General features: G+C 41.8%; 97 protein-coding genes, 1 tRNA gene, 2 pseudogenes and 1 riboswitch (2 of these 101 cut by a window edge). Of the genes and pseudogenes, 80 read left to right on the top strand and 20 right to left on the bottom strand.

Annotated elements, in window-relative coordinates; genetic code table 11:
* Positions 1-1502, bottom strand: partial view of a hypothetical protein gene (locus tag IOC57_RS08975; RefSeq protein WP_207438396.1) — the 5' portion only. Its footprint begins 124 nt before the window's first position; the window shows 1502 of its 1626 coding nt (coding positions 1-1502); it begins with the start codon at positions 1500-1502; its stop codon lies off the left edge, out of view.
* Positions 1503-2037: 535 nt separating this feature from the next.
* On the bottom strand, positions 2038-2931 hold the full coding sequence (locus tag IOC57_RS08970) for a helix-turn-helix domain-containing protein (RefSeq protein WP_207438395.1): 894 nt from the start codon (positions 2929-2931) through the stop codon (positions 2038-2040).
* A gap of 542 nt (positions 2932-3473) precedes the next feature.
* On the opposite strand from IOC57_RS08970, the gene IOC57_RS08965 reads away from it, so the two are divergent.
* Positions 3474-3791 carry a hypothetical protein gene (locus IOC57_RS08965; RefSeq protein WP_207438394.1) on the top strand — a complete coding sequence of 106 codons (318 nt, stop codon included), beginning with the start codon at positions 3474-3476 and terminating at the stop codon, positions 3789-3791.
* Positions 3792-3819: 28 nt separating this feature from the next.
* Here IOC57_RS08965 and IOC57_RS08960 read toward each other — a convergent pair whose 3' ends face one another.
* Complete coding sequence (locus IOC57_RS08960; RefSeq protein WP_207438393.1) at positions 3820-3963, bottom strand: hypothetical protein; 144 nt, start codon at positions 3961-3963, stop codon at positions 3820-3822.
* 455 nt (positions 3964-4418) lie between these two features.
* Between IOC57_RS08960 and IOC57_RS08955 the strand changes: the two genes are divergently transcribed.
* From IOC57_RS08955 to IOC57_RS08945, 3 genes are all read left to right on the top strand, one after another.
* Entirely contained in the window at positions 4419-5855 is a 1437-nt protein-coding gene (locus tag IOC57_RS08955; protein WP_207438392.1) for a magnesium transporter CorA family protein, read from the top strand.
* A 385-nt stretch (positions 5856-6240) separates the two neighbouring features.
* Positions 6241-8247, top strand: a complete 2007-nt coding sequence (locus IOC57_RS08950; protein ID WP_207438391.1) for a penicillin-binding transpeptidase domain-containing protein — start codon at positions 6241-6243, stop codon at positions 8245-8247.
* 344 nt (positions 8248-8591) lie between these two features.
* Complete coding sequence (locus IOC57_RS08945) at positions 8592-10661, top strand: SpoIID/LytB domain-containing protein (RefSeq protein ID WP_207438390.1); 2070 nt, start codon at positions 8592-8594, stop codon at positions 10659-10661.
* 250 nt (positions 10662-10911) lie between these two features.
* On the opposite strand, the gene IOC57_RS08940 is transcribed toward IOC57_RS08945, so the two are convergent.
* The gene (locus tag IOC57_RS08940) at positions 10912-12345 is read right to left on the bottom strand and encodes an alkaline phosphatase (protein ID WP_286184653.1); all 1434 of its coding nucleotides are present in this window, start codon (positions 12343-12345) and stop codon (positions 10912-10914) included.
* Positions 12346-12605: 260 nt separating this feature from the next.
* Between IOC57_RS08940 and secA (IOC57_RS08935) the strand changes: the two genes are divergently transcribed.
* The 3 genes from secA (IOC57_RS08935) to IOC57_RS08925 all read left to right on the top strand — a co-directional run bounded on the left by secA (IOC57_RS08935) (position 12606) and on the right by IOC57_RS08925 (position 17475).
* On the top strand, positions 12606-14984 hold the full coding sequence (gene secA / locus IOC57_RS08935) for a preprotein translocase subunit SecA (RefSeq protein ID WP_207438389.1): 2379 nt from the start codon (positions 12606-12608) through the stop codon (positions 14982-14984).
* Entirely contained in the window at positions 14981-15442 is a 462-nt protein-coding gene (locus tag IOC57_RS08930; protein ID WP_207438388.1) for an SLAP domain-containing protein, read from the top strand. Before secA (IOC57_RS08935) ends, IOC57_RS08930 begins: the two co-directional genes overlap by 4 nt.
* Before the next feature lie 239 nt (positions 15443-15681).
* Positions 15682-17475 (top strand): LTA synthase family protein, encoded by a 1794-nt coding sequence (locus IOC57_RS08925; protein WP_207438387.1) that lies wholly within the window; start codon positions 15682-15684, stop codon positions 17473-17475.
* 20 nt (positions 17476-17495) lie between these two features.
* On the opposite strand, the gene IOC57_RS08920 is transcribed toward IOC57_RS08925, so the two are convergent.
* The 4 genes from IOC57_RS08920 to tagD form a co-directional block, all read right to left on the bottom strand.
* The gene (locus IOC57_RS08920) at positions 17496-18422 is read right to left on the bottom strand and encodes an LCP family glycopolymer transferase (protein WP_207438386.1); all 927 of its coding nucleotides are present in this window, start codon (positions 18420-18422) and stop codon (positions 17496-17498) included.
* Positions 18423-18709: 287 nt separating this feature from the next.
* Positions 18710-19750 carry a C40 family peptidase gene (locus IOC57_RS26310; protein WP_207438385.1) on the bottom strand — a complete coding sequence of 347 codons (1041 nt, stop codon included), beginning with the start codon at positions 19748-19750 and terminating at the stop codon, positions 18710-18712.
* Positions 19751-20039: 289 nt separating this feature from the next.
* On the bottom strand, positions 20040-21203 hold the full coding sequence (locus tag IOC57_RS08910) for a CDP-glycerol glycerophosphotransferase family protein (protein WP_207438384.1): 1164 nt from the start codon (positions 21201-21203) through the stop codon (positions 20040-20042).
* A complete protein-coding gene (gene tagD / locus IOC57_RS08905) occupies positions 21196-21594 on the bottom strand; it encodes a glycerol-3-phosphate cytidylyltransferase (protein ID WP_207438383.1) in 399 nt (132 codons plus the stop codon). Before tagD ends, IOC57_RS08910 begins: the two co-directional genes overlap by 8 nt.
* Before the next feature lie 948 nt (positions 21595-22542).
* Here tagD and IOC57_RS08900 point away from each other — a divergent pair.
* The 5 genes and pseudogenes from IOC57_RS08900 to tagH all read left to right on the top strand — a co-directional run bounded on the left by IOC57_RS08900 (position 22543) and on the right by tagH (position 30472).
* A complete protein-coding gene (locus tag IOC57_RS08900) occupies positions 22543-25872 on the top strand; it encodes a CDP-glycerol glycerophosphotransferase family protein (protein ID WP_207438382.1) in 3330 nt (1109 codons plus the stop codon).
* Between the two features lie 100 nt (positions 25873-25972).
* Positions 25973-27511 (top strand): glycosyltransferase family 2 protein, encoded by a 1539-nt coding sequence (locus tag IOC57_RS08895; protein WP_207438381.1) that lies wholly within the window; start codon positions 25973-25975, stop codon positions 27509-27511.
* Positions 27512-27650: 139 nt separating this feature from the next.
* Positions 27651-28856 (top strand): annotated as a pseudogene (locus tag IOC57_RS08890) (CDP-glycerol glycerophosphotransferase family protein); the annotation flags it as partial.
* 3 nt (positions 28857-28859) lie between these two features.
* The gene (locus IOC57_RS08885) at positions 28860-29657 is read left to right on the top strand and encodes an ABC transporter permease (protein ID WP_207438379.1); all 798 of its coding nucleotides are present in this window, start codon (positions 28860-28862) and stop codon (positions 29655-29657) included.
* 17 nt (positions 29658-29674) lie between these two features.
* Positions 29675-30472: a teichoic acids export ABC transporter ATP-binding subunit TagH gene (gene tagH / locus IOC57_RS08880; RefSeq protein WP_207438378.1), complete on the top strand. Its 798-nt coding sequence runs from the start codon at positions 29675-29677 to the stop codon at positions 30470-30472.
* Positions 30473-30731: 259 nt separating this feature from the next.
* Here tagH and IOC57_RS08875 read toward each other — a convergent pair whose 3' ends face one another.
* From IOC57_RS08875 to IOC57_RS08865, 3 genes are read right to left on the bottom strand one after another with little or no spacing between them, the layout of a single operon-like run.
* Positions 30732-31898, bottom strand: a complete 1167-nt coding sequence (locus IOC57_RS08875) for a glycosyltransferase family 4 protein (protein WP_207438377.1) — start codon at positions 31896-31898, stop codon at positions 30732-30734.
* Positions 31899-31922: 24 nt separating this feature from the next.
* Entirely contained in the window at positions 31923-33449 is a 1527-nt protein-coding gene (gene murJ / locus IOC57_RS08870; protein WP_207438376.1) for a murein biosynthesis integral membrane protein MurJ, read from the bottom strand.
* A 4-nt stretch (positions 33450-33453) separates the two neighbouring features.
* The gene (locus tag IOC57_RS08865; protein WP_207438375.1) at positions 33454-34884 is read right to left on the bottom strand and encodes an O-antigen ligase family protein; all 1431 of its coding nucleotides are present in this window, start codon (positions 34882-34884) and stop codon (positions 33454-33456) included.
* Between the two features lie 111 nt (positions 34885-34995).
* Between IOC57_RS08865 and IOC57_RS08860 the strand changes: the two genes are divergently transcribed.
* From IOC57_RS08860 to IOC57_RS08850, 3 genes are all read left to right on the top strand, one after another.
* Positions 34996-35739: a WecB/TagA/CpsF family glycosyltransferase gene (locus IOC57_RS08860; RefSeq protein ID WP_207438374.1), complete on the top strand. Its 744-nt coding sequence runs from the start codon at positions 34996-34998 to the stop codon at positions 35737-35739.
* 18 nt (positions 35740-35757) lie between these two features.
* On the top strand, positions 35758-36861 hold the full coding sequence (locus tag IOC57_RS08855) for a glycosyltransferase family 4 protein (protein WP_207438373.1): 1104 nt from the start codon (positions 35758-35760) through the stop codon (positions 36859-36861).
* 76 nt (positions 36862-36937) lie between these two features.
* A complete protein-coding gene (locus IOC57_RS08850) occupies positions 36938-37987 on the top strand; it encodes a glycosyltransferase family 4 protein (RefSeq protein WP_207438372.1) in 1050 nt (349 codons plus the stop codon).
* 221 nt (positions 37988-38208) lie between these two features.
* Here the strand turns inward: IOC57_RS08850 and IOC57_RS08845 are convergent, their stop codons facing one another.
* A complete protein-coding gene (locus IOC57_RS08845; RefSeq protein ID WP_207438371.1) occupies positions 38209-39231 on the bottom strand; it encodes an LCP family protein in 1023 nt (340 codons plus the stop codon).
* Between the two features lie 178 nt (positions 39232-39409).
* Entirely contained in the window at positions 39410-40045 is a 636-nt protein-coding gene (locus IOC57_RS08840; RefSeq protein WP_207438370.1) for a YigZ family protein, read from the bottom strand.
* 614 nt (positions 40046-40659) lie between these two features.
* Between IOC57_RS08840 and IOC57_RS08835 the strand changes: the two genes are divergently transcribed.
* The 20 genes from IOC57_RS08835 (at position 40660) to IOC57_RS08740 (ending at position 57837) form a co-directional block, all read left to right on the top strand.
* Positions 40660-41799 carry a sensor histidine kinase gene (locus IOC57_RS08835; protein ID WP_207438369.1) on the top strand — a complete coding sequence of 380 codons (1140 nt, stop codon included), beginning with the start codon at positions 40660-40662 and terminating at the stop codon, positions 41797-41799.
* A 50-nt stretch (positions 41800-41849) separates the two neighbouring features.
* On the top strand, positions 41850-42533 hold the full coding sequence (locus tag IOC57_RS08830; protein WP_101223770.1) for a response regulator: 684 nt from the start codon (positions 41850-41852) through the stop codon (positions 42531-42533).
* Positions 42534-42733: 200 nt separating this feature from the next.
* Positions 42734-43576 carry a DegV family protein gene (locus IOC57_RS08825; RefSeq protein WP_207438368.1) on the top strand — a complete coding sequence of 281 codons (843 nt, stop codon included), beginning with the start codon at positions 42734-42736 and terminating at the stop codon, positions 43574-43576.
* Positions 43577-43698: 122 nt separating this feature from the next.
* Positions 43699-45090, top strand: coding sequence for an ATP-dependent helicase ComFA (locus IOC57_RS08820; protein WP_207438409.1), 1392 nt, complete (start codon positions 43699-43701; stop codon positions 45088-45090).
* Complete coding sequence (locus IOC57_RS08815) at positions 45083-45775, top strand: ComFC family protein (protein WP_207438367.1); 693 nt, start codon at positions 45083-45085, stop codon at positions 45773-45775. Before IOC57_RS08820 ends, IOC57_RS08815 begins: the two co-directional genes overlap by 8 nt.
* Positions 45776-45872: 97 nt before the next feature.
* Positions 45873-46280 (top strand): TIGR03826 family flagellar region protein, encoded by a 408-nt coding sequence (locus IOC57_RS08810; protein WP_207438366.1) that lies wholly within the window; start codon positions 45873-45875, stop codon positions 46278-46280.
* Positions 46281-46507: 227 nt separating this feature from the next.
* Entirely contained in the window at positions 46508-46771 is a 264-nt protein-coding gene (gene flgM / locus IOC57_RS08805; protein ID WP_207438365.1) for a flagellar biosynthesis anti-sigma factor FlgM, read from the top strand.
* 78 nt (positions 46772-46849) lie between these two features.
* Positions 46850-47338, top strand: a complete 489-nt coding sequence (locus IOC57_RS08800; protein WP_207438364.1) for a flagellar protein FlgN — start codon at positions 46850-46852, stop codon at positions 47336-47338.
* A 30-nt stretch (positions 47339-47368) separates the two neighbouring features.
* Positions 47369-48928, top strand: a complete 1560-nt coding sequence (flgK, locus tag IOC57_RS08795; protein ID WP_207438363.1) for a flagellar hook-associated protein FlgK — start codon at positions 47369-47371, stop codon at positions 48926-48928.
* Positions 48929-48942: 14 nt separating this feature from the next.
* Positions 48943-49821 carry a flagellar hook-associated protein FlgL gene (gene flgL / locus IOC57_RS08790; protein WP_207438362.1) on the top strand — a complete coding sequence of 293 codons (879 nt, stop codon included), beginning with the start codon at positions 48943-48945 and terminating at the stop codon, positions 49819-49821.
* 44 nt (positions 49822-49865) lie between these two features.
* Positions 49866-50444, top strand: a complete 579-nt coding sequence (locus tag IOC57_RS08785; RefSeq protein ID WP_207438361.1) for a DUF6470 family protein — start codon at positions 49866-49868, stop codon at positions 50442-50444.
* A gap of 8 nt (positions 50445-50452) precedes the next feature.
* A complete protein-coding gene (gene fliW, locus IOC57_RS08780; RefSeq protein ID WP_207438408.1) occupies positions 50453-50896 on the top strand; it encodes a flagellar assembly protein FliW in 444 nt (147 codons plus the stop codon).
* On the top strand, positions 50896-51129 hold the full coding sequence (gene csrA / locus IOC57_RS08775; RefSeq protein WP_207438360.1) for a carbon storage regulator CsrA: 234 nt from the start codon (positions 50896-50898) through the stop codon (positions 51127-51129). The genes fliW and csrA overlap by 1 nt, the downstream gene beginning before the upstream one ends.
* A gap of 138 nt (positions 51130-51267) precedes the next feature.
* Positions 51268-52371: a flagellin N-terminal helical domain-containing protein gene (locus IOC57_RS08770; RefSeq protein WP_207438359.1), complete on the top strand. Its 1104-nt coding sequence runs from the start codon at positions 51268-51270 to the stop codon at positions 52369-52371.
* A 1084-nt stretch (positions 52372-53455) separates the two neighbouring features.
* Positions 53456-53818 (top strand): flagellar protein FlaG, encoded by a 363-nt coding sequence (gene flaG, locus IOC57_RS08765; protein ID WP_207438358.1) that lies wholly within the window; start codon positions 53456-53458, stop codon positions 53816-53818.
* A 14-nt stretch (positions 53819-53832) separates the two neighbouring features.
* On the top strand, positions 53833-55344 hold the full coding sequence (locus IOC57_RS08760; RefSeq protein ID WP_207438357.1) for a flagellar hook-associated protein 2: 1512 nt from the start codon (positions 53833-53835) through the stop codon (positions 55342-55344).
* Positions 55345-55368: 24 nt separating this feature from the next.
* A complete protein-coding gene (gene fliS / locus IOC57_RS08755) occupies positions 55369-55770 on the top strand; it encodes a flagellar export chaperone FliS (RefSeq protein ID WP_207438356.1) in 402 nt (133 codons plus the stop codon).
* Complete coding sequence (gene fliT / locus IOC57_RS08750) at positions 55770-56114, top strand: flagellar protein FliT (protein ID WP_207438355.1); 345 nt, start codon at positions 55770-55772, stop codon at positions 56112-56114. The genes fliS and fliT overlap by 1 nt, the downstream gene beginning before the upstream one ends.
* 252 nt (positions 56115-56366) lie before the next feature.
* Positions 56367-56924: a ribosome hibernation-promoting factor, HPF/YfiA family gene (hpf, locus tag IOC57_RS08745; RefSeq protein ID WP_063233921.1), complete on the top strand. Its 558-nt coding sequence runs from the start codon at positions 56367-56369 to the stop codon at positions 56922-56924.
* Between the two features lie 655 nt (positions 56925-57579).
* Positions 57580-57665, top strand: a riboswitch (cyclic di-GMP riboswitch).
* Between the two features lie 31 nt (positions 57666-57696).
* Entirely contained in the window at positions 57697-57837 is a 141-nt protein-coding gene (locus tag IOC57_RS08740; RefSeq protein WP_309487690.1) for an anti-repressor SinI family protein, read from the top strand.
* Positions 57838-57985: 148 nt separating this feature from the next.
* Here IOC57_RS08740 and IOC57_RS08735 read toward each other — a convergent pair whose 3' ends face one another.
* Positions 57986-58309 carry a helix-turn-helix domain-containing protein gene (locus IOC57_RS08735; protein WP_207438354.1) on the bottom strand — a complete coding sequence of 108 codons (324 nt, stop codon included), beginning with the start codon at positions 58307-58309 and terminating at the stop codon, positions 57986-57988.
* A gap of 418 nt (positions 58310-58727) precedes the next feature.
* Here IOC57_RS08735 and secA (IOC57_RS08730) point away from each other — a divergent pair, with 418 nt between their 5' ends.
* The 9 genes from secA (IOC57_RS08730) to IOC57_RS08690 all read left to right on the top strand — a co-directional run bounded on the left by secA (IOC57_RS08730) (position 58728) and on the right by IOC57_RS08690 (position 70243).
* Positions 58728-61241 carry a preprotein translocase subunit SecA gene (gene secA / locus IOC57_RS08730; protein WP_207438353.1) on the top strand — a complete coding sequence of 838 codons (2514 nt, stop codon included), beginning with the start codon at positions 58728-58730 and terminating at the stop codon, positions 61239-61241.
* A gap of 172 nt (positions 61242-61413) precedes the next feature.
* Positions 61414-62512, top strand: a protein-coding gene (gene prfB, locus IOC57_RS08725) for a peptide chain release factor 2 (protein ID WP_251426756.1) whose coding sequence is annotated in 2 segments (ribosomal slippage) — positions 61414-61476 and positions 61478-62512 — 1098 coding nt in all. Because the reading frame shifts where the segments join, the coding sequence is not laid out codon by codon here.
* A gap of 203 nt (positions 62513-62715) precedes the next feature.
* Positions 62716-63531: a YitT family protein gene (locus IOC57_RS08720; RefSeq protein WP_396020788.1), complete on the top strand. Its 816-nt coding sequence runs from the start codon at positions 62716-62718 to the stop codon at positions 63529-63531.
* 49 nt (positions 63532-63580) lie between these two features.
* Positions 63581-63922, top strand: a complete 342-nt coding sequence (gene cccB, locus IOC57_RS08715; RefSeq protein ID WP_207438351.1) for a cytochrome c551 — start codon at positions 63581-63583, stop codon at positions 63920-63922.
* Between the two features lie 293 nt (positions 63923-64215).
* A complete protein-coding gene (ftsE, locus tag IOC57_RS08710) occupies positions 64216-64902 on the top strand; it encodes a cell division ATP-binding protein FtsE (RefSeq protein ID WP_207438350.1) in 687 nt (228 codons plus the stop codon).
* Entirely contained in the window at positions 64892-65785 is an 894-nt protein-coding gene (gene ftsX, locus IOC57_RS08705; protein WP_207438349.1) for a permease-like cell division protein FtsX, read from the top strand. Before ftsE ends, ftsX begins: the two co-directional genes overlap by 11 nt.
* A 95-nt stretch (positions 65786-65880) precedes the next feature.
* Positions 65881-67266, top strand: coding sequence for a murein hydrolase activator EnvC family protein (locus tag IOC57_RS08700; protein WP_207438348.1), 1386 nt, complete (start codon positions 65881-65883; stop codon positions 67264-67266).
* 144 nt (positions 67267-67410) lie between these two features.
* Entirely contained in the window at positions 67411-68835 is a 1425-nt protein-coding gene (locus IOC57_RS08695; protein ID WP_207438347.1) for a S41 family peptidase, read from the top strand.
* A gap of 214 nt (positions 68836-69049) precedes the next feature.
* The gene (locus IOC57_RS08690) at positions 69050-70243 is read left to right on the top strand and encodes a PDZ domain-containing protein (protein WP_207438346.1); all 1194 of its coding nucleotides are present in this window, start codon (positions 69050-69052) and stop codon (positions 70241-70243) included.
* An 88-nt stretch (positions 70244-70331) separates the two neighbouring features.
* Here IOC57_RS08690 and IOC57_RS08685 read toward each other — a convergent pair whose 3' ends face one another.
* Entirely contained in the window at positions 70332-71318 is a 987-nt protein-coding gene (locus tag IOC57_RS08685) for an ABC transporter substrate-binding protein (protein WP_207438345.1), read from the bottom strand.
* A gap of 190 nt (positions 71319-71508) precedes the next feature.
* Here IOC57_RS08685 and IOC57_RS08680 point away from each other — a divergent pair, with 190 nt between their 5' ends.
* Positions 71509-72513 carry a FecCD family ABC transporter permease gene (locus IOC57_RS08680; RefSeq protein ID WP_207438344.1) on the top strand — a complete coding sequence of 335 codons (1005 nt, stop codon included), beginning with the start codon at positions 71509-71511 and terminating at the stop codon, positions 72511-72513.
* Positions 72510-73565: a FecCD family ABC transporter permease gene (locus tag IOC57_RS08675; RefSeq protein WP_207438343.1), complete on the top strand. Its 1056-nt coding sequence runs from the start codon at positions 72510-72512 to the stop codon at positions 73563-73565. The genes IOC57_RS08680 and IOC57_RS08675 overlap by 4 nt, the downstream gene beginning before the upstream one ends.
* A 56-nt stretch (positions 73566-73621) precedes the next feature.
* Here IOC57_RS08675 and IOC57_RS08670 read toward each other — a convergent pair whose 3' ends face one another.
* Both IOC57_RS08670 and IOC57_RS08665 read right to left on the bottom strand, forming a co-directional pair.
* The gene (locus IOC57_RS08670; protein ID WP_207438342.1) at positions 73622-74155 is read right to left on the bottom strand and encodes a YceI family protein; all 534 of its coding nucleotides are present in this window, start codon (positions 74153-74155) and stop codon (positions 73622-73624) included.
* A 193-nt stretch (positions 74156-74348) separates the two neighbouring features.
* Positions 74349-76571, bottom strand: coding sequence for an MMPL family transporter (locus tag IOC57_RS08665; protein ID WP_483862047.1), 2223 nt, complete (start codon positions 76569-76571; stop codon positions 74349-74351).
* 181 nt (positions 76572-76752) lie between these two features.
* On the opposite strand from IOC57_RS08665, the gene IOC57_RS08660 reads away from it, so the two are divergent.
* The 10 genes from IOC57_RS08660 (at position 76753) to IOC57_RS08615 (ending at position 89854) form a co-directional block, all read left to right on the top strand.
* Positions 76753-78360: a catalase gene (locus tag IOC57_RS08660; RefSeq protein ID WP_207438341.1), complete on the top strand. Its 1608-nt coding sequence runs from the start codon at positions 76753-76755 to the stop codon at positions 78358-78360.
* A 185-nt stretch (positions 78361-78545) separates the two neighbouring features.
* A complete protein-coding gene (locus IOC57_RS08655; protein WP_034309928.1) occupies positions 78546-78776 on the top strand; it encodes a CsbA family protein in 231 nt (76 codons plus the stop codon).
* 219 nt (positions 78777-78995) lie between these two features.
* Positions 78996-80981: an excinuclease ABC subunit UvrB gene (gene uvrB / locus IOC57_RS08650; protein WP_207438340.1), complete on the top strand. Its 1986-nt coding sequence runs from the start codon at positions 78996-78998 to the stop codon at positions 80979-80981.
* Between the two features lie 6 nt (positions 80982-80987).
* Positions 80988-83867 (top strand): excinuclease ABC subunit UvrA, encoded by a 2880-nt coding sequence (gene uvrA, locus IOC57_RS08645; protein WP_207438339.1) that lies wholly within the window; start codon positions 80988-80990, stop codon positions 83865-83867.
* Positions 83868-84347: 480 nt separating this feature from the next.
* Positions 84348-85448 (top strand): DUF4097 family beta strand repeat-containing protein, encoded by a 1101-nt coding sequence (locus tag IOC57_RS08640; protein WP_207438338.1) that lies wholly within the window; start codon positions 84348-84350, stop codon positions 85446-85448.
* A 487-nt stretch (positions 85449-85935) separates the two neighbouring features.
* Positions 85936-86871, top strand: coding sequence for an HPr(Ser) kinase/phosphatase (gene hprK / locus IOC57_RS08635; RefSeq protein WP_207438337.1), 936 nt, complete (start codon positions 85936-85938; stop codon positions 86869-86871).
* A gap of 25 nt (positions 86872-86896) precedes the next feature.
* Positions 86897-87709, top strand: coding sequence for a prolipoprotein diacylglyceryl transferase (gene lgt, locus IOC57_RS08630; RefSeq protein WP_207438336.1), 813 nt, complete (start codon positions 86897-86899; stop codon positions 87707-87709).
* A 27-nt stretch (positions 87710-87736) separates the two neighbouring features.
* Positions 87737-88681, top strand: coding sequence for a nucleoside recognition domain-containing protein (locus tag IOC57_RS08625; RefSeq protein WP_207438335.1), 945 nt, complete (start codon positions 87737-87739; stop codon positions 88679-88681).
* Positions 88671-89339 carry a pyrophosphatase PpaX gene (gene ppaX / locus IOC57_RS08620; RefSeq protein ID WP_207438334.1) on the top strand — a complete coding sequence of 223 codons (669 nt, stop codon included), beginning with the start codon at positions 88671-88673 and terminating at the stop codon, positions 89337-89339. Before IOC57_RS08625 ends, ppaX begins: the two co-directional genes overlap by 11 nt.
* A complete protein-coding gene (locus tag IOC57_RS08615) occupies positions 89336-89854 on the top strand; it encodes an acyltransferase (RefSeq protein ID WP_207438333.1) in 519 nt (172 codons plus the stop codon). Before ppaX ends, IOC57_RS08615 begins: the two co-directional genes overlap by 4 nt.
* 241 nt (positions 89855-90095) lie before the next feature.
* Here IOC57_RS08615 and IOC57_RS08610 read toward each other — a convergent pair whose 3' ends face one another.
* Positions 90096-90740 carry a class D sortase gene (locus IOC57_RS08610; RefSeq protein ID WP_396020787.1) on the bottom strand — a complete coding sequence of 215 codons (645 nt, stop codon included), beginning with the start codon at positions 90738-90740 and terminating at the stop codon, positions 90096-90098.
* Positions 90721-91794 (bottom strand): annotated as a pseudogene (locus IOC57_RS25785) (processed acidic surface protein). The gene IOC57_RS08610 and the pseudogene IOC57_RS25785 overlap by 20 nt, the downstream one beginning before the upstream one ends.
* 491 nt (positions 91795-92285) lie before the next feature.
* Here IOC57_RS25785 and IOC57_RS08595 point away from each other — a divergent pair.
* From IOC57_RS08595 to IOC57_RS08525, 15 genes are all read left to right on the top strand, one after another.
* Positions 92286-93470 (top strand): ATP phosphoribosyltransferase regulatory subunit, encoded by a 1185-nt coding sequence (locus IOC57_RS08595; protein ID WP_207438329.1) that lies wholly within the window; start codon positions 92286-92288, stop codon positions 93468-93470.
* Positions 93463-94092 carry an ATP phosphoribosyltransferase gene (gene hisG, locus IOC57_RS08590; protein WP_207438328.1) on the top strand — a complete coding sequence of 210 codons (630 nt, stop codon included), beginning with the start codon at positions 93463-93465 and terminating at the stop codon, positions 94090-94092. Before IOC57_RS08595 ends, hisG begins: the two co-directional genes overlap by 8 nt.
* Positions 94093-94118: 26 nt before the next feature.
* Positions 94119-95405, top strand: coding sequence for a histidinol dehydrogenase (gene hisD / locus IOC57_RS08585; protein WP_207438327.1), 1287 nt, complete (start codon positions 94119-94121; stop codon positions 95403-95405).
* A 93-nt stretch (positions 95406-95498) separates the two neighbouring features.
* Positions 95499-96086 carry an imidazoleglycerol-phosphate dehydratase HisB gene (gene hisB / locus IOC57_RS08580; RefSeq protein WP_063233950.1) on the top strand — a complete coding sequence of 196 codons (588 nt, stop codon included), beginning with the start codon at positions 95499-95501 and terminating at the stop codon, positions 96084-96086.
* Positions 96087-96719 (top strand): imidazole glycerol phosphate synthase subunit HisH, encoded by a 633-nt coding sequence (gene hisH / locus IOC57_RS08575; protein ID WP_207438326.1) that lies wholly within the window; start codon positions 96087-96089, stop codon positions 96717-96719. It begins immediately after the preceding gene.
* Positions 96716-97450, top strand: coding sequence for a 1-(5-phosphoribosyl)-5-[(5-phosphoribosylamino)methylideneamino]imidazole-4-carboxamide isomerase (gene hisA, locus IOC57_RS08570; protein ID WP_207438325.1), 735 nt, complete (start codon positions 96716-96718; stop codon positions 97448-97450). The genes hisH and hisA overlap by 4 nt, the downstream gene beginning before the upstream one ends.
* A 1-nt stretch (position 97451) precedes the next feature.
* Positions 97452-98210 carry an imidazole glycerol phosphate synthase subunit HisF gene (gene hisF, locus IOC57_RS08565; protein ID WP_207438324.1) on the top strand — a complete coding sequence of 253 codons (759 nt, stop codon included), beginning with the start codon at positions 97452-97454 and terminating at the stop codon, positions 98208-98210.
* Complete coding sequence (hisIE, locus tag IOC57_RS08560) at positions 98207-98863, top strand: bifunctional phosphoribosyl-AMP cyclohydrolase/phosphoribosyl-ATP diphosphatase HisIE (protein WP_207438323.1); 657 nt, start codon at positions 98207-98209, stop codon at positions 98861-98863. Before hisF ends, hisIE begins: the two co-directional genes overlap by 4 nt.
* Positions 98864-99059: 196 nt before the next feature.
* The gene (locus IOC57_RS08555; protein ID WP_207438322.1) at positions 99060-100562 is read left to right on the top strand and encodes a tetratricopeptide repeat protein; all 1503 of its coding nucleotides are present in this window, start codon (positions 99060-99062) and stop codon (positions 100560-100562) included.
* Between the two features lie 103 nt (positions 100563-100665).
* On the top strand, positions 100666-101613 hold the full coding sequence (gene trxB / locus IOC57_RS08550; protein ID WP_207438321.1) for a thioredoxin-disulfide reductase: 948 nt from the start codon (positions 100666-100668) through the stop codon (positions 101611-101613).
* Between the two features lie 555 nt (positions 101614-102168).
* Positions 102169-102627, top strand: a complete 459-nt coding sequence (locus tag IOC57_RS08545) for an NUDIX hydrolase (RefSeq protein WP_207438320.1) — start codon at positions 102169-102171, stop codon at positions 102625-102627.
* A 45-nt stretch (positions 102628-102672) separates the two neighbouring features.
* Positions 102673-103572, top strand: coding sequence for an RNase adapter RapZ (rapZ, locus tag IOC57_RS08540; protein WP_207438319.1), 900 nt, complete (start codon positions 102673-102675; stop codon positions 103570-103572).
* Positions 103562-104548 carry a gluconeogenesis factor YvcK family protein gene (locus tag IOC57_RS08535; RefSeq protein ID WP_207438318.1) on the top strand — a complete coding sequence of 329 codons (987 nt, stop codon included), beginning with the start codon at positions 103562-103564 and terminating at the stop codon, positions 104546-104548. Before rapZ ends, IOC57_RS08535 begins: the two co-directional genes overlap by 11 nt.
* A 66-nt stretch (positions 104549-104614) precedes the next feature.
* Entirely contained in the window at positions 104615-105568 is a 954-nt protein-coding gene (gene whiA / locus IOC57_RS08530) for a DNA-binding protein WhiA (protein WP_207438317.1), read from the top strand.
* Between the two features lie 20 nt (positions 105569-105588).
* Positions 105589-105846, top strand: a complete 258-nt coding sequence (locus IOC57_RS08525; RefSeq protein WP_207438316.1) for an HPr family phosphocarrier protein — start codon at positions 105589-105591, stop codon at positions 105844-105846.
* Positions 105847-105943: 97 nt separating this feature from the next.
* On the opposite strand, the gene clpP is transcribed toward IOC57_RS08525, so the two are convergent.
* Complete coding sequence (clpP, locus tag IOC57_RS08520) at positions 105944-106552, bottom strand: ATP-dependent Clp endopeptidase proteolytic subunit ClpP (RefSeq protein WP_063233960.1); 609 nt, start codon at positions 106550-106552, stop codon at positions 105944-105946.
* A gap of 287 nt (positions 106553-106839) precedes the next feature.
* Between clpP and IOC57_RS08515 the strand changes: the two genes are divergently transcribed.
* The 9 genes from IOC57_RS08515 to eno form a co-directional block, all read left to right on the top strand.
* Positions 106840-106911: transfer RNA gene (locus IOC57_RS08515), tRNA-Arg, on the top strand.
* 317 nt (positions 106912-107228) lie between these two features.
* Positions 107229-108566 (top strand): RNA polymerase factor sigma-54, encoded by a 1338-nt coding sequence (gene rpoN / locus IOC57_RS08510; RefSeq protein WP_309487689.1) that lies wholly within the window; start codon positions 107229-107231, stop codon positions 108564-108566.
* 14 nt (positions 108567-108580) lie between these two features.
* Positions 108581-108823, top strand: a complete 243-nt coding sequence (locus IOC57_RS08505; protein WP_286184649.1) for a glutaredoxin family protein — start codon at positions 108581-108583, stop codon at positions 108821-108823.
* A gap of 139 nt (positions 108824-108962) precedes the next feature.
* Complete coding sequence (locus IOC57_RS08500) at positions 108963-109997, top strand: sugar-binding transcriptional regulator (RefSeq protein WP_207438314.1); 1035 nt, start codon at positions 108963-108965, stop codon at positions 109995-109997.
* A 32-nt stretch (positions 109998-110029) separates the two neighbouring features.
* Positions 110030-111037 carry a type I glyceraldehyde-3-phosphate dehydrogenase gene (gap, locus tag IOC57_RS08495; RefSeq protein ID WP_207438313.1) on the top strand — a complete coding sequence of 336 codons (1008 nt, stop codon included), beginning with the start codon at positions 110030-110032 and terminating at the stop codon, positions 111035-111037.
* A 247-nt stretch (positions 111038-111284) separates the two neighbouring features.
* On the top strand, positions 111285-112469 hold the full coding sequence (locus IOC57_RS08490; protein WP_207438312.1) for a phosphoglycerate kinase: 1185 nt from the start codon (positions 111285-111287) through the stop codon (positions 112467-112469).
* A 46-nt stretch (positions 112470-112515) separates the two neighbouring features.
* Entirely contained in the window at positions 112516-113277 is a 762-nt protein-coding gene (gene tpiA / locus IOC57_RS08485; protein ID WP_207438311.1) for a triose-phosphate isomerase, read from the top strand.
* Entirely contained in the window at positions 113270-114805 is a 1536-nt protein-coding gene (gene gpmI, locus IOC57_RS08480; protein ID WP_207438310.1) for a 2,3-bisphosphoglycerate-independent phosphoglycerate mutase, read from the top strand. The genes tpiA and gpmI overlap by 8 nt, the downstream gene beginning before the upstream one ends.
* A 31-nt stretch (positions 114806-114836) precedes the next feature.
* Positions 114837-115343, top strand: partial view of a phosphopyruvate hydratase gene (gene eno, locus IOC57_RS08475; RefSeq protein WP_063574712.1) — the 5' end (the start) only. The gene runs 789 nt beyond the window's last position; 507 of the gene's 1296 nt are visible here — the first part of the coding sequence; its start codon is at positions 114837-114839; its stop codon lies beyond the right edge, outside the window.

Genomic DNA, 115343 nt, shown 5'->3' with positions numbered 1-115343 from the left:
GTGCGCATCCTTTTCAAATAACGGACAGCTTGCTTATAAGCAGGCCGATTTTTCAAAGAAACTTTTTCCTGGACCGCATGATAATAAAGTGGCAGGATTAGTTCCGGTTCTTTGGAGACCACTTCTTTGATGGATTCACTGCTGATTAAGTCAATGCTGATTTCAGAGTAAATATGCATCTCCACCCATTTTTTATATTGTCCTTGTTCAAAAAGGAAATTTGCATAGTTCCAATAGCTGTGCGGAAGGGTGGCCCTGTAAAATTTCTCAAGCAAATCGGTCCGTTTTAATTTATAACAGCAATTGTTAATTAAAGTCGTAAAGGTCCGGACGAAATCTACCCGTTTATAATAATCGGATAAACCGGCAAGAAACTCCTGGACATTATTATTGATGAATTCAATGAAAGGGATGGCCCGTGACCGGTTGTCTGATTCAGCCAGGAGATTCAGCCAATAAAAAATGTATGGACAGGCCTCCTTCTTCAATTCATGAAGAAGCCCAATCGCTTGTTTATCATGGTTCTCCAAAAGGGATAGGTGAATGGCTGCGAGGGAATAGGACGTCCTCTCAGTGGTGCCCATATACTTCTCGGGAAGTTCTTTATTGATTCGTCCCAGTTCCTCTTTACGCCATGAGGAGTTGGAGAATAAGTAGCTCCATATCTCCCGATAGAGGTCGATCTTTTCGTATTCCAGACCTTCCCCTCCATCTAATAGTTTAGCTACATCTTCCTTGATGCTGAAAACGAATGGATCAAAGGCAAAGGGCCTCGCTTGCCTGCTAAGCGGCTGTACCGTTTCGTGCAGCTCTTCTGCCAGGTCGACGGCAAGTGCATAAAAGACCCTGATCGTTTGCGTCTCACTTTTATGCAGCTGAATCATTCTCAGTGTCAGCTGCATCGTGCAAAATTGCGTGACGAAATGATAAAGTAATTTCCATTCCCTTTCCATTGGAGCCTTTGAGCTAAGGCGTTTAAAGTAAGTTTGTATATGATTTTCAATCATATAGGTAGGCTCACCTATATGAGGCTCGACATGTTCCGCAAAGGCATCACTCACGAATTGCTTCCATGATGGATAGCTTTTATCTAAGGTGGTGGATTGCCCCGCCGCCTGTTTCAGTAATTCACTCGCCCGTTGCACTTGTTGCAGTGCCTGGGCGGTTGAGGTGCTTTTTGGTGCTTTCCATTCGCTCAGCCATTCGGAAACACTAGCGTGTTCTGAATACGCAGAAAAGAAAACGGCCATTTGATGCCGGCAAATGAACCTTGAATCACAAGTACAGCTTCCATCCTGAGGGAAGAGCAGATTCAGCCTGGCCTTGAAGCGTGTCTCATCCTGTACCTCAGCAGCAATCGTATCCGCCGCTTCTTCTTTAATATCAACGAGCCCCTGACGGTATAACTGGAGCCCTTGATTCACCACATCCGAATCTTCCGGATTCCCGGCCTCCAAAAATTCCGCCAGTCGTTCCCCAACTAACAACAACTCCCGCTCCATACTCTCCTCCTTCAGGGACAAGCCCTGTTTACCAAAATTATATTTTTGTATGATCATGAACCATCAGTTCTTTAACTTATCGTAGTCATGCCGATTTTACACTCTTGGGGCGTGCATATATTCAGTCCCGAGATCGAATGCCGGACTTTTTTCATGGCCGTTCTCTTTACGTTCTAATCCATATGATCGAACAAATCATCACTGCTTCTAGCCGTATATTCATAAAAACCCTGTAAAAGTCAATATCGTCAAAAATCCTCTTGAATATAAGCGGTTCGGATATAAACAGGAATAACTGGACTTCACGTTAACCATGCCTCAATTCCTTCAACTTCATGTCGCATCACAAAACTAAGGGATGGGGGGCCGTAACTTTTTATACGTGCCTTTTTTGAAGCATCTCTTTATTATACTTCATTTTGGCTTGGAACTTAAAATGTTGAATAGAGGTTTTGGAAATGACGAGTGTGAGATTATACATATTCCTGGTGAATGGGAAGAGCCATTCCTGTGGGAATGGCTATAAAATATAGAATTAGTTTATTTTCATTCCGTTCTTCCAACTGTCCAACTTTTTGTTGATGAATGTAACAAAGGTATGGTTTTTTTGTAATTTGAATAGAAATGCTGACTTTTCCAAATACTCTTTTGCCTCTTCAAAGTTACCCACGAGTTCAAAATTGTAACCTAAATGGTAATGTAAATCCGCTAACGCATATAATTGATCATGTTCGAGGCACCACTTTATAGCATCTTGGCAGCAGGCAATGGACTCTTCATATCGGACCAGGCGTGTTAACACCCTGCCAAAATTATAGGATAGCCGTGTCTTTAGCGTTTTATCCGTCAAAAAGGGCAGGGCTTTCAAGTGATCTAAAGCTTTCCTTAACAAGGCGAATGCATTTTCGTATTGTTCTTCGGCAACATACATTACACCAAGGCTGCTTAAGATTTCAAGCTCCCGTTCCGAATAAATTTTGTCTGTCGTATGAGTAATGGCGATGGCCTGATTAATGAATTCTATGGCTTTATCTAAATCTTTATTTTTTTCATATTCGTATATTCCCTTGTGCCAAAGAATCAATTGATGATTCTTTTTATTCTGAAGAAAGAGGGGACTGTTTTCCTCAGCCTTTACAATTTGCTGCATTTCCTCATAATTTCGGGTTCTTCTGGCTATTTTTAATTGATAAATCACTTCTTCCACGTAATCAAGCCTAGGGGTCATTCCAATATCGAAAAAATAGTTTACATCAACGCCTAAACGTTGGGAAATTAAATAGAGAGTGGATGCATATGGATAGACATCACCCTTTTCAATCTTACTGATCTGTGCTTGTGTACAAATACCGGATGCCAACTCTTCCTGGGAAAGCCCGATTTGTTTACGTAGTTCTTTGATCTTTTGTCCAACTGCAAAAAAATCCATTTTGATTCTCCTTAAAATATGCCTAGAGTTATATTTTGTTATGAAAAATCGGTGAAAGCGGTATGTACAGGTCCTGAACGGTTTAAATAGATTCTTTAGTCGAAATATATGGTTTTATGAAGTGTGGTTAAATATAACTATAGAATTAATTTCTATTTTAACCAATATTTTTTTAAAAGAAAAGGAGGAATGACCTATGAAAAAAAGTACTAAAGCATTAGTCGTGTCTTTTCTTATCATCGCTGCTTTTGTTATTGTCCCAAGCGAATTACCAGGCCTTTACGCAGAACTTCCAGGTTTATATAAATAAGTAATGAAGCTTTCTATTAATCATTCAAGCATCTTCAATTGAAGATGTTTTTTTATTCTTTTAAATGATTATTCTTTTGCGCATATTCCTGTAGTTATAATTATCTATGAATGGGGAGTGTAAGGTCCATTTGGTAGGTGTGGAAGAAACGTGAGCGTAGTTTGTAACGCCTATTTCCTTTTAAGGATTTTGTTATAGTGTAAATAACAAAACGGAGAGAGGTGTAAGGTTAATGATTGATATTAATATGAAAGTTCAGCCCTCTTTTTATGATGATGAATGTGCCATTGTGTTTTCTTTTTATTTTGATAAGGCAACAAGGAAAATTGGTGAAGCTGTGGTGTACACATGCCAAAAATCAGATGAAAAAGAATGCAGCCAAGATCATATAGATACAGATGTACAAGAAAAAATCGCTTATCTTAAAGAGTTTTCCATTGTAGATGAATATCAGGCAACCTCGATGAAGAAAATTCAACATTTTTTGAATGTAATCGGCATCAAGAAATGTGTGAAGCACAACCTTCAGGGAAATGAAATCGCATTTTAAACGATAAAAACTCATGACATCCCCCATGTCATGAGTTTTTATCGTTTAAATGAGAGTTTTGAGCATTCATTTTCCTTTTGATGAATTCGCTCATTTGTTTTCGTGCACTTGGTTTAGCGTTATTTGTTCTTTCAAAAAATTTAAAGTGTTGTTTATTGATATCGGATTTCATGATGTCTCTCCTTTGCTTCTTTTTATTTACCCATCTGTTTTTAGTTCAAACGTAATTTCCATGATATTGGGAGGAAAGAATGAAATTCTGTAATTATTCCTATAGTTATATTTTCATCTGTGAATCCCTGTATATAAGGAGTAATTAGATGATAATACGTGGTAAATCCTAAATATGGAGGAATATCGTGTTTTATTATACTTAAAATAAATGCTAAAATGGTCCGAATATCGGATTTTTCATTAGAAACATCAGTTTCTAGTACCCTAAAGTGAAGAGGGTTGAAGAACTCTTTTCAATGGCCCCCGAGCAATTGCTTGGGGGATCTTTTTTGGATAATTTGTCCACTTTATTTCTATAATATGTTTCGTTTTGTTTGTATATACATGGGTAAATATAAGAAATAAGAGAATTGAACCTGTGTTTATCGCAGTTTAATCGGAGGAATATATTTTATGGATGTGAAAGTAAAGAATGATTCCACGAAGCGGACTTTCCAGCAGTACATTTTTCCATTTTCGCTTGAAGGAAATATGATTGAAAAGTTTGTGAAAACGTTGATTGAGGACAATTTCGTTTTTTTGAACTTGAAAGATATGGAACAACAAAATCAATTTTATGGTGGCCAAGAAGTTTCGCACCGTAAATTAGAAAAGTATTTCATGCCTTATATCGAGCCGATTTTATTTCCGGGTAATGCAAAACAGAAAGAGGGCTTGCGGCGTTTCACGAAAAAACTGGATATTGATTGTACCTTCGAATCACCCTATCTAAATACCCCATTTATTATTAACTCTATAGATATCTTCATATGCCCATTCCATATTGGGATGATGAATCTTCGTGTTACTTTACCTGAAGGGCTTTCACATGACGATGTGCTTTATTTTGGCGATACATTCCGGATCCTCGAACCGATTGCTGATGATGAGGAAAAAACGAAGGTTGGCTGTCGTGAAAATCAGTATGAACAGGTGAAGGATTTCATCTTTAATGAACTAGTGCCGCCAATAGAGGAATATATGGATGAAGAACAAGCGAATCCTACCTATTTTGGCAGTTTGCCTTTCTTCATTGATGAAAGAATGTATGTGATCAGTTATATTGCATTTCCTGAGAATCGTGATATTTCTAAAAATGATTTATTCCGGATCAGTGAGCTGAACGGGTATGACAATGATGGTGAGCCATATATAGGCGCATTAAATCCTGATTATATAGAAAAGTACTATCAAGAAAGGGTATATGATAGGTGGGGCAAGGAAACCTATTATGTGACAAGCATGTATCATTTCGCGTGTGTCACGAAAGCGACAGGCAAACTGGAACAGGAACTGGCAAGCGAAATGTATGGCCAGCATTTTTATACAGTGTTGCTTTTCTTCTATTATAAGATCGTATTGCTCAAATTGGCTCATGAGCATTCCCAGATAGATTTGGAAAAAGATCAATCGGATACGGAACAGCTGATTTTCATGATCACTGAGTTTACTGCTAAGTACTTATTCACCGAAGTCAATAGTACGGCTATCGGTAAGGAGCTATTCAAAAAAACGGATGTAACCTTCAGGATTACCCCTCTCTATAATGAAGTGAAGGAAACACTTTCCTACCTTTATCAAAACCAGGATAAACTGGCTGGGAAAAGGAGTAATTATCTCTTGCAGATACTAACGATTTATACGGTAGTCTCCGGGATATTCGGGATGAATCTATATATTGAAGATTGGAAAGGGAAGTTACCGTGGAAAGCTTATATGGAATACACCTTATACGAATGGGTAGCTGTCATTGTAACGACAAGCGGTCTCATCATTTCGGGCATCCTGGGCTTTTTCTTCTTGAAAAAATGGCTGCAAGAGAAAAAAAGCCGAAAAAAAAGAATGCTTTAGTTTTTTGACAGGGGGGGGAGGAACGGCCTTATCCAAACCATGATTTTAAAAGAAAACTTGGTTATCCTTGTTTTTTTATGGATAAACGCTCTTTAGGTTGAAGGGATTTGCGGCAACCCTGCCGAATAACGGGCTAGACCCTGCTAGATGCTTGCAGCGAGGAGGCCTGGCAGGCAGTGACGGTATGGGAGCGGATTGAAATCAACTCGCTCTTCTCTAATATGTCTTCAGTCTCTAGTCCTGTACACTGTGTACAGGACTTTTGTTTTAGAAAAAACATGGTTAGTTAGAAAAATGAAGAAATTCGATATGCAAAATCCCCCATTCCCCTAATATTTTGCTAAACTATAGGTATATCATTCTAACTATTCATTAGGAGGAAATCATGAAGAAACTAGCTTTAGTTTCCAGCTTATTGTTGATGAGCGTATTGTTTTTGGCCGGATGCTCGGATGAGCCAAGTCCGGAAGATCGCTTTGCGGCATACACGAAGCTTTGGAATAAACAGGATTTTGCGAAGATGTACGAGTATCTGTCGCCTGAGACAAAGAAGAAAGTCAGTGCGGATGAATTTGCGAAGCGTTATGAAAAAATCTATACGGGCATAGAGGCCGACCAATTAAAGGTGGACTATAAGCAGCCAAAAGAAGAAAAAGATCATAAAGATGGAGAAAAGGTAAGCCTTTCATATACCGTTGATATGTCCACTATGGCAGGTGCCGTAAGCTCTGACCATAAAGCGACTCTTGTCAAGGAAGGGGAAGGCGAGGAAGAAAATTGGTACATCAAGTGGGATGAAAGCTACATATTCCCACAATTGGAAGCTGGTGAGAAGATATCGGTTGAATCATATCCTGCCATTCGCGGGGAAATAGTCGATCGAAATGAACGCGGCCTTGCCATGAATGGAACGGTAGCAGAAGTGGGAATCGTGCCAGAGAAAATGGCCAACGAATCCGAAACGGTTAAAAAGGTCGCTGGAATCCTCAATATGTCCACCGACGAAGTGAACCAGAAATTAAAACAATCATGGGTAAAGCCAAGCTATTTCGTGCCCATCAAGAAAATGTCAAATGATAATACAGCAACCTTGGAAAAGCTATTGAGCATTACCGGTGTATCTGTCAATAATACGGAAGAACGTATATATCCATATAAAGAGGCTACTGCCCATCTAATTGGATATGTCGGTGAGGCATCGGCCGAAGATCTGGAGAAATTGAAAGGAAAAGGTTATACCGCAAGTGACGTTATTGGCAAGCGGGGTCTTGAAGAAGTGTTGGAAGGGCGGTTAAAAGGTGTACCTGGCGGTAAAATCTTTATTAAAACCGAGGATGGCGAAGAAAAAGTGATTGCTGAAAAGCCGGCTGAAGAGGGAGAAACCATTACATTGACCATCGACGCCGAGCTTCAAAAGGATATCTTCAAGCAATATAAGAACGAAGTTGGATCGGCATCAGCACTTGATCCGAGGACAGGAGAAACGCTTGCACTTGTTTCAAGTCCGTCATTCGATCCTAATAAATATATTTTCGGGATAACAAAAGCGGAACAAAAAGCGCTTGAAGAAGACCCGGAAAAACCACTCCTGAACCGTTTCAGTTCAACGTTTGCACCAGGTTCAACCATTAAGGCGATCACTGCGGCAATCGCTTTGAAAAATGGTGTGGATCCGAAAGAGTCGATCAATATCCAAGGGAAATCGTGGGCCAAATCGACCTGGAAAGATCATTCCATTACAAGGGTTTCGGATCCCGGTGTTCCAATCGATATGGAAAAGGCATTAATTTATTCTGACAATATTTACTTTGCCCAAAAGGCTTTGGGGCTTGGAAAGGAAAAGTTCACAAATGGACTCAAGGCATTCGGATTTGATGAGTCTTTGAATTACGATTATCCGATCAAAGCATCGAGTATCGGTAAAATCGACAGTGAGGGGCGCTTGGCAGATGCCGGATATGGTCAAGCGCAAGTTCAAATGAGCACGCTCCATCTTGCCATGACCTATTCAGCCTTCTTGAATGAAGGAGACATCCTGGCACCTTCGTTAATAACAGGAGATAAAATAGAGAAGAAAATATGGAAAGAAAATGCGATATCGGCAGATCAAGCAAATCTGGTCACCAAGATGCTGACACAAGTAGTGGAACATCCTAAGGGAAGCGGCCATGGAATAGAGGATCTTGGCATCAAAATCGCTGCCAAAACGGGAACTGCTGAAATCAAGGCATCCAAAAATGCTGACGGAACAGAAAATGGCTGGTTCGTTGCCATGGACACAGAAGACCCGGAACTTCTCATGGCATGGATGATTGAAGATGTAAAAGGACGAGGCGGCAGCCATGTCGCTGTCGACCATATGAAACCGGTATTGAAGAAGTATTTGAAGTAAAGAAAAAGCCACCCATCAGGAATGGGTAAAAATGCTGCAAGCATTTACCGTTAAAAAGCAGGACATGGTTTTTACCATGTCCTGCTTTTATTTTTTCACACGTTGTTGATTCCAATTTGTTACGGCAATAAAGCTGAATTTGAAGGATAATGAGCTGTATATACAGAATGTAAAAAGAGAGTTCAGTAACCTACAAGTAAGACCGCGATCCCAAGGTGGACCTGAAATCATACTTTTTCTGCAGCATTGGCACTATCCAGGCGATTATCCATGCCGATGAATGGAACAGGATTAATTCAAAAATCTTTGAAAGATAAACGGAATAGGAATGGGGATGAAAAGGAATGAGGAGTTTAAAGTATTGGTTTACCGCTTTCTTTATCATTTTTTTTGCATTTCCTTCCCATGAAGCAACGGCAGGGGAAGAGAATACAACGATGGAAGTGAAACTGAAGAATTATTTGGGGAATAGAACGAGCGTCAACATAACGGCAAACGCGGACTACCGTACTTCAGGGGGGGATATATTCATCCATGCTGGTGAAAATCTGACTTTGAAATTGGAGTCGGCTAAACTTGCCGTTTACAAAGGTTCTAAGAAAACGGAATCATATGCTTCCTTTAAGGTAATGCCAGTTAAACCTGATGCTTCATTGTCCATAAATGGCCGTCCCTATCAAGGCTCATTTTCATTTATAGCGGAGGACGGTTACATCCGGCCAATCAATCATGTTTACATGGAAGATTATCTAAAGGGCGTTGTCCCGCTGGAGATGCCCGCACTATGGCATCCCGAAGCCTTAAAAGCACAGGCGATTGCCGCCCGTACTTATGCATTTCGTCATCAATCCACAATAATTGATGATACGGTTTCTTACCAAGTATATGGTGGGGATGCCGGTCACTATCGAACTGATTCAGCCATTGAACAGACAAAGGGCATGATAATCAAACATGATGGGGAAATAATCGAAGCGTTCTTTTCCTCAAGCAATGGGGGAATGACCGAATCGAATTCAAATGTTTGGTCAAGTGGCAACCCCCTTGCATATTTATCTATAAAAGAAGATGTCTATGATCCGAAAACCAATTGGGAGATAACGCTGGATAAGAAGCAAATCGACCTGTCAAAAATAGATTTATCTAAACCGGAAGAATGGTGGACAAGTGTAGAGGAAAAAGATAAAACGGTTGTGCCGAAGCTGAAGGTTTGGCTGAAGAATAATGGATATGCGAAAAAAGATATTAAAATAACGGAGATTCCCTTATTAACATTTACCGGTGAAAAAACGGGAGGCCGTGTTACGAAAGGCTCCATCCAACTGAATTTTTATGTAAGGGATCTCGTTGATGACAGGGGGAAACTTTTGCAGCAAACGGTTAAGCTTACTAATGTAGCGGCTTCCAAAATCAGGGGCATGGTCGGGCGAGAGGTGATGAAAAGCTATTTGGTTGACCATTCATCCTCCGGTCCTTCCAAAATTTCTATAGAAGGGTCAGGATATGGGCATGGTGTCGGGCTAAGTCAGTTTGGGGCGAAAAACAGAGCGGAAGCAGGACAATCATATCAAGATATTTTAGGGTTTTATTATCCTGACACAACTTTAGAAAAGGAATATGGATCTGGTGCTGGATCTAAAACGAATCTTGTCGTAAAGGCGGAAACGAATTCAGTAAACATGAAAGTGAAGATGGATCATTTAAACGATGAGGTGGGAATCACATATTCCCTAAAGGAAGATGTGGTGGTAACACTCACGATTAGGGATGGTAAAGGGAAAGCCTTAGCTACCCCAGTCCGTGACCAAACAATGAAAAAGGGTACACATTCAGCAGTCTGGAACACAAAAGCGATAAGTAACGGTACATATGAAGCAGAAATATCAGCAATGGACCGAAGCGGGAAGGAAGGTTTGGCAACAACGGCGATTAAAATCAGTAAAGATACGTTGGCACCGGAAATCACCGATGTCAATACATCTGGTGATTATAGTACCGAGAAAGCGAACATAACGTATACAATTAATGAAAACGCTAAAGTAACAGTGGAGATTAAGAACAGTAAAGGTAAGGTTGTTGGCATCCTTTCTGAAAGGCAGCTCAATAAAGGCAGGCAATCCGCAACCTGGGATTTTAAAAATATGTCCAACGGGATGTTTAAGGTGACAATCTCCGCCAAGGGTGAGAGTGACAATCAGAAAACCATTTCAACGAAAATCCCCATTAGGAAGACGACTGGAATAGTGACAGCAAGTGAATTATATATTAAAGAAAATAGAAATGCATCTTCTGAAACGGTCGGGAATCTATACAGGGACCAATCCGTAACGATCCTGGCTCAACAAGATGAATGGTTTAAAGTGAAAAAGGGAAACCAAATTGGGTATGTTTTAAAAAAACATGTAAAAAAATGAATGAGCAGGACGTCGATAGTGGCGTCTTTTTTGTTCTAGTATAAATGTGGTATTAAGGAGTAAACGGCGTAAACATACGAGTAAAGCCAACACGATAAAAATCCACTAAACTCAGGGACATCGAACAATTTCGTGAGTAAATGCCCCAACCTTCGGGGGATTTCCCGAAAATTGGGTTAATGGGTTTGAGTGGAAAGGAATACTGAATATCCAGTTAATGAGATGGAATCTTAAAGAGGAGCAAATGAGTTCATTCCTCTATTGAATTATGCTGTCCGGGTGTGAACGGGACACCGGCGGCGTTTGTGATGATTTTAGAAATGTCCGTATTATCAATGACTCCATCAAAGGCTTCACTGCCTGGACCCGAAGCGAAAACGGGAATCATGTTGGCCGTGTGCCCTCCTGTGGAGCTGGCCGCCCGAATGCTGCGATCAGCAATACCCGCCTTATGATGCCTGGCGATGGTGCTTCCGATTTCCCAATCAATTTGATGCTGTGGATAGACAAGCGTTCTATTCTTTCTTACGTTATCGACGAATCGATCGACTTCTTGATCTGTAAGGGATAAATGTGCATACTTCTTGAATGTGGAAACGACACTCTCTGGATTGATTTCATTATTTTTATCGAATGTAAGCTGTTTGGACATATATTCAGACGAAACCTTGATTTTTTTCAATGCGGTGATATCCATCGTTTCAGAAGCGGAGGTCCCCATCGTTTCGTGGTCTGCAAGTACAACAATCAGCGTATCATTTCGATTTTTTGCCCAATTTACAACCTCCTTCACGGTTTGGTCAAATTCGATCGTTTCTTTCCATATTCCAGTGATATCGGCTGCATGCTCCATATGGTCAATACGGGCACCTTCGGCCATCAGGAAGAATCCTTTATCACCACGGGATAAAATATCCATTGCTTTGACTGTCATTTCGGGCAGGGACGGTTCTTGAGAATGTAAAACTTCCTTATCCAGCTTGAAATTCATATAGGTAGGGTGAAATAATCCTAAAAGTTTTTCCGGTTTATTAATGGAACTAAGTTCTTCTTTAGTGGTAGTAATCCCATAGCCGGCCTGTTTAAATTTAGCGATTAAATCCTCGCCATTCTGCTTTTTTGCCTCGAAATAGCTGGCACCTCCACCGAGAATGACGTCGATCCGGTTATCAAAGAGCTGTCTCGCGATATTTGCGCCACCTGTCCAGCGGTTAGGGACACTTGCACCAAAGGCAGCTGGTGTGGCGTCAACTACCATATTGGTTGAGATGATCCCGACTTTTTTTCCATTGGCCTGAAATGCATCCAATACACTATCAACCTCGGAACCATTGGCATCAACACCGATCGATTCATTGTTGGTCTTTATACCAGTGGCAATCGCGGACCCTCCTGCTGCCGAGTCGGTGACGTAGTTATTGGCGGAATACGTACGCATCAGGGCAACGTGCTCCAGTTTTTCCAAGTGCAGGACACCTGTCTTTCCATATTCCAATTGCCTGGCAATTTCTATTGCACCTAATCCCATGCCATCGCCAATCAGCAATATGACATTCTTGGGCGTGCTTTTTGTCTCTGCTTGAATAGGGGAGCCCATGCAAATAAGGCAAATAAGAACGAATAATCCTAATTGACGGGGATGCTGTGCAAGTTTATGAATGAATTTTCTGGATGTATGATTCATCTGTAATCCTCCATTTGGTGAAAGTCTTCCTATTATTTGTTTAAATCGATAAAAAAAACCCCTTTCAATATACAGGATGATGCTAATCATTTTAGCCTTTTATGGACGGGCTTCCAGCTGCTTATTGCGTAATTTAATCTTTCAAAAAAATAAAGAATTTCAATATAATTACAATATGCATGCGATAATTTATAAACAGAAAATATATAACTGATATAATTTCATTAAAGTTCAATTGAAATAATAGGAGAGAAAACCCTATGCTATCCAGTGTGAAAAAGTTCTTCAATGAAAGCTCAAAAGACTTAAAGAGAATGTATAAGTTGGTAGAAGCTGTGAATCGGCTAGAGGGTAAATATGAAAGATATACAGATCAAGAATTATGCGGAATGAAGGATAGGTTTAAAAGCGCATTGGAGGCAGGCGATAATATAGCAGGTATACAAGCCGAAGCTTTTGCGGTCGTGCGCGAGGCTTCTAAACGAGTGTTGAACCTTAGGCACCATGATGTTCAGCTTGCAGGCGGTTTTGTCCTGAGTGAAGGGGGCATTGCACAAATGAATACGGGCGAGGGGAAGACGCTTGTCTCCACTTTGCCTAGCTATTTACATGCACTGTGCGGGAATGGTGTCCATATTATTACCGCCAATGAATATTTGGCCAGACGTGATAAAGAGTTAATGGGGCAACTTCATGAATTTCTAGGCTTGACGGTTGGTTTGAACATTTCCCAAATGGGGCCTTCCGCAAAACGTGAAGCGTATGCGGCAGATATCACGTATGGTACGGCAACAGAGTTCGGTTTTGATTATTTGCGTGATAACATGGTTTACAGAAGAGAAGAAAAGGTGCAAAGAGGACACCGATTTGCCATTGTCGATGAGATTGACAGCGTCTTGATTGATGAAGCGAGGACACCATTAGTCATTGCTGGCAGGGCAAGCGATGGAACCGAGCTCCACCAGATTACGGCACAAATCATGAAGTCATTTATAGAAAATGATGATTATGAGATTTTCGTCGAGTCAAAGTCTGCCTTTTTCACGGATCAAGGTGCTTCCAAGATTGAGGAGGCCTTTGGAATCGACAATATGTATGGATGGGAACATCAAGAGCTATTACATAATGTTACACAGGCGCTAAAAGCCCAAGCAATCATGAAATTGGATGTGGACTACATCATCATAGATGGAAAGATTGCAATCATCGATAAATTCACAGGCAGGGTGATGGAAGGGCGAAGCTTCAGTGATGGGCTTCATCAGGCGATTGAGGCAAAAGAGGGATTGGAGATTTCCGAAGAGAATGAAACACAGGCTATGATTACCGTCCAAAATTATTTTCGATTATATCATTCATTGTCTGGGATGACAGGCAGTGCCATACCATCAAAATCTGAATTCCAGGAAATTTACCAGCTATCCGTCATTGAAATTCCAACTAATAAGCCTATTATTCGAGTTGATGGGGATGATTCGATTTATAAAGATGAAACCAGCAAAATCAGCAAAATCGTCACGGAAGTAAAACGGATTCATGATGGTGGAAGACCTATTCTCATCGGAACCACCTCCATTGAGCAATCTGAAAGAATTTCGGTTGAACTAAAGAAGGGGAGGATTAAACATCAAATCCTTAATGCGAAGACAGAAGAGGATGAAGCGGAAATCATCGCGAATGCCGGGCAAAAAAATCAAGTGATGCTGGCTACGAACATGGCTGGAAGAGGAACGGATATAATACTTGGGAATGATGTCAAGGAATTGGGCGGCCTTCATATTATTGGTACGGAGCGACACGAGAGCCGTCGGATCGATATGCAGCTAAGAGGCCGTTCCGGCCGGCAGGGTGATCCCGGTTCAACACAATTCATCATCTCTTTGGAAGATGATTTGTTTGATTACTATGATGATGATGAAATCAACCGTTATATCAAGAAAATCAAAACGGATGAAAATGGATTGGTGCTGGGCCCTGCTCCCGATAAATTCGTTAAAAAGGTTCAGGAAACAGTAGAGCAGACGAATCAATCAAGCCGTTACCATTTATTGAAGTTAGAACATGCATTGAATGAGCAGAGTAAAATCATCTATGTAATGAGAGACCGGATCCTGGATATGGAGCCTGGGCGGATGTCGACCATCTTACTTGAATATATCGAAAAATACATGACTCGGCTCACGGAAAAATATTCCCCTGAACATATAGTGGAACCTGATTTCTTGACCGTTAATGAAGAGCTGTCCCTTGTTTTCCTGTCGTTAGGTTGGCAGGCAAGTGATTTGCAGGATATAGATGGCCAAGTTGTAGGAAAAGTGTTGGATGCTTTAGGTGAATTGGAATCGAAACGGATGATCTTCCAAGACGATGTGGAATGGGGAAATCAGTTGCGCGCTTTCATGCTGCAGCAGATTGATGCAAATTGGATGAAACATTTAGGCCATATGAACAATGTGAAGGAAGGCATTGGTTTAAGCGCATATGGTCAGCAGGACCCATATACGCTGTTTGAAAAAGCAGCTCTCAGTCAATTCAACCTTCTATTAAGGAAAATTGAGTCAGAGATAAGCATCCGTTTTATGGAATATATGAAAAGTAGTCAGGAAGATGCGGCTGCTTTGGAGGGTGAGGAGCGATGAATTTATTTGGAAAGACGGATAAGGCAGCTTCAGATGTACATGAGTTACTAGATCAGGATGACGCCGTTCATACTGCCCTGATGTTTCACAAGGGGTGGGAAACTTCCAAGCAAGAGGAATATGTATATAGATTCCATCATCAAAGGCTGCCTGCATTAAAACCGAACCAAATTTCAATATCCGGCATCAAGCTTGCTAGGGTGGAAAACGATGTAATCATAGTGGCTTTTCTACGAAATTCATTAGAGAAAGCTATCATGTTTGATATCGTGGATTTACTGTTAGTGGATGAAGATGGAAAATTTCTCGCGAAAAAGGCATTCGATCTTACAGAGCTTGGTGAGATTCCGGCACTTTCAAGCATGCCATGGCGTTTCTTATTCGAGGAAGGTGATATGTTGGCGGAAACGATTCCTGACCATGGTTGGAAGATTGCTTTTGAGTGGAAGAGAACGTAGAAAATCAACCGCATGATCTGGCGGCAACGGGTAGCTTTTTGCCGGGGTGCCCAAGCAAAGCCCTCATCCTTTTCGTGATGAAGGCCTTTTTTTATAAGGAATTCATTGTGCCAATTATTTATGCTGTTTTCTGTGTGCAATTTCTCATAAATGGCAACGCTAAGTAATATTTATAAGTAATCTTCCGTAATCAGGCTTAACCAAGGCTTGGAAATAATGAAGAGGAAAGTGGCAGGAGCATGAAGAATAACCTGAATCAACGATTGAAGGAGAGGCTATTTGAAATATTGTCATTTTCAATCGTGGCTATACTTTTCATTTATACGAATGATAGGATGGGTAATGATCTTTCAATTGGGATAAGTACGATAATCATCGGTGTTGCCGGTTTTATTGTTTATCTGAAGGAAATGATACCGGGTCGGATCGTAAAGGGCATCATTTTTTCAGTTTTCCTTCTTTCAATCATGGTCTTTTTCCTTGGTGACATCTGGTTTTATCGCTATTATTCAACACCTATAACTTCGTATATGTGGATGCAACAAAGCAATCTGAATGGGCTTGGTGAAAGTATTTTCAGTATGATGGAAATCAAGGATGCAATCTTTCTGCTGGTAAGCATTCCAATTGCTGAGTCATTTGTGAAGAAAAAATACCCCCTTAAGCATATGGCACTTTTGCCGGCCCTAATATTCCTGATGATAGCAGGATTAAAGCCGGTCAAGAATATCTTTATAGATAAAGTAGATATAACCCGGCGTTATGAGGCGAATACCTTCTTGCGAAACTGGGGCCCGATCGGTCATCACGCATTGGATACGTATGCCTATTTTACTGACTCGGGAAGGCATGGCATGTCTTCGGAAGAAAAGAAGGCCGTTTCTGATTACTTCAATAAAAAGAAAAGAAAGGAAAATGCCCATTCAGGCTCTTTGGAGGGGAAAAACCTCATTATCATCCAAGTGGAATCTTTACAGGCGTTTCCGCTATTTCAAAGCAGTGCCGGGCAGGAGGTCACGCCATTCATGAATGAACTGGCTAAAGGGGGGTTGTACTTCCCTCAGGTATATCCACAGACGGTATTTGGAAATTCATCTGACGGAGAGCTTATCGTGAATACTGGACTATTTCCTTTAAAGCAGGGCGCGACCTTTTTTCGATTCCCATATAATGATTTTCCGGGTCTTGCTAAGGAATTAAAGAAGTGGGATTATCAAAGTTTTGCTTTCCACGGAGATGAAGAAGACTTTTGGAATAGGCAGCATGCATATCCTTCACTAGGGTTTGATGATTATCTTTCCATAGAGGATATGCAGCAAGATGAGATGATTTCGATGGGCTTGGGAGACCGCAGTTTCTTCAATCAAAGCTATGATTTCTTAAAAGATGAGCCAAATCCTTATTACGCTTTTTTCGTTACATTGACCAGCCATGTACCTTTTTCATTACCGAGGGAACAGATAACATTGAGGCCTGAAGTTGGAAAAGAGAACAGTTACCTGACTAAATATTTTGAAGCCATTCATTATACAGATTCAGCCATCGGGGATTTTGTAAAGAAGTTGAAGGATGACGGAAAATTGAAAGACAGCGTGATTGTCATTTACGGAGATCATGATGGGCTATTTTTAAAAGATAAACACGAGGTTGAAGCGTATTACGGCAGTAAAATTAGCGATGAAGAGTGGATTGAAAAATATATGCCCATTCCCGTGATCATTTATCAGGAGGATATGGAAGGAGGAACGATTGATAAGGTAGCGGGCCAAATCGATATTCTACCAACTCTGTATGATCTGTTCAATATTAAGAGTTCTTCATACTTCGGAGAAAGCATGCTGAATGGAGAAGAGGGCGATGCTTTGATATTAAAAGGGGATTATGGTTCTCAAATGAAAATAAATGGGGAAGGCAAGGTTGATGGGTTTTCACCAGCAGACCAAAAAGAGATTGATTTGAGTGATCAAGTGATACGTTCCGATTACTTTAAACAAATGAAGGATAGAGAAAAAAGTGAAAAAGAGGATGACTGATAAAAGCCACCCTCCATTCATTATAATCCCAGATGTGTTTTCACACGATTTTGGGCTTCAAGCTTTGTATCTTCTGGAACGATGTTGTACCAAACGCCATTCACCCGTTGATTGTCACCTTCAAGTGTGTATTGATCAATATTTTTGAGGGATGATTTGTAGTTATTTTGGATACTCAACATTTCATTGAAACTTAAATTGGTTTCCACGTTTTTACCCAGGGCTTCGAATATATCGTCATAATTGGTAAGTGTTGATAGGCTTGCCCCTTTTTTCATGACAGCCTGGATAACCTGGCGTTGCCGCATTTGCCGTCCATAATCCCCGCGGGGATCTTCTTTACGGATTCGGGAATAAATCAAGGCCTCTTTACCATCTAAGTCGATCGTGCCTTTGTTGAAGGTATATCCTTTGTAGGCAAGGTCCATATCATTATCGACTGTGACACCGCCAACTGCGTTCACAATATCCTGAAAGCCTTCCATATTCATTTTGACGTAATAATCAATCGGAATATCCAAATAGGCTTCCACTGTATTTATTGACATGGCAACTCCGCCATAAGCGTAGGCATGGTTCATTTTATCATTTGTACCTTTACCGATGATCTCTGTACGCGTATCTCTCGGTAAACTTAATAACTCAATCGATTCTTTTTTAGGATTAACCGTCATGACAATCATCGTATCTGATCGACCTGAGTCATTTTTTCTTTCATCCACACCAAGAATCAGTAATGAAAATGGATCTTTGCTTTTGAACTTGATGTCCTCTACACGCTTATCCGTTTTATGCGCTGTACCCTGCATAGTGTGAATCGCACCGGATAATGATTTATAAACTGAAGCGCCATAAACACCTGTGCCAATGAAAAGGATAAGAAGGGTGAAGCCAATTATTTTAAACGCTTTGCGTTTCTTTTTCTTTTTTTTATGTTCGGATCTCATTTAATATTCCTCCCTTAACCATCCAACAAAATGGAAGGTGTGAAAAAGTACCTAAGACGGTATGTTTTTAACTATACCTTTTTTCTGTCAAAAATAGAATAGTTTCTTTTTGTACTTAGAGTGCATATTTACCTTTTTTTATTCAAAAAAACGAAGGATTCACAGAAACTGAATTCCCTCGTTGGCACATCATTCTAATTTTCCCTTAATTGTGTAACCATGGTTAAAAAACTATGGTTCTTTTACATAAAATTGCCAGACTCTAAGAGAAGTCTGGCAAGTAAATCTTATAAACTTCTATAACCGATGATTTTACTCTTGAAATAAGAGTTTGAAGTAGTACTGATTGTTACTCCCTTACTTGATGAGGCATGAATGAATTCCCCGCCGCCCAAGTAGATTCCCATATGGTTTACCACTGCTTTATTGGAACCTGTTGCAAAGAAGATAAGATCGCCACTTTTCGGTGAAGTAACTTTTTTACCCATATCATAATATGTGGAAGATGAAAGCCTGGATACTTCATACCCAGCCTTCTTGAAGGTATAGTAAATAAATCCACTGCAATCGAAACCTGATGGGGAGGCGCCCGCCCACGAATAAGGCGTACCAATCAATTTCTTTGCTTCGGAAACAAGGTTGGCCACTTTGTTCCCCGAACTTGGGGCTTCCACTTTTCCATCATCGTTTTTATCTGCAGGGGCAGTGCTTGCCGAACTACTTAATTTTAGTTTCTGACCCACCCTGATTAAATCGGAATTTAATGAGTTGATTGATTTAAGCTGAGCTACAGTCAAGTTGGTTTTTCTGGAAATTCCGGAAAGTGTGTCACCTTTTACCACAATGTATGTAGACGAATTGGCTGGGGTCTGAGTAACATTGGATGGTTTGGAACTGCCGGGAAAGTCAATGGTAGTGGTGGTGGTTGATTTGGATACGATAAGTTTGGCGCCAGCATAAATCCTATCGGATTTTAAGTTATTCATTTGCATCAATTCAGCAAGTGTAAGGTTATGCTTGTTTGCTATCCTGGTTAAGGTATCACCTGAAACAATGGTATATGTGGCATTCTTTGTTTTTTTTACGGAAACTGAAGGAGCATCTGATGTTGTTTTGGAGTTGGGTGTAGTTAATTTTTGATTGATTCTCAAAAAGTCTGATTTTAAGTTATTAAGCTGTTTTAAGTCTTTTACCGTCGTATTATGCTTTTGGGCGATTTTACTTAAGTTATCACCGCTTTTGACTGTATATGTACCGGCAAGGGCAGGAGAAACAAAAGTCGAAGATAAAATGGCTAATGTCGAAAATGCGACAACACTTTTTTTCACGGTTTTCCACCTCTAATATGTCTTTTTCCCTATTCTAACAAATTAAATGGATTTAAACATATTACATTTTTGTTACAAGGGGAATATAGTAGTATTTTACTGGTTTATATTGGTGGGGTTTGAGTATTATAATCTACAATATTTTCTATATTATGAGTCTTTTTTCATAGAATGGAGTTCCTTGTTTTTATTTGTCATTCGCTGTAAAAATATCCCTGATTTTAGGGTGTTTCGTTGAGGGGATATTGACAAAAATGAAAACCCACTTCGTAAAACGAAGTGGGTGGTTTTATTTAAAAAGGAAATCAACTAAATCCCTGCTTGAATGTCCTGTGGAGTATTCATTCCATTTTTGGTTAAAGGAAGCGATCTTCATTAATGACTGATCGGCGGTATGGATTCCCTTTATGAGCTCTTCTGTGGTAGATACCACGGGTCCGGGCATGGAAGAAGAGTAATCCTCCCAGAATCCCCGTTCCTGCACATACTTATCTAAGTCATATGCAAAGAATATCATGGGTCTTCCCAAAAAAGAGAATTCAAATGGAATCGAAGAATAATCGGTTATTAAAAGATCTGTACTGATCAACAGTTGATTAACGTGAAATTCATTATTGACAGGGTAAATGAAACCCGGGAATTTATCTTGTAAATCATGCTCCGCTTTTACAGCGGGATGCAGTTTTAGAATTAACGCATAATTTTCGCCCTGAAGTTCCCTGTAGAGTAATTCGAAATCAAGTGCAATCTCTCCGCTGTTCAAGCCTTCATTACGAAATGTAGGGGCATATAACATTATTTTCTTATGCACAAGTTCTGGATACTTGGCCAGCAAAGCATTACGGGCAGTTCTTTTTGATTCATCATTAAAAAAGAAATCGGTCCGAGGTATCCCGGTCCTTAGGATATGGGATGCCGGTAGTTGAAAACTTTCCTGAAAAATCTCGGCCATTCTCTCTGAACCTGCCGTAACATAATCGAATTTATTATATACATCTAAAAATCTTTTCCTTGCCCCGGCTGAACGGTTTTGAATGGAAGGATCTTTTGCCCCGAACTGTTTAACGGCACCGGCCGCATGCCACACTTGGACACATGTCACTTCCTTTTTGAATGCAATGGCTGAAAGAAAGCCAAAATAATTATCGATGATAATCCATTTTGATGTAGCCAGATGATAAATCGATCGGATCATGGCCAGGATATTCTTGGATTCAAACGGAAGGACGATGGTTACCCCATCGTCCTTAACTTGTATAGAACTGCTCGATTTCATTAAAAACACTTTTTGGACGGAAATGTCCTGCTTGTCCATTTCATCTGCGATATATTGGCAATTGTCCCCGAATGATGTGACAAAGGTCGTTTTGTCATATAAAGGGAAAAGTTTAAAGATAGAGAATAAAACTTTGAAACTAAAAAGATAAATTCCTATCGCAAATTCTTTAGCCATTCGTAACTTGTAAAAGGTCATCTTTAATTTTGGAAGTCGAAATGCCGATCGTTCTTGGAAGGTAGACCACTTCACAAACTTCGGATAATTCATCGAATTCGCCTTTCCAGTCATCACCCATTACAAAGATATCTACACCCTCACGAACGATGTCTTCCTTCTTTTGTTCCCAATTGTCTTCAGGTATAACTTCATCCACATAGCGAATTGATTCAAGGATCATTTTTCTGTTTTCAAAGCTATGATAAGCTTTTTTGTCTTTTAATGCATTGAATTCATCAGTGGAAATGGCAACGATCAGATAATCCCCTAAATCTTTAGCGCGTTTCAATAAATTGATATGACCCCAATGAAGCAAATCAAAGGTTCCGTAAGTGATTACTTTCTTCATGTTTATTCCTCCTTTAAAACTCTTAAACTGTTATTCAATCAAATTAATATATATTTGGTCTATTAGAATATGAAATGGAACAATCAAACAGGCAACTAGCATGTTAATTCTGCTTGTTGTTTTCCTATATTTTTAGGCAATGACTTTCTCTTACTAATTATAACTTAATAGCTTTACAAATAAACCACAATTTTTTTACAAATAAACCACATTTTTTTTATATGGATGATTATTGTAAATATTAATTATTAAGTTAAAATTAAACGTTGACTAATTTGAACTACTCTGTAGGGCATAATCATACTGTATGGTATTTAGAAATAACATTCATCACATTACTTTAAGTAAGTTGATGAACGTTATGATAAGAAAAATTTCATCTTCTTGCTGCAATCAAAATAAAGCCATTTACAATTTTATCACGTTTAGGAGAGAACAACTAGAGGCGCTTCAGAAATCCCTTTTTTCAAATAGTGAAGGTGAAGTGGCAGTACCTCATGAAGAAAGAGGAAGGTCATGTATAGGCCATCAGTCTATCGCTAAACATTTAATAGCCCTATTAATGAAGGGCAAGTAAAACAGTTTGATTATTGGGAGCCCATAATCCCTGTTTTGAATGCGAACGCTTTGATGCCAAGAAGTCTTCTTTGCCATTAAAAGACATGTTTTTGCTATTCCCTTTCCATTCTGGCAACATGGAAGGATGTGCATATGATTTTTATGGCAATACTTCCCGGGAATGGTCTTTAGTTTTAGTATAGTTTGTTTTCGATAACAGATAACCTAATATTGTCTTTTTAGTTTGTTGGTGGAATTAAAGGTAATTTACGGGCGGTTTTCCTGTCCGTTTAATGATATTGAGGAAAAACTGAAAAAAGTTTATGATTTTAAAGTACAATGAATGATTCATTTTTATTTAAATAAATAATTTGTTATAGGTGGTCTAAAATGATTAAAAAGCTTCTTGGAAAAAGGAAAGCAAAAAAAACTCCTAAAATTAAGCTGAAACAAGTTCTGACCATTGCGCAAGAGGAAAACAAGCTATTGATAAAAGGGGAATTTTCAATAGAACATTATTGCGCAAAAGAACTATGGCTATATTCTAGGGAAAATGACGATCAAAAAATAATACTAGCTGAATCAGCGAGCTTATCCAAATTTGAGTTTAATGTAGATATGAAAGATTTAATGCGGAAATTAGAAGAGGATGAACCGACTGTTTATGATTGTTATATAAAGGTTTCCGTTCCGGTTGAAAAGCTGAGCAAAAAAACATTACTTAGTATCGAACATAAAGCTGAATATGTAGATGTGAACGAACAGGTTCATATCGAATACCCAATTCGTCTAGGGCGCTTTCAGGAAACACGCATAAACAATTTGAGTATGTACAACTATGAAGATAAACAATGCATATTCTCTATAACGAATAAAGGGAATTTGTCTCTTTACTACAATACAGTCCCTAAAGTTCAGGTTAAGTCTCAAATTGAAAAAATCAAAAACAAATCGAAGACCATGCAAATTAATGGTCAAATTTTCACCAAACATTCAACGATCGTAAAAGGTGAGGCCCTAGTAAAGGGAAGACAAAGTGACAATGAATATCAGGCAAATATATCTTTTATTCATAATAAGGAGATGAATATTAAGAAATATGGACTGAATCGTTATATATATGATTTGAAATTGGACTTAGCGCAATTAGTCAGTGCGGATTTGGAAGATGATGTTTATGACATTTACATGAAATTACAGTTACATGATCAGGAAGAGCCGAAAATGGTACGCGTCGGAAGACCAACCACCAGAACGAAATTATTTACTAAAAAGACAGATGTCAGCTCAAATAATGGAGTTGCTATCATCAATCCATATTATACGTTTAAAGCATCCAATTTATCTTTGGAAGTGTTTAACTTCTCCACAGAAAGTTATCGATATTTAAACAGGATGATGGGGTGGAGGCGATTTTTGACTTTATTTAAAAAGAAAAAGGATGTCTGGCTAATTGGTGAAAGAACGTATAAAGCCCAGGATACCGGATATCACTTTTTTAAATATATGAGGGAAAATCACCCTGAAAAAGAAGTGTATTATGTAATAGAAGAAAATTCCGTGGAAGCCAAGAATGTCGAGCCCTTTGGGAATATACTTTATTTCAAGTCAAAGGATCATATTAAAAAGACCATGGAATCGACACGTATCATTTCATCACATCATCCGGATTATTTATATCCTTTAAGAACATCTGAATTTAAAAATCGCGTTAAGGGAGTTAAGGTATTTCTCCAACATGGTGTAATGGGCACTAAAAATATGGTGGCAAACTACGGAAAAAATGCAGTTTCCGGTTTTAGTACGGATGTTTTCCTAGTAAGCTCAGACTTCGAAAAGGATATGATAGTAACTGATTTTGGGTACAGCGAAAAGGAAGTATTCACAACCGGACTTTCTAGGTTCGATTCCCTGTTTAAGGATGATGTTTTAACAAAGCGGCAATTATTGATCATTCCAACATGGAGAGATTGGATCACATCCGATGAAATATTTTTGGAAAGCGATTATTTTGAAAGGTATCAGAAATTAGTGAATCATCCGGTTTTACATGAGTTATCTAAAGACAATGGGTTTGAAATCATTTTTTGCCTTCACCCCAATATGCAGAAATTCACGTCTTATTTTAAGGATGCTCCAGTTCGGGTGATTAGTCAGGGCGAAGTGGATGTCCAAAGATTAATTAAGGAAAGTGCGATTATGATTACGGACTATTCAAGTGTAGCCTTTGACTTTAGTTTCCTGCATAAACCGGTTATTTACTATCAATTTGATAGAGATCGTTTCATAGGGAAAAGGCCGTCACATTTGGATTTGGATAACGATCTTCCGGGTGAAATCGTGGATGAATTGGATGAATTGTTAGGTGTATTAGCCGAATATGCCAATACTGATTTTGTCATGAAGAAAAAGTATATAGATAAGGCCAACCGTTTTATTAAATATCGCGATGTCCATTCTAATTCAAGGATATTCGAAGTGATTCAACATGCAGAAAAAGATCAAAATACACTAATTAAATTATATAACCATCCGATATCAAAACTCATTTTGAATCGATTTAGGAAAAGTGAAATGTATTTCCCTGTCATGAAAAAGGTTTATAAAATTATGTCCAGGCTTATCCCGGTTGACCGGGACCTTATTCTTTTTGAAAGTGGGATAGGGAAGCAAGTTGCGGATAGCCCCAAGTATATTTATGAAGAACTGGTCAAAAGGGATAATAAATATAAAAAAGTTTGGGTGTATAATGGTAATTTACCGATAAAAGGAAAGAATACGAAGCTTGTAAAGCGCTTAAGTCCGGAATACTATTATTATTTAGCCAAAGCAGGTTATTGGATAAACAATCAAAACTTCCCTACCTATTTAAGCAAAAGGAAGGAAACGACATATATTCAGACTTGGCATGGTACCCCTTTGAAAAAAATGTTGTTTGATATAGACAATATTCAAGGAAGGGACGAGGGGTACTTAAATCGAGTTCATGGTGCGACGAGAACTTGGGATTATTTAATATCACCAAGTCCATACGCATCCGAGGCTTTCAGAAGTGCCTTCAAATATGAAGGGGAAATATTAGAGACGGGATACCCAAGGAATGATTTGTTTTACAGGGAAGATGCTTCAATAATTGCCAAGTCAGTGATGGGGAAATTGAAGATACCAAAAGGAAAAAAAGTCATCTTATATGCTCCTACATTCCGGGATAATCAAACTTCGAAAAACAATAAATTTATTTTCGAGCTGAAATTTGATTTGGAAAGAATGAAGGAAGAACTAGGGGATGAATATATCCTGTTGTTAAGGATGCATGTTGTTATAAGTAATAATCTCAGCATCTCTAGTGAATTCGAGGATTTCGTGATAAATGTATCCAATTATTCAGATATTCAGGAACTTTACCTGATTTCTGATATATTGATTACGGATTATTCTTCAGTGATGTTCGATTTTGCTAATACTGCTCGGCCAATTTTGTACTACACTTATGATTTGGAAGATTACAGAGATAACATCCGAGGATTCTATATGGATTTTGAAAAGGAAGCACCAGGTCCGTTTTTAAAAACAACTGAGGAGATTATCGATACTATTACCAATATGGATGAAATAAACATGCAATACAAAGAGAGGTATGGTTTATTTAGAGAGAAGTATTGTGGAATAGAGGATGGTAAAGCTACACAGAGAATCGTGGATAAATTTTTTAATGATTGATCCCTTAAATAAAGGGTATTGTTGCCTTTAAGTAACTGGTGAACTGGCTGCCTGGTCCTAATCATCTATGTTACCTCTAGTCATAAAGGAGAGGGATCGTATGAAATTCATGGTACGTCAAAAGGCGAGGGAACTTTTAAAGAGCGGTACTATTTCAATAAAAAATAATCCTGTAAGCTTAAGAAATAAATTTTTAGGAAAAGGGAAAAAAGTCACAGTTGTCACTGCTGTATACAATGCTGAAAAATTCATCAGAAAAACGATTGAATCAGTAATAAATCAAACCATGGGTATAGATCAGATCGAATATATCATCATTGATGATTGTTCGTCTGATGGCACCAATAAAATCATTCAAGAGTATACAGCTAAATATAAAAATATCTGTTCAGTTACCCTTCAGGAAACTAATGGATCACCTGGGACCCCCAGAAACATTGGAATAGAATTGGGAACATCCAAATATATAACTTTTTTAGACGCGGATGACTGGCTTGCCCATGATGGACTGGAGAGCCTATATAACATCCTGGAGGAAACCGGTGATGATTATGTAGTGGGCAAAACGGTAAAAGTCGAATCGGAGTCAGAGAGTGTTATCGGTGAGTTTGCTTCCATTAAAGAAAGAAGAAGCATCAGCCCATTGGATGTTCCGCACTTTTTTTATCATATGGGTCCAACGGCCAGGATGATGGATCTGCCAATGGTTAAAGAAAATGAAATTGGTTTTCCAAATATGAAATTCGGTGAAGATAAATGGTTTTTTACAGATGTTTTCTTTATAGTTAGAGCAGTATCGACTACTACAAAACCTATTTATTATGTCAATAGAACTTCGGAAAACTCCTCTTCTTTAACACGTGTTACGAATGTGTTGGACAAAAGAAAAGCGGATGTTGACATAATAAAGTATATTCAATCCAAGGATATTGCAATTGAATTGAAAAAGGCGGCTCTTAACCGGATTTATGAGTACGATATTGTAAAAACGTTCGACAGTCAAACCTTTGTGAAATCCAAGAATAAAGAAGATTTTATTAAAATATTAGGTGAAGCTGTCGAAACTGCGAAAAACTTGTCATATGACTTCAAGAATGAATTTCAAGTACCTATTTATAAATTGGCACTTGAATTATTCATGGAGGATCGTATGGATGATTTCGTAAAGTTGTTTGAATGGTTAAAGCGAGATTCCAATAAAAGATATTATATTAAAGATGGTTTACCTTATTATGAACTTCCATTTCTGGAAGGTGAATATCGCTACGTAAGGATACCAATGCTTGCCCGTGCATTGGATTCTTATATTATGGATAATGTCTACCATCAAAGTTTTGAGATTTATGGTGATGATATAGACAACATAGATTCTGTATTGATACGTGATCGAACAAGAATTGACAATGAAATCAATTGCGGAATTCAGATAGAAGGTAATAGAGGTCATTTTACTGTTTCGTTAGATGAAATTGATAAAATGGAAAAGTCATTATTTACGGTGTTCATTCGCTACAATGATTATCAATTGGTGAATGTTAAAAGGATCCTGAAAAATAAGATGACGTATAATAAGAAAAATGTGGAGTTTTATACAACAGTGGCAAATAATTTGGGACTGGCAATAAAGTCTTTGGAGTAGCTGTTAGAAGTACACCAAAAATAAGCTCTCCCTTCTATTGGGCGAGCTTATTTTTAATTCGGTTTATTAGCATGGTTCCAATATCATTAATCAATAAAAAGGGAGATCGGATATGTCAAATGATAAAATACAAACCTCAAAGAGACCTTCCTTTCTATCGCTTGTTAAAGATAAGGCTAAAGCAATTTTTTTAAGAGGATATAAAATGGCTTTTGCATTGGCGGGCACAGTATTGCCAGTGGACCGGAAGCTTGTTATTTTTGAGAGCTTTTTGGGTAAGCAGTATAGCTGCAATCCCCGTGCGATTTATGAATACTTGCAGAGTAACCATCCTGAATATAAAATGTATTGGAGCGTAGATAAAAGGTATACAGCGCATTTCGAGGAGGCAGGCATCCCTTATCTCAATCGTTTTTCATTTAGTTGGCTGCTCAAAATGACAAGAGCCCATTATTGGGTAACGAACAGCAGGCTCCCGCTTTGGATTCCGAAGCCGAAGCACACGATCTATTTGCAAACGTGGCATGGTACTCCATTAAAGAAACTTGCGGCGGATATGAATGAAGTTCATATGCCTGGAACAACGACGGATAAATATAAGGAAAATTTCCATGCCGAATCAAGTAAATGGGACTATTTAATTTCACCGAACGCTTATTCAAGTGAAATTTTTGCCCGTGCCTTCAATGTTGCTCCTTCTAAAATTCTCGAAACCGGTTATCCCCGCAATGATATACTTTACAATGGGAATAATCGTGATACAATCGACTCATTGAAACAGAAGTTGGGTATACCAATAGAGAAAAGGATCGTTTTATATGCCCCGACTTGGAGAGACGATGAGTTTTATAGCAAGGGAAAATATAAGTTTGAAATAAAACTGGATCTGGATCGAATGAAACAGGAATTGGGGGAGGAGTATATCATTTTGCTCCGTCTGCATTATTTGGTTTCTGAGAACTTGGATTTATCGGCGTATCAAGGATTCGCCTACGATTTATCCAGTTACGAAGATATTAGTCATTTGTATCTTATTTCAGATTTATTAATAACTGATTATTCATCCGTATTCTTTGATTACGCAAATTTACAGCGTCCGATGCTTTTCTATGTATATGACATTGAAAATTACAGGGATAAGCTTCGCGGGTTTTACTTTGATTTTGAAAAGAATGCACCTGGTTTGTTAGTTAAAACATCTGATGCGGTCATTGATAGTATCAAGACGATGAAATATGAAAATACCAATGATATCAATCATTTTCACGCGCGGTTTTGTGCACTCGAGGATGGCCAGGCTTCACGCCGTGTCGTAGAAAAAGTGTTTTTAGGAAGGTCCGTGTAATTTATGAGTTCAGCTTTGACCGTTTTAAAAGAACAAATCAATAATTTTTATTTGGTAAGGCGTTTATCTGTTTATGAGATGAAAAGTGCCAACAGCAATAACTACCTGGGCATCCTATGGGAAATCATCAATCCGATGATACAGATTGCCATTTATTGGTTTGTGTTCGGATTTATAATCTTAAACCGCGGTGAAGATTTCCTTCCATGGCTGATGGCAGGGATCGTTGTCTGGTTTTTTGTGAATCCTTCAATAACCCAAACGTCCAAATCCATCTATTCCCGACTGAATATGGTATCCAAGATGAGTTTTCCGATGAGTGTCATTCCTTCGTATGTCATCTTTGCTAAGTTGTATCAGCATCTCATGCTGCTGGGAGTCATCATCATCCTATTAGGTTTTACTGGATATCTCCCAACAGTTTATATCATACAGCTGCCATATTATGTTGCCGCGACGGTTGCGCTGTTATTTTCATTTGGCTTAATCTCTTCAACATTATCAACCATTATTCGTGACGTTCATAATATAATCTTGTCCTTAATGAAAGTCTTGTTTTATTTAACACCAATCCTTTGGGTAATGGATGCTAAGGAGCATCCTATCATAGTCAATATCATGAAGCTGAATCCACTATATTATATCGTGGAGGGGTATCGAGCTTCATTGTTGGGGGAATCATGGTATCTGATAGAGCATTGGGAGTATACCCTTTATTTCTGGGCAGTCATTATCATCTTGTTTTTGATAGGTTCCTCGCTGCATGTCAGGTTTAGAGATCGCTTTGTTGACTTTAAGTAAACTGGAAGTGAGAAAAGTTGGAAAAATCGGTAATAGTCAAAGATGTAACGAAAAAATATAAATTATATAATAAAAACTCGGAAAAATTATTGGATCTCCTTTTGCCCAAAAGCTATGGGGAAGAGTATTTTGCTCTGAGGAATGTAAGTTTTGAAGCAGAAAAGGGCGATGTAATAGGATTTGTCGGTGTCAACGGATCAGGTAAATCCACATTGTCCAATATTATTGCAGGCATAATCCCGCCTACGGACGGAAATGTCCAAACAAACGGGAAGACGGCTTTGATTGCCGTTTCATCGGGTCTGAATAATCAGTTGACGGGTAGAGAAAACATCGAGCTGAAAATGCTGATGCTTGGATTCGATAAAAATCGGATCAAAGAACTTGAGCCTGAGATCATTGAGTTTTCAGAACTTGGCAAGTTCATTGACCAACCGGTGAAATCTTACTCAAGCGGCATGAAATCCAGGCTTGGTTTTTCCATTTCCGTGCATATCGATCCAGATATCCTGATTATTGATGAAGCCTTATCTGTCGGGGATAAAAACTTTGCTGAAAAATGTTTAGAGAAGATGAACGAATTTAAGACGAAGGGCAAAACGATGTTCTTTGTCAGCCATTCAGTCGGTCAGATGAAGAAGTTTTGCCAAAAGGCTTTATGGCTTGAATATGGAGAATTAAAGGCATATGGTGCCATGAACGAAGTAATGCCGAAATATGAAGCATTCTTAAAAGAATATAACGCCATGTCTAAACAAGAACAGAAAAAATACCGTGAAGAACAAATGAAAAGGCGTAGTTCCGCACTGGTATGATATCAAAAGCAGACCCGGGCCTCGGGTCTGCTTTTTTTTAGGGGTTTGTACAATTAGAACGTTGATTTCCACTCCAGGCACTCGCTTTCCGCGGGCGGTCCGGGAGCCTTCTCGGCGCCTTTTCGCCTACGGGGTCTCCCCTGGCCACGCTTTTCCCGCAGGAGTCCCGTACCTTCCGTTCCAATCAACTATGTATTAAAATTTAGATGGAACTCTTTTTGTCTATACTGTGCAGACCCGGGTTTCGGGTCTGCTTTTTTTAGTTTAGCACTTCATCATAAGCTTTCTCAAAGCGCTCGGCAGCAGTAAGATGGGAGTATTCACTTTCCATTTTATATCTTGCTTTCGCAGCTAACTTTGTTGCATATTTAGTGTCATTAAGCAGAATGGAGATGGCTTGTGCAAGTGCTTCTTTATTTTTTTCCTCTACTAACAGACCATCTTCTCCATCAATGAGAATCTCCTTTAAACCCCCAATCGCGCTTGCAATGACGGGTGAGCGGCAACTCATCGCTTCTAATGCAGAAATGGAAGTAGCTTCTTCCACCCCGTGGGAATGAACGCTTGGGATGAGTACGATGTCCGATGCTTCATAGAGGTTATGCATTTCCTCGAACGGCACTGAACCAAGAAAATGCACGGAATCGGATATTTTGAGCCTAGCTGCGGTGTCTTCAAGCCGGCTTCGCTGTTCTCCTGTACCTGCATAGACCAATACCGTTTCAGGATGGTTTTCCAGCACCTCCGGCAGAGCAAGGAGCGGGTAGATGACACCGTTCTTTTCCGTCATTCTTCTCGGAACGAAAAGCATCTTTTTATGTAGGGGGATTTGAAAGACCCGGCGAGTTTGCTCCCGCTTTGCCATTTCCGGTTTGAAAGCAGACACGTCAATGAAGTTCTTGATCGTATCCGCCTCTATATGCGCCCAATGATTTATATAGTCTTTGATCCTTTGATCGACCGTCACGACTTTTGCAGCTGACTGATAAGCCTTTCTTTCCAGCCCGCGAATGATCAAATCTTCTTCACTATCCGGAAGAAGGGCGCCCCTGCTGACTGCCTCGAATGAATAATACCCATGGACGGTTTGCACCGTTGGTATCCCGGATTCGATGGAGGCAAGCGTTGCGAAAATGTCTTGAGCATTAATGACATCATAGTTCTTTTTCAAGGCTTTAATAGATGAAGCCAATAATTTTTGGCGTTGCCGGTCATTGAAAAGCTGGCCGCTCCCCTTTTTTACCTTATTTAATAGGAATCCTGGCGCCTGGGCGAGCATCTTCCTCTTGAAAGGTGGTAATTGAGAGAAAGATAAGATGTCAACAGTATGGCCCCGCGACATTAAACCCTTTTTTAACGTAGTGATATGGCTCGATAGCCCTCCTTCATGAGGGTAGTTGAAAATCGTTGTGATTAGAATTTCCATAATGGCACTCCTTCTTCTAATGTATTACTTTGAAGATTTGATCCTTTTCATCGCTTGCAGGCCGCTTACTTTAAAAAGGATGGATAAAGCGAGATATAATCCGAATACCAGCAGCGAGATGATCACTAATTCCATGATGATGGGCAACTTTAGTGTAAGCGGATGGATCCAGATAGCGAGTCCGTAAATGATGGTTCCGATGATGACAAGCTTGCTGCTTTCCTGAAAAACATCCCTGAAAGCGGCCTTGTCCGCCCTTGCTGTCTTCAGCCATAGATAGACGAAAAGGTAGAGAGATTGCAGCAGCATGGAAATGCCCGATGCTAAAGCGATTCCACCTACGCCGAGAAAACGTGATAGGACCAAGCTAAGCAGGACGTTAAGCATTACGGCAATCAGGCAGGAATACATCGCCACTTTCGTTTTCTTCAAGGCGTAGAAGGCGTTCATCAGATAATCCCTCAGTGCAAAGAACGGGAGGCAAGCTGAATAAAAGATGAACGCCCTATACGTCATTTCGGTTGCTGAAGCGTCGAAAGCCCCGCGCTGGAAGGCCAGAGTGATTAAGCTGTTTCCGCTGATTAACATGACGACCATGAATGGAATCGCTAAAAATAATAGCGATTTCAGCCCCTTTAAGGTCAAATTAAGGAAAGTTTGATAACCTATAAGCGCACGCTCGACGATTGAAGGGTACAATACGGTAATCAGCGGCGTGAGGACAATGCTTAATGGCAGCCAGAGCAGGCGATTCGCATAGTTCAGTGCCGATACGCTTCCGGTTTCAAGCGAGGTCGCAATAATCCGATCGACGACACTATTCAACTGGATCGCCAAAGCGGCGATAATGATTGGATAAAAGGTATACAGAGTTTGCACGATCTGCCGTTTATGAGGCAGGAAAGAGATGATGGGCCGGATTCCGTATTTCTTCAATGACGGGTATTGGATAAGGAACTGGCTTGCAGCACCGAACACGAACCCCCATGCCAACCCTTCAATCCCAAACGGAGCAGCGAACAATATGGTGGCTGCTATAATGACCGTGTTTTGTGCAGTCGAAGTGAGTGCCGGCAGAATAAAACGCTTATTCGCATTCAGGACCCCCGTCGCCATGTAAGAAAGCGTGAAAAATAGTAAACTGGGCAGCATGATCCGGGTCAGTGACTCCGTCAAGGCAAGCTCTGCATCAGAGAAACCAGGGGCTGTCAACATGACGAGCGGTTTTATGAAAATCATGCAGGCAATGGTCATGACTGCGGCTACCAGCATAAAAAATGAACCTAAAACACTGATGAATTCATCAGCTTTCAACGGGTTATCCGTCTTCTTTTCCAAGTAAATAGGAATAACGCCGGCCTGAAGACCGCTGCCGAGAGCCGTAAAAAGAATGGTTGGTATGAGGCTTGCCACGAAAAAAACATCTGCCATGGATGATGCCCCGAAATAGGCGGCTATGATCGATTCCCGCCCGAATCCGAGGACTTTTCCAATGGCTGCAATAATAGTGACGAGCCCGACCGATTTAATGACATGTGAAAGAGTAGGCATATTTTCAATCCTTTAAAATGATGTCCTTCTGTAAACAAAATCCCAAACAACTATAAAATATCAGCGTAAACGTTTTATCTTCGAGAACATTGTAGAAAAGTCCTGCTAATAATGCGGCGAACATCAGGCAGAGGGTAAACGCTGCCAAAGTGCGATTTCCCGATTTAAGGATTTTACGGCAGGAAAAACAGATGAATGCAAGAACCGCAAGAAAGCCCAGTATGCCCGTTTGAACCAGAATCTGGATATATTGATTATCGGTATACATCCTTTCACCAATTTGGTATTCCTGATAAATTGGTGAAGAAAAGGAAAGTGTGGCTGAATCTCCGAAGGTCGCTAGCCCCGTACCGATTATCGGGTGATCTTTGAAAATTTCCACTCCCTTTATTAGGACATATAACCGGCCCCATTCTGTACTCTGGTGCAGAGTCTTATCAGAGAACATTTCTGAAAAACGATTGGAGAGTGCATATTCGTTTTCAGATGAGGGGGTGCTGCCAATTACCACATTTTCCATGGGAATCGATGCGGAAACCTCCACTTTACTGGATGCAAATAATACTGGGTAATAAATAAGAAGCAGGCCGAGACAAAATGCCCCAACAGCATATTTGAGGAATGGTTTATTTCTAGTCCATATGATAAAGACAAGCGCCGCGAACCCGAATGCAATCATCGTGCCCCGTGAATAGGTAAGCAGTAACGTTCCGGAAAGCAGGATGGCTGCCAGAAAGACGATCCATTTATTTTTTTTCAGCGACTGAAATAGAAAGAAACTCAGGAATAACTGGATGCTTAAGAATAAGGCGAATACATTAGGATTGGCAGGTGCTCCATAAATCCTTATCCGGTTTGTTGGAGAAAGGTTCCACATTTCCCATTCATGGGGAAGCAAGATCGTACGTGAAAAGATTTTCTCCACTAGGCCATGCAGGCAAAGCAAGATTGTGAATATTAGGATTACCTTCAAAAAGCGAAAGATATCCTTTCTTTCTAGATTTAATTCACCGATAATGTAAAGAAGCAAGAATGTAATAAGCAATGCACGGAGTTCAAATAGGATGGGGAGGATTCCCACTCCGTTTATAAGTGCAGACCCGGCACCAATTAAACAAAACAACCAAAAGGGCGCAGTAAAATGATATTTTGAAAATTGCCATTCGCCCTTTTTGAATCTTTCAATGAGTAAAGAAATGAATAGGGTGAGGATGATCAGGTCACCCGTATAGGTCAAGCCGCTATTCAGTTCCATCAATAAGGGACGGGCAGGGAAATAAATGAATAGAATGAATAACAGGTTTTTTTTATTTATACCGATAAAAGAAAGCATCAACGCCGTTGCCGTGTAACCGGCGATAGGGTGAGGCGCTGCCAATGGTACGAGCAGGCACAGAAATAGAATGGGTAACGATTGTCTTTCTATAAATTTCAATTGATTAACCACCTTTGAATCAAAAATCACGTTCTATGATGTGTATGAAAAAATTTCTTGAATAATACCCCACCCTTTAGATGTATAGTACATATGAAAGGCTGAAGTGAAATGACAGAAAAGTTTGTTGAGATACTATCCATACCATTCATTGATACCAATATGGATGAATTCATGAATGGAATGATCAATCCAAGATTGATGAATCAAGAAAAAACGTTTATCGTTACGGCAAATCCGGAAATAGTTGAGTATGCAAATGAACATCAGGATTATAAAGACATCATTATATCTGCTGATTACATCACTCCGGATGGCGTTGGTATTATTATGGCCTCTAAATGGCTAAATCAACCTTTACAAGAGCGGATTACAGGATTCGACTTGATGAATGAATTATTTCGGGTCGCTGATGAAAAAGCGCTGAAGGTATACCTGCTTGGAGCGGAGGAAAACGTGATTGAAGCAGCGGCCCTGAAAGTAAAAGAATTATACCCGGGTCTCGAGTTGGTGGGATACAACCATGGTTACATTGATATCAAGGATGAAACCCTGCCTAAGACGATAGCGGAACTTGAACCTGACATCATATTGACTGCATTAGGGTTCCCTAGGCAGGAAAAATGGGTCTCCAAGCACTATGCGTTATTCAATAAGGGGTTATTCATGGGAGTTGGGGGAAGCTTCGATGTCCTTGCGGGAAAGGTGAACCGCGCCCCAGTTTTCTGGCAAAAGATGCGTCTTGAATGGTTGTACCGACTGATCCAGCAACCTTCACGGTGGAAACGGATGCTTGCTCTGCCAAGATTCGTATTAAAGGTTAGGCGGTTAAGGAAAACGGTGCAGCGTTCCTGAACATAAGGAGTGGACTGGATGAGGATCTTGCATTTAAACGCTGGTAATGAAACTGGCGGCGGTATGTTTCATATTATGTCCTTACTGAACCAATTGAATAAAGAGGAGTGTTTGCTTGGTTTATTTGAAGATGGTGAACTTTACCGGCGGGCTTTGTCCTCCGGGATACAAACCGAACTTTTCAAACAACACTCCAAATATGACCTGTCCATTTTGAAACCTTTAAGGGACTTTATCCGTCTAAATAATATAGACATCATCCATACACATGGTCCGCGGGCGAATATTTATGGTGCCTTCATAAAGCGCCTCGTTAAATGCCCTTGGCTTCTTACTGTTCACAGTTCCCCTCATCATGACTTTTTGGGGCAGGGTGTAAAAGGAAGATTGTTTACGGGCCTTCATGTAAGGTCATTTCGATATGCGGATCATATACTGGCAGTTTCCGACCGCTTTAAGCAGGACTTGATTGACCAAGGAATACATTCGTCCAAAGTAACAAAGATCCTAAACGGAATTGACTTTGAAAAGGAATTGCCTTTCCCTTTTCAAAGAGAAGATTTCGGGTTTGGGAAAGACGATTTCATCGTCATCATGCCTGCAAGGCTTGAACCGGTGAAAGGTCATGAATTTGCTTTAGAGGCATTAAGTGAAGTGGTAACGGAATTCCCCCATGTAAAGCTGTTGCTTGCAGGGGACGGGAGCAGGAGATCCGCTCTGGAAGAGATAGTCTCGGAAAAGGGATTATCCGATCACGTGCACTTTTTAGGGTATCGTGAAGATTTAGATCGAATCTACCCGTTGGGGGACATCACACTATTGACTTCCTTAAGCGAAAGCTTTCCACTGGTTTTACTTGAAGGAGCAAGATCGGGGCTTCCGGCAATCACAAGTGATGTCGGCGGTGTACAGGAATTGATTCCCGATCGGAGCAAGGGCTGGATTACGGATATCGGCAATGTCGAACAGCTGAAATTGTCCATCTGCCATGCTTTAGAATTAAAAAAATCCGGGGGCCTGACAAAGATAGGGTCGGATTTACAAAAATTTGCAAAAAACAACTTTTCTATAGAGATTTTAGCCAATAACGTATATAATGTTTATTTGAGGATGAAAAATTAAAATAAGCATTTATATATAGGTTTTCTTATAGATCGTTACGGGTATTAGATTTTTAGTTGAATTGAGGTGGTTCTTGATGTTAATAGGGGCCTTGTTGGTAGCCTTTTTATTATCCATTTTTTTGACTCCTTTTGTCGGAAAGCTGGCCTTTAAGTTAGGAGCTACCGATAAACCGAATGAGCGAAAAGTGCATAGTAAAATTATGCCGCGCATGGGCGGTTTAGCTATATTTTTGAGTTTTTTCATTACCTTCTTACTTTTCATGAATGATTTTCGGGAGCAATTGCCCCTTCTGGTGGGAGCCCTTGTCATCATTTTGATCGGGATGGCTGATGATGTTTTTGAATTGAGGGCTGCACCCAAATTCCTCGGCCAGGTTTTGGCTGCCCTCATTATCGTATTATGGGGCGGTCTTGAAGTGGAATTCATCAATTTGCCGTTCTTTACCGATACACTTGAATTTGGTGTTTTAAGTATACCGATCACCATTTTATGGATTGTCAGCATCATTAATGCAATTAACTTAATAGATGGACTGGATGGTCTTGCAGGCGGTGTCTCAACGATCGCATTAGTGACAATTGCCACAATGGCCCTTATTAAAGGGGACCTATTTGTTGCCATGGTCGCATTGATCGTGATTGGAAGCACTCTTGGCTTTTTGAAATATAACTTCCATCCGGCAAAGATCTTCATGGGAGATACAGGCGCATTATTCCTAGGTTACATCATTGCCGTTCTGTCCCTGCTAGGGTTTAAAAACGTTACGATGATTTCATTGATCGTACCGATCATCATTTTGGGTGTTCCCATTTCGGATACATTTTTCGCGATTATCCGCAGGGTCGTCAATAAACAGCCGATCTCGGCTGCTGATAAGTCCCATTTACATCACTGTTTGATAAACTTGGGATTCACTCATAAGCAGACTGTCTTGCTCATTTACGCTTTAGCTGCTTGCTTTGGCCTAGCGGCCATAATCTTTTCATTTGCAACGATGTGGGGAGCTTTGATCCTTGTAACGGGACTCCTGCTGATCATCGAGATTTTTGTAGAGAAAATTGGCTTGGTCAATTCAAACTACCAGCCGTTGCTCAAGATGCTCAACTTTAAAAACAAGCCATGATCGTTTTGGAAATAGATTACTAGAATAGCTAATTTTTCTAGTGGATATATGGAAAGCCACTAACCGTTTCTTTAAACGGTTGGTGGCTTTTTTGCTGCTAACTGGCGGGGCTTGATCATATAAATGCAATCTTCGCAGCATATGATTTCATATAAGAAAACTATATGGGGCCGTGCATCAATAAAGTGAAACCCCCACTCATGACGAGTGGGGGTTTCACTTTATTCTTGTATTTGTGATTGAACTGCTTCAGTTTGATTGCCCTTATCTGGCCCCAAGTTCAAGTGGGATTGAAGCAACAGCTTATTGTTCGCTAATGATGTTTCGTTCAGCTGATAATAATAGGTTCCGCTAATGGTAGAATCCTGGCCTTCCAGTTTGATGGTTTCAAGATTGAGGCCTTTATCGGTAGTTACATATTTTATGAAACCTCTAATTTGCGAGAATTGAAGGTTCGTTGTCATATTGTCACCGACAGCTTCCATTACGTCTGTATATTTCGTCAGTGATCCAGCAGAGGTTGCTTTGGCGATGATGGCTTTAAGGACTTCCTGTTGACGCTCACCACGTTGGATATCACTGTCCTTTTTACGTGTCCGTGCAAAGGCTAATGCTTCTTCACCATCAACCGTCTGTAATCCTTCTTCAAGGTGGATGGCATTTTTCTTGTCATTTGAATCCATTTCGTTCAATTCATAAGGTACGTCAACTTCGATTCCGTCCAACGAATCCACGACATCGATGAAGGCATTAAAGTTCATGCGGACATAATAATCGACAGGGATATCGAGTAGTTCCTCAACGGTGTCCATCGTCGCTTTTGGTCCGCCGGCTGCATGGGCCGCATTGATTTTCGTGGTTACGCCTTTGGCAGGCACGTACACATATGAATCACGGGGAATGCTTAATAGTTTTATGGATTTCTGATCTTTATTGAATGTAGCCAGAATTAAAGCATCCGAGCGTGAGTTCCCTTTAAAGTTACGTTCCTTACTATCATCGATTCCTATGAAAAGTATGGAGAAATTATCTTCGAGCGGATCGACCTTTTCACTCCGCTTGGCTGAAGCCTCGACCGGGTCATACGAATCATTGAATACATTCTGGGCTTTCATATACAGGGTTGCAGCATACGTAGAAGCCCCCAGACCGAGTACCAGCAGGGGAACAAGCAATAACCAAAGTCTCTTTCGCCTTTTTTTCTTTGTTTTTTTAATTTTATAAACACGCCTAGTGGTAGACATCTTTTTCTTCTCCTTTTAAATAACGAACATCAGACATTTATCGCTATTTTTCGAATCCTGCAGTTTATATTTCGTCATATATTACACCTAATTTTACAATGATTTAATAATTTCGTAAAATAAATATTTCTTTTCAATTATATTACAGCATAAAAAAGGGAAAATATGCAGGAGTATATTAGGCTAAATCCTCTTCCAAATAAAGAATTTCTTCCTCAGTGATGCGGCCTTGACCATTCGTCAGCTCTGTAATCCAAGCGGTATATGTGTCTTTTTGTGTTTCCTCAACATATACAAGGATATTGACCTGATCAAGGTACTGAATTTCCTTTATTTGATAAATGGAAGATCTCAATTCGTTTTCCAATTTTCCAAGCCAAGTATAGTCGATGGTTGTCGAAATGACCCGCATTAGTTTTCTGATGACCACACCAGTGGTATTTATTCCTTCAGAAGTCGCTTTGCTGTAAGCGCGAATGAGACCGCCAGCACCAAGTTTGATGCCGCCAAAATAGCGTGTGACCACAACGACGGTGTCTTTTAGTTCCTTTTTCTTAAGCACTTCTAGAATAGGGACGCCTGCTGTTCCGCTCGGTTCCCCATCGTCAAGGGCCTTTTGGAACTGGTTTTGTTCCCCGACCATGTAGGCTGAACAATTATGTGTAGCATCTTTGTGCTTTTTCTTGATTTCCTGGATAAAGGCCTGTGCGGCATCTTCGGTTTCGACCCGGGCGATGTGAGAAATAAAACGGGATTTTTCAATGACGATTTCATGTTCGCCGCGGCCCGCCACTGTTAAATATTGAGTGAGCATTATTATTCCACCTTCGTACTTCCTATTAGTTGATTTATTATAAGGCTTCGCGGAAAAAGTGGCAATGTCGATACATATACATACCGCATGTGTAAAGAAACTTTAATATAAGATAAAGCTGTACGTGTTATAATTAATTTCATTGCCTGTTATTGTTATTAGCTGGTCATATATGCTTAAAAGAATAACATTGTAGGAAAAACTTGAGTTCTGTGCCATTATCCTGGCTTTACCTTAACCTGTCCTCTCATTTCAAGGATTTTGCCATTTAATAAATGCATCCGTTTCATATGATAATCAATGGAGCAGAATATCCATTAGATTGAAAAGGATATTTTGTATTAGGATAATAGAAATGGCTTTCTGCCTTTAATAGGCAGACTTAATGGCAGGAATATGAGATGTATGGTAAATTTGTACATTTCATGGGGATCATAAAAGGAAATTAACGTATTTTTAATCTTTTTTTGGTACAATATGTTCATGAAGGTTACTTCATACAAAAGTTTCCTGAAATTTAACCATTCATGAAAAAGGAAAAGAACTTTTTCCATATACATAGTCTTTAAGACAATAAATTGTTTAAGTCTTTTGATTTAAGTGGAGGGATCTTAATGTCCATAAAAAAGGTTGATGCTAAAGCATTGGACAAGATCTTAGAAACAATGGTGAGCACGGTTAGTGAAAGTAAAGATGAAGTCTTTGATATCGGCGAACAATGCCGAAAGGATTTCGAGTCCTTATCAAAAGAGCTTGATGATGTGAAAATCAAGGTCGCCATTGTGATAACCGACAGCGATGCACTGGATTCAAAAGCCAGGTTTGCTCGAAAAAGGCTTTCAGAAGTCAGTATGCACTTCAACCATTTTTCTGAAGAACAGGTGCGCGATGCTTATGAAAGGGCACATAAGCTGCAAGTCGATTTACAAATTAACCGGCAATTGGAGAAAGAGCTCCGTAATCGCCGGGATGAGCTTGAGTTGAGGTTAAGGGGTTTACAGCAGACGATCGATAAAGCGGTGCATCTCGTATCGCAAATATCGGTAGTGCAGAATTATTTGACGCAGGATCTTAAATTTGTGGGAGAAGCCCTTCAAGAAGCGAAACGCAAACAGGACTTCGGCCTGAAAATTATCGAAGCCCAGGAGCAGGAACGTAAAAAGCTCTCACGGGAAATCCATGATGGTCCGGCGCAAATGCTGGCAAACGTCATGATGCGCTCAGACCTGATAGAACGAGTGCAACGGGAGAGAGGCCCTGATGAAGCGTTAGTGGAAATCCGCAGTTTGAAGGTCATGGTAAGGAATGCCTTATATGAAGTGCGCAGAATCATCTATGACCTTCGACCTATGGCGCTTGATGATTTAGGCCTTGTTCCTACCCTCAGAAAGTACCTGCAAACGACCGAAGACTATAATAATGGTGTGAATCTGAATTTCGTCAACCTTGGACAGGCCAAAAGGCTTCCTTCCGATATGGAGGTCGCTTTATTCAGGCTGGTTCAAGAGGCTGTACAAAATTCATTGAAGCACGCGGACCCAAAAAAGGTTCAAGTTAAACTGTCCATTTCCAAGGAGATGGTGACCGTCGTCGTCAAAGATGATGGAAAAGGGTTTGATTCTTCGATTCAAAAAGAAGGTTCATTTGGCTTGGTAGGAATGAGAGAAAGAGTCGAGCTGCTGGAAGGTGAAATGACGATCGATTCACAACCGGGGGCAGGCACTTTGGTATTTATACAAATTCCTTACCAGTAATAAATTATAGAGAATAGACAAATCAAATAGAAAATAGGAGGAAGAAGCCGTTGAAGACTAGTATCATCATTATCGATGACCATCAGCTTTTCCGTGAAGGCGTAAAACGCATATTAGATTTTGAATCATCCTTTGATGTTGTTGCAGAGGGTGATGACGGAAGCGAGGCTATGGATCTCGTTGAAACACATAAACCCGATGTTGTTATCATGGATATCAACATGCCGAACATGAATGGGGTCGAAGCAACAAAAATGCTCGTGAACCGTTACCCTGAAACAAAGGTGATCATCCTTTCCATTCATGATGATGAAAACTACGTGCAGCACGCATTGAAAACAGGAGCACAAGGTTATCTGTTGAAAGAAATGGACGCAGATGCGTTGATCGATGCTGTTCGTGTAGTTGCTGAAGGCGGTTCATACCTTCATCCGAAGGTGACCCATAATTTAGTTAAAGAATATCGCCGCTTAGCAGCTGAAGAAGGTGCCGATCGTGATTCCGTTCATACAATAGAGATCCGGAGGCCGCTTCACCTATTGACTCGACGCGAATGTGAAGTGCTTCAACTTTTAGCGGACGGGAAAAGTAACCGTGCCATCGGTGAAACTCTATATATCAGTGAAAAAACAGTCAAGAACCATGTGAGTAACATTCTTCAGAAGATGAATGTGAATGACCGTACACAAGCGGTTGTCCTAGCTATTAAAAACGGCTGGGTAGAAGTGAAGTAATTAAAGCGTTTGATAAGTCCGGCTCTTCAGATCCGCAATGCGTACTGAGGGGCTGGATTTTTTTGTTTGAAGGTGACTACATGCAAATTTATGGTTTCATATTTTGGGTAATGCAGAATGCTATTTAATGCAAATAAAGGCATTTTCAGATAGAATGGTGAATAGGATACAGAGTAAATTTTTATAAGGATGGTACTATTATGAAAACCGCAGTCGTAACGGATAGCACTGCATATATACCTAAGGAAATACGTGATCGTTTACATATACATATGATGCCGCTTAATGTCATTTTTTCCAATGAGGCTTATCGGGAGGAAGTTGATATTACTGCGGATGAGTTTTATGAGGAAGTGAAGAGGCAGGAGAAATTGCCGACCACTTCACAGCCTCCGATCGGGAAGTTTGTCGAGAAGTTCGAGGAGCTGCAAAACGAATATGATGATGTAATTTCCATTCATTTATCGAGCGGCATCAGCGGAACGTATCAAGGAGCGGTATCTGCAGGTGAAATGGTCGAGGGAATTAGGGTTCATGCCTTTGATTCGGAAATCAGCTGCATGGTACAGGGGTTTTACGTGATAGAAGCGGCAAAGATGGCACTCGATGGTAAAGGTGCAGAAGAAATCTTGGCCAAGCTCGAAGAAATGAAACCATCGGTCAGGGCATACTTCATGGCAGATGACCTATCCCATCTGCAGCGCGGAGGCCGCTTAAGCAGTGCCCAAGCATTGATCGGCAGTCTGCTTCAAGTGAAGCCGGTCCTCCATTTTGTTGATAAAGTCATCGTCCCATTCGAAAAAATCCGTACTAGAAAAAAAGCGATGAAACGGATTGCCGATTTACTTGGAGAAGACGCGGCGAGCGGCGAGAAATATAAAGCCGTCATTATTCATGCAAAACGGGAAAGTGAAGCTAAAGACTGGAAAGTGGAACTTGAAGCTCGGTTCCCGAATGTCGAATTCGACATCAGCTACTTCGGTCCAGTAATCGGAACGCATCTGGGCGAAGGCTCAATGGGGATGGGTTGGTATAAAATTTAAGCTGTGAAGCCTTTCCTAAGTGAAAGGCTTTTTATATGGAACAAAAAGGAATCCGGAAGTAAAAAGCGAATGATAAGGAAGAGTCTAATTTATCAAGAAATGGAGGTTGCAGTTTGGAAAAAATGAGCATTTCCCACCCCTATTCCCCAGAACTTCAGAACCATCTCACAGGCAAACATCTCTTGGCCTTCGAAATCCCCTTCTCCCAAGAACTTCTCGCAGAGCACATCAAGAATGGGTATGTCTCCGAAACGTGCGGCGTGCTATCCAGAAATGGCAGTTATCACTGTGCACGCTGCGGGAACAAAGAACAAACTTTGTTTTATACATTCCCTTGCAAGATTTGCAATCAAGATTGCACTTACTGCCGCTCATGCATCATGATGGGACGGGTCAGTGAATGTGCAAAGCTTTATAGGTGGACCGGTCCCGACATTCAGTTTACGATTCCTGACAATGTAATGAGGTGGGCAGGCACTTTATCGAAAGGTCAACAAAATGCCTCCGACTGTGTCGTTGAAGCCGTAAAGGGAAAAGATGAATTTCTGGTATGGGCTGTATGCGGGGCAGGGAAGACGGAGGTCTTATTTCCAGCGATTGAGGCAGCTTTACATGCCGGGAGGCGGATTTGTTTGGCAACACCGCGGACCGATGTGGTTCTCGAACTCTCCCCAAGGTTAAAAAAAGCTTTTCCTGCGATTGAAGTCACAACCCTCTATGCCGGCAGTGCCGATCGGCATGGCTTTTCGCCGCTAACCGTTTCCACGACACATCAGCTTTACCGTTTTATTGAAGCTTTCGACGTCATCATCATTGATGAAGTCGACGCGTTTCCTTACTCAATTGATGATTCGCTGCATTATGCCGTTAATAAATCCAAAAAGGTTTCTGCGGCAACCATTTACTTGACCGCCACACCTTCGAAACGGATGAAACGGCTATATCGAAGCGGCAAATTGAAAGCTATCATAATCCCGGCCCGTTATCATCGTCAGCCAATCCCGGTCCCTGAAATGAAGTGGTGCGGCAATTGGAAAAAACTATTTCTTCAAAAAAAGATTCCCCTTGCAATCAACGGCTGGGTAAGTGAACGCCTTAAGAAGAATATCCCCTTCCTATTGTTTTTTCCAAGCATTCAAGTAATGGAGCAGGTCATTCCGCTGTTTCAAAAGCTGTCCCCAAAATTATCGATTGTCCACTCCCGGCACCCTGATCGAAAAGAAAAAGTAAGGGCACTAAGGAATGGAATGGTTCCGGGATTACTGACCACGACCATCCTGGAACGGGGCGTGACAATTGAGCGGTTGGAAGTGGCGGTGATCGGAACTGAACATGAAGTGTTTTCTGATAGTGCCCTCGTTCAGATAGCTGGCAGGGTAGGAAGAAGCTTTGCTAACCCCGCCGGGACGATCACCTTTTTTCATTACGGTAAAAGTAAAGCGATGGTCGAGGCGGTTCACCATATACAAATGATGAATAAAGATGCCATGAAAAGGGGGCTGCTGGATGAATAGATGTCTTGTTTGTGATGAAGGAATGAAGCAAGCACTGACATGGCGGGGCCTTTTAGCTCGGCCGGAGGCAAGGGCAATCTGTACAGGATGTGAGGGGAAACTGAAATGGATAACTGGAGAAAGATGTTCAATGTGCTCAAGGGAGCTGGGCGGGGATCATACCACCGGTGACCTCTGTCTTGATTGTTCAAAGTGGGAAAGGGATAGGGAGTGGGGAGGCTATTTGTCGAAGAACATATCGCTATTTCATTATAATGAATACGTAAAAGATATTATTGCTAAATATAAGTACCGGGGGGATTACGCATTGGCGGAGGTTTTCGTCCCTTTTTTGAAAGAAAGGTTAAGGGACATGGAATTTGACATGGTAACGGTCATTCCGCTTAGTCATGAACGGCTTAGGGAGCGGGGATTCAACCAGGGACAGGCTTTGGCTGATCTACTTGGGCTTCACTCGGCTGAGACCTTGACAAGAATCCATACGGAAAAACAATCAAAAAAATCACGTCAAGAGAGAATGTCATTACCGCAGGTTTTTCAGGCCATGCCATCTGATTTGCTGGAGCATAAATCTATTTTGATCATCGATGACATTTACACAACAGGCACAACTCTCAGGCATGCAGCCAAAGCTTTAATAACGGCTGGGGCGAAAGAAGTATCATCCATCACCCTGGCTAGGTGAAACAGCTAATTTTAATGAACATCCTAAAGTATGGCCGGGATTATTCGATATATATAGTAATAAAGAATAATCGCTGTGATGGTGAAGGAGGGGCCCGATGGAAGTATTCAACTGTCCAAACTGTAATTCGTTATTCGTTATGACGAAATTCCGTGATGTATGCGATGCCTGCTATAAAGAAGAAGAAGCCCAATATGATAAAGTGTATGCATATATTCGTAAGAAAATAAATAGAACGGCATCCATGATGCAGGTGGTTAAGGGCACTGGCGTTGAAGAAACGTTAATAATTAAATTTGTGAGAACCGGTAAGCTGGCGCAGTTTCCCAATCTAGGAATTCCATGTGAAAAGTGCGGCGTTAACATCAAGAGCGGAAGATTATGCAGTAAATGCGGCAATTCACTGCGATCGGATTTACAGGCATTTGAAAATGAGGAAAAGCGCCTGACTGAAATTCAAGGAAATGATAAAAAAAATACGTACTACATGAATGGTGAACTATAGGGATAAATCATGGAAACATGATGCGGTATTTGTTAAAATATTCGATATTGAGAACGATATTCGACAATGGGTGTCGAAGGAAAGATTGAAGGAAACAATTAAAGAAATCCTTTCCTTGTCGATAATAACGATAGGGAGAATAAAACACAGTCAAGAGCCATTTTCATGTGTTAGGAATCGAAACATTATGGGATTTATAAAATCGACCGAAGGAGAGGATCTGGAATATGAAAATCAATAACGTCGGTATGACAGGTGTTAACCCTTATAATCTTCAAGCCAATAAAACGGGAAATATCAAAGAATCCAAGGTCAAATCCACGGATAAAGTTGAAATTTCTTCAGCGGCAAAAGAAATGCAGCAATCATCTCCGATTCTCGCTGCAAGACAAGCAAAAGTGGACGACCTGAAAATCCAAGTTGAAAAAGGAAATTATAAATTGAATGCACAAGCAACGGCTAAGGGTCTCATCGACTTTTACCGGAAATGAGTTTTTCAATGAAAAAGCTTGAATGTTGTGGACGGAGCCATTTTCCGTCCTTCATTTATGAGCGGAGGAGGCAGCAAAATGTCTGCACGGAACATCATCGGATCGCTTGAAAAATTGATCAAGCTTCATAAAAGCTTCAATCAAATAGCGATAAGAAAAACGGCCATTTTGAAAGCAAATGATACCGAGGCAATGACTGCCCTGCTGATTTCGGAACAAAAGCATATTAAAGCGATCAGTCAAACGGATAAGGAAAGGGAAAGGGCAGTCGAGGAATATCTTGCCGCAAATGGAACGGTGGGAAAGCCGCCTTCCATCCATACCGTAACGGAACTGACAGGAACAGAAGAAACGGAAGCCCTTGAAATGCTTAAAGCGGAATTGCTGGACGAAGTGGCTAAGCTGAAAGAGCGGAACGGTTTAAATCAGCAATTGATCTATCAGTCCCTTCAATTTATCAATGTCTCTTTGGATATTCTGAGGCCGCAGAACCAGAACCTGAATTACGGGGATTCGGTTAGGGAAACGGCGAAAATCGGGAGGGTAATGTTTGATTCCAAAGCATAGGAAGCAGAAAAAAGATGGAGGTGCGAGCAAATGATTTCAAGCTTTATGGGTCTTGAGACCGCCAAACGCGGATTATCCACCTCTCAAGGTGCCTTGTATACAACAGGAAATAACGTGGCCAATGCCAATACATTAGGATATTCAAGGCAGCGGGTCAACATGGTCCAGACGTCGGGCTTCCCTACTGTAGGTTTGAACAGCCCGCGCGTTGCCGGCCAAATCGGGACAGGAGTGGCGGCTGAAACGGTTCAACGGATCCGTGACAGTTTCCTGGATGCACAATTCAGGACACAAAGTAATAAAATCGGTTATTACGGGGCCATGAGCGAATCCCTGACGAAAATGGAAGGCGTCATGAACGAACCGACCGACAGCGGGTTAGCCGCCACGATGGAGAAGTTCTGGAATTCGCTTCAGGGGCTGACGGCGAATACGGAAAACTCCGGGGCGCGTGAAGTCGTTGCCTCGACGGGTGTCATGGTCGCGGATATCCTAAACTACTACTACAACTCGCTAACGAATGTACAAACGGATATCGGCAATCAGATAAACGTCAAAGCGAACGAAATCAATACACTCATCAGCAGTATTGATCAGCTTAACCAGCAGATCAGCAAAGTGGAACCGCATGGTTATATCCCCAATGACCTTTATGATAAACGTGATGTACTCGTAGACAATCTCTCACAGCTTGTCAGCATTAAAGTGAATAACGTCATTCCGACGGATTATGGCAGAGCCAGTGATGTGGCTACAGGGCTATACAACATCGAATTGATGCAAGAAGACGGTTCGTCTTTTGCGCCGCCCATCAATCTGGTCAGTGTTAACCAAACCGGGATGGTGGGAACTTCGAAAGTTGAAGTTAGCCATGATAAAAAGACAGGTATGGTAGACGGATTGAAGTTTGGTTCGAAAACATTGACCGATTACAAATTCTCGGGTGAACTATCCGGTTTGATCAAAAGCTTCGGCTATAAGAAAGCTGACGGCATGATCGGCGGCGCTTATCCTGATATGCTGAAAAAGCTCGATAATATGACGACGGCTTTTGTGAATGAGTTCAATGCCATCCATAAACAAGGTTATGCATTAGGTGAAGGCAACACTTCAACATTGAACTTCTTTGAACTTGAACCTGGTAAGAGTGCCGCCCAAAGCATCAAGGTGAACGGTGAAATCGTTAAGGATCCCACAAAAATTGCCGCAGGCGGAAAAAGCGGAGGGGCATCCGGTGATAATGAAAATGCCAAACTCCTGGCTGACCTTAAAAAGAAGGCGTTTAGTGAGTATACGACTAAAGACCAAAACTCTGACGAATTGACGGGAAGCTTCGACACCTATTATTCCGGTATCATCGGAAAGCTTGGGGTGGATTCCCAAAGCGCCCAAAAGAACCTGTCCAACTCAGTCGTGCTCGCTGCCTCAGTCAATCAAAATAGGGAGTCCGTCAGTTCGGTATCCCTGGATGAAGAAATGACGGACATGATCAAATTCCAGCAGGCATACAACGCATCTGCAAGAATGATGACGATGATGGACGAAATGCTTGATAAAATCATAAACGGAATGGGAACAGTAGGCCGATAATAGGGGGGACGAACATGCGGGTAACGCAATCGATGCTAACCAATAATATGTTGAGCAATTTAAGCAGCAGTTACGAAAAGATGTCCAAGCTGCAAGAGCAGGTTTCCTCTCAAAAGAAATTCTCCAAACCATCCGATAACCCCGTTGCGGCCATGATGGGAATGAGGTACCGGACAAATCTCAATCAAATAGGGCAGTATCGGAGCAACATTTCCGAGGCGACCAATTGGATCGACAGCACGGATGATGCCATAAGTGAAGCGGTTTCCGCCATGCAACGGATTCGTGAGCTAACGGTTCAAGGCAGCAATGGAACGTATGAAGGCGAACAATTGAAAAATATTTCAGAGGAAATCAAGCAATTAAAAGAACATCTCGTAAATCTCGGTGACACACAGATAGGCGGGAAGTATATTTTCAACGGCCAGGATACGAATGTGAGACCATCGTCCGTTAAAGACGCGGATGGAAATACGGTGTATGGCACAGGGAATATAAACCTTGAAGTGTTTTCCGGGATTTCCCTTAAAATCAATACGGACGGTTCCAAGATTTTTGGTGATGCACTCGCTGCTGGCGGAAGCATCGACCAGACAATCGATGCACTCGAAAACGGCGGGGACGTGAGTGGCACGCTTGAAGGACTTGATGCAACGATAAATACTTTCTTGGGCATGCAGGCCCAGGTTGGCGCAAGGCAGAATCGGATTGAACTGATGACGGACCGTCTCAAGCAGCAGGAGGTTTTTGCCACTGAAATCCTTTCGAAAAATGAGGATGTCGATATTGAAAAGGCGATCATGGATTTGACCACCCAGGAAAGTGTCCATAGTGCTGCTTTAAGTATCGGAGCAAAAATCATGCAACCGAGTTTATTGGATTTTCTTCGCTAAGCTATTCTTAAACGGATAGCTTTTTTCTATAAGGAGTGTTGATGATGCAGATTCCGCAAATTAGATTGCAATCCACCGCAATGAAGATTGGATTGAATATAGAGCAGCCTATACAGCAAATCGAACAGAGGCCAGCAGTCCAATCAATCGAACAGCCGAAAGCGATCCTCGAAATCCAAACGACTCCAGGCAAGCTGACGATCGATCAGTCACAAGCAAGGGAAGACATGGATTTGAAAAGCCTCTCAAGGAGGGTGGATGAATTTGCGCAGCGGGGATATCAAGATTGGCTGGCGGGTATGGCAAGACGCTCACAGCAGGGAACGGAGCTGAGGCATATTGAAAAAGGCGGTAATGCACTCGCTGACCAGGCGAGGCATAACAGCAAAGGGCCTGGGAAGCAATTCAATCTCGGCTGGATCCCCTCTCATTTCAGCGTGAAGCTTGACTACCAGCCAGCCGAAGTGAAGATAGAAGCGATCGCCCAAAAACCGATCATTGATGCTCGAATCAACAGGGTGAACCATACATACACACCAGGCAGTGTGGATGTCGAAATTCTACAAAAAAATGCGCTGGATATAGATTTCATCAATTTATTTCCAGATGAGATAGGGAAGTGAAAACACAGATGATTCTACAAACAAAATTTCATGGCGAAATCGAAATGGCAGAGAAAGAGATTTATGTATTTGAAAGCGGGATACCGGGATTTTTAGAAGAAAAACAGTTTTGCTTGCTAGCTTTGGATGACACGCCCTTTTTCGCCCTGCAATCGATAGAAACAAAAGAGCTTGCCTTCATTGTGACGGACCCTTTTGAAATGTTTCATGATTACGAAGTGAAACTTACGGATGAGGTATTATCTTCTTTAGAAATAGAATCGGAACTGGAAGTCATTACGTTCGTCATTTTAACGATTCAAGATCCTTTCAATGAAACGACGGCGAATCTTCAGGCCCCCATCATCATAAATGGGCTTAAAAAAGTCGGAAAGCAATTTATCATGAACGCTAGTGAATACCGTACAAAGCACAGACTGTTTGAATCTCCAGCGGAACAGGAGGGGAAGTGATGCTCGTATTGACCAGAAAACCGAATGAAGCGATCATGATTGGCGATGATATCGAGATTACGATCCTGTCCATTGAGGGAGAACAGATCAAACTGGGGATCAATGCCCCGAAAAACGTCGATATCCATAGGAAAGAAATCTATCTGTCCATCCAGCAGGAAAATGGCGAAGCCTCTAAAGCAGAAACCAATCTTCTGGTAAATATAAATGAGTATTTCAAGAAAAAATCATAGAATCCGCTAAATATGTTTCCGAGTAGGTCGATATTACCTATACAACGATGGGCAGTGAAATAGGCGGCCGACTTAATCACTGCCCATCGTAAACAACCACATGGACGTGGGGACTTAAGACTCAAGGAGGAAACATAAATGATTATCAATCACAATATCGCAGCACTTAACACTCACCGTCAGTTATCAACTGCATCTTCTGCACAATCTAAATCAATGGAGAAATTGGCTTCAGGTCTTCGTATAAATAAAGCTGGGGACGATGCAGCAGGTCTAGCAATCTCCGAAAAAATGCGTGGGCAAATTCGCGGGTTAGACCAAGCATCTCGTAACTCGCAAGATGCAATTTCTATGATTCAAACAGCTGAAGGTGCCTTAAACGAAACTCATGATATTCTACAACGTATGCGTGAGTTAGCTGTTCAAGGTGCAAATGATACTAATGTTGCCCAAGATAGAGATGCAATTCAAGAAGAATTGAATGCATTAAAAAGTGAAATTGACCGTATCGGTAATACAACTGAGTTTAACAAGCAGACGTTACTTAATGGTGGTCTAGGCGGTACTGTAGACCAAGATGCAGCAACAACTACTGCATTAGATGTTACAGGTGTTGGAAGTGTTCAAACCAATGGTGCAGCAGCAGATACTTACTCAATTTCTGTAGATACAGCTGGTAAACTAACAATGACCAATAGTGCCGGAACAAAGACACAAACTATTGAAAATGCTTCAGGTGCACAAGAATTAAACTTCTCTGAGTTTGGAATCACAATTAAAACAAATGCTGGTTACACAGCAGATGACTTAGATGCTAAAGATGTTGTTGTAGATTCTGGTTCAGTTACATTCCAAATCGGTGCTAACGAAGACCAAAATCTAAGCTTAAACATCAGAAATATGAAAACAGATGGAGTATTAAATTTAGCTACTGCAGGACGTGTTGATGTTTCTTCTCATGATGCAGCTAAAGCTTCAGTTACTAATATTGAGAGTGCTATTACTGAAGTTTCAAAAGAACGTTCAAAACTTGGTGCGTACCAAAACCGTTTAGAACACACAATCAACAACTTGAACACATCTTCTGAAAACCTAACTGCTGCGGAATCTCGTATCCGTGACGTTGACATGGCGAAAGAAATGATGAACCAAACTAAGAATTCAATTCTTTCTCAAGCAGCACAAGCTATGCTCGCGCAAGCAAATCAGCAACCGCAGGGCGTTCTTCAATTACTTCGTTAATTGAATAGTTAGTCTAACAATAAAGGGCCTGACACTTTGTGTCAGGCCTTTTTATTTATGTTGATTGAAGGGTGTAAGGAACACTACGATGCAGAAAGAAATAGCTTGCCCTAAAAAGTAGAGGGCCAATTTTCGCATTCCAAACACATTAGATATCCGATCTTTGAAAGCGGGGATTATTAGAAGACACTCTCCAATGGAGGGTGTTGAGTTTGTAGACAAAAGAGGCTGGGACATAAGTATTTTAGTCCACGATAAACCCGAACGATAAGCGGAATTTCCGGCTAATAGATCGGGTCTTTATTTGTTCTATTCCATAGATTTTGTTGCTTTTTGCATCCTATTTTTAAAAATCTAGCGCAATGGAACGAACTTGTTCTTACAGCTTGAATGGATGAATAAAAACAACATATACGAAAACAGCATGATATTTAATAGGTAGAATAACATAGAATGATTCGTCTTTGAGGATGGTTTATTTAGTTATGTCCCAGCCTCTTTTGATTTCTTATTGGATTTGAAGCAGTTATAGAGAATAGTCTCCTTGCCAAAGCCAATATGTGTAATTAACAAATACATGCTCTACACCTATCAATTTTCTTTTGGGAGCTTAAATTAAGATGCGGTAGAAAATCTGTTCAAACAGGTCAGTATTTTTAAAGCATCGCTCATACCCTTTTCCGAACTTTGAGAGGTGATAATCACCCCAGTTATAATCCCTCTATTTTTTATTAAAAGGCTGTAGGTAAAAGGAGTTCTATCTAAATGTAAAACAAAGTTGATTGGAACGTAAGGTGCGTGACTCCTGCGGGAATGTGAGTCCAAGGGAGACCCCGCAGGCGCAAAAGCGCCGAGGAGGCTCCCGGACTGCCCGCGGAAAGCGAGTACCTGGAGTGGAAATCAACGGTCAAAGTTAAAAACCCAAAAAACACCGGATATTTATGGAGTTTTTTGGTGGAATCTCTTTTATAGCAAAGGATCATTAGTGAAAGTCTGCAGTTAAAACCAAAATCAAAGCTTGTCTAAATATAAAACTGTAATTACCGATATAAAAAGTAAAGAGATCATATGGGGGGCTATTTAGATGCTGGAAAGTTTGTCCACGAATATTCTTTCCTCACAGCTTAGAACAGCGATCTCGGAAGGAATCGGTTCATATTATCAGCGGGAAATGAATACGATTGCCTATTCCGAACAAAGTGTGGAATCTAATAATCAGCCTTCAAAAGAAAAGGTGCAGGAAGCGGTGGAGAGTCTAAACACCTTCCTGGACCCAGCACATACGGCGATCCGGTTTGAGTATCATGAGAAGCTCAATGAATATTATGTCAAGGTAGTGGATGATGTAACGGATGAGACGATCAGGGAAATTCCCCCGAAGAAGTTATTGGATTTCTATGCGGCAATGACGGAGTTTGTCGGAATCATGGTGGATGAAAAAATATAAGCGGGTGGTCAATTGTGGTAAGAGTCAGTGGTTTAGCAAGTGGAATGGACATTGATGAAATAGTTAAGAGCATGATGCAGGCAGAACGGGTGCCATTGGATAAATTAACACAGAAAAAGCAGTATTCCGAGTGGCAGCGGGATGATTACCGCTCGATGAATACAGCTTTATCAGAATTGGATACGCTCATTCGTGATGGAGTTGGGAAGCAGTCTTCCTTCATTAAAAAGAAGGTGTCAGTATCGAATCCAGATGCTGTATCAGTGAGAAATGTGAATTCAACCAGTGACTTTTCCGGGAATATACAAGTGAATGGACTTGCCAGGGCAGCGACCATGACAAGTACGGAAAAATCAGCCGTTACTGACCCCAAAAAGGTATTATCGGAATTGGGTTTCACGACACCACAAGAGATTACGATACTGGCGATCAATAAAAATGGCGGTTTCGATACGGAAGTAAAAGATGGGGAGACAGTGGAAAATCCCTATACGCTTACCCTTAATGCGGACGATACGTTAGAAAGCGTTATAAATAAAATTAATGCTAATTCGGGAGTGACTCTATTTTTCGATGAAACATCCCAGAAATTTTCCATCACTGCTAAAAATACCGGTGATGTTAAAGATCGAGCAGAAATAGAATTAGGGGGCACCGGAGATTTTTTCAATATGTTAAAAATGGACAGTAACAATGAAGGAACTGGCGGCTCAAAAGGGGAGAATGCGTCGATTGTATATAATGGGCTGGAAATCTCCCGGCCATCGAATACGTTTCAGATTAATGGAGCGGAAATAACGGTAAAGCAAAAAACGACGGATACCGTCACATTCTCTTCAACTGCTGATGTGGATGCCATCTTGGATACAATCACACAGTTTGTGAATAAATACAATGAAGTCATTAAAAAGGTTCAAGGTAAAACGGATGAAGCGAAATATCGCTCCTTTACCCCGCTTATCACGGAGCAAAAGAAGGCAATGACGGAGGATGAAGTGAAGCAATGGGAAGAAAAGGCGAAGAGCGGAACGTTAAAGAGCGATTCGACATTAAAAAGTCTCCTGACCACAATGAGGTCATCGCTGTACACCTCGGTGGATGGCATCACTGGAAAAAACACTCTAAGCAGTTTGGGCATTACCACGACCAAGAATTATTTGGAGGGTGGTAAATTAACGATTGATGAGGACAAGCTCCGCGCAGCCATTAGTGAGGATCCCAATGCGATTTATGATATGTTCATGGCCAACGGAACGGAAAAGAGCGACAAAGGCCTCGCGCGCCGGTTAAGGGGTGATATAGAATCATCCATGAAGGTGATTACTGAAAAAGCCGGAAAGGCCGGATATGTTAATAATAATTTTACTATCGGGAAATTGGTCAATGGGTTGGATACGAGGATTTCAGCTTTTGAAGCAAAGTTAACGAAACTGGAATCGCGCTATTACAACCAGTTCACGGCGATGGAAAAAGCGATCCAGAAGGCAAACGGCCAAAGTGCATCTTTGGCTTCTTATTTTAGTTAAGGTAAGTCGGAAAGGAAGTTAAATATGGCGATAAATAATCCATATCAATCATATCAGCAAAATTCAGTCAATACAGCATCACCGGGAGAGCTTACATTAATGCTTTATAATGGCTGCTTGAAGTTCATCATGCTTGGGAAGAATGCCATTGAAGCTGGTAATATCGAAGCGAAGAATACGAACATCATTAAGGCTCAAAATATTATCCATGAATTGATGGTGACGCTGAATATGGATGCGGATGTATCCAAAGATATGATGAGTCTGTATGATTTCATGAACCGGCGCTTGATAGAGGCGAATATAAAAAATGATGTTGCTGCCTTGGAAGAAGTGGAGGGACTTGTTACTGAGTTCCGGAATACTTGGAAGGAAGTAATTCAGATCAATCGGAAAAAACAATTTACCCAAAGCGGTCAAGTGTAATGGTGATTAGAACCTTTCATGATTTGACTGCAGAATTACTTACCGTTCTGGAAGAGCGGACGATTACAGAACGTGATGATAAAATAGGAAGGGTCACACAGCTGATAGATCAGCGAGATGGTCTTCTTTCTCAAATCAAACCGCCTTTTACTGGTGAAGAGCAGCAGCTGGGCCGTGCAACACTGTTGCTTAACCAACAGGTCGATCACTTGCTGAAGCTCCAAAAGCAGGAGATACAGCGGGACATCCAGGAAATAAATAAGAAGAAACGATCATCTAATAAATACACGAACCCGTATGAGAGTCTATCAGTGGATGGCTTGTTTTACGATAAAAGAAATTGATTACCCAACCGTTTGGACTTCAAACGGTTTTTATGTTAATTATTTTAAAATTTTCTGTAAATAATATAGGCTTAATTTTTTCTTTATAGCATAGCATTTGATATAATGAAGCTAGGGCAGACATCAACCCTTTCCAAACCTTCCGACAATTGTTTTATTATTTCGACATATTTCATGATGAGTTTCTAAAGGGAACCGGAGGGGTATTGTAGAATCTAACTGTATAGTCTTAATTTAAGGAGGACTCACTTTATGAATTACAACGTACGCGGCGAGAACATTGAGGTAACTCCAGCAATTCGAGAATACGTCGAAAAGAAAATTGGCAAGTTAGAAAGATATTTTAACAATACACCAGATGCAAATGTGTTAGTGAATTTAAAAGTGAACAATAATACATCAAAGGTCGAAGTGACGATTCCTATGCAGAATTTGGTTCTTCGCGCTGAAGAGGAAAATGCGGATATGTATGCTGCCATTGACTTGATCAATGATAAGCTTGAACGCCAAATTCGTAAACATAAAACGAAGGTCAATCGTAAATTCCGAAACAATCTATCGACTACACCCGATGCATTCGCCTTCAATACGGAAGTTGACGAAGTGGTGGATGAATTCGAAGATGATAATGATATTGAAGTGGTCCGCAATAAACGCTTTGATTTAAAGCCGATGGACAGTGAGGAAGCGATTTTACAAATGAATATGCTTGGTCACAGTTTCTTCGTTTACACGAATGCGGATACCAATACAACGAACGTAGTGTACCGCCGAAAAGATGGTCGCTATGGATTGATTGAACCTAGTTAATTATTATTCTAAGATCAAAAGCACAGCCCCTGGGTTGTGCTTTTTTAATGCATGTTGATAGAATTCGCAGGCTGTTGATTTACTAGAAAAGTAACCCTTTGTTCTCTAAAAAATACAAAATCATTAAAAATCCATTTTAAAGAACGAAACATGTTCTTTATTAAGATAAATAGTTAGTTTTACCTATTCAATCACCCCTATCTTTTGCACTATACTTGAATTGTTAGTTCTTTAAAAAGAACAATTAGTTGATAATAAAAAACAATTTGACCAAGGCGCAAAGGGGTTGGATCACTTGTATCGAAAGAATTGCCATACATGCCTGAGGGCTTCTTTTAGCAGTGCGGAGTATGAAAAGTGGCTATGCCCGACCTGCGGTGAGGACTTAACGGCGCAAAAAGCCCTGGATGCACTTACAATTGAGAGAATCAATACACCCCAACGAAATATTAAGAAGAGCCATATTTACTATAATATAAAAAAACGAAATTGAATTAGTCCATGATAGACCACCTAAACTTTGAATTTTCTTAATATTGTAATATTTTGTCGGATGAAAGTTTTGCATTTATGTGGATTACCGACATAAAATAGCAATATATGGAGTGTGTATCCGTTATAATATGATTATAAGTACTGTATTTGGTAATAAATACCACGACAAAGGCAAACTTATTGAAAGATGAGGGCGCAAAGGCACAGGTCTAAGGTCCTTGTGACTATGATGGCTGGTCTGCCTGAAATACAAAGAGTATTTTAGGAGGTAGAAGAGGTGGCTAATGTGGCAATGGATCAAGAATGGGTAAAATTGATTTCAGAAGCAAGGAGCTTGGGTTTGAAAAAAGAGGAAATCAGTGCTTTTTTTAAACGGGAAAGCCTTGAGGTAACATTTGAGGAGAACGATGGAAAATAGGTTCCGAACAGATCGAGAACATCCCTATAAACAGTGGTTCGATTCATTTGCTGTTTATAGGGTGCAATCTTCCTCGAGGTTCTTGTGAGTCTAGCTTATTCAAACTGTATTCTTCAGGATTATGTAAGTAAACTAGTGCACTACCATTCTATTCTTCTTTATCTTTTCTCCATTTATTAAACTCGATGAATTCCCTGAATTGTTGTTTTGAAACACCTGAATTCATGGCTTCCTCAACGATTTTCATCCAGTCGGTGTCCAAGTTTTCCTTATTTGGCGCATCATAAAGCAGGGCATCAACAGGAATGTTAAGTACGGCGGAGATTTTTTCAAGAAATTGAATAGAAGGATTCGTTTGTAAGTTCCGCTCGAGCGAACTTAAATAAGACTTTGCGACACCCGCTTTATCGGCAAGTTCAGTCATCGACATTTTCTTTTCTTCTCGCAGTTTTTTTACACGTTCACCAATCATCAATACCACCTCGAAACATGTTCTATTTATCTTCCGCTATTAAGTTTCAGTAGCCCATCTTATATTCAAAACATGAAGCCTGTAAGATTGGATTACCTTGACATGCTATCTCTAGAGAGGACACAGCATCTAGTGATGGAAGGTTACGGATATTCTCATTTGCATATGGAATAGTGGGGAGTTTGCAACAAATTTTTTATACTTCCTCTTATTTTAACAGTTTTCCTCCTCATTTATCCATTGTTTTTCTCAAGAATTGAATTCAGGTCTATAGGCATGGAAGTGACATGAAGTTGTACCTCTAGGATAGAAGTGGTAAAATTAAGCGTGCATTAGTAATAAAAGAAGATGTGTTTCTTCTTACTTATATGAATTTTGTCATTGAACGATCATTACCATAATAGAGGAGCGTTACTGAATGCTTAATATATTAAATAAAGTTTTTGATCCGAATAAGCGAGAAATCAAACGTTTAGAAAAAATCGCTGATCAGGTCGAAGCGCTGGCTGATGAGACAGCTGCGTTATCGGATGAATTGTTGCGTGCCAAAACGGGTGAGTTTAAAGAGCGTTATCAAAATGGGGAGACCGTTGATGATTTGCTCGTTGAGGCTTTTGCAGTTGCGCGTGAAGGGGCGAAGCGTGCTCTGGGCTTATACCCTTACCGTGTTCAAATCATGGGTGGTGCATCCCTTCATGATGGAAATATCTCCGAGATGAAAACAGGGGAAGGTAAAACCTTAACATCCACCATGCCGGTTTATTTAAACGCGCTTACCGGTAAAGGTGTACATGTCGTTACTGTCAATGAATACTTGGCACACCGGGATGCCACCGAGATGGGGGTATTGTATGATTTCCTTGGTTTGACCGTCGGATTGAATTTGAACAGTCATTCCAAAGAAGAAAAACAAGCCGCGTACAATGCGGACATTACGTACAGTACGAATAATGAGTTAGGTTTTGATTACCTTCGTGACAATATGGTGTTATATAAAGAACAAATGGTACAGCGTCCGCTGCACTTTGCTGTCATTGATGAGGTCGATTCGATTTTGATCGATGAGGCAAGAACGCCATTGATCATTTCCGGTTCCGCACAAAAATCGGCTCAGCTTTATATCCAGGCCAATGCGTTTGTGAGAACCTTAAAAAAAGAAACGGACTTCACATATGATGAAAAGACAAAAGGTGTTCAACTGACGGAAGATGGGATGAATCGAGCTGAAAAAGCGTTTAATATCGATAATTTGTTCGATATTAATCACGTTACTTTGAATCATCATATCAACCAGGCGTTAAAGGCGCATGTTTCCATGCATTTGGATGTGGATTATGTGGTCCAGGAAGGCGAGATAGTCATCGTTGACCAATTCACTGGCCGTTTGATGAAAGGCCGCCGTTACAGTGAAGGTCTCCACCAGGCGATCGAAGCGAAAGAAGGACTTGAAATTCAAAATGAGAGCATGACTCTTGCGACGATCACATTCCAGAACTATTTCAGGATGTATGAAAAACTTTCAGGTATGACCGGTACAGCTAAAACGGAAGAAGAGGAGTTCCGCAATATTTATAATATGAATGTCATTGCGATCCCGACAAACAGGAATATCATCAGGGATGACAGGGCAGATCTTATATATGCGACAACGGATGGGAAATTCAAAGCTGTTGTGGAAGACATCGCTGAACGTTATACAAAGGGTCAGCCAGTGCTTGTCGGTACGGTTGCCATCGAAACATCTGAAGTCATATCTGCCTATTTGTCAAAAAAAGGAATACCTCATGACGTTTTGAATGCGAAGAACCATGAGCGTGAAGCGGAAATCATTGCGAATGCAGGTAATCAAGGCTCAGTGACGATTGCTACGAACATGGCAGGGCGCGGTACGGATATCAAGCTTGGTGAAGGTGTCAAGGAGCTCGGGGGCCTTGCTGTCATAGGCACGGAACGTCATGAAAGCAGACGTATAGATAACCAGCTGCGTGGACGGTCCGGCCGTCAGGGAGACCCAGGGGTCACTCAATTCTATTTATCAATGGAAGATGAATTGATGCGCCGCTTCGGTTCGGATAACATGAAAAACATGATGGCACGCCTTGGAATGGATGACTCCCAGCCAATTCAAAGTAAAATGGTTACAAGGGCCGTTGAATCCGCACAGAAACGGGTCGAAGGCAATAACTTCGATTCACGGAAGCAATTGCTGCAGTATGATGATGTTCTCCGTCAACAACGGGAAATTATATATAAACAGCGTTTCGATGTCATGGAAAGTGAGAACTTACGTGAAATCGTCGAAACGATGATTACGGCATCCATCCAGCGAAATGTTGTCGCGTTTGCACCAATGGGAGATGAGGAAGGCTGGAATTTCCAAGGCCTTGTCGATTACCTGAATGGTAACCTATTCAATGAAGGTTCGATCACTGTAGCTGATTTGGAAGGGAAAAATGAATCGGAATTGGTTGATTTCATTTTAGCAAAAGTGAAAGAAGGCTATGATCAAAAAGAAGAAGAGCTATCTGAAGAACAAATGCGTGAATTCGAAAAAGTAATCGTTCTTCGTGCAGTGGATAGTAAGTGGATGGACCATATTGATGCTATGGAGCAATTGCGCCAAGGGATCCACCTTCGTGCTTATGGCCAGATCGATCCGTTACGTGAATACCAATCAGAAGGTTTCGCAATGTTTGAAGCCATGATTGCTTCCATGGAAGATGAGGTTGCCAAATATATCATGAAGGCTGAAATCCGCAACAATTTGGAGCGTAAGGAAGTCATAAAAGGACAAGCGGTCAATCCGAAGGAAGAAGACGGGGGAAAAGTGAAAAAAGCCCCTGCCCGTAAAAAGGAAGACGTTGGCCGAAACGCTTCATGCCCATGTGGCAGCGGAAAAAAATATAAGAATTGCCATGGCAATTTAGGCTAAAGTTAGGTGTATAATGATTATGGGACGGTTAAGTGCAAGGCTTGCCGCCTCTTTTCATGTTTAGTTTGCATAAAGCAATATATTTGCATATAGTTTGAAGAAGTTTATTTGTGTAATGAAGCGAATCCTTCTTCAGGGATTTTTTTTAACATACTTAATGAGGTGAAGAGAAATGGAATTAGCAGAAATAAGAAATGAACTTGAACGGACAGCGCAACGATTAACGGACTTTAGGGGGTCTCTTTGACTTAGATGAAAAAGAGGCACGAATCGCACAGCTTGAAAATGAAATGACACATCCCGATTTTTGGAATGATCAGCAAAAAGCACAAACTGTCATCAATGAAACGAATGCTTTGAAAGAACAAGTCAATCAATTGTCCGATCTGAATGAATCATATGAAAATCTGGATTTGACATATGAATTAGTAAAAGAGGAGAATGATCAAGAACTTTTGGCTGAGCTGGAAGAAGAAATCACGATCCTTTCACAAAAGATGAATGACTTTGAACTTCAACTTTTACTAAGTGAAGAATATGACTCGAAAAATGCCATTCTTGAACTGCATCCTGGTGCAGGCGGAACGGAGTCCCAGGATTGGGGTTCCATGCTGCTGCGTATGTATACAAGATGGGGTGAAAAAAGAGGTTTTAAAGTGGAAACCCTTGATTACCTACCAGGTGATGAAGCAGGAATCAAGAGTGTCACTTTAATTTTCAAAGGCCATAACGCCTATGGTTATTTGAAAGCGGAAAAAGGGGTACACCGTCTTGTCCGGATTTCTCCTTTCGATTCTTCAGGGAGACGACATACTTCATTCGTTTCATGTGAAGTCATGCCGGAATTCGATGAAACGATCAATATAGAAATCCGCACGGAAGATTTGAAAGTCGATACGTACCGGGCAAGTGGTGCAGGTGGTCAGCATATCAATACAACTGACTCGGCAGTCCGGATCACCCATATACCTACGAACACCGTGGTAACGTGCCAAAACGAGAGATCTCAAATCAAAAACAAGGCCCAAGCCATGAATATGCTGAAAGCCAAATTGTATCAACGTGAAATTGAACAGCAACAAGCGGATTTGGATGAAATCCGGGGTGAGCAAAAGGAAATTGGCTGGGGAAGCCAAATTCGTTCTTATGTTTTCCACCCGTATTCCATGGTTAAAGATCACCGTACAAGTGCCGAGACCGGAAACTTGGGAGCAGTCATGGATGGGGATATCGATATGTTCATTGATGCGTACTTGCGTTCGAAATTATAAGATCAGCCAGTCGGACCGGTTTCCCCGGTCCGGCTTTTTTTATGATTTCCTTTTTAACGAATCTTCTGGCTGACATTTACAGGATTGAAAAGGGATGCTCTACCTCTTTCGGCCAATACTAGATAATAATGATGGTTCGAGGAGACTTATGCAAAATGAAGAAAAGATACCGGGAGCGGAAGCACCCTTTCATTCAAAAGTTAATGGAGTATGGATTGGTGATTGTCGGTTCGGCCATAATTGCCATTGGTTTTAATGTATTCTTACTGCCTAACCAGGTCGCATCTGGAGGGGTCAGCGGGATTAGCACGATTTTGGATTCTACTCTCGGTTGGGAGCCGGCTTATGTACTTTGGGGGTTTAATATCCCCTTGTTCATTGCGGGACTCATTATCCTTGGAAGACATTTCGGAGCCAAAAGCCTGATTGGAACCCTGTTTTTGCCTTTAGTGGTATTTCTGACAAAGGAGTGGGATGCATGGACGAATGATGCATTGCTTGGTTCGATTTGCGGGGGGATGATGGTCGGACTTGGGCTGGGGATCGTCTTTCGCGGGAAGGGTTCCACAGGGGGTACTGATTTAGCTGCACAGATTTTTCATAAGTATACCCATCTGTCATTAGGGACCTGTGTGGCTGTCATTGATGGAATCATCGTTTTGAGTGCTGCCATTGTTTTTGATATTGAAAAAGGGCTTTATGCATTAATAGGATTATATGTGACAAGCAAGACGATCGACCTCGTCCAGATTGGTTTGAACCGGTCCAAGATGTCACTAATAATCACGAATAAAGAAATGGAAGTAAGGGATGCTATCATACATGAGCTGGACCGGGGTGTAACAGGCATATCCGGGTATGGCGGCTATACGGATGATGCTCGACCAATTTTGATGTGCGTAATAGATCAGTCGGAATTCACCAAATTGAAACAATTGGTGAAACTCGTTGATCCTAAAGCGTTTGTAATTGTAATGGACGCATCGGAGGTACTCGGGGAGGGTTTTAAACTGGATTGAAATTGGTATAATGTTCTTGTGCTGGTATAAATCAGAGGGGGTATATTCAATGAAAATGAAATGGTTAGCCCTAGTTTTGGGTACTTCTTTAGCCTTGGCTGCATGCGGCGGGAACGATGATGCTGCAGATAAAGAGCCGGCAGGTGAAAATAATGAAACGACTACGGCAGGTGCGGGTGATGCCGCAAAAATTTACGAAAACAAATGTTCAAGTTGTCATGCAGTGAATCTTGAAGGCGGAGTTGGACCGAATTTAACGAAGGTCGGTTCGAAGCTATCGAAAGCCGACATCGAAAAAGTCATTGCTAATGGCCAAGGTGGAATGCCAAAAGGAATAATCCAAGGCAAGGAAGCAAGCATGGTCGCTGAATGGCTTGCTAAACATAAGTAATGATTAATGAAACGTCCTGCATAGCAGGACGTTTCATTTAGCCTCCTTTAAACCTCGAAACCACTCATATTCACCCCCCTTATCAAGCAATCAAATCCTGGAATTATTACATAGATGTTGATATATGTCTAACTGAAATGAAACTGTAATATTTTTTATGCTTAATTTGACAAAATATGATGTTATAATGTTTCTGTGCTCAAGTAAGAGAGATTCCTGTCAGATTTCAGTGGAAATTGTCGAAAAAGCTGTAGGTACATAGTGATAATCCAAGCAAATTAGGTGGTTTTAGAATGATAGAAATGATAGATGTGAAAAAGACATATCCAAATGGCGTCATTGCCATTAATGGAATCAATGTGAAAATAAAGCCAGGCGAGTTCGTTTATGTAGTGGGTCCGAGCGGTGCCGGAAAATCGACCTTCATCAAAATGATGTATAGGGAAGAAAAGCCTACAAGCGGTAATATCATGGTCAATGGCCTTAGCCTGCCAAGTATCCGCAATTCGAAAGTTCCTCTATTCCGCCGTAATATCGGTATGGTATTCCAAGATTTCAAACTCCTTCAAACATTCACTGCATATGAAAATGTTGCTTTTGCCATGGAAGTTATTGAAAAGGAACCAGAAGAAATCAAAAAGAGGGTCATGGAAGTCCTTGATCTGGTTGGCATTAAACATAAAGCGAGAATGCTCCCTTCCGAGTTATCTGGTGGGGAACAGCAAAGGGTTGCAATAGCCCGTTCGATCGTCAATGATCCTAAGGTGGTTATAGCCGACGAGCCTACAGGTAACCTTGATCCCGAAACATCATGGGAAATCATGAACATATTTGAAGAAATTAATAAACGAGGGACTACACTTGTCATGGCCACCCATAATAGGGATATCGTCAACAATATTAAACGACGTGTCATTGCCATTGAAAGTGGAAAAATAGTTCGCGATGAACATCGAGGTGATTACGGATATGAAATTTAGAACATTGCTCCGTCACTTCCGTGAAAGTTTTAAAAATATTGGCCGTAATGGATGGATGACGTTTGCTTCAGTCAGTGCAGTAACGGTCACTCTAACCTTGGTTGGCGTCTTTTTAGTGCTCATGATGAATTTAAATCATATCGCGGGAAATGTGGAGAAAGATGTCGAAGTTCGTGCACATATTGATAATGCGGCGAATGATGACGATATAAAAGCTATCGGTAAGCAAATTACGGAGATAAACGGCATTGAATCAGTGATTTTCTCTCCAAAAGATGAAGAGCTTACTAATTTAATAGATGATTTAGGAGATAATGGTGAGGCATTTAAACCATTTGAACAGGATAACCCATTAAGGGACGTTTATGTTATCAAAACGAAATCCCCGCAAGATGTCATTAAGGTGGCAAAAAAAATCGAAGGTTTGGAGTATATCCAAAGTGTTAAATATGGACAAGGCTACGTCGAGAAATTATTCAGCTTTGTTAATATTGCTAGAAACATAGGAATCGTTCTTATTGTAGGTTTACTATTTACTGCAATGTTCCTGATTTCGAATACGATTAAAATTACCATTGTAGCCAGAAGAAAAGAAATTGAGATCATGAGATTGGTAGGAGCAACGAATACGTTCATCCGTTGGCCATTCTTCTTGGAGGGACTCTGGTTGGGAGTCCTCGGTTCCATCATTCCCATAGGTCTGATTGCAGTTCTCTACTACAACCTTTATAAATATGCTGCACCGCAGATCACGTTCAAATTCATAGATTTCCTGCCTGCGAATCCGTTTATTTATCAAGTTTCGGCCATCATCATCGTAATTGGTGCCGTTATCGGGATATGGGGCAGCTTGATGTCCGTCAGGAAGTTCTTGAAAGTATAAAAGTGTACCTTTACTCGAAAGCCAAAAGAAGCCGGATATAAATAGAGAGACGTTACAAGGCAAGGATGTAACGGGTTGAAAGGGGAAATGAAACGTTGAAAAAAAATATCATCGCCATGAATGCCTCCATTATGATCGGGTTGGGAAGCATATTAGCAGCACCTTCGGTTTATGCCGAGTCGATCTCGAATTTAGAAAAACAGAAAGAGTCCATCCAGGAAAAACGTTCGGGTGTTGAATCGAATATTTCCGAAACGGAGAAGAAAATCGATAACCTGCAGGATAAGCAAATGACAGCAGAAGATCAAATCGCTGCCATTGAAGCGAAAATTGCGGAGTCCGCAAAAAAAATCGATGCTAAAAATGCTGAAATTACCCAAACGAAAAAAGAAATCGAAGCATTAAAAGAAGAGATTAAAGTATTAAAAGAGCGGATCGCCAAACGTAATGAAGTATTGAAGGAAAGGGCACTTTCTTTCCAGGAGACTGGCGGGGACGTGAACTACCTTGAAGTATTATTCGGATCATCCAGTTTTGGAGATTTAGTTGACCGTGTCGGAGCAGTAGCGACAATTGCTGAAGCCGACCGCGATATTTTAAAAGAGCATGAGCTGGATAAAAAGGCTCTGGAAGAGAAGCAAAAAGCCGTTGAAACGAAGCTTGCCCGTTTAGAAGTGGCAAAAGCTGAACTTTTAGAAATTCAAAAGCAACAAAAACAGCAAAAGCAAGAAAAGGATGCTTTAGTTAAGAAATTAAAGCAACAAACTGAAAAGCATGAACATGAGAAGATGGGCCTAGAGGAAGAAAAATCGAATCTTGCCGCTCAAGAAAGAGCCATCAAATCAGCCATCAGTTTAGAGCATCAACGTCTTGCCGAGTTGGAAGCAGCACGTAAGAAAGCGGCAGCCGAAGCGAAAAAACGTGCAGAGCAAGAAGCGGCCCAAGCGGCGGCCCAAGCAGCATCACAAGCATCTGAATCAAAAAAACAATCGACCTCTTCAGGATATAGTGCAAAAAGTAACAGTTCATCATCATCACCTTCACACTCTTCGTCTAATGTAAGCTCAGTGCCAGCTGTATCATCGGGCACTTTCACTAGACCAAGTGCAGGCTATGTATCTTCAACAATGGGTGAACGTTGGAATAAACAGCATGCCGGCATCGATATTGCTGCTAGTGGAACGGTTCCAGTTGTAGCGGCAGCGGACGGAGTCGTAAGCCGTTCTTACTTCTCAAGTTCATACGGTAACGTCATCTTCGTTACCCATTCGATCGGCGGTCAGCAATGGACTACTGTGTATGCACACTTAAGTTCTAGACAAGCAAGCGAAGGTGCTGTTGTGGCCAAAGGTCAACAAATTGGCATCATGGGTAACACAGGACATTCATACGGTCAGCATTTACACTTTGAGTTACATAAAGGCGCATGGAATTATAGCAAGTCAAATGCTGTTAATCCATTAAACTATATAAATATTTAATACCCGATATATCAAATGAAAAACAGACCAGGATAAATTCCTGGTCTGTTTTTTTTTTGTGTGGTTTCACCATTTTGTTTAAGCATATTCTTTCCATTCCCCTCATATAGTGAAATACATATCAGGTCAGAAATGGGGATAAATATGGTCAAAAAATGGGTACTTCCTCTAGCAATCATCATGTCACTAGCCATTGGAGCAGTGGGGGGCATATATTGGACAAGCCTCCCGGCTAAGAATGAGGCAAAGGATGAAAGCCAGGCAATATCGAAGGATAAGGAATGGGCAAAGGTGGAACAAGCTTACGGGTTGATCGTAAGTCAGTATGTAGAACAGGTGGACGGTTCCAACCTGGTGGAGGGTGCCATCCAAGGCATGCTGTCAGCGCTTAAAGATCCTTATTCCGTATATATGGACAAGGAGACCGCAAAGCAGTTCAACGAAACCCTTGACTCATCTTTTGAAGGGATAGGGACTGAAATCGGAATGGAAGAGGGGAAGGTCATAATTGTTTCCCCCTACAAAGATTCGCCTGCTGAAAAAGCTGGATTAAAGCCGAAAGATCAAATCCTTAAGGTGAACGGTGAGAGTGTAGAAGGTTTGGATCTATATGAAACACGCCTGAAAATCCGCGGTAAAAAAGGCTCGCCTGTCAAAATGGAAATAAAGCGGGCAGGGGTGGATAATCCGCTTGAATTCAATATGGTGCGCGCCGAAATTCCAATGGATACCGTATTTTCATCCATTAAGGAAGTCGCCGGAGAACAAATCGGTTATATCGAGTTGACCACATTCTCGGAAAATACTGCGAGTGATTTCAAAAACCAGATGAAGGAATTGGAAAAGAAGGGAATCAAGGGCTTGGTCATAGATGTACGCGGCAACCCCGGTGGCCTTCTTTCAAGTGTGGAAACGATTCTTGGCGAGTTTATCACAAAAGATAAGCCTTATTTGCAAATTGCGGAAAGAACGGGGGAAACACAATCGTTTTTTACAAGCCTTAAGAAAGCGAAAAGTTATCCGATTGCCGTCTTGACGGATAAAGGCAGTGCCTCAGCCTCGGAAATCCTTGCCGGCGCGATGCAGGAGGCTGGAGGCTACCCATTGGTCGGCGAGAAGACCTTCGGGAAAGGCACAGTACAGCAAGCTGTTCCCATGGGGGATGGCAGTAAGATTAAACTTACGTTATATAAGTGGCTGACACCTTCAGGGAACTGGATCCATAAAAAAGGGATCGAACCGACAATCAAAGTAAAACAGCCGGATTATTTTGGTGCTCATCAGCTGGCCATTGAGAAGGTCTTGCAGCGGGATATGAATGATGAACAAATCCAGTATGCCCAAAGCATTCTGAAAGGGCTTGGATTGGAACCGGGTCGTGAGGATGGATATTATGATTGGAGTACAGAAATCGCAGTAAAAGCATTCCAAAAACAATTTGGCCTGAAAGTGACAGGCAAGCTGGACGCTAAAACCGCAGCACATCTGGAATCCGCCATTCTGGAAAAGATCCAGGATGAAGATAATGATATTCAGTTACGCACGGCCTTGAATTATTTAGTGAAATAACCCGATGGCACCGTTCCCTTTTGGGGCGGTGTTTTTTTGAATGTGATCGAGCCCTTTCCGCGAATATGAAAACAGTATAGAAGAAACTTAAGGGAAAGCTACTTTTTCTGCATCTTAATAGGCATGAAGGTTACATTTTTGATAGAATAGGAGGTAACTGACCAGAACGAAATTTGACAAAATTTTGATTACTTTTGAGGATGGTGGAAAGAAATTGACAACGGACTGGCTGATTGCATGTTTAATGGGATTAGGAAAACTCTTCCTTCATCCTCTACTTTATGTTTCGATTGCCTATTGTTTATTCATCGGCTATCTTCGCGTTAAACGGGAACGCCATGATTTTAATACGAAGATCTACAGTTTTTCCATGGAGCTTCGTTCCATGTTACCTCAAGGGTTGGTATGGGGATTGATCCTTTCCATCCTCACGCTGGCTACTGGACTCGCCATTCCTTTGGCGGCGCTGTTCATCATGGCAGTGGTTACAGTTTTGTCCATGCTGTCCATGAAGAAGAGATTCGTTTCCCCCATTTATACAGTGGGGCTCACCTTCTTTATCCTTTTCTTTTTATATGATAGAGATATCAAGCTGACGTTATTTCAGGATGCTTTAAATCAGTTGGATCGGTCCGTATATCCGACACTTGTCATTTTAATAGGGTTATTACTGATTGCTGAAGGGTTTTTGATTGTTGGCAATGGAAGTAAAAAGGTTTCTCCTCAGTTGGAGGTATCCAAGAGGGGGCAGCCAATAGGTGTGTATGTTTCACAGCGAATCTGGCTAATTCCCATGTTCGTCATGATTCCGGGAGGGCAACTTCCGGTGCCTTTCGAATGGTATCCGGTTTTTTCAATCGGGGACATGTCCCTGTCGCCGATTGCACTCCCCATTTTAATCGGCTTTAAGCAAAAAGTTCATGGGACGCTTCCGGAACTGGCCATTAGGGCGCAAGGCAAAAAGGTAGGGGCATTGGGAATTGTGATTACACTATTGGCGGCTGTTGGTTACTGGTACCCTCCATTGGCAATCATAACGGCTGTTTTAGCAATCATCGGTCGCGAATTCCTGCATTACTCCCAAAAGGCAATGGACCAAAAGCTTCCTTTTTACTTTTCGAAAAGTAAGCTGGGTGTACAGATCTTAGGTGTTATCCCTCAATCTCCGGCAGATAAAATGGGGTTGCTAAAAGGCGAGGTCATTTCGAAAATAAATGGGGTCGTCGTCAGGGAAGAAGAAGAGTTATACAGGGCGCTCCAAATAAACCGGGCACATTGCAAGCTTGAGGTCATCGATAATAATGAACAGATTCGATTTGTGCAAAGGGCTCTTTTTGACGGGGAGCATTACGAATTGGGTATCTTGTTCGTTGACGATCAATTAAAGGAAAGCGGACAGGTGGGGTAATGTTCCGAAAGCTGTGCGCGTGAATAAAAAGTAAAACGGCCTTTCTCGAAGTATATCGAGAAAGGCCGTTTTCAATTGAAACGTGTTATTACTTTTCAAGCATGATCTTTTCTAGATCGTCCAGCATTTTATTAGCTGCAATTACTCCGCCAGCTGTATTCCATGTTGCGTCGCTAACTTCATGAGCATTCCCGTTTTTGACTGCATCAAGGTTTTTCCAAAGTGGATCGTTCGTCCATTCTTTTGCTGTGCTTAGTGCCTGTTTGTCCCCTTCAGGAGCGTAAGTGAAGTAGAAGAGAATATCTCCATCCATTTTAGGGATGACTTCTTTCCCTACTTCAATGGCAAGGTTACCTAATTTATTATCTGCAGTGAATAGTTCCTTCTGTTGTTCTGCGCGTTTAAATCCTAATTGATCGAAAATCACTCCGGAGAATGAATCTGTGTAATAAATACGAGTAGTTCCAGCCATGAAACGAACAATGGAAACTTCCTGATTTACTTTATCACCCAATTTGGCTTTAAGATCTTCTGTGTGTTTATCGAATTCTGCAATTACATCGTTACCTTTTTCTTCAAGGTTCAAGGCTTTTGCATATAGTTTAAAGTTTTCTTTCCAATCTCCTCTTAGCGTTTCCGAAAAAACGGTAGGGGCGATTGCCTTTAATTTATCATATACAGCTTCTTGGCGTATCTTGCTTCCGATAATCAAGTCAGGCTTCAATGATGCGATTTTCTCTAAGTTAACTTCATGTTCAACACCAACGACTTCGACCCCGTCCATATCATCTTTAATATGGTCGTACCAAGGGTCACCAAGCCAAGATTGGACGGCACCAACAGGTTTAATTCCTAAAGCAAGCAATGCTTCAGTGCCTTCATTTGTTAGAACGACTACTCTTTTAGGTGTTTCTTTCAACTCGGCAGTACCCATGGCATGCTCAATTGTGTAGCTTTTTTCCTCTTTCTTGTCTTCAGCTTTATTTTCGGCTTTTTCATCCGAATTACCGCAAGCTGCTAGAAGGAAAACTGCAAATATTGTAAAAATCGTTAATAATGACTTAAATTTAAACATCTATGTATCCCTCCCAATTTTCCGGCAAATGATAATCATTCGCACTTAACAGCCTCATCATAAAATGAATATACTTTTCTGTCAATATATAATTGAAAATGATTCTCAAATTCATTGACATAATCCTGTTAACGCCAGTACAATTGAATTAGGTAATAGTACACAAACGTGATTGGAAAGGTAACTGGATATGCTATTAAAAAATTCATGGCAGAAATGGATGGGCCTGTTCATTACCATTCTTTTGCTGCTGTTTTTACTGTGCTCCAGCATTGTATACGGTTATACAGATACAACCTGGAAAATGGCCATCGATGCTTTTACCCATTTCAATGGGACGAATGAACACATTGTCATTCAATCAGTCAGACTTCCGCGTGCCCTGATTGCATCGGCAATTGGTGCAAGTTTAGCCATCTCGGGGGTTTTGATGCAAACGCTAACTAAAAACCCCCTAGCCTCCCCAGATATATTCGGGGTCAACGCCGGGGCGGGATTGGCGGTTGTCACTGGGGTCACCGTTTTTGGGATAAGCAATCTTCAAGTATTCACATGGCTGTCATTCATAGGGGCTGCCATAGCCGCGATAAGCATATATATGATTGGAAGCATGGGACGTGGTGGCTTGACACCGATGAAGCTGACATTGGCCGGTGCAGCCATGACGGCAATGGTAGCTTCACTTACACAAGGTCTTCTTGTTTCAAATGAGGCTCTTTTAGATCAAGTCCTTTTCTGGCTTGCCGGATCCGTTTCCGGTAGAAGTCTAGATAATTTAGTTGCCGTCCTGCCGTATCTTATCGTAGGTTGGGCCCTTGCCTGGATCATGTCCGGTAAAATGAATGTGTTATCCATGGGTGAAGATGTTGCAAAAGGCCTTGGGCTGAATATTGTTTTCATTAAACTGGTTATGGGGCTGGCAATCATCCTGCTCGCTGGCGGATCAGTGGCGGTGGCGGGTCCGATTGGATTTATAGGAATTGTCATTCCGCATCTTACACGTTCTATAGTAGGCATTGATCATCGCTGGTTGATTCCGTTCTCTGGACTTTTCGGGGCGGTGCTTTTGATTGCAGCCGATGTCATATCCAGGTATATCCTGATGCCTCGAGAAATTCCGGTTGGAGTCATGACAGCCATAATCGGGACCCCATTCTTTATTTATATAGCTAGAAAGGGGTTCAGCGGCCGATGAAGTCATATAAGAGCTTTCGATTATTTAATGAAAAAATATCATTCTTGATGGATAAAAAAGCAATGATCGTGATTTTTATATTATTTTTAGTCACTTCACTAGTGTTTGTGATCAGTACTGGAGTGGGTGAAATGAATATAAATCCGCTAAGTGTCCTCCAGGTCCTTGTCGGAGGGGGGACGGATAGCGATCGGCTTATTATCCAATCTTTCCGCCTACCTAGAATAATTGTCGCCCTGTTGGTAGGGATGGGCCTTGCTGTAGCTGGGGGAATCCTTCAAGGGATGATTCGAAATCCACTTGCTTCTCCTGATATCTTGGGGATAACAGGGGGGGCGACTGTAGCGGTCGTTGGATTCTTGGCCGTTTTTAGCGATACGAACCATTCTTTAACAGTGAGCATCAATTGGCTTCCGCTAGCTGCATTCATTGGGGCGACAGTCGTGGCCTTACTAGTATATTCCTTAGCCTGGAAAAATGGCGTTCCCCCGATTAGGCTAGTGTTGATCGGGATTGGGGTGATGGCTTTAATGAAGGCACTTACTACGATGATGATGATTCTTGGCCCAGTTTATCAAGCGAGCCAGGCAAACCTATGGATCACGGGGTCAGTGTCTAACTCCACCTGGAATAATATCGCTGTACTGGCACCATGGACGATTCTCTTCCTGGTCATCGCCTTCCTGTATGCCAGGAATATTAATTTACAGGAGCTGGGGGATGACCTTGCAACGGGGCTTGGGGGACATGTCCAAAAACAACGGTTTACATTATTGATGATCAGTACGGCCTTGATTGGAGGTTCTACCGCTTTTGCTGGAGGAATTGGTTTTGTGGGATTAATGGCACCTCACATTGCCAGAAGGCTGGTTGGTTCGAGTTTTGGTGTGTTACTGCCCACTTCAGCTTTGCTTGGTGGCATCCTGGTTATGGTGGCGGACTTGATTGGACGGACCTTATTTTCACCTTTGGAAATACCGGCTGGTGTCTTCACAGCGAGCATCGGGGCACCTTACTTCATTTATTTACTATATAAAACGAGGAATTCGTAAACCCGGTAAATATAGAAAGAAGCAGCCATCCTTGGGATGGCTGCTTCTTCTTTTCATTAAGCTTCTTTAGCTGCCTCGATTTCAATGGTAAGCGTGATTTGATCGCCGATCAATACGCCGCCTGTTTCTAATGCCGCGTTATAGGTTAGGCCATAATCACTGCGTTTAACTTTCCCTTTTCCGCTAAATCCTGCTTTTTCATTTCCCCATGGATCTTTCCCTTGGCCTTCGAAGGTGATGCTGAAAGTTTCTTCTTGTGTGATTCCATTAAGAGTCACATTTCCAGTTACATCGTATTCATCTTCATTCGTTTTCACGATTTTTGTTGATTTGAATGTTAATGTGGGATTTTTTTCTACATCAAAAAAGTCAGCGGAACGCAAGTGATTATCCCGGTCTGCATTGTGTGTGTCGATACTGGCCACATCAACGGTAAAATCGATTTCTGCAGTTGTTAGATCCAATGGGTTTGCTAGAATGCTTGCTTCGAACTTATTAAAACTTCCTTTTACTTTAGCGATCATCATATGTTTTACGGAAAATTCAATGGCGCTGTGAGTCGGGTCGACTGTCCATTTTGTATTTGTCATGTTTATTCCTCCAAATTATTAATCTTGAATTTATATATCTTTAATTTGAGATATCTTAACTTAATGTAATTATAAGAGGTGGAAGCAATGATGTCAACTTAAATTTTTCCTTAATTTAGAAAATATGAAAAACCCTGTGCATTTATGGGGCACAGGGTTTTTTTATGAAGAAGAGTAAAGCTGTCTGCTTTTATTAATTGGCCTGTTCTTTCTCTTCCTGATTGGTCACTTTACTCGGCCAAAAAGCACGGCGGCCAAGTAGAGCGGTAATAGCAGGAACAAGGAACGGGCGCACGATGAATGTGTCCATTAACACACCAAGAGCGGTAATGAGCCCGAATTGAACCAATACTTGAATCGGAAGTGTGGCTAGAACGGAAAAGGTGGCTGCCAAGATGATTCCGGCGGATGTGATGACACCGCTAGTTTCGGCAACGCCTTTTCTGATGGCCTGCTTGATTGGCATGGTTTCTTTCTTACGCCAAATGCTTGAAACCATGAAAATGTTATAATCTTCTCCAAGTGCAACCAGGAATACGAAAGAATAAAGTGGAATTGTCCCCTCTATGGCATCGACACCCATGAAATAGTGCAGGATTATCCAACCTAAGCCCATAGCCGCAAAGAATGAGAGAATGACTGTCCCCATTAAATACAACATGGCTGTCACAGATCGCAAGTAGGCTAAAAGGAGCAAGGAAATCAGGACGATGATGATCGGAATGATCATGAATTCATCGGATGTTACGGTATCCCTTTTATCAAATTGCGTGGCAGTTTGCCCGCCAATCCAAACCTTTTCATCAACGGCAGATATATTGGCGGCCTTCAATTCTTTCACCGCCATTGTGCGGATTTCCGGTATGGAATCGATGGCCTCGATATCATATGGGTTTAAGTTGAATGTGACCTCATAGGATTGAAGATCTTTATTGGATTTACTTGTAACCGGATCGGCAACACTTTCAATAATATTCATCCCTTCCAATGCCGGCGCTAAATCGATATCTTCACCATCCGTATCGACAACCACTGTGGCCGGTGCCAGTTCGCCCGGTGAGTACGAGTCGGAAATGACAGAATAGCCTTCACGGGAGTTCATATCTTCAGGGAAGGAAGAGAGAATATCATATGAATATTTTATTTGTGAAGAATACCCAGCTAAAGTACTGAAGATGATCAGGCATGTAAGAATGACGGTCCATGGCTTGGTTGTGACAATATGGCCAATCCAGTTACCGATGAGCCCTTCTTTATGCTTTTTGACGGCTTTTCCCTTTTTCCTAGCCCGTGCTTCTTCCATTTCTGATGTACGCGGAACGATTGGGAAGAAGGAAGCCCTTCCGAATACAGAAAGCAATGCCGGTACAAGTGTTAAAGCTGCCAGCATCATGATTAAAATGGACAAGCTGAATGGTACAGCGAAACGGTGGTAGGCCCCGTATTTGGCTACAAGCAATGTTAGCAGGGAGATGACGATCGTAAGGCCGCTCATCGCAATGGCGCCTGATGAATCTTTAAATGCGGCGATCATGGCTTTCCTTTTGCTTTCATGAATTCTTAATTCACTTCTGTAGTGAGAAATTAAAAATAGACAATAATCCGTTCCGGCACCGAATAATAATACGGTCATGATTGAAATGGCCTGTGAATCGACAGTAATCCAACCATGATCTGCCATGAATCCAAGGATCGGGCTCGTGACAATATAGGCGAAGCCTACTCCGATTAGAGGAATGATGGCTAAGAGCGGGGAACGGTAAATGAGTAATAACACGACAAGTACAAGTATTACTGTCGCTAATAGCAATTTGAAATCTGCACCTGAAAATAAACCCGTTGCATCGACGGATATCCCTACAGGGCCTGTCACTCGAAGGGATAATTCATCTGAATCTATAGGGACCTTGAATGGATCCGATCCAATTTGTTCCGATACTGCTTCATTAATGCTTTCAAGATTTTTTTCGAGGATTTCAGTCTCGGTCTTTTCTTTAAAGAAAAGCGGCTGTACGAAAGTCGTCCCATCCTCTGAAACCGATTCTTGAAGAGAAGGCAACGGAAGTTCATGAAGCGGCGGTAAAAAAGATTGCTGTGTCAATGGGGTATCTGTCAGTTCTTTGGAAAGGTACTGAATTTCAGCCAAGTCGGCCTCTGTCAGCCCACCTTCCCGATGCCATGTAAGTAGGGCAGGTAATCCAGAAGAGTTTGGAAACTCTTCTTTAATAAGTTCATCAGCCACGACAGAAGGTGAGCCTTCAGGCAAGTCTGCGGCATTATTTGCTGTTCGATCATTAACGGAAGGCAATGTGAAGGTTAATGCGATTGCTGCCATTATCCATACGGCAATGACAACCCAACGACTTGTTTTTCCGGTCATGATCCTGCCAAGTCTTCCTACTATTGATTCATCCAATGAATGCACCCCGCTATTTGAATTATTTATCCTTAGTTCATTATAATGGATTGCTGTTGACATATACAAAAATGGGTATGCTAGATGTTCCAAGTTGTTAATGGCATGAGGGGAAAAATTTCAATTAAATTTGAAGATTGAAGAGTGAAATATAGGGAATGGGGGAAAGTATGGTAGTGTTATGGCTTTTATTAACAGAGGAGGGATTTTTTTGTCTGATAAATCCAAAAAACCAAATGATGAATCGAAAGAAACATTAACGAACAGGCAAGGGCATCCGGTAACGAATAATCAGAGTCTTAGGACTGTAGGGAACAGAGGTCCTAGTACACTTGAGAACTATGATTTCCTTGAAAAGATCAGCCACTTCGATAGGGAGCGTATTCCTGAGCGGGTTGTGCATGCCCGTGGTGCAGGTGCACATGGTTATTTCATTCCGACCGGTAAAGCGGGGGACGAGCCAATTTCAAATTATACAAGAGCGAAGGTTTTTCAGGAAGAAGGTAAAAAAACCCCGGTATTCGTGAGATTTTCATCTGTTATTCATGGAGGGACGTCTCCGGAAACGTTACGTGATCCCAGGGGATTTGCCGTCAAATTTTATACGGAAGATGGAAACTGGGATCTTGTAGGCAATAACCTGAAGATTTTCTTTATCCGAGATGCCATGAAATTCCCGGATTTGATTCATGCCTTCAAACCGGATCCGGTCACGAATATTCAGGACGGCAGGAGGATTTTCGATTTTTGCTCGAGTTCGCCTGAAACATTCCATATGGTTACCTTTGTGTTTTCCCCATGGGGCATTCCTGCTAACTACCGCATGATGCAAGGATCAGGGGTCAATACTTATAAATGGGTGAATGAGCAAGGGGAAGCCGTGCTTGTCAAGTATCACTGGGAACCGAAACAAGGCATCAAGAACCTGACACAGCAAGAAGCAAATGAAATTCAAGCTACGAATTTCAATCATGCCACACAGGATTTATATGAAGCGATCGAACGCGGGGACTATCCCGAATGGGATCTCAACGTACAGATCATGAGTGATGATGATCATCCTGAGTTGGATTTTGATCCGCTGGATGATACGAAGATCTGGCCGAAAGATGAGTTCCCATGGCTGCATGTCGGTACGATGGTATTGAATAAAAATCCTGAAGACTATTTCACTGAAGTTGAACAGGCTGCATTCGGCACGGGTGTCCTAGTGGATGGACTGGACTTTTCTGATGACAAGATGTTACAGGGACGTACATTCTCTTATTCCGATACACAACGTCACCGTGTTGGCGCGAATTATCTGCAATTGCCGATCAATGCTCCAAAGAAACCAACAGCCACGAATCAGACTGGCGGACAGATGCAATATGAAGTTGGCAGAGGCAGTCAAAGCCCCCACATCAACTACGAACCATCCACTGTCGGCGGCTTGAAAGAGGCCAAGCAGACGGGCAAGGAGTATACACCTATGGTGGAAGGGAAACTTGTTCGTGAGACAATCGATCGCCAGAACAATACGAAACAGGCTGGTGAAACATTCCGTGAATTCGAGGATTGGGAAAAAGATGATTTAATCTCCAATTTAGTGGCGGCATTGGCTCCTGCCGACAAGCGCATTCAGGAAAAAATGATAGCACTTGCCGAAGAGGCAGATGAAGAGTATGGCCGCAGATTGAAAGATGGACTGGACTCGGCTTCTGAACATACGGACTCTTCAAAACCTCTGGGTGGGACGGATAACCCTGAGGACGCCGTTAGAAAAGGACATGAAGCAGATCCATATTGATTGGACTGAAAAGAAGCAAACTTCCCTTTAAAGGGGTTTGCCTCTTTTTTTTATGGGCATAATTGATGGATGGAATGTTCTTCTGATGATGCCTTGAAAATCGAGTGGGAAATTGATTGGCAAAAAACTTCATAATCATTTAAACTGAAACTACTCTATTTTTCTCTTATAAAGGAGATGAAAAAATGATTAAAATTCTTTCTGCCCTTTTCCTTCCTTGTCTACTTGTCATGCTATTTTCAAGAGTCACCTATAACAATGTCGTGGGCCTTGTTTTAACTGTTGCCTTGATTACAGCTTCCGCATATAAAGGTTATACGCATACAAACTTATTGATCATCGTCGATGCCTTATCCCTGACAGTGGGATTTTGGTTATCTAAAAGAATGATGAAACGTACATCCAAGAGCGCCTGACAACCAAAGGTGCTTTTTTTGTACTCAAACTTGTCATTTTCCTCAATACATCATGGAGTCCAGAAAACAAAAATAGAATGGATGTTCGCTTATTGCTGGTTTGTTTTAAGGCTATTGTGGTAGAATGTGTATATATGCTTTATTAAATCGGAATAAATAGAAGGGATATAGGCATGTCCCGTTTTCATATAAAAATATTTCAATAGGAGGCTATGCTTGGTGAAGGATAAGTTTGAGTTAGTCTCAAAATACTCTCCTCAAGGAGATCAGCCGGCAGCAATTGAAATGCTGGTCGAAGGGATTAAGGAAGGCAAGGAAATGCAGACGTTATTGGGGGCAACAGGGACAGGGAAAACGTTCACCGTTTCCAATGTGATTCAAAGAATCAATAAACCTACTCTTGTCATTGCCCACAATAAAACGTTGGCAGGGCAGCTTTACAGTGAGTTCAAAGAGTTCTTCCCTAATAATGCCGTTGAATACTTCGTTAGCTATTATGATTATTACCAGCCAGAGGCTTATGTTCCATCCACGGATACATTCATCGAAAAAGATGCAAGCATCAATGATGAAATCGATAAACTGCGTCACTCGGCAACCTCGTCTTTGTTCGAAAGGAAAGATGTCATCATCATTGCCAGTGTTTCGTGCATATATGGACTCGGTTCTCCTGAAGAGTACCGGGAAATGGTTGTTTCCCTCCGAACAGGCATGGAAATAGATCGGAATGCCTTGCTGCACAGACTCGTGGATATTCAATATGAGAGGAATGATATTGCTTTCCAAAGGGGGACCTTCCGCGTTCGCGGCGACGTGGTCGAAATTTTCCCGGCCTCACGTGATGAACATTGCGTACGGGTCGAGTTTTTTGGGGATGAGATTGACCGTATCCGTGAAGTAGATGCCCTGACTGGTGAAATTACCGGTGAACGTGAACATATCGCCATTTTCCCGGCTTCCCACTTCGTAACCCGCGAAGAGAAAATGCGGATAGCCATTCAAAATATCGAAACGGAACTGGAAGAACGATTGAAGGAATTAAGGGAAGATGAAAAACTCCTTGAAGCACAGCGCTTGGAGCAGCGGACCCGTTATGATTTGGAAATGATGCGGGAAATGGGATTTTGTTCAGGGATAGAGAACTATTCCCGCCATTTAACACTTCGTCCCTCAGGTGCGACACCATACACTTTAATAGATTACTTTCCAGAGGACTTCCTATTGGTCGTGGATGAATCACACGTAACCCTTTCGCAAATCCGCGGAATGTTCAATGGAGATCAGGCGCGTAAGCAAGTGCTTGTCGATCATGGCTTCCGTCTGCCGTCTGCAAAGGATAACCGACCGCTAAGATTTGAAGAATTTGAAAAAAAGGTCCATCAATCCATATTCGTTTCGGCAACTCCGGGACCATATGAACTCGAACATACGCCAGAAATGGTTCAGCAGATCATCCGTCCTACCGGATTGCTTGATCCGACGGTAGAAGTGCGGCCGATTGAAGGGCAGATAGATGACTTGATCGGTGAAATCCAAGAGCGCGTCAAAAAGAACGAGCGTGTGCTCATTACGACCCTGACGAAAAAGATGTCTGAAGATCTAACTGATTATTTAAAGGAAATAGGCATCAAGGTCCAATATCTTCATTCGGAAGTGAAGACCTTGGAAAGGATAGAAATCATCCGGGAACTGCGAATGGGCAAATATGATGTACTCGTTGGAATCAATCTTTTAAGGGAAGGCCTGGATATTCCGGAAGTGTCGTTAGTGACCATTCTGGATGCCGATAAAGAAGGGTTCCTTCGCTCGGAACGTTCGCTTATTCAAACGATGGGCCGTGCAGCCCGTAATGCCAACGGCCACGTCATCATGTATGCAGACCGCATCACGAACTCGATGGAACTTGCCATTAATGAAACGAGGCGGCGCCGTGAAATCCAGGAAAATTATAATGAAAAACATGGAATAATGCCTCAAACCATTCAAAAGGATATCCGTGATTCCATAAGGGCGACCCATGTAGCGGAAGAAAGCGAAGAGTATAAGGAAGACCTTGCACCAAGCCTCGCGAAGCTTCCTAAAAAAGAGCGTTTAAAAGTGATGGCAAGTATGGAAAAAGAAATGAAGGAAGCGGCAAAGGCACTGGACTTCGAGCGAGCTGCCGAGCTGCGTGATTTATTACTAGAGTTAAAAGCGGAAGGGTGACGAAACATGGCAATGGATAAAATTGTGATAAAAGGTGCCAGGGCCAACAATTTAAAGAATATTGATATCACGATACCGAGAGATAAACTTGTTGTGCTGACCGGATTATCCGGATCTGGAAAGTCTTCCTTGGCTTTTGATACGATTTATGCAGAAGGGCAAAGACGTTATGTGGAATCACTGTCCGCTTATGCTCGTCAATTCTTGGGCCAAGTGGATAAACCGGATGTCGATGCGATCGAAGGTTTGTCACCAGCCATCTCCATAGACCAGAAAACGACCAGTCGAAATCCTCGTTCAACCGTAGGGACCGTTACGGAGATCTATGATTATTTAAGGTTGTTATTTGCACGGGTCGGAAGACCGACCTGTCCGATCCATGATATTGAAATCACCTCACAAACGATTGAACAAATGGTGGACCGCATTCTTGATTACCCTGAGCGAACCAAGCTCCAGGTATTGGCACCGCTTGTCTCAGGCAGAAAAGGGACACATGCAAAAGTTTTGGAGGAAGTTAAGAAACAAGGTTATGTCCGCATTCGTGTGAACGGGGAAATGCATGATCTCAGTGAGGAGATCACTCTCGAAAAGAATAAAAAACATTCGATTGAAGTCATTATTGACCGAATCGTCATTAAAGAGGGTATCATGGCTAGGCTTGCAGATTCATTGGAAAGTGCTTTGCAGCTTGGCGAAGGCAAAGTCATCATTGACGTCATGGGTGAGGAAGAGCTGCTGTTCAGTGAACATCATGCGTGTCCATACTGTGGATTTTCGATTGAAGAGTTAGAACCGAGAATGTTTTCCTTCAATAGCCCGTTTGGGGCCTGCCCGGATTGTGATGGCTTGGGAGCAAGGCTTGAGGTGGACCGTGATCTGGTCATCCCGAATCAGGATTTAAGCCTTCGTCAACATGCGATTGCGCCATGGGAGCCGACGAGTTCTCAATATTATCCGCAGCTCCTTGAAGCGGTGGCCAACCATTATGGGATAGATATGGATGTGCCCGTTAAAGATTTACCGGAAGAGAAAATGGATAAGGTCTTGCTTGGTTCAGGTAAAGATAAGATATATTTCCGTTATAAAAATGATTTTGGAAGAGTGCAAGAAGGATATATTCCTTTTGAAGGAGTTTTAAGAAACATCGAAAGGCGCTTCAAGGAGACGAGTTCAGATTATATTCGTGAGCAAATGCAAAAATATATGTCAGAACATCATTGTCCAACCTGTAAGGGGCATCGATTGAAAAAAGAGAGTCTTTCCGTGCTCATTCAAGGGGTCCATATAAGCGAAACGACAGCTTTATCAGTGGAAGATGCGTTAGTGTTTTTCGATGAGCTTGATTTGACTGAAAAGGAAGCTGCAATTGCGAAATTGATTTTACGTGAAATTCGTGAGCGGCTCGGTTTCCTGGCTAATGTAGGTTTGGAATATTTGACGTTGAGCAGGGCAGCGGGAACATTATCAGGCGGTGAAGCACAGCGAATAAGATTGGCGACACAGATCGGGTCCCGATTGACGGGAGTCCTCTATATTCTGGATGAACCTTCAATAGGGCTGCATCAGAGGGATAACGATCGATTAATTGAAACATTGAAGAATATGCGCGAAATCGGCAACACCCTGATTGTTGTAGAGCACGATGAAGACACGATGATTGCTGCGGATTATTTGATCGATGTTGGTCCTGGAGCAGGAGCGCATGGGGGAGAAATCGTGGCCGCTGGTACTCCGGAAGAGGTCATGAATGATCCTAAATCCTTAACGGGCCAATATTTAGCAGGGAAGAAATTCATTCCATTGCCATTGGAACGCCGAAAAAATGATGGTCGTGTCATTGAGATAAAAGGTGCCAAGGAAAATAATTTGAAAAACGTTAATGTGAAATTCCCCCTTGGGATCTTTACAGCTGTTACAGGAGTCTCCGGATCGGGGAAAAGTACATTAGTGAATGAAATCCTCCATAAATCATTGGCTCAAAAGCTGAATCGGGCAAAAGCAAGGCCAGGTGATTTCCGTGAGATCAAGGGAATTGAGCATTTAGATAAAGTCATTGATATTGACCAATCACCGATCGGCAGAACCCCACGATCGAATCCAGCTACCTATACGGGTGTATTCGATGATGTTCGTGACGTATTTGCATCGACTAATGAAGCGAAGATCCGCGGTTATAAAAAAGGAAGGTTCAGTTTCAATGTGAAGGGCGGCCGCTGTGAAGCGTGCCGTGGTGATGGCATTATCAAGATTGAAATGCATTTTCTCCCTGATGTCTATGTCCCGTGTGAAATATGTCATGGGAAACGTTATAACCGGGAAACCCTTGAAGTGAAATATAAAGGGAAAAACATATCCGATATTCTCGATATGACAGTCGAGGAAGGCGTTAGTTTCTTTGAAAATATCCCAAAAATCAAACGGAAGCTACAAACGATTTTTGACGTTGGTTTGGGTTATATAAAGCTTGGACAGCCTGCTACCACTTTATCAGGCGGTGAAGCGCAAAGGGTGAAACTTGCTTCTGAATTGCATCGCCGTTCCACTGGGCGCTCCTTTTATATCTTGGATGAACCAACTACCGGACTTCATGTCCACGATATAGCAAGGTTGCTCCAGGTTCTGCAGCGGCTGGTTGACAATGGGGATACAGTTTTGGTGATCGAGCATAATCTGGATGTCATCAAGACGGCCGACCATATTATTGACCTGGGACCAGAAGGCGGAGATAAGGGCGGTACGATCGTCACTTATGGAACGCCTGAAAAAATATGTGAAGTTTCCGAATCATATACGGGAAAATACTTAAAGCCTGTACTTACCCGTGATCAAATTCGCATGGAAAATTGGGTGGAAGAAAAAGAAACCGAGCATGAACACGCTTAAAAGAACAAGTAATCCAGCCGTTTCGGTTTGTAGACAAAAAGGGTTCAGAATGGTCTCATCCCGAACCAGGAAATAAGACAGGGTTATGAAACCCTCACTGGATGGAAGAAATTTGCGACACTCCTGCCGAATACCTGGCTAGCCAAGACCCCGCAGGCGCTTGCTTTGAGGCTTGGCAGACAGTTGGCTGGAACTTTTTTGATAAATAAACTGTAGGCAAACTGGCTTTTATTTGAGTTTATCTTCAGTCTGGAACAAGCCCTCAGGCTTGTTTTTTTGTAGAAAAATGACGGCGTACATTTAATCAATCATTTGATTAAAGAATAGGAAAACAAGATATTTCCGGGGAAATCGTACATCTTCCTTTTCGGAAATTGTCATTTCCCTTTGTCGAATGATGGGAAAAACGGTATTTATGAAACTTTTTAGATATCTAGGCGTATGTATGAATAAAATGATAGAAGAAAGCGAGGAATGTTCATGCAGGAGGAAAGAAAGAAGATTTTAGAAATGATTCAGGATGGAAAGCTATCAGCGGAAGAAGCGATGGGCCTATTCGAAGAATTAGATAAAGCCAGTCAGGAAAGTGAAGCTAAAGAGCAGAAATTGCAAAATGAATTATCAACGGTGGTAGTGGATAAGAAAAGCGAAGAAAACACTCAGGATACGTTTAAGAAGAATATCCAGTCATCGAAAGAAAAGATTATTGATTTCGTTGAAAGTGCTTTTAAGAAAATCAAAGAAACGGACCTTGATTTCAATTTCGGGAAATCAGTGGAGGTCAGTCATATTTTCCAGCATGATCATGATTTCCTGAATAAAGTAGATGTAGATATAGCAAATGGGAAAATAAAAATCGCCGCATGGGACCATAATGATGTCCGGGTTGAATGCCAAGCTAAGGTATACCGTGTGGAAGAGATAGAAGAAGCCAGGAAAAACTTTTTAGAAGAAGTCGATTTTACGATTGAAAATGGAAAATTGAAGTTCAAGGTTCGTGAAAAATCCATAAAGGTTGATACGATCATGTACATTCCAAGGAAGGAATATGAGGACATTCATGTCAGGATGTTCAATGGAGCAATCACGACTGAATCGTTGGAATCAGAGAACCTTAAAGCGAAAACGGCGAATGGGGCCATTCATATCATGCAGGGCACGGGTAAATCTTGTGAGCTTGAAACAGGCAATGGAATGATCACCCTTTCAGATACCACCTTTAATGACTTGGAAGCCGAGACCCTGAATGGAGCGATTAATGCCGATGGATATTTCAAGAAATTGGATGTCCAAACGTTCAATGGGGAAATCATCTGTACGAATTCAGGAATGGATTGCGATTCGATCCATGCTAAGTCAGTCACCGGAAAAGTCCAGCTGACCCTGCCGCCAGGTAAGGCGATCGAAGGAGAGCTGAAATCAAATTTAGGAAGCTTTAATGTTACTTTGGAAGGGATGACCATCATCGAAGAGAAAAGTGATGTGGTCCAGAAAGTCCTTAAGTTTAAGACGGTTAAAGAAGAGGTCCCTGTGCTTCATGTTTTTGCAGAAACCAAGACTGCAGCGATAACGGTTTCCTGAAGAAACAGAAAGCCCGTCAAATCCGGCTTTCTGTTTGTAGACAAAAGGGGTTCTATCTGAATTTTAAAACAAAGTTGATTGGAAGGTAAGGTATGGGACTCCTGCGGGAAAAGCATGTCCAGGGGAGGCCTCGCAGGCGAAAAGGCGCCAAAGGCGGACCATCCGCGGAAAGCGAGTGCCTGGAGTGGAAATCAACGTTAAATTGTGAAAACCTTTAAATACTGTAGACAAAATTGATTTTCATCGAGTTTGTCTACAGTCTGAGCCCGCCATATAAACTGGCGGGCTTTCTTTTATTTTGGTGTATAGACCATTAATATTCACCTCATCTCTTTCTATTTACGAGGGGCTTCCCACTGCTGTCATCCAGTTGGAGTGAATAAAAAAACAATAAATCGATAATGCTTTGTTTGGTTATTAACAGAAAAATGCTAAAATAGAAAAAGTATCTCAAAAAATAACATCGCTCCAAAAGGAGGAAAGATATATGGCAAAAGTCCGTACAAAGGATATAGTAGAAGCGTTCGGTCTAGAACTTATCAGTGGGGAAGAAGGAATTAACCGACCAATCGTAACGAGTGATTTATCTCGTCCCGGACTTGAAATAGCCGGTTTTTTTGATTATTATCCCGCGGATCGAGTACAGCTTTTAGGTATGACGGAGATGTCCTTTTTTAATCGGTTGAATGAACCGGATCGAATACAGAGAATGGAAGAGTTATGCAGGGACTTTACTCCAGGCATCATCATTACGCGTGGTCAGGAAGTGCCGATAGAATTGATTGAAGCTTCTGAGCGGGAATCCGTCCCTGTGATGAGATCTAATATGAAGACAACAAGGTTATACAGCCGTCTGACCAATTTTCTTGAAAGCAGGTTGGCACCGACCACTGCTGTTCATGGTGTATTGGTGGATATCTATGGGTTAGGGGTGTTGATCACCGGGAAAAGCGGAGTCGGTAAAAGTGAGACAGCCTTGGAGTTAGTGAAACGTGGTCATCGTCTTGTAGCCGATGATTGCGTAGAAATCAGGCAGGAAGACCAAGATACGCTAGTCGGGAATGCTCCGGATTTAATCGAACACCTTCTTGAAATAAGAGGATTGGGAATCATTAATGTAATGACACTTTTTGGAGCTGGTGCAGTTCGGAGCAATAAAAAGATCTCAATCGTCATCAATTTGGAACTATGGGAAAAAAATAAGCAGTATGACCGGGTTGGCCTTGATGAGGAAAAAATGAAAATCATCGATACAGAAGTGACGAAAATTACCGTACCAGTCCGTCCAGGGCGAAATTTATCCGTTATCATTGAAGTGGCAGCCATGAATTACCGCCTAAAACGAATGGGAGTAAATGCTGCAGAACAGTTTTCAGATCGCTTGAATCATGCCATTGCAGATCCGGAACATGATGAATTTTAAAAGGTTATAGGAAAAGAGGGATAAAATGGAACAAGGAATACAGCCGCTGAATCCAATAGCGATAGATCTAGGCCCCATCCAGGTACATTGGTATGGACTGATCATCGGCTTCGGTGTGTTATTGGGGCTCATAATCGCGTTAAGGGAATCCGAGCGAAGAGGTCTGGATAAGGAAATATTTACGGATATGATTTTGTTTGCTGTCCCAATCGCGATCATTAGTGCCCGTATTTATTATGTGATCTTCCAATGGGAGTACTATTCACAAAACCCGGGGGATATCATAAAAATATGGAATGGCGGAATTGCCATACATGGTGCGTTGATTGGATCGGTTCTGACTGCGATCGTCTTTGCCAAGGTCAAGAAAGTCTCATTCTGGAAGTTGGCGGATATTGCTGCACCGAGCTTATTGTTGGGGCAGGCAATTGGCCGGTGGGGTAATTTCATGAATCAGGAAGCGCATGGGAGAGAAATAACAAGGTCATTCCTGGAAAATATGCATTTGCCTGAATTCATCATTAATCAAATGTACATAAACGGCGCGTATTATCACCCAACCTTTTTGTATGAATCGATTTGGAATATCGTAGGTGTCCTTATTCTCTTAAGTTTACGGAAGGTGAACTTGCGCAGGGGGGAACTATTTTTAACCTATGTAATATGGTATTCCATCGGCCGTTGTTACATTGAAGGATTGCGGACGGATAGTTTGATGCTGACGGAATCGCTGCGTATCGCACAAGTTATCTCGATTGTGTTGGTAGTTGTAGCCATTGCTTTAGTGGTTTATAGAAGGGTTCGCGGGCATGCAGACAAAAGGTATTTAGATGCCTAGGGAATATGTGTAAAGGGAGAGGGCATAGTGTTAGTAGATTCGATTAAAAAGGGATTTCTTTCAGGCTTGAATACGACTTGGTCTTTGGGTAAAGTGATCTTCCCAGTCACTCTGATCGTCACTTTGCTTCAATATACGCCTGTCTTGCCATTCATCATTGATTTGATAGCGCCTTTGATGAATCTCATCGGTCTTCCAGGGGATGCGGCAATTCCGCTCGTGTTAGGGAATTTCCTGAATTTGTATGCAGCGATCGCTGGCATATTAACGCTTGATTTAACTGTGAAGGAAGTTTTTATTATCGCTATCATGCTATCTTTTTCACATAATTTATTGATCGAGTCAGGTGTGGCGATGAAAACCGGTGTCAAGCTGTGGATCATTTTAACAGTACGGATCGGGCTTGCGCTTTTGTCAGCGGTCGTCATCAATCTTGTTTGGCAGGGCGGATCTGACATGGCCCAAGGAGTGGCTATAGGGGAGGCTGCAGAGATAAACGGAGCGGGTGCAATCCTTTTACATGGTGTCATCCAGGCCCTTTCAGGAATCGGTCAGCTGGCTGTCATCGTTATCCCACTCATGGTGGCGGTTCAAATCATGAAAGATTTAAAATGGCTGGAAGCCTTCTCGAAAGCCCTGGCTCCCTTCATGAAGGTCCTGGGAATGAAGCCGAATGCTTCCATGCCTTTCGTTACAGGCCTGACCCTCGGTTTGGCATATGGAGCAGGCGTAATGATTCAAGCGGCTAAAGAGGATAATGTTTCGAAGAAGGATATGACGATTGCATTCATCTTTTTAGTTGCCTGCCATGCTGTTGTAGAAGACACACTGATTTTTATTCCGCTGGGGATTCCGGTCTTGCCGTTGTTACTTATTCGGGTACTCACTGCCATTGTTTTAACGATGGCCGTTGCGTATATATGGAATCGGACTGACAGGGTACAGAGAAAGGAAGCTGTATATGAACAGTAACATAACTACCTTATTATTTGATCTTGATGGGACGTTGATCAATACAAATGAATTGATCATCGCCTCTTTTACAGAAACTTTAAACCACTTTTGTCCTGGAAAATTCAATCGGGAAGATATCATTCCATTTATCGGGCCGACTTTGGTTGACACTTTCACTTCCATTGATCCAAAACGAGTGGATGAAATGATCGCATACTATCGGGACCATAATTGGAGGAACCATGATTTGCTTGTGACACAATTTGACGGAGTGTTCGAGACCGTTCAAACATTGAAGCAGGGCGGCTATAAATTGGCAGTCGTTACGACAAAGAAACGTGATGTCGTTGAAAAGGGCCTGCGTTTAAGCAAACTGGATCAATTCTTTGAAGTGGTGGTCACGCTGGATGAGGTGGAAAAGGCAAAGCCGGACCCAGAGCCTTTGGTAAAAGCTTTACATCAACTCGGTTCGGTTCCTGAAGAAGCGATCATGATTGGCGACAGTTATCATGATATTATGGGCGGGAAAAATACAGGTACAAAAACGGCAGGGGTCTCATGGTCCATTAAAGGCCGTGAATTCCTTGAAAATTATCACCCTGATTATATGCTTGAGCAGATGGCGGATCTATTGAATATCGTTGAGGTTGAAAAGCTCACGGAGGCAAGAAAATGAGACGCACGTCCCGCTATCCAGTTGAAGGGGCCAATTCACTATGGCATGTGTATAAGACCGTTCCATTCTGGAAAGTCGTTAAGAATTTTGTGGTGATACAGCTGGCGCGTTATACGCCTTTTCTGGGCATGAAGAATTGGCTATACAGGACTTTTTTACATATGAAAGTAGGGAAGCATACTTCGTTTGCCTTGATGGTCATGCCGGATGTGATGTTTCCGGAAAAAATATCGGTTGGCATTAATACTGTCATTGGCTATAATACGACGATCCTTGCCCATGAATATTTGATTCATGAATATCGTTTAGGAGATGTAGTCATTGGTGATGAAGTATTGATTGGAGCGAATTCGACCATTCTTCCAGGGCTTTCAATTGGTAATGGGGCGATTGTCTCTGCGGGAACGCTTGTCCATAAGGATGTTCCAGAGGGGGCTTTCGTCGGTGGGAATCCAATGAAAGTCATATATACCAAAGAGGAAATGCTTGAGAGAGAGCAGCAAACTTCCTTATGAAAAAAGGGACTTGCCCATTTATGTGGCAGGTCCTTTTTAATGGCATTTTGGTATAACGGAGTCAGTTCATTCTTTAGATGCTCTATCACTTCGTTGATTGATACATTTTCTTGGTTCACAGTCGCTTCATACGTTTCTTTTAAAAAACCTTTCCTGTGCCTGTTTATCCATATTGGGCTTGTCCTCCTATCATCTAATAAAGATTTATGAAGAGGGGGCTGAACAACTTCAGCCCCCTATCTCATTTATCTATTGCCGATTTCAATAAATCGGCAACCAATACGTACCGTTCCGGTGCACTACCAATATATGAAAAAGGATAGCAGGTTGTTACTGTAAGCGTGGCTTTAGGCTTGGGAACGATCACGGTACGGTCATCTGCGTCGACAATACGAACCTTCCTCACCTTATATGTAAACGAACCGGCTTCTGTCTTGGCAATCAGCAAGTCTCCCTTGCCGACTTCACCTAGATCTCTGAAAATTGTATCTCGGTGACCGGATAAAACCGAATTATCCTTTTCACCCGGGAGGACGGACCCCGCGTAATGACCGACGCCCTTTTCGAGTTCATCTTCGTCCGTTCCGTGATAAATTGGGAGTGTTGCCTCGATTTTTGGAATATAAAGCTCACCCATTAAATCACCTGTCTCGGGCCGTTCTTCATATAGTTCAAGTCCATCGGGAATATCGGCTTTCGTCTTTGGTTCGGGAAGCTTAGCCGTCGCTTCCGTTGGTTCGGATTTCCATTTATATAGGGCATAGCCTTTTAACATCTTATAGGCGTTCGTCGTTGTAAAATAAGAACCTAAGGTTAAAAAGCAAACAGCAATGATGAGTAACCATGTTTTCTTATGCCTGGATTGCCTATTTTTGCTCATCTGAATTAGTGGATCTCGCTTTTCTAATTAATCCGAAAGCCATACCCATCAGCACTAAACCGATTAAAGCACCGAATAAGTAATGACCAGCCGTTTTAGGAAGCACTCCGCCTTTTTCCGTTTTATGTTCAGTTTTTGCGGGTTTCTTCTTTTCCTTTTTGACCTCAACCACTTTAGAAATGACCTCAGTGGACTGTTTCATGTCATTACCGGTTTCTTTCACTAAATCGGAACCGATCATTTCACCTGTCAATGTGAAATCGAGCAAAAAATTGCCGTCTAAATCATAAATGGAAACTAGTAAACTAGCATTCGTTAATTCCTTAAGCTGGAATAAAGCCTCAAGGGATAGGTTTGTCGTGACACCATTCTGAATTAAGGCGAATTTGAATTGAATTTGCAGCAAGCTTTGAAGATCTTTATATATAGAAAGCAACTCAGCGACTTATTCTGCTGACAATTCATCAATTGTTTCAAAATACTCGAGTTGATCCATCCTATCGGAGATCGCCAGTAAACGATCTTCAAAGGAAGGGTCATCGACGATAGGCGAAATATGGTTCATGAATCTGTCGAGCTCTTCGTCAGTAAGGCCGGTCCCAGTAAAGAGACCATCCATTAAATCGATGATCTCTTCATCGCCGTATTCCATCTCTTCCTCGTCATAACCCATTTCTAATTCGATGATATCCTCAATGTCGTAAATGAAATGAAAGGTATCGATAATGGTGTCTCCCTCTTCCAGTTCGCCGTATTCTATTAATAATTCCCTAAGTTCAGCTTCTGTCATTTCATATTCTTTAAGTAGATTCTGTAAGGTCTCAGGAGTGACGGTCTGTCCTAATGTATCACGCAATTCTTCTACAGATTCCAGTTCATTCAATGTTAAGTCGTAATAGGATAGATAGTTTTCCAATTCTTCTTGCGTCATTCTAACTTCAGAAAGGTATGCATTAAGCTCATCCTGGTTGATCTTAGCTGCCGCATAACCCTTCGTTCCGCTTAAACCCAGTGAAAAAAGAACGATAAGTGCCACAAAAAATAAAAAATATTTCTTCATTCCCATTTCCTCCTAAAATTTTATAATATTACTAAACTCCTAAATCATATAAAGCAGCTATATCAAAAGGTATACATTAATGACGATAAATGGTTAAAGATAGGAAGATTTATCCAGGAGAAAGGTATAACTCCTTCGGATAGGGCTTAAACCGATCATGAAGTATTTCCAAGAGCACCGTGGTATTGAAGTAATGAAATTAGGCATTTTTTCCTTGACGTAAGGTGGGGGCAGGGGTAAACTATTAATAACTTCAACCTGCTACCATATTAGCGAACTAAAGTGATTTAATAGATTATTTCGAGTATTTATATGATTATGTCATTTAATTTGATACTATTTTTATTATATGTTATCCGAAATTTGGATTTAAGCTTGAAACCTTGGAAAGATAAAGGGATAACAAACTAAGAATGGGTGCATCGGTTTTTGCCTATAGGCGGACCGATTGGATATAGATAGTAATCAATATTTCAAAAGGATGTGCAGTCGTGACAAAGCCATTTATGTTTGAAAAACCGTTAGGAATGAGAGATACATTGCCGGTTCTGTATGAAACGAAAGTGTCGGCCAGAAATAAAATGAGTGATGAAATCAAGAAGTGGGGCTATCAATTTATTGAAACACCTGCTTTGGAATATTATGAAACAATTGGTGAGGCTTCAGCAATATTGGATCAACAGTTGTTTAAACTTCTTGATTCCCAGGGACATACGCTCGTACTCCGTCCAGAGATGACCGCCCCCATTGCACGGGTCGCAGCATCCAAACTGTTAAAACAGCAAATTCCGCTTCGCCTGGCCTATTCCGCGAATGTTTACCGGGCACAGCAGCGAGAAGGAGGCAGGCCGGCAGAATTCGAACAGATTGGTATTGAGTGTATCGGGAATAAGTCTATAAGTGCCGATGCTGAAATGATTGCCTTGCTCGCGGATGCTTTAAAGGCTGCGGGACTTAGGGAATTTAAGATTTCCATTGGACATATTGGATTTCTGCAAGAATTTTTCTTAAGCATTCTAGGTACGGAGGAAAGAGCCTCTATATTAAGGAAGTTTTTGTATGAAAAGAATTATGTTGGTTACCGGGAGCATGTTAAATCACTGCCACTTTCATCCATTGATAAACAACGGCTTATCGAATTTACCTCATTAAGGGGCAGTGAAGGAACCTTGAAAAAGGCGCTGTGGTTGGTTGAGAATAATAAAGGGCAAGATTCTTTGGCTGAACTGAAGGAATTGTCTGCACAGCTGAAAGAATTTGGCGTTGAACAATATGTGAGCTTCGACTTAACATTGGTCAGTCATATGAGTTATTACACGGGAACTTTATTTGAAGTGTATGCGGGACAAGTTGGTTCGCCAATCGGCAATGGCGGCCGGTATGATAATCTGCTTGAGAAGTTCGGCTGGGATGCTTCGGCCACAGGTTTTGCAATCCGGGTGGATCGCCTTGCGGAAGCTCTTGGGGAGCCGATCCAGCCGGTCGCACCAGAATGTATTTTATTCAGTCCCGAACGGAGATTGGAAGCGATTGAATTTGCAAGAATGAAACGCACCGACGGGAAATTGGTAACGATTCAAGATATTACAGTGGTCCAAAATGTTGATGCTTTTACACGGACATTTTCTGAAGTTCATTTATTCGTAGGGAATGGGGGGAATGGAAAGGATGAATAATAGCTTTTTAACGATTGCGATGCCGAAAGGGAGAATATTTGAAGAAGCGGCAGAACTATTAAGAAGGGCCGATTTCCGTCTCCCTCCCGAGTTTGATGATTCCCGGAAATTGATCCTTGAAGTGGAAGAGGAGAATCTGCGGTTCATTTTAGCTAAACCGATGGATGTCGTAACTTATGTGGAACACGGCGTCGCTGACATTGGAATTGCAGGGAAGGATGTCATGTTAGAAGAAGAACGTGATGTCTATGAGTTACTTGATTTGAAAATCAGTGCCTGCTATTTAGCTGTAGCTGGACTGCCTGGAACGAAAATAAGTGACATCGCCCCCAAAATAGCCAGTAAATATCCGAATGTTGCCTCCAGTTATTTTCGGGAGCAAGGGGAGCAAGTCGAGATTATAAAGTTGAATGGGTCCATTGAGTTAGCACCGTTAATTGGTTTAGCTGAACGTATCGTCGATATCGTTTCAACGGGGCGGACGCTGAAGGAAAATGGTCTAGTGGAATATGCGAAAATCGCCAATGTGACTTCGAGGCTGGTAGCAAACCCTGTCAGCTATCGAATTAAAGAAACAAGGATTACCGAAATCGTGGAACGGCTAGCAGAAATTATTGAATAGTTTAGAATCGCTAATGAGGTGAAGGTATGAAAATAGAACGGTTTGCTGAAGGGATTTCATTGAAACGCTCGGTTGAAGCGGGTACTGCCGATCAAAGAAAAACGGTTCAGGATATTATTTATGATGTCAGGAAAAGCGGAAACTCCGCTTTACATACCTATACCGAACGTTTCGATGGAGTCAGCCCAGGGGAATTACTTGTATCGGAACAGGAAATGGAAGAAGCGACAGCGGCCTTAACTGCTGAGCAGCTTGATATTATTCAAGAAGCTGCGAATAATATCCGAATGTTTCATGAGAAACAAATTCGAAATTCATGGTTTACGACTGATGAGACGGGAACGATGCTAGGACAAAAATTGACGCCTCTGGATGCTGTAGGTGTTTATGTACCTGGAGGCACAGCGGCATATCCTTCGTCAGTATTGATGAATGCGTTGCCTGCGAAGGCCGCGGGGGTGGAACGGATCGTTATGGTTTCTCCTCCAGGGAAAGATGGGAAGTTGTCGCCAGCGGTTTTGGCAGCTGCCAAAATAGCCGGAGTTAAGGAAATCTATAAAGTTGGCGGGGCTCAAGCTATAGCTGCTCTCGCTTATGGGACGGAAACAATTAAGAATGTGGATAAAATAGTGGGGCCGGGAAATATATATGTGGCGTTAGCGAAGCGCGAAGTATTCGGAGATGTCGCCATTGATATGATAGCAGGTCCAAGTGAAATAGCGATATTGGCGGACGAATCAGCCGTCGCTGCAGAAGTTGCGGCAGACTTGCTTTCACAGGCGGAGCATGATGCCCGAGCTTGCAGTGTTTTGGTTACGACGTCAACGTCTCTTGCAGAAGAAGTGGCAGAAGAAGTGACCAAGCAGGTGGCGTTACTTCCACGCCATGAAATGGCTGAAGCATCCATAAGGGATTATGGAAGAATCGTTGTATGCGGGAATATGGCAGAAGCTGTTGAAGCGATTAATGAACTTGCACCGGAACATTTGGAAATTGTGGCCAAAGATGCACTTGAAATCATGGCTGAAATCCGCCATGCCGGGGCAATCTTCATTGGCCGCTTTAGTTCGGAGCCTGTAGGGGATTACTTTGCAGGTCCCAATCATGTGTTGCCTACCAATGGGACCGCCCGTTTTTCCAGCCCGCTGAATGTGGATGATTTCCAAAAGAAATCGAGCATCATCATGTATAGTGAAAAGGCCTTCCGCAAAAATGCAGAAAAAATCGCAGCATTTGCCCGAATGGAAGGGCTGGAGGCCCATGCCCGGGCCATTGAATCACGTGGTGTAAATGAATCCGGGGGAAAATCCTGATTTATTAAATAAGTGAAATCACTGATATAAAGACTTATGACATGCTTTTACATCATGGGAAAAGGGGTCTTGCCCCGTTGAGGAGGAGTTGTAATGGAACGTTTTGCTAGTGTGGAGCGAAAGACGAATGAAACGGAAATTAGTTTGAAGTTTGGTGTGGATGGGGAAGGTAATTCCTCCATTAAGACGGGCGTTCCGTTTATGACGCATATGCTGGATTTGTTCACGAAACACGGGAAGTTTGATTTGACAGTGGATGCAAATGGGGATACAGACGTGGATGATCACCACACAACTGAAGATATTGGCATTTGCTTGGGGCAGACGTTATTGGAGGCGCTTGGGGACAAGCGCGGGATAAAACGTTATGGAAATGCTTTCGTACCTATGGATGAAGCGCTCGCCCAGGTTGTCATCGATTTAAGCAACCGTCCGCATCTGGAGTTCCGGGCTGAGTTTCCTTCGCAAAAGGTTGGTACTTTCGATACTGAACTGGTGCACGAGTTTCTTTGGAAATTCGCTCTTGAAGCCAGGATGAACCTGCATGTAGTCGTTCATTACGGTCACAACACACATCATATGATCGAAGCAATATTCAAAGCGCTTGGACGTGCATTGGATGAAGCTACGACAATCGATCCACGTGTCAAAGGCATCCCTTCGACGAAAGGAATGTTGTAAATGATCGGGATCGTCGATTATGGCATGGGGAATTTATTTTCTGTAAGCAAAGGTCTTGAGCGACTGGGTGCCGATTCATTCATTTCCGATGATCCAAGAGAACTTTCAAAGTCGAAAGGGATCATACTTCCCGGCGTTGGCTCTTTCAGGGATGCCATCAGTCTTTTGGAAAGACAAAAGCTGGATGTATTCCTGCGGGAATATGTAGCCGATGGAGGTTATTTATTAGGCATCTGCCTTGGTATGCAGCTTCTCTTTGATGAAAGTGAGGAAAATGGACCGGCAAAAGGATTATCCCTCATCCCAGGAAAAGTCGTTCGTTTTAAAGGAGTGGATGCGAATGACCAGGTTTATAAAGTGCCGCACATGGGCTGGAATCGTCTTGAATTTAAACGCGTGTCACCAGTGAATGTGGGACTTGAAGAGGATCATGTTTATTTCGTCCATTCTTACTACGTCGATACGGATGAATCATACGTTACCGCTTCGGCGACGTATGATGTGGAAGTGCCGGCGATCGTCGGCAAAGGGAATGTATTCGGCATGCAGTTCCATCCGGAAAAAAGCGGGAAGATGGGCATGTCACTCTTGAGAAATTATCTGGCATTAGTAGAAGGGAAGGAAGAAGCATGAGCAACTTTACCATTTACCCGGCAATTGATATGCGCGGAGGCAAATGCGTCCGCTTAATCCAGGGAGATTACAATCAGGAAACCGTTTATGGCGATTCCCCCTTCGATATGGCTAAAAGCTTTGCGGACCAAGGAGCCGATTGGATACATATGGTCGACCTTGACGGAGCTAAAGAGGGAGTACGCATCAATGATTCATATGTAATTAAAGCTGCAAGCGAGTTAGGGGCCCGCATTCAAATCGGTGGCGGCATCCGTACGGAACGGGATATAGCCCATTACCTGGATAATGGGGTGGAACGGGTCATTCTAGGCAGCACGGCCGTTTCCGACCCTGATTTCACTAAAGATATGATCAGGAAATATGGAAGCCATATCGCAATCGGGATCGATGCGAAGGATGGCAGGGTAGCCACCCATGGTTGGCTGCAAACATCTGGAACCCTTGCAATAGATCTTGGTAAATTACTGGCCGATGCTGGTGCAGAGACCTTTATCGTGACTGATATCGCCACGGATGGCATGCTTTCAGGTCCGAATGTGAAAGGTATATTGGCGATGGCGGAGGCAACCGGTAAAAATGTGATTGCTTCGGGAGGCATTAGTTCACTCGAAGACATTATCACCCTCAAAGAGTATGAAGCCCAATGCATTGCAGGGGCAATCATTGGCAAGGCACTATATACCAATCGTTTTACTGTACAAGAAGCACTAGAAAAGGTGCGTGGTTAAATTGCTCACTAAACGAATTATTCCATGCCTCGATGTAAAGGATGGGCGCGTAGTCAAAGGCATACAATTTGTTTCCCTTAGGGATGCTGGAGATCCTGTCGAACTTGCAGCCTTTTACGACCAAGAAGGTGCCGATGAGCTTGTCTTCCTGGATATTTCCGCATCACATGAAGGCAGGGAAACGATCGTCGATGTCGTTCAAGCGGTAGCGGGCAGCTTGGCAATCCCGTTCACGGTGGGCGGCGGCATTAATTCATTGGCTGATATGAAGAAGATCTTACGAGCCGGTGCCGATAAGGTATCCTTAAATACAGCAGCCATTCTGCGCCCTGATTTAATTAATGAAGGTGCTGACTATTTTGGTTCCCAATGTATCGTGGTCGCCATTGATGCCCGATATGAAGAAGAGCTTGGTTCATGGCGCGTATATACCCACGGCGGTCGGAAACCGACTGAATGGGATGTGATCGTGTGGGCGAAGGAAGCCGTAATCCGCGGTGCAGGTGAAATTTTATTGACAAGCATGGATTGTGACGGCGAGAAGCAAGGGTTTAATATCGCTTTGACAAAAGCGGTATCCGAAGCCGTTTCAGTGCCAGTCATCGCCTCAGGCGGGGCAGGTAACGCTGGGCATTTCCAGGAAGCCTTTCAAGAAGGAAAAGCCGACGCAGCGTTAGCCGCATCGATTTTTCATTATAAAGAAACATCCGTCAAAGAAGTCAAAGCGTTTCTCAAACAACAAGGAGTGGTTGTACGATGAATCTTGAAATTATTAAATACGACGAAAAAGGTCTGATACCGGCAATTATTCAAGATGCAGGAACCGGCGAAGTGCTGACACTTGCTTATATGAACAAAGAATCGCTGCAAATGTCGTTTGAAAAAGGTGAAACGGTTTTCTTCAGCCGTTCACGCAATGAATTATGGCATAAAGGGGCAACCAGCGGTAATACACAGAAAATCGTCGAAATGAAGTATGACTGCGACCAAGATGCATTGGTCGTTCGGGTCGTTCCTGCTGGTCCAGCGTGCCATACAGGGGCAACCAGCTGTTTTAGCGAAACGATTTACCAAAACAGTGAAGCCGGGCAAGTCATGAAGGTGGATGTGAACTTCTTGACGGAATTGGAAAAATTGATTGAAAAAAGAAAATCAGAAATGCCTGAAGGTTCATATACTACGTACCTATTCGATAAGGGCGTTGATAAGATCCTGAAAAAAGTCGGTGAAGAAGCGGCAGAAGTGATCATAGCTGCCAAGAACCGTGATGCAGAGGAACTTTCAATGGAAAGTGCCGATCTCCTCTATCACTTATTCGTTCTTCTTCAGGAGCAGGAGCTGCCTTTCCAAGCAGTGCTTGATGTATTGAAGGCTAGACATTCCGATAAGGACGAACCGAAAGAAAGCGAATGAATAATGATTGCCCTCCGTCAATAGGAGGGCTTTTTTTGTGTTTACGACTTTGAGCACAATCTTGACTAGGTATATCATTCATTTTCTCTAATGGAAAGTAAGGTAATTCGCATTTTCCATTTTCTTGAATTGTTCGGCAAATTTACACCAATATGTTATAATACTATGGTTAATCAACTTGTAGATGGAGGATTACATGAGTAAAGACTCTAAATTTGGCCAACAGGCAAAAATTCTAACCTTTCACCCAACAGGTGAGTATTATTTCACCAAGGGTTTAAAAGCTTATCATAGACGAGAATTACCAAAATCAAAAAAATACCTGGAACGTGCGCTGGAACTTGAACCTGCTGAACCGATGATAGCTTGTCAATTGGCAATCACTTGCTCGGAAATCGGTGAATATAATTATTCAAACAACCTCTTGGAAAACATCTTGGATGTGATGGATCCCTATATGTCGGAATGTCATTACTTCCTGGCGAATAATTATGCCCACTTAGGCATGTTCAAGGAGGCTTATCGTCACGCCAGTGCTTATCTTGATAAAGAAGAAGACGGGGAGTTCAGCGATGATGCAGAGGATCTGCTGGAACTGATAACTTTTGAGTCGGATGAGTCAGAAGAAAATCCCTTCAAGCATGATGGACTCATTACCAAACAGGAGCAAGCCCGTGAGTACCTTGAATCAGGGAATTTTCCGAAGGCAATCGAAGTGTTGAAAGAAACGATTGCCGAGTACGAGGATTACTGGTCCGCTTATAATAACCTGGCACTTGCCTATTTCTATCTTGGTCAAGTAAATGAAGCTTTTGAAACACTTGATGAGGTACTGGAAAAAAGTCCGGGAAACCTGCATGCGCTTTGTAACCTTGTTGTTTTTCATCATTATCAACAGGATGAAGCAAAGGTTGAAGAGCTTATACAGATGCTGGAGAAAATTCGGCCGATGCTATCCGAACATCGTTTCAAGATTGGGGCGACCTTCGCTTTGATCGGAAACTATGCTTCTGCATATAAATGGCTGAAAGTACTCCAAAAGCAAGGGTTCGAGGGAGATGGGACCTTCTACTATTGGCTTACCATTTCCGCTTACCACTTAGGCCATGAACAGGCTGCCAAAAAAGCATGGAAAAAGGTCGTGGAAATGAACCCGGAAAAGGAAGGCATGGAGCCTTGGGGAGATATGAATGCAACTTCAGATGGTTTTGAACATCATTTTCCTTCTATTATAAAAAGGCTGGAAAGTGAATTCATCGAAGAAAGGCTGTTTGCCATCTTCCTTCTGAAACATTCGGTTCATAAACAAAAGCTATTGAAAAACCAGGTCCTCAACCTAAATCAGAATTTCACTGATTTGGAACGTGATTATGCCGAGCTTGTTCAAGGTCCTGCTAAAGATCGCCAATTGACACCGATTGATTTTGCCGATCGCACAGCTGAGTTATTATATCAGCATTTCCAACCGATACAATTAAATGAAGCCGGGCTCTATTTAATGTGGTTTTCCGTCTTCATCGAAGCGGTAAAATCCGAGCAGAAATTAAATAATCCAGCAGGCTGGGCATCTGCGGTGGAGTACGTGTGGAATCAGCTTAAAGATGAGAAGGCGAGCAAACAGGCAATCGCAGACAAACATTTCATATCGGTGTCCACCTTATCGAAGTACGTAAAGTTGGTTCAAAACTTACTGGGTTGAGCAGATATTTGGACGAAAAATTATTTGTTATATAGGATAATAGGTAGGGAACACTAACCGTAGTGAAGGTTCCATTTGTAATGGAATATGGAGGAGTGAAAACATGTCTGAAAAAATTTATGACGTTGTTATTATTGGAGCTGGTCCTGCAGGGATGACGGCGGCTGTCTATACATCACGCGCGAACCTTTCAACATTGATGTTAGAACGCGGAGTACCGGGCGGGCAAATGGCCAATACGGAGGAAGTTGAAAATTACCCTGGATTCGACACGATACTCGGACCTGAACTTTCAACGAAAATGTTCGACCATGCAAAGAAATTCGGCGCGGAGTATGCCTATGGGGATGTTAAGGAAATCATTGACGGTGATGAGTATAAAACGATCAAAGCCGGTTCCAAGGAATTCAAAGCACGTTCAATCATCATTTCATCTGGTGCCGAATACAAGAAAATCGGCGTTCCTGGCGAAAAAGAATTGGGCGGCCGCGGTGTATCGTATTGTGCAGTTTGTGATGGTGCATTCTTCAAGCAAAAAGAACTGTTCGTTATTGGCGGCGGGGACTCTGCTGTTGAAGAGGGTGTTTACTTAACCCGCTTTGCTTCAAAAGTGACGATCGTTCACAGACGTGGCGAACTTCGTGCTCAAAAGATACTTCAAGATCGGGCATTTGCCAATGAGAAAATTAACTTCATCTGGAATCATACTTTGAAGGAAATCAATGAAAAAGGCGGCAAAGTCGGCGGGGTCACTCTAGTTTCCACTGAAAACGGAGAAGAGAAAGTGATGGACGCAGACGGTGTATTCATTTATATCGGAATGCTTCCGCTAACTAAACCATTTGAGAACTTGGGCATCTTGAATTCCACAGGCTATATTGAAACGAATGATCGGATGGAAACAAGTGTCCCTGGTATTTTTGCTGCTGGTGACGTCCGTGAAAAAACATTGCGCCAAATCGTTACAGCTACAGGCGATGGTAGCATTGCCGCTCAATCCGCTCAGCATTTCGTTGAGGAACTTCAAGAAAAATTGCAGCCAAAGGCTTGATTTCAAGGGAATATACAATCGTAATTCCGTTTTAACGGTGTTGTAACACGTGTGAAATAATGATTGGTTATAGTGGGGGTAGAAGTTGACCCCCTTTTATTATAAACGTTTAAGGACACAGATTAAGTTTCTGTGTCTTTTTTTTGTTTTCCTGCTTTAAGACTATATCTTTAGTTCCAATTTTTAGGGTGTTTTTAAATGTTTTTTAATGTGAAGTAAACCAACCCTTTGCATGTAGGCTGCGAAAGTGGAGAAGAATAGGTGTTAAGCAGGATAACGGCTCACCTCCGTGATTCCTTGCGAAGGGATATTCCCTCAATGCAGGAAGTTTACTTTATTGTTAGCTCATTTCAAAAATAGTATAATGATAAGATAGACTACACATATATATATTTCATAATGGTAAGAAGATGAAAAATACAACTTGTTTGAACTATTAGCATTTGTAAATCGCCAAATGGATATCTAGCGGCGGTTTAAGGATATAAACTGAATCTCTTTAACACGGGGGGTGAAGGTTTCTATAGTCGAGCAGATCCAATTGAGGTGAAGAACGTGCAACGTGTCACAAACTGTGTATTGATCAAAGATAATCAAATCCTCTTATTGAAAAAGCCTAGACGCGGATGGTGGGTAGCTCCAGGCGGCAAGATGGAGCCTGGGGAATCTGTTCGCGATGCTTGCATTAGGGAATATCGCGAAGAAACGGGCGTTTATTTAAAAAACCCTTCCATCAAAGGTATTTTCACCTTCATTATGAAGGACGGAGATAAGGTTTTGTCAGAATGGATGATGTTCACTTTCTTTGCAACGGAATCCGATGGTGTAAATGTGGATGTTTGTGAAGAAGGGGAACTTAGCTGGCATCCGGTTGAAGATGTTAAAAAGCTGATGATGGCTGAAGGTGATTTCCACATCCTGGACTATATGGTTCATGGAAGTGGGATCATCTATGGAACCTTTACCTATACGCCTGAGTTCAAGCTGCTTTCTTACCGATTGGATCCAGGCTAATTTTCATATATAAAAAAGATTGCTATACATGGGGGCGGAGAAACTATGAGTACAGGGCAGATGAGTGAAACGCAATTGGTCATCATTACCGGAATGTCCGGAGCAGGTAAGACGGTGGCGGTGCAAAGTTTTGAAGACCTCGGCTTTTTTTGCGTCGATAATTTGCCGCCCACGCTATTACCAAAGTTTTTGGAGTTAATGAAGGACTCCGGGAATAAGATGAATAAAGTGGCCCTTGTCATGGATTTAAGGGGAAGGGAGTTTTTTGATTCCTTATTTCTTGCACTGGATCATTTAACGGATACAGCTGCAGTATCACCAAGAATCCTTTTTCTTGAAGCGGATGATGATTCCTTGGTCCGCAGATATAAGGAAACGAGAAGGACCCACCCTCTTGCTCCATTAGGCCGGCCATTGGAAGGCATTAAAATGGAACGGGAACTTTTGGATGAATTGAAGGGAAGGGCTCAGTTGATCTTTAATACTTCCCACCTGAAACCGCGCGAATTGAGGGAGAAAATCGCTTCGGAATTTTCTGCCGATAAAAGTGTCGGTTTTACAGTCAATGTCATGTCGTTCGGGTTCAAGCATGGTCTGCCCATAGATGCCGATCTTGTATTTGATGTAAGATTCCTGCCGAATCCATATTATATTGACCATATGAGGCCAAGGACTGGCTTGGAACAGGAAGTGTCGGGCTATGTTTTAAAATGGAGCGAGACGCAAAAATTCCTGGAAAAAGTGACCGATCTGCTCGCTTTCATGCTTCCGTATTATAAACGTGAAGGGAAAGCACAGCTTGTTGTTGCGATTGGGTGTACAGGCGGTCAGCACCGTTCTGTAGCACTGACGGAGTATATTTCAAACCACTTCAAAAAGGATTACAGGGTTCAAGTGTCACATCGCGATATCGAAAAAAGTAAGGGGAAAGCAGATGTTAGATAAAAAGAAACAACCTAAGGTTGTGATCATTGGAGGGGGAACCGGCCTTCCCGTTTTGTTGAGAGGGTTAAAGAAGCATCCGGTGGATATAACGGCAATCGTAACGGTAGCTGATGACGGTGGAAGTTCAGGCCGCCTTCGCGAGGATATGGATATTCCCGCTCCGGGTGATATTCGTAACGTGCTGGCTGCGTTATCGGATGTAGAACCCCTTGTTGAACAAATGTTTCAACATCGCTTTCAGAGTAAAAATGAGTTGTCCGGGCATTCGCTGGGGAATTTGATACTTGCGGCAATGACCTCGTTGACAGGGGATTTCGTCCATGCGATCCAGGAAATGAGTAAATTTCTTAATGTCCGCGGTAAAGTGCTTCCGGCTGCCAACCAAAGTGTGGTTCTCCATGCGGAGATGGATGACGGAACGATAATTACAGGAGAATCCAAGATTCCCTTCTCAGGAAAGAAAATAAAAAAAGTGTTTCTGTCTCCCCATCATATAAAGCCGCTTAGTGAAACTCTCCAGGAAATCAAGCAGGCTGATCTTATTGTCATAGGTCCAGGAAGCCTATATACTAGCATTCTGCCTAACTTACTTGTCCCTGGTTTAGGAGAAGAGGTTGGCCGTTCCAAGGCTAAGAAGGTGTACATCTGCAATTTGATGACACAGGCCGGCGAGACGCTGGATTATAGTGCGAGCGATCATATAAAAGCGATATATGACCATATGGGAAATGCATATATTGACAGGATACTTGTTAATAATGAGGAAATACCAACCGAGATTCAGCAACGCTACCAAGCTGAATATGCCAAACCGGTCATGTATGATGTGGAAAGTTTAAAACGGATGGGTCTTGAAATCATACAAGAACGCATTTTCAGCTATGAAGGGAATGTAATACGCCATGATACGAAAAAAGTGGCGGATTTGCTTTATAATATGCTTGTAAATGAAACAAAAAGCCACATAGTTCCGTAGATATAAGCGGGGACGTTTTTTTATTGATAAAAATAGATTACCTGCGTTCGATTGGGGGTGAAATGGATGTCTTTTGCTTCAGAAACGAAAAAAGAGCTTACTACATTAGAGGGAAAGGATTGCTGTGGTAAAGCGGAATTGTGTGCGCTTATCCGGATGAACGGATCCCTTTCATTTTCTAATCGGAAGCTTGTTGTGGATATTCAAACGGAAAATGCCGCGATTGCCAGAAGGATTTATACGCTGCTGAAAAAAAGTTATGAGGTCCAGGTCGAGCTGTTGGTCCGTAAAAAGATGAAGCTTAAAAAGAATAATGTATATATTGTCAGGATGTCATCCGGAGGGCAGCGGATTTTAACCGATTTGGAAATTTTAGGGGAAGGTTTTGAAATTCTCCATGAAATATCCGATACTATTGTTGGGAAGAAATGCTGTAAGCGTTCATACCTAAGAGGTGCATTTCTTGCGGGGGGGTCGGTAAATAATCCGGAAACGTCTTCCTATCACCTTGAGATTTTCTCACTTTATAAAGAGCACAATGATGCCCTTTGTGAGTTAATGAATAAGTTTGGCTTGAAGGCCAAGACGCTTGAACGCAAGAAAGGGTACATCATTTATTTGAAAGAAGCCGAAAAGATTGCCGAGTTTTTAAGCATAGTTGGCGCCCATTCAGCTCTATTAAGGTTCGAGGATGTCCGGATTGTCCGTGATATGCGTAATTCAGTGAATCGGCTTGTGAATTGTGAAACAGCTAATTTGAACAAAACGATCGGGGCCTCATTGCGCCAGGTTGAAAATATCCATTATATCGATGATACGGTAGGACTAAGCATTTTACCGGATAAGCTTCGGGAAATTGCGGAACTTAGGATAGCGTTTCAGGATATAACCTTGAAGGAACTTGGGGAAATGGTATCCGGGGGAACCATCAGTAAGTCCGGGATTAATCACCGATTACGAAAAATTGATGAAATAGCTGACAGGCTCCGTGGGGGAGAGGCTATTGCTGCGAAAAAATAAAACTAACAGGGGAGATCAAGATGGTGGAAAAACAAGTTGAGGTAAAATTGAAAACGGGTTTGCAAGCACGGCCGGCGGCTCTTTTTGTACAAGAAGCTAACCGCTTTCATTCAGATGTTTTTCTTGAAAAAGAAGGAAAGAAAGTGAATGCAAAAAGTATAATGGGGTTAATGAGCCTTGCCATCAGTTCTGGCGTGTCCGTGAAATTAATCGTTGAAGGACGCGATGAAAAAGAAGCGTTAGCGGCACTGGAAGAGTTCGTTCAGCAAGAGGGTTAAAGGAAAAGGATGCCAAAAGTGCATCCTTTTTCCTTTATCATGTAAAAAAGGCTCCGGGAGTCGCTTAAGGCGATCTCCGGAGCCTTTTGTTGCATGATTATTTAGAGTCCTTTTTATCATCAAGGATGCTGCGCGTGATGACTTTGTCAATCAAGCCATATTCAAGAGCTCTTTCGGAAGTCATGAAGTTATCACGTTCCGTATCCCTTTGAAGGACTTCAATAGGCTGTCCAGTCCGCTCTGCTAAAATTTGGTTAAGTTTATCTTTCAAGTGAAGGATACGGCGGGCAGCTATTTCAATTTCCGTAGCTTGACCTTGAGCTCCTCCAAGCGGTTGGTGAATCATGACTTCACTGTTTGGCAACGCATAACGTTTGCCTTTTTCGCCAGCGGCCAATAGGAAAGCACCCATGGAAGCGGCCATACCGATGCATACTGTGGATACATTAGGTTTGATATATTGCATAGTATCGTAAATGGCCATGCCTGAAGTGATGCTTCCACCTGGGCTGTTGATATATAGAGTGATATCTTTTTCAGGATTTTCCGCTTCTAAAAATAGTAATTGAGCAACAATGGAGTTGGAAACATTATCGTCAATTGCACTTCCTAGCATAATGATCCGGTCTTTTAATAAACGGGAGTAAATATCGTAGGCACGCTCCCCACGACTTGTTTGTTCGATAACTGTAGGAATTAAATTCATGTTCATTTCCTCCTTCGATTAAGAGAATCATTTAAATTCTTTATGTATGTATGATACACTTTTTGGTCAATTTAGGTCAAACAAAACAAACCCTATAATGAATAATTTGTTCGACAATTTTCTGGCTAAGGCTCCTTCCTGATAGATTCCTTTATTTTATGCCGTACAGGGATGAATTTCCACATTACCCATAATACCCAAAAGAAGAAGTTTTAAACCTGATAACCCTTGCAAAGGAGGGGATTCTATCATATAATGAAGTCTGTTGAAAAAATATTTTCTATTACGCCCTCGTAGTGCAACGGATAGAACGCAAGCCTCCGAAGCTTGAAATGCAGGTTCGATTCCTGCCGAGGGCATTACCAATCTTCTGCTTAATAAAGCGGGGGATTTTTTATTGGTCATTTTTAAGGAGGGTCCCTAAGGTTTTTGGCGAATTTACTCGTTTTCCGTAATATTTCATCGAATCCTGGAACGTCAGTCCTGTCTTGAAAATATTCGCCCACCCTATTGAAGAAAGGTGATTTTTCAATAAAAGTAGTTGTTAAATTTGCATTTCTAACATATAGTATTTAAAACAAATAAACTATTCAGAAAAAAACGTAAGCGTTTTCATGGGTTTTTGTGTAGAATTTTCTCCTGATAATGTAAAATGGAGTGGGGGAGGGATGAATCGATGAGTATGAATATGAAAGCAGGACTTTTTCAACAGCAAACATTAAAGATGGCAATGACCCAGGAGCTTATGCAAGCTATTACATTGCTGCAATATTCCTCGCAGGAGCTATCGGCTTTTTTAGAAAATAAAATGGTGGAGAATCCTTTACTGTCCATAGATCAGCCAACATCTACTTTATTTCAGCCGACTTTTGATCGGAAAAAGGGGAAAAGGACTCTAAAGAATACGTATGATGCCAATTATTGGATTGAGCAGATCAGTGAAGATACAGTATCGCTTGAACAGCATATCATGTCCCAGGTGAATCACCAGCAGCTTTCCGGTGAGCAGCATAAGGCAATGCTGCTATTAATTCATAACCTTGATGAAAACGGTTACTTAAGGACTCAGCTGGATGATATATGTATCAAAGGCATATCCCCGGTCGTTTTGGAAGAAAGCCTCTCAATTTTACAGCAACTCGAGCCGCATGGAATTGGGGCGAGGAATCTTCAGGAGTGCCTTTTGCTTCAGGTGAAAGCAGAAGGGGTGAATCTGCTGGCAGAATCGATCATAGAAAACCATTTCCTCGGTTTTGCTGAAAAGCGCTGGAAAGACTTAAGTAAGAAAATCGGTGTTACAATGAAGGAGATTCAAGAAGTATTTGATTATGTCCAGACGTTGAACCCGCGCCCGGCTTCACTCTTTTTTCAGGAAAAACCTTCTTATATAGTGCCGGATGTGGTCGTGGAAGTTCGGGATGGCATGCTCCTTGTCGGAAATTATGATGGTAACACACCCAATCTTAAAGTGGAAAAAGGGTATTTAAACCGAATGAAGAGCCATAAGGATCAGGGTGTTCAACGGTTTATCCAGGATAAGTGGCAGGAATACCAATGGATATCCAGAGGGATCCAACAGAGAAAAGAAACTATATTGAAGGTCATTCAGTGCATCGTCGAAAAACAGCCGGCGTGCTTTCATCATGGCCTGAACTATTTGAAGCCGATGACGATGAAAGAAGTCGCTGACGAACTTGGTATACATGAGTCCACAGTTAGCCGGGCGGTTAAAGGGAAGTACGTGCAGACACCATTCGGCACGATAGAGATGCGGATATTTTTCACTACTTCATTACAGTCGGTCGGCCTAGATGAGGATATGTCGGGCATGCAAGCAAAAAAGAGCCTACAGGCAGCTATCAATGGGGAAAATAAACAAAAGCCGCTTTCAGATCAAGACCTGGCAGAGCAGTTGAAAGAGGAGCATGGAATTATCCTGGCCCGCCGGACCGTTGCCAAATACCGGGAACAATTAGGGATCCCCTCTTCATCTAAACGAAAAAGATATGATTGAAAAGGATGAGTGGTTTGGAATCGAATGCGTTTGTTTTATATAGTAGGGATAAATGCCCGTTATGTGATAAAGCCAAGCAGGTACTAGAAGAAGTGAAAGACGAGTCAGGCATAGGCTATAAGGAAATCGATATTCATACGGATGATGATTTGCTTGAGAAATTCGGGCTGATGATTCCTGTCGTTAAATGGAAAGATGACATCGTCCAATTTGGAAATGTTGATAAATCAGCTCTAAATCAGCTTTTGGAAAAATAATTTTTCAAATCATTTGAAGAAACATTCCGTTCCTGCTAGAATAAAATATGTAGCAGGAATATTTTTTTGTTTTAAGCGGGACAGAAAATGACTACGCGGGACATAATGTGTCCAACTTAACTTTTTAGGAGTTTTAAATATGCGTACATTACTCGAGGTACAAAGAAAATTATTACCGGATTTCCTTTTGGTTATGCAAAAAAGATATGATATCCTGCGTTATATCAAAATGATGCAGCCGGTTGGAAGGCGCAGTCTGTCCGTGAGCCTTAATTTGACAGAGCGGACGCTTAGAGGCGAGGTTGATTTTCTGAAAAGTCAGAACCTGGTTAACATATTCAGCTCTGGCATGACGCTGACTGATGAAGGGATTGAAATCCTGGATAAGTTAGAAGGAATAATGCGTGAAGTAATGGGTATAGACATAATGGAACGGCAATTGCAGGATTTGTTACATGTGGATGAAGTCATTATTGTTTCAGGAAATTGTGACGAGACCCCATGGGTGAAAAAAGAATTGGGTAAAGCTTGTGCAAACCGTATGAAACGAGAATGGAATTCAAAGAATATCATTGCGGTTACTGGCGGATCGACAATGGCTGAAGTGGCTGATTCGTTGTCACCTGATGAAGCATCCAGGAAATTGACATTTGTTCCAGCCCGCGGTGGAATTGGTGAAGCAGTGCAGAATCAGGCCAACACGATTGTCGAAAAAATGGCACAGAAGGCACAAGCCTCATACAGAGTGTTATATGTACCCGATCAATTAAGCGGTGAGGTTTATGCTTCATTTCAGAAGGAACCTGCAATTAAAGAAGTGATTTCACAAATCAAATCTGCCGATATGATCATTCATGGAATCGGTGATGCCATGGCGATGGCAGAGAGAAGAAATTCTTCACCAGAAATGTTAAAGAAGCTGTTAGATGGAAAGGCTGTAGGAGAGGCATTCGGTTATTATTACGATGAAAATGGCAAGGTTGTTCATAAAGTTTTGACAGTAGGCATCCAGTTAGATGATCTTAGCCCTGAAAAGCGAGTGATAACTGTGGCTGGTGGTAAAACTAAAGCAAAGGCTATCCGGTCCTACATGAAAGGCGCTCCTTCATCAACCGTTTTGATCACGGATGAAGCGGCGGCACAAGAGTTAATTCAGGGGAATTACACCCCTTAATATATTTGCGAACTTAAAAGGAGGAATTTTTCATGGCAGTAAAAGTTGGTATTAATGGTTTTGGACGTATTGGACGTAATGTATTTCGTGCAGCATTGAGTAATCCTGGGGTAGAGATTGTGGCTATTAATGACTTAACGGATGCTAATATGTTAGCGCACCTTCTTCAATATGATACAATTCATGGCTCCCTTAATGAAAAAGTAACAGTTGATGGAGATTACCTTGTTGTTGATGGTCATAAAGTCAAAGTATTGGCTGAACGTGACCCTGCACAATTAGCATGGGGTGAACTGGGAGTAGAAGTAGTTGTAGAATCTACAGGACGTTTCACAAAACGTTCAGATGCAGCTAAGCATTTAGAAGCTGGCGCGAAAAAAGTAATCATCTCTGCTCCTGCATCTGATGAAGATATCACAATTGTCATGGGTGTAAACGAAGACAAATATGATGCAGCAAACCACCATGTAATCTCTAATGCATCTTGTACAACGAACTGCTTGGCTCCATTTGCTAAAGTGCTTCATGAACAATTCGGGATCAAACGCGGTATGATGACTACTGTTCACTCATATACCAATGATCAGCAAATCCTTGATTTGCCTCATAAAGATTACCGCCGTGCACGTGCAGCTGCCGAGAATATCATTCCTACAACAACTGGGGCGGCAAAAGCTGTTGCACTTGTACTTCCTGAACTTAAAGGGAAATTGAATGGTATGGCAATGCGCGTACCTACTCCAAACGTTTCTGTAGTCGACCTTGTTGCAGAGCTTGAAAAAGATACAACAGTTGAAGAAGTTAATGCAGCATTCAAAAAGGCTTCTGAAGGCGAATTGAAAGGAATTCTTGAGTACAGCGAACTTCCGCTAGTATCAACTGACTATAACGGTAACCCATCATCATCTACAATTGATGCCCTTTCTACAATGGTAATGGAAGGAAACATGGTTAAAGTATTATCTTGGTATGATAATGAAACTGGATATTCTAGCCGTGTTGTTGATTTAATCGACTATTTGGCTAAAAAAGGATTGTAATTAGAATAATAAAAAACCTCACCAAGGTGAGGTTTTTTTTATCACCCCCCCTAAAAAAACTTGGCAGAAGATGATATTATTAGTAAGTCATTAGTCAGTCAAGCGTTTACATTTCTTGTTTTTGGATAATTTCCTGGAAACCGACTATAATGAAAAAGAGAAAAGGGGAGTTGGGAAATTTACCCTCTCCCTTTTTGACTAAAAGAATCAAAAATATGATAACAATATCTAAGGAGGTTCTTGGATTATGAATAAAAAGTCGATTAGAGATATTGAATTAAAGGGGAAACGCGTATTTTGCCGTGTTGATTTCAACGTGCCGATGCAGGACGGAAAGATTTCGGATGATACGAGAATCAAAGCTGCACTGCCGACGATTTCCTATCTGACAGAACAAGGCGCTAAAGTCATCTTAGCGAGCCACCTTGGCCGTCCTAAAGGACAAGTCGTTGAAGAATTGCGTTTAGCACCTGTTGCGGAAAGACTAAGCGAACTTAGTGGCAAAGATGTGCAAAAGGCAGAAGAGTCTTACGGCCAGACTGTTCAATCAATCATTGATAACATGCAAAATGGCGAGATCCTGTTGTTGGAAAATGTTCGTTTCTACCCAGGGGAAGAGAAGAACGATCAAGAATTGGCGAAGTCATTTGCTGCATTGGCTGATGTTTATGTTAACGATGCATTCGGAGCTGCGCATCGTGCACATGCTTCAACTGAAGGAATAGCACACCATCTCCCAGCTGTTGCCGGATTGCTGATGGAAAAAGAGCTTTCTGTATTAGGAAAAGCCCTATCCAACCCAGAACGTCCTTTTACAGCTATAATTGGCGGAGCAAAAGTAAAGGATAAGATAGGCGTTATCGAAAACCTTTTGGAAAAAGTCGATCACTTGATCATTGGTGGAGGACTGGGTTATACATTTATTAAAGCTCAAGGTCATGAAATCGGTAATTCTTTATTGGAAGAAGACAAAATAGAATTGGCCAAATCTTTCATCGAAAGTGCAAAAGAAAAAGGCGTAAAACTTCATTTGCCTATCGATGCAGTCGTAACGGCTGAATTTTCACCTGATGCAGAGACGGAGAATGTCGATATCGATGCTATTCCTAATGATAAAATGGCTCTTGATATCGGTCCAAAAACAAGTGGATTATTTGCGGATGTAATCAAAAGTTCTAAGCTTGTCATTTGGAATGGGCCAATGGGGGTATTCGAGTTCGATAAATTTGCGAACGGAACGAGAACGGTTGCCGAAGCATTGGCGGAAGCAAAAGGTACCTACAGCATTGTAGGCGGTGGGGATTCAGCTGCAGCTGCAGAAAAGTTCGGCTTGGCCGAAAAGATGTCCCATATTTCGACTGGCGGCGGCGCATCTCTTGAGTTCATGGAAGGCAAAGTGTTGCCTGGCGTCGTGGCGTTGAACGATAAATAAGATTAAGCCGTTACATATTTCAACTTTAGAAGGGATGAGAAACCAAATGCGTAAACCGATTATTGCAGGAAACTGGAAAATGAATAAAACACTATCTGAGGCGACTGCCTTTTTAGAAGAAGTGAGCAATTTGATTCCGAAGAAAGATGTAATCGATACGGTTGTATGTGCTCCAGCTTTATTTTTGGATCAGCTGGTTCAAGCAGCAAAAGGAACCGATGTGAAAATCGGGGCGCAGAACATGCACTTTGAAGAAAGCGGTGCTTTCACAGGGGAAATCAGTCCAATCGCATTAGCTGATCTTGGTGTATCCTACGTCATTCTTGGTCATTCTGAACGCCGGGAAATGTTCAACGAAACGGATGAAGCCGTTAATAAAAAAGCTCATGCCGCTTTTGCCCACCAGTTGACCCCAATCGTTTGCTGCGGTGAAACACTTGAGCAAAGGGAAGCTGGCGAAACGAATGATTTCGTAGGTAGCCAGATTGAAAAAGGGCTAGCAGGGTTATCTGACGAACAATTGAAGCAAGCCGTTATTGCTTATGAGCCGATTTGGGCAATTGGAACAGGGAAATCATCATCTGCTCAAGATGCAAATGAAGTTTGTGCGCATATCCGCTCAGTTGTTGCCGACAAATTTTCAAATGAAGCAGCTGCATCCATCCGCATTCAGTACGGTGGCAGTGTAAAACCTGAGAATATTAAAGAGTACATGGCACAACCTGATATAGATGGTGCGTTGGTTGGCGGTGCAAGCTTGAAAACCGGTTCGTTTTTACAATTGCTGGAGGCTGGTCACTATGAGTAAGTCGCCTGTGGCACTTATCATCTTAGACGGTTTTGGCTGCCGTAGCGAAGAAAAGGGAAATGCTGTTTATCATGCGAAAAAACCGAACTTTGACCGTTATTGGGAACAGTATCCTCATTCCCATTTAACTGCAAGCGGGGAAGCGGTCGGTTTGCCTGCAGGTCAAATGGGGAACTCGGAAGTGGGGCATTTGAATATCGGGGCAGGGCGGATCGTTTATCAAAGTCTGACCCGTGTGAACCTGGCTATCCGTGAAGGCGAGTTCGCACAAAATCCAACTTTGGTTGATGCCATGAGCCATACCAAGAAAAAAGGCACGGACCTTCACCTTTTCGGTCTTCTTTCAGATGGAGGCGTACACAGTCATATTGAACATATGTATGCCCTGCTGAAATTGGCCGCTAAAGAAGGAGTCAAAAATGTATATGTACATGCATTTTTAGATGGCCGAGATGTCGGACCGAAAACGGCCCAGGGTTATATTAAGGAAGCGGAAGCAAAAATGAAGGAAATCGGTGTTGGCCAGTTTGCGACCATATCCGGAAGATATTATTCGATGGACCGTGATAAGCGCTGGGAACGTGTGGAGAAATCCTACCGTTCGATGGTGTATGGTGATGGCCCTGCTTACTCTTCTGCGATGGAATGTGTCGAGGATTCGTACGAACATGGTATTTTTGATGAATTCGTGATACCTTCAGTTATAACGGCGGAAGACGGTAAACCTGTGGCAACGATTAAAGATGACGATGCCGTAATCTTTTATAACTTCCGTCCAGACCGGGCGATCCAGATTTCCAATACGTTCACGAATGAGGATTTTCGCTCATTTGACCGCGGCCCAGGACATCCGAAGCATCTCCATTTTGTCTGCTTGACACATTTTTCAGAAACAGTTGATGGATATGTTGCATTTAATCCGACAAATCTTGATAATACATTAGGGGAAGTACTTTCCCAAAACCAGCTTACCCAGCTTCGTATCGCTGAAACTGAAAAATATCCTCATGTGACGTTTTTCATGAGCGGCGGACGTGAAGAGAAGTTTCCTGGTGAAGAGAGGATTTTAATTAATTCTCCGAAAGTCGCTACATATGATTTACAACCGGAAATGAGTGCTTATGAAGTAACGGATGCATTAGTGGAACAAATTGAGGCTGATCGTTTTGATGCCATTCTCTTGAATTTTGCCAACCCCGACATGGTTGGTCATTCAGGGATGCTTGAGCCTACTATTAAAGCGATTGAAACAGTGGATGAATGCCTAGGCAGGATTGTCGATTTAATCGTCTCAAAAGGCGGTACAGCAATCATTACCGCTGACCATGGGAACGCTGATGAAGTCATAACGCTTGAAGGCAACCCCATGACAGCCCATACTACGAATCCCGTGCCTGTCATTATCACTAAAAATCAGGTAACATTAAGAACAGGTGGTATTCTAGGCGATTTAGCTCCAACGATGCTTGATTTGCTTGGAGTCGAAAAACCTGTTGAAATGACAGGGAAATCCCTATTATCTAAATAAAAATTGTGATTAGGAAAAGGAGAGATTTATAATGCCGTACATCGAACATGTATATGCACGCGAAGTGCTAGATTCCCGTGGTAATCCAACAATTGAAGTAGAAATCCAAACAGAGTCCGGATACTTCGGACGTGCAATCGTACCATCAGGTGCTTCAACAGGAGAACACGAAGCTGTTGAGCTTCGTGACGGAGATAAATCTCGCTACCTGGGTAAAGGGGTACAAAAAGCAGTCGATAATGTAAATGATATCATTGCTGAAGCTGTCATCGGTTTGGATGTAACGAACCAGGCAGGCCTTGACCTCACTATGATTGAATTGGATGGCACTGAAAATAAAGGTAACTTGGGAGCTAATGCAATCCTTGGCGTATCAATGGCTGCTGCCCATGCTGCTGCTGAATTTTCAGGTTTACCATTGTATCGTTACCTTGGAGGGTTCAATGCGAAACAACTTCCGACTCCAATGATGAACATCATTAACGGCGGATCACATGCCGATAACAATGTTGACTTCCAGGAATTCATGATCCTTCCT

Source organism: Bacillus sp. SD075 (assembly GCF_017355165.1).
Taxonomy (GTDB): domain Bacteria; phylum Bacillota; class Bacilli; order Bacillales; family DSM-1321; genus Peribacillus.
This window is presented reverse-complemented; position numbering and strand designations above follow the sequence as displayed.

Coding starts and splice junctions, on each gene's coding strand:
- IOC57_RS08970 (WP_207438395.1), bottom strand. CDS start 2,931: ATGGATTTTTTTGCAGTTGGACAAAAGATCAAAGAACTACGTAAACAA.
- IOC57_RS08965 (WP_207438394.1), top strand. CDS start 3,474: ATGATTGATATTAATATGAAAGTTCAGCCCTCTTTTTATGATGATGAA.
- IOC57_RS08960 (WP_207438393.1), bottom strand. CDS start 3,963: ATGAAATCCGATATCAATAAACAACACTTTAAATTTTTTGAAAGAACA.
- IOC57_RS08955 (WP_207438392.1), top strand. CDS start 4,419: ATGGATGTGAAAGTAAAGAATGATTCCACGAAGCGGACTTTCCAGCAG.
- IOC57_RS08950 (WP_207438391.1), top strand. CDS start 6,241: ATGAAGAAACTAGCTTTAGTTTCCAGCTTATTGTTGATGAGCGTATTG.
- IOC57_RS08945 (WP_207438390.1), top strand. CDS start 8,592: ATGAGGAGTTTAAAGTATTGGTTTACCGCTTTCTTTATCATTTTTTTT.
- IOC57_RS08940 (WP_286184653.1), bottom strand. CDS start 12,345: ATGAATCATACATCCAGAAAATTCATTCATAAACTTGCACAGCATCCC.
- secA (WP_207438389.1), top strand. CDS start 12,606: ATGCTATCCAGTGTGAAAAAGTTCTTCAATGAAAGCTCAAAAGACTTA.
- IOC57_RS08930 (WP_207438388.1), top strand. CDS start 14,981: ATGAATTTATTTGGAAAGACGGATAAGGCAGCTTCAGATGTACATGAG.
- IOC57_RS08925 (WP_207438387.1), top strand. CDS start 15,682: ATGAAGAATAACCTGAATCAACGATTGAAGGAGAGGCTATTTGAAATA.
- IOC57_RS08920 (WP_207438386.1), bottom strand. CDS start 18,422: ATGAGATCCGAACATAAAAAAAAGAAAAAGAAACGCAAAGCGTTTAAA.
- IOC57_RS08910 (WP_207438384.1), bottom strand. CDS start 21,203: ATGGCTAAAGAATTTGCGATAGGAATTTATCTTTTTAGTTTCAAAGTT.
- tagD (WP_207438383.1), bottom strand. CDS start 21,594: ATGAAGAAAGTAATCACTTACGGAACCTTTGATTTGCTTCATTGGGGT.
- IOC57_RS08900 (WP_207438382.1), top strand. CDS start 22,543: ATGATTAAAAAGCTTCTTGGAAAAAGGAAAGCAAAAAAAACTCCTAAA.
- IOC57_RS08895 (WP_207438381.1), top strand. CDS start 25,973: ATGAAATTCATGGTACGTCAAAAGGCGAGGGAACTTTTAAAGAGCGGT.
- IOC57_RS08885 (WP_207438379.1), top strand. CDS start 28,860: ATGAGTTCAGCTTTGACCGTTTTAAAAGAACAAATCAATAATTTTTAT.
- IOC57_RS08875 (WP_207438377.1), bottom strand. CDS start 31,898: ATGGAAATTCTAATCACAACGATTTTCAACTACCCTCATGAAGGAGGG.
- murJ (WP_207438376.1), bottom strand. CDS start 33,449: ATGCCTACTCTTTCACATGTCATTAAATCGGTCGGGCTCGTCACTATT.
- IOC57_RS08860 (WP_207438374.1), top strand. CDS start 34,996: ATGACAGAAAAGTTTGTTGAGATACTATCCATACCATTCATTGATACC.
- IOC57_RS08855 (WP_207438373.1), top strand. CDS start 35,758: ATGAGGATCTTGCATTTAAACGCTGGTAATGAAACTGGCGGCGGTATG.
- IOC57_RS08850 (WP_207438372.1), top strand. CDS start 36,938: ATGTTAATAGGGGCCTTGTTGGTAGCCTTTTTATTATCCATTTTTTTG.
- IOC57_RS08845 (WP_207438371.1), bottom strand. CDS start 39,231: ATGTCTACCACTAGGCGTGTTTATAAAATTAAAAAAACAAAGAAAAAA.
- IOC57_RS08840 (WP_207438370.1), bottom strand. CDS start 40,045: ATGCTCACTCAATATTTAACAGTGGCGGGCCGCGGCGAACATGAAATC.
- IOC57_RS08835 (WP_207438369.1), top strand. CDS start 40,660: ATGTCCATAAAAAAGGTTGATGCTAAAGCATTGGACAAGATCTTAGAA.
- IOC57_RS08825 (WP_207438368.1), top strand. CDS start 42,734: ATGAAAACCGCAGTCGTAACGGATAGCACTGCATATATACCTAAGGAA.
- IOC57_RS08820 (WP_207438409.1), top strand. CDS start 43,699: ATGAGCATTTCCCACCCCTATTCCCCAGAACTTCAGAACCATCTCACA.
- IOC57_RS08815 (WP_207438367.1), top strand. CDS start 45,083: ATGAATAGATGTCTTGTTTGTGATGAAGGAATGAAGCAAGCACTGACA.
- IOC57_RS08810 (WP_207438366.1), top strand. CDS start 45,873: ATGGAAGTATTCAACTGTCCAAACTGTAATTCGTTATTCGTTATGACG.
- flgM (WP_207438365.1), top strand. CDS start 46,508: ATGAAAATCAATAACGTCGGTATGACAGGTGTTAACCCTTATAATCTT.
- IOC57_RS08800 (WP_207438364.1), top strand. CDS start 46,850: ATGTCTGCACGGAACATCATCGGATCGCTTGAAAAATTGATCAAGCTT.
- flgK (WP_207438363.1), top strand. CDS start 47,369: ATGATTTCAAGCTTTATGGGTCTTGAGACCGCCAAACGCGGATTATCC.
- flgL (WP_207438362.1), top strand. CDS start 48,943: ATGCGGGTAACGCAATCGATGCTAACCAATAATATGTTGAGCAATTTA.
- IOC57_RS08785 (WP_207438361.1), top strand. CDS start 49,866: ATGCAGATTCCGCAAATTAGATTGCAATCCACCGCAATGAAGATTGGA.
- fliW (WP_207438408.1), top strand. CDS start 50,453: ATGATTCTACAAACAAAATTTCATGGCGAAATCGAAATGGCAGAGAAA.
- csrA (WP_207438360.1), top strand. CDS start 50,896: ATGCTCGTATTGACCAGAAAACCGAATGAAGCGATCATGATTGGCGAT.
- IOC57_RS08770 (WP_207438359.1), top strand. CDS start 51,268: ATGATTATCAATCACAATATCGCAGCACTTAACACTCACCGTCAGTTA.
- flaG (WP_207438358.1), top strand. CDS start 53,456: ATGCTGGAAAGTTTGTCCACGAATATTCTTTCCTCACAGCTTAGAACA.
- fliS (WP_207438356.1), top strand. CDS start 55,369: ATGGCGATAAATAATCCATATCAATCATATCAGCAAAATTCAGTCAAT.
- fliT (WP_207438355.1), top strand. CDS start 55,770: ATGGTGATTAGAACCTTTCATGATTTGACTGCAGAATTACTTACCGTT.
- hpf (WP_063233921.1), top strand. CDS start 56,367: ATGAATTACAACGTACGCGGCGAGAACATTGAGGTAACTCCAGCAATT.
- IOC57_RS08735 (WP_207438354.1), bottom strand. CDS start 58,309: ATGATTGGTGAACGTGTAAAAAAACTGCGAGAAGAAAAGAAAATGTCG.
- secA (WP_207438353.1), top strand. CDS start 58,728: ATGCTTAATATATTAAATAAAGTTTTTGATCCGAATAAGCGAGAAATC.
- IOC57_RS08720 (WP_396020788.1), top strand. CDS start 62,716: ATGGAGTATGGATTGGTGATTGTCGGTTCGGCCATAATTGCCATTGGT.
- cccB (WP_207438351.1), top strand. CDS start 63,581: ATGAAAATGAAATGGTTAGCCCTAGTTTTGGGTACTTCTTTAGCCTTG.
- ftsE (WP_207438350.1), top strand. CDS start 64,216: ATGATAGAAATGATAGATGTGAAAAAGACATATCCAAATGGCGTCATT.
- ftsX (WP_207438349.1), top strand. CDS start 64,892: ATGAAATTTAGAACATTGCTCCGTCACTTCCGTGAAAGTTTTAAAAAT.
- IOC57_RS08695 (WP_207438347.1), top strand. CDS start 67,411: ATGGTCAAAAAATGGGTACTTCCTCTAGCAATCATCATGTCACTAGCC.
- IOC57_RS08685 (WP_207438345.1), bottom strand. CDS start 71,318: ATGTTTAAATTTAAGTCATTATTAACGATTTTTACAATATTTGCAGTT.
- IOC57_RS08680 (WP_207438344.1), top strand. CDS start 71,509: ATGCTATTAAAAAATTCATGGCAGAAATGGATGGGCCTGTTCATTACC.
- IOC57_RS08675 (WP_207438343.1), top strand. CDS start 72,510: ATGAAGTCATATAAGAGCTTTCGATTATTTAATGAAAAAATATCATTC.
- IOC57_RS08670 (WP_207438342.1), bottom strand. CDS start 74,155: ATGACAAATACAAAATGGACAGTCGACCCGACTCACAGCGCCATTGAA.
- IOC57_RS08660 (WP_207438341.1), top strand. CDS start 76,753: ATGGCTTTTATTAACAGAGGAGGGATTTTTTTGTCTGATAAATCCAAA.
- IOC57_RS08655 (WP_034309928.1), top strand. CDS start 78,546: ATGATTAAAATTCTTTCTGCCCTTTTCCTTCCTTGTCTACTTGTCATG.
- uvrA (WP_207438339.1), top strand. CDS start 80,988: ATGGCAATGGATAAAATTGTGATAAAAGGTGCCAGGGCCAACAATTTA.
- IOC57_RS08640 (WP_207438338.1), top strand. CDS start 84,348: ATGCAGGAGGAAAGAAAGAAGATTTTAGAAATGATTCAGGATGGAAAG.
- hprK (WP_207438337.1), top strand. CDS start 85,936: ATGGCAAAAGTCCGTACAAAGGATATAGTAGAAGCGTTCGGTCTAGAA.
- lgt (WP_207438336.1), top strand. CDS start 86,897: ATGGAACAAGGAATACAGCCGCTGAATCCAATAGCGATAGATCTAGGC.
- ppaX (WP_207438334.1), top strand. CDS start 88,671: ATGAACAGTAACATAACTACCTTATTATTTGATCTTGATGGGACGTTG.
- IOC57_RS08615 (WP_207438333.1), top strand. CDS start 89,336: ATGAGACGCACGTCCCGCTATCCAGTTGAAGGGGCCAATTCACTATGG.
- hisG (WP_207438328.1), top strand. CDS start 93,463: ATGAATAATAGCTTTTTAACGATTGCGATGCCGAAAGGGAGAATATTT.
- hisD (WP_207438327.1), top strand. CDS start 94,119: ATGAAAATAGAACGGTTTGCTGAAGGGATTTCATTGAAACGCTCGGTT.
- hisB (WP_063233950.1), top strand. CDS start 95,499: ATGGAACGTTTTGCTAGTGTGGAGCGAAAGACGAATGAAACGGAAATT.
- hisH (WP_207438326.1), top strand. CDS start 96,087: ATGATCGGGATCGTCGATTATGGCATGGGGAATTTATTTTCTGTAAGC.
- hisA (WP_207438325.1), top strand. CDS start 96,716: ATGAGCAACTTTACCATTTACCCGGCAATTGATATGCGCGGAGGCAAA.
- hisIE (WP_207438323.1), top strand. CDS start 98,207: ATGAATCTTGAAATTATTAAATACGACGAAAAAGGTCTGATACCGGCA.
- IOC57_RS08555 (WP_207438322.1), top strand. CDS start 99,060: ATGAGTAAAGACTCTAAATTTGGCCAACAGGCAAAAATTCTAACCTTT.
- trxB (WP_207438321.1), top strand. CDS start 100,666: ATGTCTGAAAAAATTTATGACGTTGTTATTATTGGAGCTGGTCCTGCA.
- rapZ (WP_207438319.1), top strand. CDS start 102,673: ATGAGTACAGGGCAGATGAGTGAAACGCAATTGGTCATCATTACCGGA.
- IOC57_RS08535 (WP_207438318.1), top strand. CDS start 103,562: ATGTTAGATAAAAAGAAACAACCTAAGGTTGTGATCATTGGAGGGGGA.
- whiA (WP_207438317.1), top strand. CDS start 104,615: ATGTCTTTTGCTTCAGAAACGAAAAAAGAGCTTACTACATTAGAGGGA.
- IOC57_RS08525 (WP_207438316.1), top strand. CDS start 105,589: ATGGTGGAAAAACAAGTTGAGGTAAAATTGAAAACGGGTTTGCAAGCA.
- clpP (WP_063233960.1), bottom strand. CDS start 106,552: ATGAATTTAATTCCTACAGTTATCGAACAAACAAGTCGTGGGGAGCGT.
- rpoN (WP_309487689.1), top strand. CDS start 107,229: ATGAGTATGAATATGAAAGCAGGACTTTTTCAACAGCAAACATTAAAG.
- IOC57_RS08500 (WP_207438314.1), top strand. CDS start 108,963: ATGCGTACATTACTCGAGGTACAAAGAAAATTATTACCGGATTTCCTT.
- gap (WP_207438313.1), top strand. CDS start 110,030: ATGGCAGTAAAAGTTGGTATTAATGGTTTTGGACGTATTGGACGTAAT.
- IOC57_RS08490 (WP_207438312.1), top strand. CDS start 111,285: ATGAATAAAAAGTCGATTAGAGATATTGAATTAAAGGGGAAACGCGTA.
- tpiA (WP_207438311.1), top strand. CDS start 112,516: ATGCGTAAACCGATTATTGCAGGAAACTGGAAAATGAATAAAACACTA.
- gpmI (WP_207438310.1), top strand. CDS start 113,270: ATGAGTAAGTCGCCTGTGGCACTTATCATCTTAGACGGTTTTGGCTGC.